Annotated in this window: 84 protein-coding genes and 1 pseudogene (1 of these 85 running past the window's edge); 33 read left to right on the forward strand and 52 right to left on the reverse strand. The window is 72.5% G+C overall.

What is annotated here, in order from left to right; genetic code table 11:
• Window positions 1-126: 126 nt before the first annotated feature.
• Window positions 127-1,071 carry a non-homologous end-joining DNA ligase gene (ligD, locus tag ABZX11_RS23305; RefSeq protein WP_354916175.1) on the reverse strand — a complete coding sequence of 315 codons (945 nt, stop codon included), beginning with the start codon at window positions 1,069-1,071 and terminating at the stop codon, window positions 127-129.
• 29 nt (window positions 1,072-1,100) lie between these two features.
• Between ligD and ABZX11_RS23310 the strand changes: the two genes are divergently transcribed.
• Window positions 1,101-1,937, forward strand: coding sequence for a PHP domain-containing protein (locus tag ABZX11_RS23310; protein WP_354916178.1), 837 nt, complete (start codon window positions 1,101-1,103; stop codon window positions 1,935-1,937).
• A 16-nt stretch (window positions 1,938-1,953) separates the two neighbouring features.
• Here ABZX11_RS23310 and ABZX11_RS23315 read toward each other — a convergent pair whose 3' ends face one another.
• Genes ABZX11_RS23315 through ABZX11_RS23345 form a run of 7 tightly spaced genes read right to left on the reverse strand, consistent with a single transcriptional unit; the run spans window position 1,954 to window position 17,897 of the window.
• Window positions 1,954-3,984 (reverse strand): MDR family MFS transporter, encoded by a 2,031-nt coding sequence (locus ABZX11_RS23315; RefSeq protein WP_354916181.1) that lies wholly within the window; start codon window positions 3,982-3,984, stop codon window positions 1,954-1,956.
• A 9-nt stretch (window positions 3,985-3,993) separates the two neighbouring features.
• Window positions 3,994-4,473 carry a GNAT family N-acetyltransferase gene (locus ABZX11_RS23320; RefSeq protein ID WP_176169718.1) on the reverse strand — a complete coding sequence of 160 codons (480 nt, stop codon included), beginning with the start codon at window positions 4,471-4,473 and terminating at the stop codon, window positions 3,994-3,996.
• A 36-nt stretch (window positions 4,474-4,509) separates the two neighbouring features.
• The gene (locus ABZX11_RS23325) at window positions 4,510-5,688 is read right to left on the reverse strand and encodes a nucleotide disphospho-sugar-binding domain-containing protein (protein ID WP_354916184.1); all 1,179 of its coding nucleotides are present in this window, start codon (window positions 5,686-5,688) and stop codon (window positions 4,510-4,512) included.
• Window positions 5,688-6,494, reverse strand: coding sequence for an alpha/beta hydrolase (locus tag ABZX11_RS23330; RefSeq protein WP_176169719.1), 807 nt, complete (start codon window positions 6,492-6,494; stop codon window positions 5,688-5,690). The genes ABZX11_RS23325 and ABZX11_RS23330 overlap by 1 nt, the downstream gene beginning before the upstream one ends.
• On the reverse strand, window positions 6,491-6,796 hold the full coding sequence (locus tag ABZX11_RS23335; RefSeq protein WP_354916187.1) for a phosphopantetheine-binding protein: 306 nt from the start codon (window positions 6,794-6,796) through the stop codon (window positions 6,491-6,493). Before ABZX11_RS23335 ends, ABZX11_RS23330 begins: the two co-directional genes overlap by 4 nt.
• Window positions 6,793-11,082 (reverse strand): beta-ketoacyl synthase N-terminal-like domain-containing protein, encoded by a 4,290-nt coding sequence (locus ABZX11_RS23340; protein ID WP_354916190.1) that lies wholly within the window; start codon window positions 11,080-11,082, stop codon window positions 6,793-6,795. The genes ABZX11_RS23335 and ABZX11_RS23340 overlap by 4 nt, the downstream gene beginning before the upstream one ends.
• 5 nt (window positions 11,083-11,087) lie before the next feature.
• Window positions 11,088-17,897 (reverse strand): SDR family NAD(P)-dependent oxidoreductase, encoded by a 6,810-nt coding sequence (locus tag ABZX11_RS23345; RefSeq protein WP_354916193.1) that lies wholly within the window; start codon window positions 17,895-17,897, stop codon window positions 11,088-11,090.
• 766 nt (window positions 17,898-18,663) lie between these two features.
• Here ABZX11_RS23345 and ABZX11_RS23350 point away from each other — a divergent pair.
• Both ABZX11_RS23350 and ABZX11_RS23355 read left to right on the forward strand, forming a co-directional pair.
• Complete coding sequence (locus tag ABZX11_RS23350; protein WP_354916196.1) at window positions 18,664-19,773, forward strand: pyridoxal-phosphate dependent enzyme; 1,110 nt, start codon at window positions 18,664-18,666, stop codon at window positions 19,771-19,773.
• Window positions 19,770-20,393 (forward strand): PAS domain-containing protein, encoded by a 624-nt coding sequence (locus tag ABZX11_RS23355; protein WP_354916199.1) that lies wholly within the window; start codon window positions 19,770-19,772, stop codon window positions 20,391-20,393. Before ABZX11_RS23350 ends, ABZX11_RS23355 begins: the two co-directional genes overlap by 4 nt.
• A 1-nt stretch (window position 20,394) precedes the next feature.
• Here the strand turns inward: ABZX11_RS23355 and ABZX11_RS23360 are convergent, their stop codons facing one another.
• Window positions 20,395-21,300 carry a glutaminase gene (locus tag ABZX11_RS23360; RefSeq protein ID WP_176169723.1) on the reverse strand — a complete coding sequence of 302 codons (906 nt, stop codon included), beginning with the start codon at window positions 21,298-21,300 and terminating at the stop codon, window positions 20,395-20,397.
• Window positions 21,301-21,461: 161 nt separating this feature from the next.
• Between ABZX11_RS23360 and ABZX11_RS23365 the strand changes: the two genes are divergently transcribed.
• From ABZX11_RS23365 to ABZX11_RS23375, 3 genes are all read left to right on the forward strand, one after another.
• The gene (locus ABZX11_RS23365; protein ID WP_176169724.1) at window positions 21,462-22,853 is read left to right on the forward strand and encodes an amino acid permease; all 1,392 of its coding nucleotides are present in this window, start codon (window positions 21,462-21,464) and stop codon (window positions 22,851-22,853) included.
• Between the two features lie 198 nt (window positions 22,854-23,051).
• Complete coding sequence (locus ABZX11_RS23370; protein WP_354916203.1) at window positions 23,052-24,053, forward strand: LacI family DNA-binding transcriptional regulator; 1,002 nt, start codon at window positions 23,052-23,054, stop codon at window positions 24,051-24,053.
• A gap of 99 nt (window positions 24,054-24,152) precedes the next feature.
• Window positions 24,153-26,987, forward strand: coding sequence for a glycoside hydrolase family 2 TIM barrel-domain containing protein (locus ABZX11_RS23375; protein ID WP_354916206.1), 2,835 nt, complete (start codon window positions 24,153-24,155; stop codon window positions 26,985-26,987).
• A 34-nt stretch (window positions 26,988-27,021) separates the two neighbouring features.
• Here the strand turns inward: ABZX11_RS23375 and ABZX11_RS23380 are convergent, their stop codons facing one another.
• The gene (locus ABZX11_RS23380) at window positions 27,022-27,819 is read right to left on the reverse strand and encodes a TetR family transcriptional regulator (protein WP_354916209.1); all 798 of its coding nucleotides are present in this window, start codon (window positions 27,817-27,819) and stop codon (window positions 27,022-27,024) included.
• Between the two features lie 92 nt (window positions 27,820-27,911).
• Between ABZX11_RS23380 and ABZX11_RS23385 the strand changes: the two genes are divergently transcribed.
• On the forward strand, window positions 27,912-29,057 hold the full coding sequence (locus ABZX11_RS23385) for an FAD-dependent monooxygenase (RefSeq protein WP_354916212.1): 1,146 nt from the start codon (window positions 27,912-27,914) through the stop codon (window positions 29,055-29,057).
• Between the two features lie 66 nt (window positions 29,058-29,123).
• Here ABZX11_RS23385 and ABZX11_RS23390 read toward each other — a convergent pair whose 3' ends face one another.
• The gene (locus ABZX11_RS23390) at window positions 29,124-29,801 is read right to left on the reverse strand and encodes an NUDIX domain-containing protein (protein WP_176169728.1); all 678 of its coding nucleotides are present in this window, start codon (window positions 29,799-29,801) and stop codon (window positions 29,124-29,126) included.
• A 77-nt stretch (window positions 29,802-29,878) separates the two neighbouring features.
• Here ABZX11_RS23390 and ABZX11_RS23395 point away from each other — a divergent pair, with 77 nt between their 5' ends.
• Window positions 29,879-30,880, forward strand: a complete 1,002-nt coding sequence (locus ABZX11_RS23395) for an SPFH domain-containing protein (RefSeq protein ID WP_176169729.1) — start codon at window positions 29,879-29,881, stop codon at window positions 30,878-30,880.
• Window positions 30,877-31,746 carry a hypothetical protein gene (locus ABZX11_RS23400; protein ID WP_354916215.1) on the forward strand — a complete coding sequence of 290 codons (870 nt, stop codon included), beginning with the start codon at window positions 30,877-30,879 and terminating at the stop codon, window positions 31,744-31,746. The genes ABZX11_RS23395 and ABZX11_RS23400 overlap by 4 nt, the downstream gene beginning before the upstream one ends.
• 87 nt (window positions 31,747-31,833) lie before the next feature.
• Here the strand turns inward: ABZX11_RS23400 and ABZX11_RS23405 are convergent, their stop codons facing one another.
• The 13 genes from ABZX11_RS23405 to ABZX11_RS23465 form a co-directional block, all read right to left on the reverse strand.
• On the reverse strand, window positions 31,834-34,056 hold the full coding sequence (locus tag ABZX11_RS23405) for a glycoside hydrolase family 15 protein (protein ID WP_354916218.1): 2,223 nt from the start codon (window positions 34,054-34,056) through the stop codon (window positions 31,834-31,836).
• Between the two features lie 135 nt (window positions 34,057-34,191).
• Window positions 34,192-34,887, reverse strand: coding sequence for a TetR/AcrR family transcriptional regulator (locus ABZX11_RS23410; protein ID WP_176169732.1), 696 nt, complete (start codon window positions 34,885-34,887; stop codon window positions 34,192-34,194).
• A 70-nt stretch (window positions 34,888-34,957) separates the two neighbouring features.
• Window positions 34,958-36,058: a glycerate kinase gene (locus ABZX11_RS23415; RefSeq protein WP_354916221.1), complete on the reverse strand. Its 1,101-nt coding sequence runs from the start codon at window positions 36,056-36,058 to the stop codon at window positions 34,958-34,960.
• Window positions 36,055-36,432, reverse strand: coding sequence for a gamma-glutamylcyclotransferase (locus tag ABZX11_RS23420; RefSeq protein ID WP_354916224.1), 378 nt, complete (start codon window positions 36,430-36,432; stop codon window positions 36,055-36,057). Before ABZX11_RS23420 ends, ABZX11_RS23415 begins: the two co-directional genes overlap by 4 nt.
• Before the next feature lie 9 nt (window positions 36,433-36,441).
• A complete protein-coding gene (locus tag ABZX11_RS23425) occupies window positions 36,442-37,887 on the reverse strand; it encodes an NCS2 family permease (protein ID WP_354916227.1) in 1,446 nt (481 codons plus the stop codon).
• A 108-nt stretch (window positions 37,888-37,995) separates the two neighbouring features.
• Window positions 37,996-38,478 carry a nucleoside deaminase gene (locus tag ABZX11_RS23430; protein WP_176177638.1) on the reverse strand — a complete coding sequence of 161 codons (483 nt, stop codon included), beginning with the start codon at window positions 38,476-38,478 and terminating at the stop codon, window positions 37,996-37,998.
• A 1-nt stretch (window position 38,479) separates the two neighbouring features.
• The gene (gene pucD / locus ABZX11_RS23435) at window positions 38,480-40,771 is read right to left on the reverse strand and encodes a xanthine dehydrogenase subunit D (protein WP_354916230.1); all 2,292 of its coding nucleotides are present in this window, start codon (window positions 40,769-40,771) and stop codon (window positions 38,480-38,482) included.
• Complete coding sequence (locus tag ABZX11_RS23440) at window positions 40,768-41,238, reverse strand: (2Fe-2S)-binding protein (protein WP_176169735.1); 471 nt, start codon at window positions 41,236-41,238, stop codon at window positions 40,768-40,770. Before ABZX11_RS23440 ends, pucD begins: the two co-directional genes overlap by 4 nt.
• Window positions 41,229-42,098, reverse strand: a complete 870-nt coding sequence (locus tag ABZX11_RS23445; protein ID WP_176169736.1) for an FAD binding domain-containing protein — start codon at window positions 42,096-42,098, stop codon at window positions 41,229-41,231. Before ABZX11_RS23445 ends, ABZX11_RS23440 begins: the two co-directional genes overlap by 10 nt.
• 193 nt (window positions 42,099-42,291) lie before the next feature.
• Window positions 42,292-43,980 carry a glyoxylate carboligase gene (gcl, locus tag ABZX11_RS23450; RefSeq protein ID WP_176169737.1) on the reverse strand — a complete coding sequence of 563 codons (1,689 nt, stop codon included), beginning with the start codon at window positions 43,978-43,980 and terminating at the stop codon, window positions 42,292-42,294.
• Window position 43,981: 1 nt separating this feature from the next.
• The gene (locus ABZX11_RS23455) at window positions 43,982-44,869 is read right to left on the reverse strand and encodes an NAD(P)-dependent oxidoreductase (protein WP_176169738.1); all 888 of its coding nucleotides are present in this window, start codon (window positions 44,867-44,869) and stop codon (window positions 43,982-43,984) included.
• Window positions 44,866-45,675 (reverse strand): TIM barrel protein, encoded by an 810-nt coding sequence (locus tag ABZX11_RS23460; RefSeq protein WP_354916235.1) that lies wholly within the window; start codon window positions 45,673-45,675, stop codon window positions 44,866-44,868. The genes ABZX11_RS23455 and ABZX11_RS23460 overlap by 4 nt, the downstream gene beginning before the upstream one ends.
• A gap of 812 nt (window positions 45,676-46,487) precedes the next feature.
• Window positions 46,488-46,898 carry an Lsr2 family protein gene (locus tag ABZX11_RS23465; protein WP_176169740.1) on the reverse strand — a complete coding sequence of 137 codons (411 nt, stop codon included), beginning with the start codon at window positions 46,896-46,898 and terminating at the stop codon, window positions 46,488-46,490.
• A 217-nt stretch (window positions 46,899-47,115) separates the two neighbouring features.
• On the opposite strand from ABZX11_RS23465, the gene ABZX11_RS23470 reads away from it, so the two are divergent.
• Window positions 47,116-47,988: an SAM-dependent methyltransferase gene (locus ABZX11_RS23470; RefSeq protein ID WP_354916238.1), complete on the forward strand. Its 873-nt coding sequence runs from the start codon at window positions 47,116-47,118 to the stop codon at window positions 47,986-47,988.
• A 13-nt stretch (window positions 47,989-48,001) separates the two neighbouring features.
• On the opposite strand, the gene dinB is transcribed toward ABZX11_RS23470, so the two are convergent.
• On the reverse strand, window positions 48,002-49,192 hold the full coding sequence (gene dinB, locus ABZX11_RS23475) for a DNA polymerase IV (protein ID WP_354916241.1): 1,191 nt from the start codon (window positions 49,190-49,192) through the stop codon (window positions 48,002-48,004).
• A 155-nt stretch (window positions 49,193-49,347) separates the two neighbouring features.
• On the opposite strand from dinB, the gene ABZX11_RS23480 reads away from it, so the two are divergent.
• On the forward strand, window positions 49,348-49,767 hold the full coding sequence (locus tag ABZX11_RS23480; RefSeq protein ID WP_354916244.1) for a hypothetical protein: 420 nt from the start codon (window positions 49,348-49,350) through the stop codon (window positions 49,765-49,767).
• A 33-nt stretch (window positions 49,768-49,800) separates the two neighbouring features.
• Window positions 49,801-50,313 (forward strand): 2'-5' RNA ligase family protein, encoded by a 513-nt coding sequence (locus tag ABZX11_RS23485; protein WP_354916247.1) that lies wholly within the window; start codon window positions 49,801-49,803, stop codon window positions 50,311-50,313.
• Window positions 50,314-50,348: 35 nt separating this feature from the next.
• Here the strand turns inward: ABZX11_RS23485 and ABZX11_RS23490 are convergent, their stop codons facing one another.
• From ABZX11_RS23490 to ABZX11_RS23500, 3 genes are read right to left on the reverse strand one after another with little or no spacing between them, the layout of a single operon-like run.
• Complete coding sequence (locus ABZX11_RS23490) at window positions 50,349-51,425, reverse strand: hypothetical protein (RefSeq protein WP_354916250.1); 1,077 nt, start codon at window positions 51,423-51,425, stop codon at window positions 50,349-50,351.
• Window positions 51,426-51,434: 9 nt separating this feature from the next.
• Window positions 51,435-52,013, reverse strand: coding sequence for a hypothetical protein (locus ABZX11_RS23495; RefSeq protein WP_254896631.1), 579 nt, complete (start codon window positions 52,011-52,013; stop codon window positions 51,435-51,437).
• 32 nt (window positions 52,014-52,045) lie between these two features.
• On the reverse strand, window positions 52,046-52,480 hold the full coding sequence (locus tag ABZX11_RS23500) for an XRE family transcriptional regulator (RefSeq protein ID WP_176169747.1): 435 nt from the start codon (window positions 52,478-52,480) through the stop codon (window positions 52,046-52,048).
• A gap of 717 nt (window positions 52,481-53,197) precedes the next feature.
• Here ABZX11_RS23500 and ABZX11_RS23505 point away from each other — a divergent pair.
• Both ABZX11_RS23505 and ABZX11_RS23510 read left to right on the forward strand, forming a co-directional pair.
• Window positions 53,198-53,395, forward strand: a pseudogene (locus ABZX11_RS23505) (cold shock domain-containing protein); the annotation flags it as partial.
• 30 nt (window positions 53,396-53,425) lie between these two features.
• Entirely contained in the window at window positions 53,426-54,145 is a 720-nt protein-coding gene (locus ABZX11_RS23510; protein WP_354916471.1) for a cold shock domain-containing protein, read from the forward strand.
• Window positions 54,146-54,192: 47 nt separating this feature from the next.
• On the opposite strand, the gene ABZX11_RS23515 is transcribed toward ABZX11_RS23510, so the two are convergent.
• The gene (locus tag ABZX11_RS23515) at window positions 54,193-55,905 is read right to left on the reverse strand and encodes a discoidin domain-containing protein (protein WP_354916254.1); all 1,713 of its coding nucleotides are present in this window, start codon (window positions 55,903-55,905) and stop codon (window positions 54,193-54,195) included.
• Between the two features lie 215 nt (window positions 55,906-56,120).
• On the opposite strand from ABZX11_RS23515, the gene ABZX11_RS23520 reads away from it, so the two are divergent.
• Both ABZX11_RS23520 and ABZX11_RS23525 read left to right on the forward strand, forming a co-directional pair.
• A complete protein-coding gene (locus ABZX11_RS23520) occupies window positions 56,121-57,053 on the forward strand; it encodes a DUF1996 domain-containing protein (RefSeq protein ID WP_176169750.1) in 933 nt (310 codons plus the stop codon).
• A 41-nt stretch (window positions 57,054-57,094) separates the two neighbouring features.
• Complete coding sequence (locus tag ABZX11_RS23525; RefSeq protein WP_354916474.1) at window positions 57,095-57,589, forward strand: DUF305 domain-containing protein; 495 nt, start codon at window positions 57,095-57,097, stop codon at window positions 57,587-57,589.
• 62 nt (window positions 57,590-57,651) lie between these two features.
• Here the strand turns inward: ABZX11_RS23525 and ABZX11_RS23530 are convergent, their stop codons facing one another.
• Together ABZX11_RS23530 and ABZX11_RS23535 are read right to left on the reverse strand one after the other, a co-directional pair.
• Window positions 57,652-60,876: a TIM-barrel domain-containing protein gene (locus tag ABZX11_RS23530; RefSeq protein ID WP_354916258.1), complete on the reverse strand. Its 3,225-nt coding sequence runs from the start codon at window positions 60,874-60,876 to the stop codon at window positions 57,652-57,654.
• Between the two features lie 440 nt (window positions 60,877-61,316).
• Window positions 61,317-62,348, reverse strand: coding sequence for a LacI family DNA-binding transcriptional regulator (locus ABZX11_RS23535; protein ID WP_354916261.1), 1,032 nt, complete (start codon window positions 62,346-62,348; stop codon window positions 61,317-61,319).
• Between the two features lie 104 nt (window positions 62,349-62,452).
• On the opposite strand from ABZX11_RS23535, the gene ABZX11_RS23540 reads away from it, so the two are divergent.
• Both ABZX11_RS23540 and ABZX11_RS23545 read left to right on the forward strand, forming a co-directional pair.
• On the forward strand, window positions 62,453-62,788 hold the full coding sequence (locus ABZX11_RS23540) for a hypothetical protein (protein ID WP_354916264.1): 336 nt from the start codon (window positions 62,453-62,455) through the stop codon (window positions 62,786-62,788).
• Between the two features lie 12 nt (window positions 62,789-62,800).
• A complete protein-coding gene (locus ABZX11_RS23545) occupies window positions 62,801-68,083 on the forward strand; it encodes a hypothetical protein (RefSeq protein WP_354916267.1) in 5,283 nt (1,760 codons plus the stop codon).
• On the opposite strand, the gene ABZX11_RS23550 is transcribed toward ABZX11_RS23545, so the two are convergent.
• From ABZX11_RS23550 to ABZX11_RS23590, 9 genes are read right to left on the reverse strand one after another with little or no spacing between them, the layout of a single operon-like run.
• On the reverse strand, window positions 68,026-69,423 hold the full coding sequence (locus ABZX11_RS23550; RefSeq protein WP_354916477.1) for a rhamnulokinase family protein: 1,398 nt from the start codon (window positions 69,421-69,423) through the stop codon (window positions 68,026-68,028). The two genes, ABZX11_RS23545 and ABZX11_RS23550, sit on opposite strands and share 58 nt — an antisense overlap.
• A 5-nt stretch (window positions 69,424-69,428) precedes the next feature.
• Window positions 69,429-70,850 carry an L-fucose/L-arabinose isomerase family protein gene (locus ABZX11_RS23555; RefSeq protein ID WP_354916270.1) on the reverse strand — a complete coding sequence of 474 codons (1,422 nt, stop codon included), beginning with the start codon at window positions 70,848-70,850 and terminating at the stop codon, window positions 69,429-69,431.
• A gap of 8 nt (window positions 70,851-70,858) precedes the next feature.
• Entirely contained in the window at window positions 70,859-72,877 is a 2,019-nt protein-coding gene (locus tag ABZX11_RS23560) for a bifunctional aldolase/short-chain dehydrogenase (protein WP_354916273.1), read from the reverse strand.
• Window positions 72,874-74,040 carry an L-rhamnose isomerase gene (gene rhaI / locus ABZX11_RS23565; RefSeq protein ID WP_354916276.1) on the reverse strand — a complete coding sequence of 389 codons (1,167 nt, stop codon included), beginning with the start codon at window positions 74,038-74,040 and terminating at the stop codon, window positions 72,874-72,876. The genes ABZX11_RS23560 and rhaI overlap by 4 nt, the downstream gene beginning before the upstream one ends.
• 5 nt (window positions 74,041-74,045) lie before the next feature.
• The gene (locus ABZX11_RS23570; RefSeq protein WP_176169757.1) at window positions 74,046-74,381 is read right to left on the reverse strand and encodes an L-rhamnose mutarotase; all 336 of its coding nucleotides are present in this window, start codon (window positions 74,379-74,381) and stop codon (window positions 74,046-74,048) included.
• Window positions 74,381-75,442, reverse strand: coding sequence for a rhamnose ABC transporter substrate-binding protein (gene rhaS, locus ABZX11_RS23575; protein WP_176169758.1), 1,062 nt, complete (start codon window positions 75,440-75,442; stop codon window positions 74,381-74,383). Before rhaS ends, ABZX11_RS23570 begins: the two co-directional genes overlap by 1 nt.
• A gap of 5 nt (window positions 75,443-75,447) precedes the next feature.
• Window positions 75,448-76,446: an ABC transporter permease gene (locus tag ABZX11_RS23580; protein ID WP_354916281.1), complete on the reverse strand. Its 999-nt coding sequence runs from the start codon at window positions 76,444-76,446 to the stop codon at window positions 75,448-75,450.
• Window positions 76,439-77,479 (reverse strand): ABC transporter permease, encoded by a 1,041-nt coding sequence (locus tag ABZX11_RS23585; protein ID WP_176169759.1) that lies wholly within the window; start codon window positions 77,477-77,479, stop codon window positions 76,439-76,441. Before ABZX11_RS23585 ends, ABZX11_RS23580 begins: the two co-directional genes overlap by 8 nt.
• Complete coding sequence (locus ABZX11_RS23590; protein ID WP_354916284.1) at window positions 77,476-78,993, reverse strand: sugar ABC transporter ATP-binding protein; 1,518 nt, start codon at window positions 78,991-78,993, stop codon at window positions 77,476-77,478. The genes ABZX11_RS23585 and ABZX11_RS23590 overlap by 4 nt, the downstream gene beginning before the upstream one ends.
• A gap of 150 nt (window positions 78,994-79,143) precedes the next feature.
• Here ABZX11_RS23590 and ABZX11_RS23595 point away from each other — a divergent pair, with 150 nt between their 5' ends.
• On the forward strand, window positions 79,144-80,169 hold the full coding sequence (locus ABZX11_RS23595; RefSeq protein ID WP_176177640.1) for a LacI family DNA-binding transcriptional regulator: 1,026 nt from the start codon (window positions 79,144-79,146) through the stop codon (window positions 80,167-80,169).
• A 76-nt stretch (window positions 80,170-80,245) separates the two neighbouring features.
• Window positions 80,246-82,576: a glycoside hydrolase family 2 TIM barrel-domain containing protein gene (locus ABZX11_RS23600; RefSeq protein WP_354916287.1), complete on the forward strand. Its 2,331-nt coding sequence runs from the start codon at window positions 80,246-80,248 to the stop codon at window positions 82,574-82,576.
• A gap of 292 nt (window positions 82,577-82,868) precedes the next feature.
• On the opposite strand, the gene ABZX11_RS23605 is transcribed toward ABZX11_RS23600, so the two are convergent.
• Window positions 82,869-83,231 (reverse strand): DUF488 family protein, encoded by a 363-nt coding sequence (locus ABZX11_RS23605; protein WP_176169761.1) that lies wholly within the window; start codon window positions 83,229-83,231, stop codon window positions 82,869-82,871.
• Window positions 83,232-83,523: 292 nt separating this feature from the next.
• Here ABZX11_RS23605 and ABZX11_RS23610 point away from each other — a divergent pair, with 292 nt between their 5' ends.
• Window positions 83,524-86,502, forward strand: a complete 2,979-nt coding sequence (locus tag ABZX11_RS23610; protein WP_354916290.1) for a BTAD domain-containing putative transcriptional regulator — start codon at window positions 83,524-83,526, stop codon at window positions 86,500-86,502.
• Window positions 86,503-86,504: 2 nt separating this feature from the next.
• On the opposite strand, the gene ABZX11_RS23615 is transcribed toward ABZX11_RS23610, so the two are convergent.
• The gene (locus ABZX11_RS23615) at window positions 86,505-87,710 is read right to left on the reverse strand and encodes a phospholipase D-like domain-containing protein (protein ID WP_354916293.1); all 1,206 of its coding nucleotides are present in this window, start codon (window positions 87,708-87,710) and stop codon (window positions 86,505-86,507) included.
• Between the two features lie 207 nt (window positions 87,711-87,917).
• Here ABZX11_RS23615 and ABZX11_RS23620 point away from each other — a divergent pair, with 207 nt between their 5' ends.
• Together ABZX11_RS23620 and ABZX11_RS23625 are read left to right on the forward strand one after the other, a co-directional pair.
• A complete protein-coding gene (locus tag ABZX11_RS23620; RefSeq protein ID WP_354916480.1) occupies window positions 87,918-89,990 on the forward strand; it encodes a putative Ig domain-containing protein in 2,073 nt (690 codons plus the stop codon).
• A 42-nt stretch (window positions 89,991-90,032) separates the two neighbouring features.
• A complete protein-coding gene (locus tag ABZX11_RS23625; RefSeq protein ID WP_354916296.1) occupies window positions 90,033-90,896 on the forward strand; it encodes a GNAT family N-acetyltransferase in 864 nt (287 codons plus the stop codon).
• Here the strand turns inward: ABZX11_RS23625 and ABZX11_RS23630 are convergent.
• The gene (locus ABZX11_RS23630; protein WP_176169765.1) at window positions 90,821-91,177 is read right to left on the reverse strand and encodes an MmcQ/YjbR family DNA-binding protein; all 357 of its coding nucleotides are present in this window, start codon (window positions 91,175-91,177) and stop codon (window positions 90,821-90,823) included. The genes ABZX11_RS23625 and ABZX11_RS23630 overlap by 76 nt on opposite strands.
• A gap of 53 nt (window positions 91,178-91,230) precedes the next feature.
• Between ABZX11_RS23630 and ABZX11_RS23635 the strand changes: the two genes are divergently transcribed.
• Window positions 91,231-91,983, forward strand: coding sequence for a fructosamine kinase family protein (locus ABZX11_RS23635; RefSeq protein WP_354916299.1), 753 nt, complete (start codon window positions 91,231-91,233; stop codon window positions 91,981-91,983).
• Here the strand turns inward: ABZX11_RS23635 and ABZX11_RS23640 are convergent.
• From ABZX11_RS23640 to ABZX11_RS23650, 3 genes are all read right to left on the reverse strand, one after another.
• The gene (locus ABZX11_RS23640) at window positions 91,980-92,642 is read right to left on the reverse strand and encodes an HNH endonuclease family protein (protein WP_176169767.1); all 663 of its coding nucleotides are present in this window, start codon (window positions 92,640-92,642) and stop codon (window positions 91,980-91,982) included. The two genes, ABZX11_RS23635 and ABZX11_RS23640, sit on opposite strands and share 4 nt — an antisense overlap.
• 89 nt (window positions 92,643-92,731) lie before the next feature.
• Window positions 92,732-94,057: a hypothetical protein gene (locus tag ABZX11_RS23645; protein WP_354916302.1), complete on the reverse strand. Its 1,326-nt coding sequence runs from the start codon at window positions 94,055-94,057 to the stop codon at window positions 92,732-92,734.
• Between the two features lie 135 nt (window positions 94,058-94,192).
• Complete coding sequence (locus ABZX11_RS23650) at window positions 94,193-95,926, reverse strand: pyruvate dehydrogenase (RefSeq protein WP_354916305.1); 1,734 nt, start codon at window positions 95,924-95,926, stop codon at window positions 94,193-94,195.
• A gap of 70 nt (window positions 95,927-95,996) precedes the next feature.
• Between ABZX11_RS23650 and ABZX11_RS23655 the strand changes: the two genes are divergently transcribed.
• Window positions 95,997-96,911, forward strand: a complete 915-nt coding sequence (locus tag ABZX11_RS23655) for a LysR family transcriptional regulator (RefSeq protein WP_354916308.1) — start codon at window positions 95,997-95,999, stop codon at window positions 96,909-96,911.
• A 51-nt stretch (window positions 96,912-96,962) separates the two neighbouring features.
• Window positions 96,963-98,060 carry an ionic transporter y4hA gene (locus ABZX11_RS23660; protein WP_176169770.1) on the forward strand — a complete coding sequence of 366 codons (1,098 nt, stop codon included), beginning with the start codon at window positions 96,963-96,965 and terminating at the stop codon, window positions 98,058-98,060.
• 231 nt (window positions 98,061-98,291) lie between these two features.
• On the opposite strand, the gene ABZX11_RS23665 is transcribed toward ABZX11_RS23660, so the two are convergent.
• The 5 genes from ABZX11_RS23665 to ABZX11_RS23685 all read right to left on the reverse strand — a co-directional run bounded on the left by ABZX11_RS23665 (window position 98,292) and on the right by ABZX11_RS23685 (window position 108,851).
• Window positions 98,292-100,676 (reverse strand): SpoIIE family protein phosphatase, encoded by a 2,385-nt coding sequence (locus tag ABZX11_RS23665; RefSeq protein ID WP_354916316.1) that lies wholly within the window; start codon window positions 100,674-100,676, stop codon window positions 98,292-98,294.
• A complete protein-coding gene (locus ABZX11_RS23670) occupies window positions 100,673-105,232 on the reverse strand; it encodes a HAMP domain-containing protein (RefSeq protein WP_354916483.1) in 4,560 nt (1,519 codons plus the stop codon). Before ABZX11_RS23670 ends, ABZX11_RS23665 begins: the two co-directional genes overlap by 4 nt.
• A 335-nt stretch (window positions 105,233-105,567) precedes the next feature.
• Window positions 105,568-106,539 (reverse strand): magnesium transporter CorA family protein, encoded by a 972-nt coding sequence (locus ABZX11_RS23675; protein WP_354916319.1) that lies wholly within the window; start codon window positions 106,537-106,539, stop codon window positions 105,568-105,570.
• 29 nt (window positions 106,540-106,568) lie between these two features.
• Window positions 106,569-108,416, reverse strand: a complete 1,848-nt coding sequence (locus tag ABZX11_RS23680; protein WP_354916322.1) for a prolyl oligopeptidase family serine peptidase — start codon at window positions 108,414-108,416, stop codon at window positions 106,569-106,571.
• Between the two features lie 15 nt (window positions 108,417-108,431).
• On the reverse strand, window positions 108,432-108,851 hold the full coding sequence (locus tag ABZX11_RS23685) for a DUF6292 family protein (RefSeq protein ID WP_354916325.1): 420 nt from the start codon (window positions 108,849-108,851) through the stop codon (window positions 108,432-108,434).
• A 195-nt stretch (window positions 108,852-109,046) separates the two neighbouring features.
• Here ABZX11_RS23685 and ABZX11_RS23690 point away from each other — a divergent pair, with 195 nt between their 5' ends.
• The 7 genes from ABZX11_RS23690 (at window position 109,047) to ABZX11_RS23720 (ending at window position 114,889) form a co-directional block, all read left to right on the forward strand.
• Window positions 109,047-109,487 carry a DUF6292 family protein gene (locus tag ABZX11_RS23690; RefSeq protein ID WP_354916328.1) on the forward strand — a complete coding sequence of 147 codons (441 nt, stop codon included), beginning with the start codon at window positions 109,047-109,049 and terminating at the stop codon, window positions 109,485-109,487.
• Window positions 109,484-110,029, forward strand: a complete 546-nt coding sequence (locus tag ABZX11_RS23695) for a hypothetical protein (RefSeq protein WP_354916331.1) — start codon at window positions 109,484-109,486, stop codon at window positions 110,027-110,029. The genes ABZX11_RS23690 and ABZX11_RS23695 overlap by 4 nt, the downstream gene beginning before the upstream one ends.
• Window positions 110,030-110,108: 79 nt before the next feature.
• Window positions 110,109-111,491 (forward strand): FAD-binding oxidoreductase, encoded by a 1,383-nt coding sequence (locus ABZX11_RS23700; protein ID WP_176169777.1) that lies wholly within the window; start codon window positions 110,109-110,111, stop codon window positions 111,489-111,491.
• 11 nt (window positions 111,492-111,502) lie between these two features.
• Window positions 111,503-112,768 carry a class I SAM-dependent methyltransferase gene (locus ABZX11_RS23705; RefSeq protein ID WP_254896633.1) on the forward strand — a complete coding sequence of 422 codons (1,266 nt, stop codon included), beginning with the start codon at window positions 111,503-111,505 and terminating at the stop codon, window positions 112,766-112,768.
• A 100-nt stretch (window positions 112,769-112,868) separates the two neighbouring features.
• Window positions 112,869-113,072: a cold-shock protein gene (locus tag ABZX11_RS23710; RefSeq protein WP_004558414.1), complete on the forward strand. Its 204-nt coding sequence runs from the start codon at window positions 112,869-112,871 to the stop codon at window positions 113,070-113,072.
• 278 nt (window positions 113,073-113,350) lie between these two features.
• Window positions 113,351-114,286, forward strand: a complete 936-nt coding sequence (locus ABZX11_RS23715; protein WP_354916335.1) for an acyl-CoA desaturase — start codon at window positions 113,351-113,353, stop codon at window positions 114,284-114,286.
• 57 nt (window positions 114,287-114,343) lie between these two features.
• Entirely contained in the window at window positions 114,344-114,889 is a 546-nt protein-coding gene (locus tag ABZX11_RS23720; protein WP_354916338.1) for a polysaccharide deacetylase family protein, read from the forward strand.
• Here ABZX11_RS23720 and ABZX11_RS23725 read toward each other — a convergent pair.
• Window positions 114,879-115,343: the end of an endo-1,4-beta-xylanase gene (locus ABZX11_RS23725; RefSeq protein ID WP_354916486.1), read on the reverse strand. The gene runs 513 nt beyond the window's last position; 465 of the gene's 978 nt are visible here — the last part of the coding sequence; its start codon lies off the right edge, out of view; its stop codon occupies window positions 114,879-114,881. The genes ABZX11_RS23720 and ABZX11_RS23725 overlap by 11 nt on opposite strands.

Consider the following 115,343-nt stretch of genomic DNA (forward strand, 5'->3'; position numbering starts at 1 on the left):
TCGCGCGGGGGAACCGTCACGCTTTCCCGCCTTGACAACCTGCCGCCGGCCGTAGTCACAATCGGGCTTCGGGGGTGCGAAACCCCGGAAGCAGCAGAAGCCGAGGCCGAAGAGAACCGGAGAACATCAATCGGCATCGGGAGGTTCTTCGACACCGTCCCGATCAGCCCACTCGAGCAACGGCTCCAGCGAGAAAACAGCCTTGTCGATCCCCGCGTGAAGATCCCCCACCTCGGCAAACCGCGTCGGAACGGTGGCAATGGTGAAGTCCCCCGGCTCGGCATCATCGATCTCTTCCCACCGAATCGGCGTGGAGACAGTCCCTTCAGGATTCCCCCGGACCGAGTAAGCACTGGCAATGGTGTGATCCCGGGCATTCTGGTTGTAGTCGACGAAGAGCAGCCGAGGATCCCGGTCCTTCCGCCACCAGGTGGTGGTCACGTCATCAGGAGCCCGCCGTTCGACTTCGTGCGCGAAGGCCAGCGCCGCCCGACGAACGTCGGAGAACCCCCACTCAGGCGAAATCCGCACGTAGATGTGCAACCCTCGCCCACCCGAAGTCTTCGGCCACCCCACCGCACCGAGCTCGTCGAGAATCTCGTGCGCAACGTGCGCAACCCGCCGAACCCGGTCGTACCCGCAGTCGGGCATCGGATCGAGATCGATCCGCCACTCGTCAGGCTTTTCGGTATCGGCCCGCCGCGAGTTCCACGGATGGAACTCCACTGTGGACATCTGCACCGCCCAGGCCACGTGCGCAAGCTCGGTGACACAAAGCTCATCAGCGTGCCGGTTGTACCGCGGAAAGGTGACCCGGACGGTCTCCAGCCACGGCGGAGCCCCGTTCGGCACCCGCTTCTGGTGCACCTTCTCCCCGGCCACCCCGGACGGGAACCGGTGCAGCATGCAGGGCCGCTCCCGGAGGGCGTTGACGATGCCGTCCCCCACCGAGAGGTAGTAGTTGACCAGGTCGAGCTTCGTCTCGCCCCGGGCCGGGAAGTAGACCCGGTCCGGGTTCGAGATCCGCACGGTGTGCGGGCCGACTTCGAGCTCCACAGCCTTGACCGCCATGCGACAGACGCTAGTGCACAATCGGGGTGGTGAGCCTGCCGACGGACGGTCACGTCCACACGGAGTGGTCCTGGGACACGGTCACCGGATCGATGATCGGCTCGTGCCGGCGGGCGATCGACCTCGGCCTCCCCTCGCTGGCGTTCACCGAGCACGCGGACCTGACGCCCTGGCTGATCCCCGCCGCGATCCGGCCGCAGCTCCCGGACCACTTCCGCGGGTACCTGCGCCCGGACGGCGTGCTGGAGCCACCGGAGCTGGACGTGCCGGGCTACCTGGCGTGCATCGAGGAGTGCCGCTCGCGGTTCCCCGGCCTGCGGATCCTCTCGGGCGTGGAACTGAGCGAGCCGCACTGGCACCGCCCCCGCGCCGACGCGCTGCTGGCGGCCCACGACTTCGACCGCGTGCTCGGCTCGGTGCACTCCCTCTCCGAAGGCGGCCACCACCACGAGCTGACGGTGATCACCGACCGCCCGCCGGGCGACCTGCTGCGCGCCTACCTCGGCGAGGTCCTGGGCCTGGTGGAGTCGACGGCGGACTTCGCGGTCCTCGCCCACATCGACTACGCACTGCGCTCGTGGCCGGCCGAAGGGCCCCCGTTCGTGGTGGCCGACTTCGAGGAGGAGTTCCGCACGGTCCTGCGGGCGCTCGGGGAGAGTGGGCGCGCACTGGAGGTGAACACGCAGGTGCCGTTGCCCGGCGAGGTGGTCCGCTGGTGGTTCGAGGCGGGCGGCGAAACGGTGGCCTTCGGCAGCGACGCCCACGACCCGGCCCTGGTCGGCCGCGGCTTCGAGGACGCCGCGGCCCTGGTGGAGTCCTGCGGCTTCCGGCCCGGCCGCACCCCCCACGACTTCTGGCGCCGCTGAGATCCCGCGGCGCGGGTCAAGCCAGAGCGTGCCGTCCGTAACTGCGCACCTCGGCGCTCTGGTCCATCAGCCGGGCCGCGACGCGCCCGATCGCCGCGTCCAGTGCGGCCCGGTCGGCCGCTCCCCAGTCGCCGAGGCGGTCGGCCAGCCAGTCGTGCCAGGCCCGGACCACCTTCCCGAACTCCGCCCGGCCCGCGTCGGTCAGCTCCCAGCCGTTCCGCGTGTACCTCAGGTGGCCCGTCAGCTCCAGGCGGTTGAACGCCGGCTCCAGCACCGGCGCGGGCACGCCGAAGTACTCCCCGATCGCCCGCAGCGTGGCCGGCGAACCACGGCGTTCCCGCAGGTGGACCTGCAGCAGGCACCAGATCCCGCCTTCGTCGAGGTCGCCGCCGGCCCGCTCGACGATCGCCGGTGCCACCTGACGGCGCTCGCGGAAGAACAGCGTCGCCACCGCGCGCTCGAGTTCGCGGTCACCGGTGCGGGCTTCCGGCATCGCGAAGCCGTCGCCGAGGTCCGGGGCCGCCGCGCGGGCCGTGTCGCGCAGCGGGACCTCCTTCAGGAAGAAGGCCAGCACCAGCGCCACCAGGCCGACCGGCGCCGCCGCGAGGAACACGACGTGCAGCGAGTCGCTGTACGCGCGGATCACCGGGGCCGACACCGACTCCGGCAGCGCGTGCAGCGCCGTGGGCACCTGCAGCGCCCGCGGATCCACGCCCGGCGGCACCGGGATCGCGGCCAGCTTCGGCGTCAGCTGGTTGGCGTACACCGTGCCGAAGATCGCCGCGCCGAACGAGCTGCCGATCGAGCGCAGGAACGTCACCCCCGAGGTCGCGACGCCCAGGTCGGCGTAGTCGACCGTGTTCTGCACCGCGATCGTCAGCACCTGCATCCCGAGGCCGATGCCCAGGCCCAGCACGGCCATGTACGCCGACGCCTCCCAGAACCCGGTGCCGGTGTCCAGCCGCGAAAGCAGGTACAGCCCGATCGTCATGCCCGTCGCGCCGGCCAGCGGGAAGATCTTGTACCGCCCGGTGCGGCTCACCGCGTTGCCCGCGGCGATCGACGCGACGAGCAGGGCCAGCACCATCGGCAGCAGCCGGACCCCGGACGTCGTCGCCGACGTGCCCTGGACGTACTGCATGTACGTCGGCAGGTAGGACAGCGCGCCGAGCATCGCGAAGCCGACGACGAAGCTCATGATCCCGCCGACGGTGAACACCGGGTTGCGGAACAGCCGCATCGGCAGCATCGGCTCCTTGGCCCGCAGCTCCACGAAGACGAACGCGGCCAGCAGCACCACCGAGCCGACCGCCATCCCGACGATGGTCGGCGAGCCCCACGCGTACTGCGTGCCGCCCCAGCTCGTCACCAGGGTCAGGCCGGTCGCGGCGAGGCCGATCAGCAGGATGCCGGCGTAGTCGATGACCGGCTTGACCGCGGCGCGGGCGTTCGGCATCGCCGAGGACGCCACCACGAGCACCACCACGACCAGCGGGATGTTGACGTAGAAGGCCCACCGCCAGGAGAGGTGGTCGACGAAGAAGCCGCCCAGCATCGGGCCCGCGACGGTCACCACGCCGAACACCGAACCGAGCACACCCTGGTACTTGCCGCGCTCGCGCAGCGGGACGACGTCGGCGATCAGCGCGGTCGAGGTGACCATCAGCCCGCCGCCGCCCAGGCCCTGCACCGCGCGCCAGACGATCAGCCAGACCATGCTGTCGGCGAACCCGGCGCAGAACGAGCCGATGCCGAACACGATGACCGACAGCTGGAACATCAGCTTGCGGCCGAACAGGTCGCCGAGCTTGCCGACGACCACCGTCATGATGGTCTCGGCCAGCAGGTAGGACGTCACCACCCAGGACAGGTGCCCGGCGCCGCCGAGGTCGCCGACAATGGTGGGCAGCGCGGTGCCGACGATGGTCTGGTCCAGCGCCGCCAGCAGCATCCCCAGCAGCACGGCGCCGAACACGGCGTTGACCCGGCCGCGGCTCAGCGCGGGCGGCGCCGCGGTGCCGGGCGTGACTTCCGCGGTGGCCGTCATCTCTCCAAGCTAGTAGCCGGCGTCCACTGTGGATAGCCACCCGTTCCGGTGACGCAGGGTCAGTTCGAACGGCTCGAACCCCTGCGCGCGGTAGAAGGCGATGGCGGGTTCGTTGGCGGCATAGGCCCGGACGGTGACCTCGTCCGCGCCCTTTTCCGCCGACCACGCGAGAAACGCAGTGACCAGCTCGCCGCCGATCCCCGAGCGGCGGTGCTCCGGGCCCACGCGCATGCTCTCCAGCACCGCGGTCACCGTGCCGGGCCGTAACGGGTCCGGCGGCCGTATCCGGCCGACCAAGTGCCCGCCGCCGCCCAGCAGGCACAGGCAGTCCGGATCGTCGACGAGCTTCGCGTAGTAGGCCGTGCCTTCGCGCGCCGGCCAGCCGAGGTCCATGCGGGGGTCGTGGCGCCCGGCGTCTTCGGCGAACAGCCCGGCGGCCGACCGCACGAGTTCGGGAACGTCTTCGGAAGTGCAGCGGGAAACAGTCATGCCATCGACGGTATCCGCGTGATTTTTCGAAGTAAATCAGGGCTTTCCGAGCCCCAGGTGCGCCAGGCTCTCCAAGGCGAGCTGCTCCAGAACCCCCGCAGCGGCCCCGCTGCCGCCGGCTGCGTGGAATGACTCCGCCACCCTCTCCGCCGCGCGCCGGTATGCCGGTTCCGTCAGCACCCCCTCGACCGCCGCCGCGATCCTGGGTGCGTCCGCGCGGCCGAACCGCAAGCGGATCCCCGCGCCCGCCGCCACCACCTGGGCCGCCACGATCGGCTGGTCGTCGCGGATCGGGGCGACCACCAGCGGGAGCCCGTGCCACAGCGTTTCGCAGACCGTGTTGTGGCCCGCGTGGCACACCACCGCGTCCACCCGCGACAGCAGCGGCAGCTGCGGGACCCGCGGCCGCACCAGGACGTTCGGCGGGACGTCGCCGAGTACGCCGGCCGGGTCGGCGATCACCGCACGGGCCGTCAGCCCGGCGAACGCCTCCGCCGTCGCGCTCAGGAACCCGGCGCCGGCGGTCGCGTTCGCGGTGCCGAGGGACACCAATACCGTCGGCACCAGTGGGTCGAGCCACTCCCACGGGAAGTCCACCGTGGACGGCCGGGCGCCGAGGGCGGGCCCGACGAGCCGGACCGACGGCGGCAGCACGGTCTCGCCGAGCAGTTCGCGGGTCGTGAAGACCAGGACGCCGTGCGGCGAGAACCGCGGGTCCGCTGTCCCGCGGCCGTCGGCGATCCGCGCGCGCAGCCCGTCGAGCAGCCCGTCGACCCAGTCCCCCACCTTCGGCATCCCGGCCAGGGGGTCCACGAGCTCGGCCGACGTCGTCGCCGAGGTGACCCACGGCAGGCCGCGGGCCTCGGCGAGCACGCCGCCGGCCAGTGCCTGCTGGTCGGCCACCACGACGTGCGGTTCGAACGCGTCGAGTGCCGCGGTCACGCCGGGGGCCATCGCGTCGGCCAGCGGGACGAGGAAGTCCTGCCAGAGGAACCGCAGCGCCGCCGGGCCTTTCAGCTCGGGCAGGCGCTCGGGCCGGTCGCGCGGCACGGCGCAGGCGAAGACGAGCGCATCCGGGCCGGCCAGCTGCCACAGCAGTTCGTCGTGGCCGGCCCAGGCGACTTCGTGGCCGCGCGCGGTGAGCTCGGCCGCCACGCCGACGGCCGGGTTGACGTGCCCGACCAGGGGCGGGACGACGAAGAGGAACCGGGCCACTACCGCACCCTGGCCTGCGTGCGCGCGGTGTCGCGGACCCAGCCGGAGATCAGCTCGATGACCTCGGCGGTCCGCTCGACCAGCACCGAATGCCCCTGGTCGGGCAGCACGACACAGCGGCAGCCCGGCAGGTGCGTCTCGAAGTGCGGCACCTGGGCCGCCAGGCCGGAGTCGCCGCCGAAGACGGCGAACACCGGGCAGCGGATCGCCGAGAGGTCGGCCGCGATGGTCGCGCTGCGCGGGATGTCCTCGGCGATCGTCGTGGTCTGCAGGATCCGGTTCGCGGCCTTGGACAGCCGTGCGGTGTGCGCGCCGTGGTTCTCGGCGATCCAGCCGATCACCTCGTCGCTCGCCAGCCGGGTCTTGGCGTCGGCGAGCCCGTCGGCCATGTGCCGAGTCCACTCCTCGGTCGGCGGTTCGCCCTCCAGCACGACGACGCTGGCCACCCGGTCGGGCCGGGCGGCGGCCAGCCCGAGCGCGACCGAGGCACCGAAGGAGTTGCCGACGACGTGCACCGGCCGGGTGACGTCACAGGCGTCGAGGACCGCGACGAGGTCGTCGACGAACCGCTCCAGGTGGTACCCGGAGGCCGGGCGAGTCGTGCGGCCGTGCCCGCGCAGGTCGTACATCAGCACGTCGAGCCCGCGCTCGGCGAAGGCCGGGCCGAGGGTGAAGTAGTAGCTGGCCAGACTGTCGGTGAGCAGGCCGTGGACGCACACCACGATCGGCGCGTCCCCGTCCGGCGGCTCCGCCGGCGTCAGCCGCTGGACGTGCACGTCCAGCTCGCCCGCGCGAACGCGGCTCACGCCGTCTCCCGCAGGGAGGCGACGATGTAGCGGACGAGCTCGCCGACGGTCAGCGCGATGATCTCGTCGAGGTCGCGTTCGGCGATGAAGATCGCGAAGTTGACGCGGTCGCCGTACTGCTCGCGCAGCCGCCCGGACAGCGCCACCAGGTCCACGCTCTCCAGTTCGAGGTCGTCGTGGAACGTCGTCTCCATGGTGATCTCGGCGTCGTCCAGCCCGTACTCTTCGAGCAGCTCCCGCAGCATGCCGCTCAGCTGGGCGAGCACGGTCACCTCGTTCGCGGCCGTGGTCTCGATGCTCATCCGGCAGTCTCCTTCGTCTCTTCGGTCCAGGCGACGACGTAGCGGCGCGGCGGCGCGCCGGGCGGGTTCTCGACGTCGGCGCAGCACACGCGGTACTCGCGGCCCGCGACGCGGACGGTCAGCTCTTCCGGGGTCGCCGCGACGACCTCGAAGTCCCGCGGTTCGCCGCGCAGCCCGGTGCCGCGCAGCTTCGCCACGGCTTCCTTCGCCGTCCAGAACCGGGCGAACCACCGCTCCGGGTCGCCGGACAGGCCCGCGAACAACGCCAGCTCGCCCGGCCCGAGCGCGGCCTCCACAGTGGACTCCGAACGCGGCACGACCTCCTCGACGTCGATGCCGCACCGCCCGTGCCGGGCGATCGCCACCCCGGCTTCGGCGCGGTGCGCCACGGAAACCGTCACGGGCGGCAGCTCCCGGCCGTAAGCACCGGTCGCGAAGGGCCGCCCGGCTTCGTCGTTGCCGATGCGCAGTTCGGCGGGGAACATCTCGCCTTCGCCGCGGGCCCAGAGGAACTGGCGGACCGCGTCCTTGGCCGCGATCCGGCCGAGCAGCCACTGGCGCCGCCCGCGCGGCGGACGGCGGTCGTAGGCTTCGCGCTCGGGGCCGGCGAGGTAGTTGCGCATGATCAGCTCGCGGGTGGCCAGGTCGGGCCACTGCTCGTGGACGCACGCCCAGCCGCCCGGCTGGGCGTGCGACAGCGTCGAGCGCTCGGGCGTGCGGTCGGCCTGCCGGATGTGCGGGGTGCTGTCGAACCGGCGGTCGCGCCAGCCGGTGAACTCGGCCCACACCCGTCCGTTGTGGACCAGCTGCATGTCGGCGTCGAGGAACTCCTCGGTCAGCCCGGTGATCCGGACCAGGCACTCCAGGCGCTCGCCGGGCGCCGGGTGCGGGCCGTGGAACCGGATTTCGCGCATGGCGACCGGGAACACGGTGGTCCGCTCGGGCAGCCGGGACATGATCCAGTAGCCCAGCACCTGGCCGACGTTGTCGAGCAGCGCGCCGGGTGCGTCCGGCGTGGTCAGCACAGCGCGCACGTGCCGCTCGCCGACGGCCGTGAGCTCGGTGACGCCCTGGAACAGCGGGCCGTGGAACATCCAGCGCTCGCTGTACAGCTGCGCCGCGGTGGTCTCGGGCACCTGTTCGGCCGACGCCGGGAACCGCCACGGCGCCGGCCCGGCGGCCGGGTACTCCGGGGCGAGTTCCACGACGGCCTGCGAATACCCGGCCAGCGTCGCGACCACCCGGTCGGTGCCCTGTGGCCGGACGCGCACCGGGACGGTGACCGCCGGGACCGCGGTGATCCACTGGCTGAGCCGGACGTCGTGCACGGCGACCGCGTGCCGGCCGGGCGCGGCCTGCTCGGCGAACCGCATCAGGTGGTCGATCACCGTGGTGGCCGGCACGACCGGCCACCGGTCGCCCGGGTCGGCCTGCGGCGGCTGCTTGAAGAAGCAGTGGTCGAGCAGGTACGGCATCGCGTCCAGTGACACGGTGAGCGCGGTGTCGAGCGGCCGCGGTGCCGCCGGCCGGCGCGCCGGGCCGGCGAGCACGGTGGACGCCAGCTCGGCCGTGTCGGCCAGCAGGGCGGCGAACTCGGCGGCGAGCGGACCCTTGGCGGCCAGGCCGTCCACTGCGGACTTGCGGACGGCGGGCAGCGCGATCCGCGCGCGGACCTGGTCGTCGAGGGAGATCAGGCGGCCGCCGAGGTCGAGCTTGACCGCCTTCGGCCCGGCCGGGCGTTCGCCGGGCAGGCGCGTGAAGTCGATGTCCAGGCCGTCGGCCCACAGCGCGGTCGCGACCCGGCGCAGCTGCGCCAACCCCGGACGCTGCCCCGAATGCGCGGCCACGACGAGGTGTTCTTCGCCGTGCAGGGTGTCCCCGACCAGGGAGCCGAGCTGCCCGGCACCGACCTGGACGAACGCGCGGACGCCGTCGTCGTGCAGGGCCCGCACCAGCGGGCGGAACCGGACCGGCTCCAGCAGGTGCCGGACGAACAGCTCGCGGACCTCGGCCGCGGCCGCGGGGTACTCCGAAACCGTGGTCGCGGACCAGAGCGGCAGGGCCGGCGGGTGCAGGGTGAACCGCTCGGCGGCCCCGCGGATCGGGTCCAGGTACGGCCGCAGCATCGGCGTGTGGAAGCCGGACCGGAACGGCAGCACCTGCGCCACGATCCCGGCGTCGCGGAAGCGCTGCACGAGTGCGCCGACGGCCGCCTCCGGACCGCAGATCATGGCCTGGTTCGGCGAGTTGTCGTGCGACAACACGACGTCCGCCCGCCCGGCCAGCTCCTCGAGCACCCGCGGCGCGGGCGCGCCGATCGCGGCGAAGGCCAGCCCGGGGACGACGAGGGCGTCCGGGTCGAACCCGGCGAGGAAGGCGTCGACCTCGGCCTCGGCGTAGACGCCGGCGACGGCCATCGCCGTCCATTCGCCCAGGCTGTGCCCGGCGACGGCGTCCGGCGTGACGCCGAGCCTGCCGAGCGCGGCGTGCAGCAGTCGACCGAGCTCGAACACCGCGGCACCCTGGCGCCCGACGTCACCGACCTCGACGTCCGCGTGCTGCCACGGCAGGCCGAAGTGCCGGGCGACGTCGCCGCAGTTCAGCGTGAGCTCCGATTCGAGGCCGGGGAAGAGGAAGGCGACCTTGCCGCCGCCGGGCCCCAGCAGCGGGCGGTCGGTGAACCAGACGTCGTTGCGGCCGCGCCAGGCCCGGCCCCGGGCGAGCGCCTTGCGGGCCAGTGCCAGCCGCTTCTCCGTCGGGTCGACGATGCCGAGCCGGACCGGACCGTCGACGGCCGGCTGGTGCTCGCCCCGGTCGAACGCTTCGCGCAGGGCCTCGACGCTCGGCGCGGCGAGCCGCAGCACGCGTTCGGGCTCGCGCACCACCACCGGCTTCGCCCGCCCCGGCGCCTGTTCCAGGACGACGTGGGCGTTGATCCCGCCGAACCCGAACGCGTTGACCCCGGCGCGGCGCACCGGCGCGTCCCACGGGGCGGCGGTGTCCAAAGTGGAGAAACGGGTGCTCGCGAGCGCCGGGTGCGGGTCGTCGCAGTGCAGCGTGGGCAGCAGGACGCCGTGGTGCACGGCCAGTGCCGCCTTGACGAGCCCGGCGATCCCGGCCGCGGGCATCGTGTGCCCGATCATCGACTTGACCGAGCCGAGCACCGCACTCCCCCGGGGTCCGAAGACCTCCGCGAGGGTGGCGAGCTCGGCGGCGTCGCCGGCCGGGGTGGCGGTGCCGTGCGCCTCCAGCAGGCCGATCGAGTCCGGCGCCGCCGGGTCCAGGCCGGCCGCGGCCCACGCCTGGCGGACGGCCCGGACCTGGCCGCCGGAGTCGGGGCTGGCCAGGCTCGCGGTCCGCCCGTCGGAAGCCACGCCGGTGCCGGTGATCACGGCGTACACGCGGTCGCCGTCGCGCTGGGCGTCGGCGAGCCGCTTGAGGACGACGACCCCGGTGCCTTCGCCGATCAGGACGCCGTCGGCGTCGCGGTGGAACGGCCGGATCCGCTCCGACGGCGACAGCGCGCCGAGCTGGGTGAACACGCTCCAGAAGGTGATGTCGTGGCAGTGGTGCACCCCACCGGCCAGGACGGCGTCGCAACGGCCGCTTTCGAGCTCCCGCACGGCGTGGTCGACGGCGATCAGCGAGGACGCGCACGCGGCGTCGACCGTGTACGCCGGGCCGCGCAGGTCGAGCCGGTTCGCCAGCCGGGACGCGGCCAGGTTGGGCACCAGCCCGATCGCGGACTCCGGCGCCTCCGGGCCGAGCTGGTCGGTGAAGGCCTGGCGGACCGCGTCGAGCCGGTCGGCGTCCAGGTCCGGCAGCAGCTCGCCGAGGGTGCGGACGAGCTGGCTGGCCGTGCGGACGCGCTGGTCGAGCCGGACCAGCCCCGGCGTCAGGTAGCCGCCGCGGCCGAGCACGACGCCGATCTTCGCGCGGTCGGCGGGCAACCGGTCCGGGCCGCCGGCGTCCGCGACGGCCTGCGCCGCGACGCGCAGGGCGATCAGCTGGTCGGGTTCGGTGGCGGGCACCGAGTTCGGCATGATGCCGAAGCCGGCGACGTCCACTTCGGCCAGTTCGTCGACGAACCCGCCGCGGCGGCAGTAGACCCGGTCGGCCCGGCGCCCCTCGTCCGGGGCGTAGTGCGCGAGGTCCCACTTGCCGGGCGGCACGTCGGTGATCGCGTCGACCCCGCCGGTGAGGTTGCGCCAGTAGCTCGCCAGGTCGGGCGCGCCGGGCAGCAGGACCGACATCCCGACAATGGCAACACCGCCGGCCACCCGCATGTCCGTCACCACCCGGACGCCGTGTGGACGACGGCGGCGGCGTCCGGGCGCCCCCAGGCCAGCTCGCGCAGCAGGCCGAGGGTGCCTTCCTCCGGGTCGATCAGCGCGATGCCGCGGCGGGCGTAGTCGCGCATCAGCTCGGGCGTGACCATGCCGTCGTGCTCGCCGGTCGGGGCCCACGGTCCCCAGTGGACGGTCACCGCGCGCCCGGCGGGCCACTGGCGGCCCAGCGTTTCGAGGGCGTCGTTGGCGGCGGCGTAGTCGGACTGGCCGCGGTTGCCGAGCGTCGCGGCGATGCTGCCGAACAGGACCACGAACGCCGGCTCTCCGGGCAGGTCGGCGGTCGCCTCCAGGAGGGTGCGGGCGCCTTCGACCTTGGTGCTGTAGACGCGCTCGAACGACTCCGGTGTCTTCTCGGCGACGAGCTTGTCCTCGATCACGCCGGCTGCGTAGACGATGCCGTCGAGCCGGCCGTGCTCGGCGTGGATCTCCTTGACCGCGCGGTGCACGGCTTCGGCGTCGAGCATGTCGACCGACTGGTAGCGCGCCGGGCTGCCGAGGGCTTCGAGCTGGGCGAGTGTCTGCCGGACCTCGCGTTCGCCCTGGATCCGGCGGACCGTGCGTTCGATCTCGGCGGGGCTCCTGAGGCCGGCGGCGATGAGGGCGGCGCGGAGGTCCTGGGCCGTGCGGGCCTGCGGGTGTTCGTCCTCGGCGGCCGGGACGGGGGTCCGGCCGAGGAGTTCGATCCGGCAGCGGGCGGCCGCGGCCAGGGTGGCGGCGAACCGGGCGGTGATGCCCTTGGCGCCCCCGACGAGCAGGACGACCGAGTCCCGGCCGAGGCCGAGCGCGGTGGCTTCGGCGGCGCCGTCGCCCGCCGGTCCGGCACCGCTGCTGCCGAGCGGGCCGAGGTCCCGTTCGGTCATCCGGAAACCGGTCCGGGTCTCGCCGCGCCGCACGACGACCGGCTCGCGATCCACTGTGGACAGCTCGGCGACGAAGGCCGCGGCCTGCCGTTCCGGTGCGTCGTCCGGGGACAGTTCGACCACGCGGGTGACGGTGTCCGGGTATTCGCGGGCGAGGCTGCGGTGGAAGCCGCGCAGGCCCTCGCCGGGGCCGGCGGTGAGCAGCCAGGACGGGTTCGTGGCCAGGGCGGCCTGGTAGCGGGGGAAGGCGGCCGGGAGCACGGGACGGTCGTCCGGCAGGAACAGGATGCCGTCGAACCCGGGGCGGACGTCGTCGGCGACCTCGGCGGTCGCGCCCAGCTCGGTGAGGTGGGCTCGGACGGCTTCGGCGAGCGAACCGCGGCCGAAGAGGAGGAACTTCCGCCCGGCGACTTCGGGATCGGCGGCGGCCGGCAGGGCGGTTTCGGCCATGACCAGGCGTTTCGGCGCGACGACGAGCGGTGCGGGCTCGGCCGGAGTTCGCGGCACGGGCAGGGAAGGCTCGGCCGGAGTGCGTGGCCCGAGCTGGGCCGATTCGGCGGTGCTCTGCGACCCGGCCGAGCCGTCGATCAGCTCGGCGATCGCCGCGGCCGTGCGGGCCTTGGCCAGCTCCTCGACGTCGCCACCGGTGTCGAGGTTCAGGCGGCTCGCCAGTTCTCCGGCGATCTCCGCCCGCTTGATCGAATCCACACTCAGATCGGCTTCCAGATCGAGATCCGGCTCGATCATCTCCACCGGATACCCCGTCCGCTCCCCGATCACCGCCACCACGGTCTCCAGCACCGAAACCGCCGGCGCCACCTCGGCAGGCTCGTCACCGATCAGCCCGGCGATCGCCGCCGCCGTGCGCGCCTTCGCGAACTCCTCCACGTCCCCGCCGGCCAGCCCCAGCCGGGACGCCAGCTCGCCCGCGATCTCCGCCCGCTTGATCGAATCCACACTCAAGTCGGCTTCCAGATCGAGATCCGGCTCGATCATCTCCACCGGATACCCCGTCCGCTCCCCGATCACCGCCACCACGGTCTCCAGCACCGAAGCCGCCTTCGGGGCCGCGACCGGCACCACCGCGGGCTGCTCGATGACCGGCACCGTGATCGGCGCCGTGATCGGCGCCCGGACCTCCGCGGGTGCCTCGGCGCCGAGGAAGCCCAGGAGCACGTCGCGCTGGGCGGCGATCATCTCGCGGCCGGTGCGCAGGAAGTCCGCGACCATCGCCTCCGACGTGGCCGCCCCCGGGGCCACCGTTTCCAGCGTGATCCGTTCCGCCGGGCGGAGGGCGCCCGCCGGGATCGTGCCGTCCGCCGCGCGCAGCAGGTGGCCGTCGACCGTCCAGCCCGGACGCTTCGGGCGCGGCGCGGCCGAGGCGTCGACCGCGTCCCGGCCGCGGAACAGCCAGCCCGTCTCGACCGGGACCCCGGACACCGCCAGCTGCGCCAGCGCGCCGAGGAAGCCCGGCAGGCCACGGTGGCCGCGCTGCTCGAACCCGACCGTCCGGTGCGGCCGGTCGCCGAGGATGGCGGCCACCTGCCTGGCCAGCACGGACCCGGGGCCGGCCTCGACGAACACCCGCGCCCCGGCCGCGTACATCGCCTCGACCTGCTCGACGAACCGGACCGGCGACCCCAGCTGGGCGGCCAGCTCACCGCGGACCGCGTCCGGGTCCGCCGGGTAGGGCGCGGCCGTCCGGTTGGCGTACACCGGCACCTTCGGCCGCACGACGCCGATCGCCTCGAGGGCCCGGCCGAACGCCGCCCCGGCCGGCGCGACCAGGGAACTGTGGAACGCGCACGCCACCTGGATCCGCTTCGCGCCGAGCCCGGCGGCGCGCAGCTCCCCGACCGCCGCCTCGACGTCGGCCGTGGGTCCCGAAATCACCGTCTGCCGGGGCGAGTTGTGGTTGGCCAGGACGACCGGCGACGCGCCGAGGACCGCGAGCACCTCGGCGGCGGACGCCGACACCGCGGCCATCGCCCCCGGATCACCGTCCGGGACCGCGTCGAGGATCGCCGCCGCCCGGACGTGGCTCGCGTGCAGCAGTCCCTCCGGCGTGAGGGCGCCCGCGGCGGCCAGCGCCGTCAGCTCGCCGTAGCTGTGCCCGCCGAGCATCGACGGCCGCACGCCGGCGCGGGTCAGCAGCCGGAACGCGGCCAGCCCGGCCAGCCCGAGCGCGGGCTGGGCGACGCGGGTGTCGGTGACCCGGTCCGCGGCGGCCTGCCGCGCCGGCTCCCCGAACACCGCCGGGCCGAACACGGCCCCGGCCGTCGCCGGGTCCAGGCGCAGGTACCGCTGCAGTTCGGGGAAGGCGACGAACAGCTCGGCGAACATGCCCGGCCGCTGGCTGCCCTGGCCGGGGAACAGCACCGCGACCTCGCCCGCCACCGCGTCGTCCGCGCGGAACACCCCGGGTGCGTCCTGCCCGTCGAGCGCCTGCCGCAGCAGCCCGGTCAGCTCGTCCACAGTGGACGCGACGACGGCGAGCCGCGCCGGTCGCCCGTGCGACCGTTCGGCGGCCGCCCGGGCCAGGTCGCGCAGCCGCCACGGCGACGGCGTTTCCGAGGCCATGGCCAGCAGCTCGCGCGCCGCGGCATCGGTGGCGAAGGTGAACAGCTCCGCGGGCCACTCGTCGGCGGCCTGCGCGGGCGGGACGCCGTCGTGCGCGGCGAGCACCACGTGGAAGTTGGTGCCGCCGAAGCCGAACGCGCTGACACCGGCGAACCGCTCGGACGGCGGGGTGGTCCACGGCTGCGCCGCCGCCTGGAACACGAACGGGCTGGTTTCGGAGTCCCACGCCGGGTTCGGCTGCGTGAGGTGCAGGGTGGGCGGCTTGACGCCGGTGTGCACGGAGAGCGCGGCCTTGATCAGCCCGGCCAGGCCCGCGGCGCACTTGGTGTGCCCGATCTGCGACTTCACCGAGCCGATCGTGCACGCACCCGGTGCGGCGCCGGCTTCGGTGAACACCTTCGTCAGCGTGCCGAGCTCGGTCCGGTCGCCGACGACGGTGCCGGTGCCGTGCGCCTCGACCAGCCCGACGCGCGCCGGCGAGACACCGGCGTTGCGGTAGGCCCGGGTCAGCGCCGTGTGCTGGCCTTCGGGCCGGGGCGCGGTCAAGCCGAGCGCGCGGCCGTCCGACGCCGCACCGACGCCCTTGATCACCGCGTACACCCGGTCGCCGTCGCGTTCGGCGTCGCCGAGTCGCTTGAGCGCCAGGCACGCGACGCCTTCGCCGAGGGCGATGCCGTCGGCCGCGCTGTCGAACGTCGCCGACCGGCCGGTCGGCGAGAGGGCGTGCGCCGAGGCGAACAGGAGGTAGTCGTTGATGCCGTTGTGCAGGTCGGCGCCGCCGCAGAGGACCAGGTCGCTGGTGCCGGCGGTCAATTCCTTGCAGGCGACGTCGACCGCGGTCAGCGAGGACGCACAGGCGGCGTCGACGGTGTAGTTCGCCCCGCCGAGGTCGAGCCGGTTGGCGATCCGGCCGGCGATCACGTTGGCGAGCACGCCGGGGAAGGAGTCCTCGGTGATCCGCGGCAGCCGTTCGTCCAGTTCGGACGGCAGTTCGCCCACATAGGACGGCAGCACGCTCCGCAACGTCATCGCGTTCGACAGGTCACTGCCCGCCTCGGCGCCGAAGACCACCGACGTCCGGGCCCGGTCGAACGCGCGGTCCGCGTAGCCGGCGTCGGCCAGCGCGCGGTGCGCGGCCTCCAGTGCCAGCAGCTGCACGGGTTCGATGCTGGCCAGCGACGACGGCGGGATGCCGTACTTCAGCGGGTCGAAGCCGATTTCCGGGAGGAACCCGCCCCAGCGCGACGGCGTCTTCGCCCCCTGCCCGTCCGGGTCGTAGTACAGCGACGTGTCCCAGCGCTGCGGCGGCACCTCGGTGACCGCGTCGGCACCGGCCAGCACGTTCGCCCAGAACGCGGCCAGGTCCGGCGCCTGCGGGAACATGCAGGCCATCCCGACGATCGCGATGTCCAGCGGCGCCGGCGCGGGTGGTTCGGCCTCGGCGGCACCGAATCCGGCGGCCCGGGCCCGCAGGAACGCGTTCGCGCCCTCGCCCACCGCGTGGTGCAGGGCGGCGATCGTGGTGACGGCCGAGCGCAGCACGGCGACCTCGCCCGCCATGAACATGCCTTCGGCGAGCTGGCGGTCCTCGCCGACGTCCCGCAGTTCCGAGCCGACCCGCTCGATCCCCTTGCTCGCCAGGCGCAGCCGTCCGACGTTGAGCGTTTCCAGCTGCTCCCAGGCGTCCCGGCTGGGCACGCCGCGCTGCGCGAGGTCCGCCTTGATCGCGGCGTACTCCTCGGTGAACGGGCTGCGCACGCACCGGGTGGCGTGGCCCGGCGCGGTCTCCAGGAGGTCGGTGTGCTCGGCTTCCAGGAGCCGGCGCTGGAACAGCGGCCGCACGGCACCGGCGTCGACGGCCTCGCGGGTGAAGAGGTAGGCGGTGCCCATCAGCACGCCGATCGCCGCGCCGCGCCCGGCCACCGGCGCGGCGAGGGCGGCCACCATCGCGGCCGAACGCTCGTCGTGGACGCCGCCGGCGAACAGCAGCTGCAGGTCCGCGGCGGCGTCGGGGGTGGCCGCGAGGAAGTCGGCGAGCACCCCGAGCTGGGCCTCCCACAACGGGAAGCTGGTCCGCGGGCCGACGTGCCCGCCGCATTCGGAGCCTTCGAAGACGAACTTGCGCGCGCCCGCCTCGAGGAACTGCTTCAGCAGGCCCGGCGACGGCACGTGGAGGAAGGTCGCGATGCCGGCGGCTTCCAGGGCACTCGCCTGGGCCGGGCGGCCGCCGGCGATGATCGCGTGCGTGGGCCGCAGTTCGCGGATGACCGCCAGCTGCGCGGCCTTGACGTCGTCGGCGGCGAACCCGAGCACGCCGACGCCCCAGGGCGCGTCGCCGACCGCCGCCCGCGTCTTCTCCAGCACATCGCGGGTCTGCTCGGGGCCGGACAGGGCCAGCGCGACGAACGGCAGCGCACCGCCCGCGGCGACTTCGGCCGCGAAGGCGGGCTGGTCGCTGACCCTGGTCATCGGGCCCTGCGCTACCGGCAGCGCCGTGCCGAACGCGCGGCTGCCCGCGCTGCCGGGGCCCAGCACCGCGTCCGGCAGGCGAAGGGCTTCGCCGACGGCGTCGGCCAGGCCGCGCACCGCGGCGGTCACCGTGCCCCAGCGGTCGCGGAACCGGGAGGCGAGGAAGACGTCCTGACCGGCTTCCACTGGTTCGACGCCCCGCCGGGCGAGCACGCGGACACCGTCCACGACGGTCGTTTCCGACCCGTCGAGCCCGGTGACGGCCATGGTCAGGCCTGAGGGCAGTTCGGCTTCCGGCAGCAGGGCGAGCTGGGTGTCGACGACGACACCGGCCGCGCCGCCCGCGACGGCGGCCGCGGCGGTGTGCGGCCCGATGCCGCCCGCCGCCCACACCGGGACGTGCCCGTCGGCCAGCAGGGCCTGCAGCAGCACGAAGGTGCTCAGCTCGCCCACCCGGCCACCGCATTCGTGCCCGCGGGCGATCAGGCCGTGCGCGCCGGCGGCGACCGCACGGTCCGCCGCGGCGCGGGAGGTGACCTCGGCCAGGACCCGCCGGCCCGGGAAGTCCCGCGGCGAGCACTGCGCGTCTTCGGTGAGCAGCACGGTGGTCACCGCGTCGGGCAGGTCCACCGGGTGCGCAAGGCGGACCCCGAACGCCGGAACACCCCACTCCCCCAGCAACGCGAGCTCTTCCGCACCCGCGGCGCCGCCGTCGGTCAGGTCGAGCACGCCGAGGCCGCCGCCCCGGGCGGCGGCGGCCACCCCGCGCGCCGACGGCCATCGCAGCGGCGACACGGCGACGACCAGCCCGGCCGGCACGGAGTCGTCTTTCGAGAGAAGCATGGGAACTCCCGCTACGCACGAAAGGGTGAAGAGGTAACGGGGTGTACTTAAGCGGGTTCCTTCCGTGCCGTCAACAACCCACCGCGATTTCATCGCCGAGCTTCAGAAAATTCGCGATCGACCAGCCCGGCCGCGCAAGAATTTAACGTCGCCGTCACGTTCCCGCCCGGCGCACGCGCGACCATTGCGCGATCCGACCACGGCAGACCGATCGGTACCGTGGTCCACCCGGCCCGCACCACCGGACGGCGCAAGCCATCCCGCCTGGTGGACGCGGGGGCGTTGGCCGGTACGGTCCACGCCGTCCGTCGGGTCCGTCGTTTCCGGACCGCCCGTCCGCGCTTATCCCGCCGGTAAAGCAGCCGTGCGGATGCGTTCGCGTCGCCGAACTCCACGGATCACATCACAGCCGCCGAAGCCGCCATTCTTCGGCAATTTTTCGTGGATCAATGAGAATCATCCCGAGAATGCAGGAAACCGGCCGTGACGGCCCGTCGGGTCCACTGTGGATTGGTTGCGCCGCGGGATTCTCGGTGCTCACAAGACCACGAACGGGGGCGCCGCCCACCACGAACGGGTCACCGGGCGCGACGGACGGCATTCAGGCAACCACCGGCGGTGCGCCGGCCGGCGCCGGTGATCGAATTTCAGTGCCGCCGCGTTACAAGCTTTTCCTGAGAAGAAGCTGAAGGTATTTCGCGTACTGCGGAGTAGCACTGGACACTACGTCTAAGCTTGGACTGTTCGTCCAGACCTGGAGGTGACGATGACGTACTGGTACACCGACGAGCGCTCGGGCACGCGGTACCCCGGCGACCCGCTGCGCTGGCGCGGCGACGACGGCACCCCGCTGACCGTCGCCCCGCTGCCGGGCCTGCGTCCCGAGGACGTCGACTCGGGTGTCCGCTCGCTCTGGCGGTACCGGGCCGCGCTGCCCGGCGACCTGCACCCGGTGTCGCTCGGCGAGGGCTGCACGCCGCTGGTCCCCCAGGTCTGGGACGGCGCCGACGTCCGGTTCAAGCTGGAGTGGTTCAGCCCGACCGGCAGCTTCAAGGACCGCGGCTCGAGCGTCATGGTCTCCGCGCTGGCCGGCGCCGGGGTCCGGGAGCTGCTGGAGGACAGCTCCGGCAACGGCGGCTCGTCGGTGGCCGCCTACAGCGCCGCGGCCGGGATCGCGGCGACCGTGCTGGCGCCGGAGGGGACATCGCCCGCGAAGGTGCTGCAGGCCCGCGCGTACGGCGCCACCGTCGAGCTGGTGCCGGGCACCCGCGACGACACCGCCGCCGAGGCCATCCGCCGCTCGGACCGCACCACCTACGCCAGCCACAACTGGCACCCGTTCTTCCTGCAGGGCACCAAGACCCTCGCCTACGAGCTGTGGGAGGACCTCGGCTTCCGCGCCCCCGACGCCGTGGTCACGGTGGCCGGCGCGGGCAGCATCGTGCTGGGCTGCGACCTCGGCTTCGGGGAGCTGCTGGCCGCCGGGTCGATCACCCGGCGGCCCCGGCTGCTCGTCGCGCAGCCGCGCAACTGCTCCCCGATCGACGCGGCCTTCCACGACCGGCCGGTGCCCGGGTTCGCCCCGACGGTCGCCGAGGGGACGGCGATCCGCCGTCCGGTCCGGCTGCCCGAGGTCGTCGCGGCGATCCGGCGCTCGGGCGGGGACACCGCGGCCATCGACGAGGAGGCCATCGGCGCGGCGGCCCGCCGCCTGGCCGCCCTCGGCCTCTACGCCGAGCCGACCAGCGCGACGGCCGCCGCGGCGATCGACGTCTTCCGCGCCCGCGGGGCCATCCGGCCGGGTGAGACCACGGTCGTCGTGCTCACCGGCTCCGGCCTGAAGGCGGCGGACCGGCTGCGGGAGCTGATCGGATGACCGCGGCGGAGGACGAGCTGCTGCTGCGGGAGGCGGAGAAGATCGCCCACGCCGTCGGCCGGATGTTCCCCGGCCTGTGCGAGGTGGTCCTGCACGACCTGCGCGACCCGGCCCACGCCGTGCGCGCGATCGAGGGGAGCCTGTCCGGGCGCGCGCCCGGCGACCCGGCGACCGAGCTGGGCCTGGCCCGGATCGCCGACCCGGACTTCCCGGACGTGCTGCAGAACTACCCGAACCGGTTCCCGGACGGCCGGCCCGCGAAGAGCACCTCGATCGGCATCCGCAACACGGCGGGCGAGTACGTCGCGGCGCTGTGCCTCAACCTCGACGTCTCCCTGCTCGGCTCGGCGGCCCACGCCCTGACCCGGCTGGCCGCCACCGACGGGCCGGCGCCGCTGTCCGAGACGTTGCGTGCCCGGACCGGCGACGAGCTGCGGGCCCTGGTCGAGGAGTACGCGGCCGAGCGCGGCCACACCCCGCGCAGCCTCCCGGCCGCCGCGAAGAAGGACCTGGTGCGCTCGCTGAAGGACCGGGGCTTCCTGGAGCTGAAGAACGCGGTAGCGGCGCTGACCGACCTGCTCAGCATCTCCCGGGCCAGCGTCTACAACTACCTGCGCTGACTCAGAAGATCGACCACCCGGTCAGCGTGGTGAACCGGTCGAGCGCGGCGACCCCGGCGACGGAGTTGCCGCGGGCGTCCAGTCCCGGGCTCCAGACGCAGACCGCGCACCGGCCGGGGACGATCGCCACGATGCCGCCGCCCACGCCGCTCTTGCCCGGCAGGCCCACCCGGTAGGCGAACTCCCCCGCCGCGTCGTACGTGCCGCAGGTCAGCATCACCGCGTTGATCCGCTTCGCCGCGCTCGGCCCGAGCAGCCGCGAGCCGTCGTTGCGGAGGCCGTGGCGGGCGAGGAACACCGCCGAGCGGGCGACGTCGGCGCAGCTCATCGCGATCGAGCACTGGCGGACGTACTGGTCGAGCACCGCGGGCACCGGGTGGCGCATGTTGCCGTAGGAGGCCATGAAGTAGGCCAGCGCCCGGTTGCGGTCGGCGTGGCCCGCCTCCGACGCCGCCACCTCCGGGTCCACCGCGATGCCCGGCCGCCCGCTCTCCTCCCGGACGAACGCGAGCAGCGCCTCCGCCGCGTCGCCGTGGCGGGCGAGCTCGTCGGTCACCACCAGCGCGCCGGCGTTGATGAACGGGTTGCGCGGAATGCCGTCCTCGTGTTCGAGCTGCACCAGCGAATTGAACGGATCGCCCGAAGGTTCGCGGCCGACCCGCGCCCACACGCCGTCGCCGCGGGACAGGGTCAGGGCCAGTGTGAACACTTTGGACATGCTCTGCACGGAAAACGGGTGCTCCCAGTCGCCGACGCCGTGTACCGCACCGTCCACTTCGGCCACCGCCATGCCGAACCGCCCCGGCGCCACCCTGGCCAGCGCGGGAATGTAGTCCGCGACGGCGCCGCGGCCGATTTCCGGCGCGACGTCGTCGACGATCCGGTCCAGCAGCGCCGCGAGGTCCACGGGCCCGAGCGTAGAAGGCGCTCCGGCGCGGGCCGCAGGGGCCCCGTGTCAAATCGGGACCGGCGGATCGCGGGCACCCCCACCCGTGATTTCCGGCACACCTTAAGTCTTCCTTAGCCCGCTTGGTGACCTCCCGCACACGGCTCTAGCGTCCGGTAACCATGGATTCCTCGCTGCTCACCGAAAAAGGTGAAAGCTACTCGAAAGCGCTGGGCAACCGCCAAGTGCAGATGATCGCCATCGGCGGCGCGATCGGCGTCGGGCTCTTCCTCGGCGCCGGCGGCAAGCTCCACCAGGTCGGCCCGTCGCTGGTCTTTTCCTACGCGATCTGCGGGATCGCCGCCTACTTCGTGATGCGGGCGCTCGGCGAACTCGTCCTGCACGAGCCCAGTTCGGGCAGCTTCGTCACCTACGCGCGGAAGTTCATCGGGCCGTGGGCCGGGTTCGCCTCGGGCTGGATGTACTGGGTGAACTGGGCGATGACCGGCATCGCCGAGATCACCGCGGTCGCGATCTACGTGCACAAGTGGCTGCCGGACGTGCCGCAGTGGCTCACCGCGCTGGTCGCGCTCGGTGTGCTGCTGCTGGTGAACCTGCTGTCGGTCAAGGTGTTCGGCGAGCTGGAGTTCTGGTTCTCGGTGGTCAAGGTGCTGGCCATCGTCGTCTTCCTGGTCGTCGGCGCGGGCCTGGTGCTCACGAGCGCGGACATCGGCGGCGCGCCGGCCGGTGCACACAACCTGACCGGCCACAGTGGACTGTTCCCGGCGGGCGTCGGCGTCGCGCTGATGACGTTGCAGGCGGTCATCTTCGCCTACTCGGCGATCGAGGTGGTCGGCATCGCGGCCGGCGAAACGAAGGACGCCCGCAAGGTGCTGCCGAAGGCGATCAACGGCGTGGTCTGGCGGATCGGCGTGTTCTACGTCGGCTCGGTGCTGCTGCTGGCGATGCTGCTGCCGTGGCCGTTCTACAGCGGCGACGAGAGCCCGTTCGTGACGGTGTTCAGCCGCCTCGGGATCCCGGGCATCGGTGACGTGATGAACGCGGTGGTGCTGACCGCGGCGCTGTCGAGCGTCAACTCGGGCCTCTACTCGACGGGCCGGATCCTGCGGTCGCTGGCCGAAAAGGGCGAAGCGCCGTCGTTCGTCAGCCGGATGAGCCGACGGCACGTCCCCTACGGCGGCATCATGTTCACGTCGGTCGCGTACGTGCTGGGCGTGGTGCTGAACTACCTGGTGCCGAAGGAGGCCTTCGACATCGCGATCGCGATCGCGTCCCTGGGTGTGATCAGCACCTGGGCGACGCTGATCTTCTGCCAGCTGCGCCTGCGCCAGGCCGCCCTGCGCGGCGAGCTGGAGCGCCCGTCGTACCGGATGCCGTGGGCGCCCTACAGCGGCTGGGCGACCTTGGGGTTCCTGGCCCTGGTGGTGGTGCTGATGGGCTTCTCGGACGGCGCGGAGAAGATCGCGTTCTGCTCGATCCCGGTGCTCGCGGTGGTCCTGGCGGTGGGCTGGCGCGTCGTGGTCAAGCGCCGCAACCGCACCCCGGCCGCCTGACGCAAGGCTCGAACCCGTATCCCGCGTGTCCGGCGCCGGAACTCGGGTGACCGGGGCCGGAACTCGCGTGAGCAGCGGCGCAACTCGCGAGTTCCGGCTCCGATCACGCCGGTTCCGGCCGCGATCACGCGAGATACGGCGGGGATCACGGGCCGACCACTCCATCGTGGCCGGGCCACGGGCGGGCATACTCGACGCGTGTCTTCGAGCAGCACCGAACCGCGGCGGGTGACGATCCACGACGTCGCCCGCTCGGCCGGGGTGTCCCGGCAAACCGTCTCGCGGGCGCTCAACGACAAGGCCGAGATCGACGGCTCGACCAAGCAGCGCGTCCTCGACGCCGCGCGGGAGCTCGGGTACCGGCCCAGCCGGTTCGCGCGCGGGCTGGTGCGGCCGGACACCACCACCATCGGGCTCGTCGTGCCCGATCTGCTCAACCCGTTCTTCACCGAGGTCGCCTCCGGGGCGCTGGAGGCGGCCCGGTCGCGCGGCTGGCACGTCGTCGTGCACGACACCGCCGACGATCCCGAGCAGGAACTCGCCACGCTGCGGGTGATCGGCACCCAGGTCGACGCGGTCACCGGCTACTTCGGCCGGTCGGACGAGGACCTCGACCGCCTCACCGCCGGCATCCCGGTCGTCCTGATCGACCGGGAGCCGCGCACCCCGCGGTTCAGCGGTGTCGTGGTCGACGGCGAGGACGGCGTCCGCGAGGCCGTCGCCCACCTCGTCTCGCGCGGGCACCGGCGGATCGGCATGCTCGACGGGAACCCCGCCCCGAGCGTCCGGCGGCGGTGGTTCCTGCGGGCGGCCGCCGGGTGCGGGGTCCCGGTCGCGCCCGGCTGGATCGCGTCCGGCCCCCAGACCGTCGACGGTGGTGGTGCCGCGCTGGCCGCCCTGCTCGCCGCGCACCCCGACGTCACCGCGCTGTTCGCGTTCAACGACGTGATGGCCATCGGTGCCCTGCGCGAGGCCCGCCGGTTCGGCCTGCGCGTGCCCGCCGAGCTCGCCGTGATCGGGTTCGACGGGCTCGCCCTCGGCACCCTGGTCGAGCCGGAACTCTCCAGCGTCGCGATCGACACCCGCGCGGTCGGTGCGCTGGCCGTCGAGCAGGCGGCCCGGATGGTCACCGGCGCGGCGCCTCTCGACCCCGCCGAGCTGGTCGTCCGCGCCCGCCTCCACCTGCGCGAATCCGCCTGATCCCTTGACACCCGGTCCCGCCGCGCAGCACACTTCGGGGCGGTCCGTGAACGTTCACGGGAACGTTCTCGGATGCGTGCCGAGCGCGGAAAGGACCCCATGTCGTACCTCGAAGACCCCGGCCCCGGCCGCGGTTCCCTTCCGCCGCGCGCGGCTTTCACCTCCGACGCGCCATCGTTGTCACTGAACGGCGCCTGGCAGTTCCGGCTGTCACCGAGCCTCGCGGCCGCGCCGGTGGGCATCGAGGCCGAGACCTTCGACGACTCGGCGTGGGACGAGCTGCCGGTGCCGTCGCTGTGGCAGCTGCACGGCCACGGCCGCCCGGCCTACACGAACGTGCAGTACCCCTTCCCGGTCGACCCGCCGCACGTGCCATCGGACAACCCCACCGGCGACCACCGGCTGCGGTTCGACCTGCCCGCCGGGTGGCCGGCCGGGCCGGCCGTGCTGCGCTTCGACGGCATCGACTCCTGCGGCCGGATCTGGCTGAACGGCACCGAGCTCGGCGTCACGCAGGGCAGCAGGCTGCCGTCGGAGTTCGAGGTCGGGCCGCTGCTGAAGCCGTCCGGGAACGTCCTCGTCGTGCGGGTGCACCAGTGGTCGGCCGGCAGCTACCTCGAAGACCAGGACATGTGGTGGCTGTCCGGTATCTTCCGCGCCGTCACGCTGCTCGCCCGCCCGGCCGGCGGCATCGGCGACCACTGGGTCCACGCCGACTACGACCACCGCACCGGCCTGGGCACGCTCCGGGTCGAGACCGGCCCCGACGTCGTGCTGGACGTCCCCGAACTCGGCGTCACCGGGCACCCGGCCGGAGAGGCGCTGGAGCTGCCGGTCGAGCCGTGGAGCGCCGAGACCCCGCGGCTGTACGAGGGCACGCTGGCCACCGCGGCCGAGCGGGTGCCGGTCCGGATCGGGTTCCGGACCGTGACGATCTCCGGCGGCCGGCTGCTGGTGAACGGCCGTCCGTTGATGCTGCGCGGGGTCAACCGCCACGAGCACGACCCGCGCACCGGGCGCGTGGTGTCCCCGGAGACCGCGCTCGCCGACGTGCTGCTGATGAAGCGGCACAACGTCAACGCCGTCCGGACCAGCCACTACCCGCCCGACCCGGCGTTCCTCGAGCTGTGCGACGCCTACGGCCTGTGGGTGATCGACGAGTGCGACCTGGAGACCCACGGCTTCGAGCCGCTGGGCTGGGCCGGCAACCCCAGCGCCGACCCGCGGTGGGCCGAGGCCTACCTCGACCGGGTGCGCCGCACGCTCGAGCGGGACAAGAACCACCCCAGCGTGATCCTCTGGTCGCTGGGCAACGAGAGCCACACCGGCGAAAACCTCGCGCGGATGGCCGAGTGGGTGCGCCGGCGCGACCCGAGCCGGCCGATCCACTACGAAGGCGACCACGAGTGCGCCTACGTGGACGTGCACAGCCGGATGTACGCCACGCACGAGGAGGTCGAGCGGATCGGCCGCCGGGAGGACGACAACGAGCGCCGCCGGGAGCTGCCGTTCCTGCAGTGCGAGTACGGGCACGCGATGGGCAACGGCCCGGGCGGGCTGCTGGAATACCGCGAGCTGTTCGAGCGGTACCCGAACTGCCACGGCGGGTTCCTGTGGGAGTGGATCGACCACGGCCTGGCGGCCGACGGGCACTTCGCCTACGGCGGGGACTTCGGCGAAGCCATCCACGACGGCAACTTCGTCATCGACGGCCTGCTCTTCCCCGACCGGACGCCGTCGCCGGGGCTGCTCGAGTTCGCGAAGGTGATCGAGCCGGTGCGGATCTCGGCCGGCGCGGACGGGATCGTGGTCGAGAACCACCACGACTTCGTGGACACCGGGCACCTGACGTTCACCTGGGTGCTGGAGGACGAAGGGGTCGCTGTCGCCCAAGGCGTTCTCGATGTGCCATCCGTCCAACCCGGACAGAAAGCTTCTGTCCCGCGGCCTGAGTTGCCCGCGGCGGGCGGCGAGTCGTGGCTGACCGTGTCCGCGGCGCTGACGTCGGCGACGTCGTGGGCGCCGGCCGGGCACGTCGTCGGGTGGGGGCAGCTGGCGGTGTCGCCGGCCCCGGTCGCGGCGCCGCTGCCGCCGCGCGGGCCGGTGTTCCGCACCGGCGGGCGGCTGCTGCTCGGGGCCGGCGAGTTCGACCCGGTGACGGGCGTGCTGTCGGCGCTCGGCGGGCACGCGGTGCGCGGGCCGCGTCTCGACGTCTGGCGGGCGACGACGGACAACGACCGCGGCACGTTCGCCGGGCGGCCCGACGCCGAACAGTGGCGCGAGGCCGGGCTGCACCGCATGCAGCACCGGGTGATCACGGTCGACGCGGACGGCGAGGAGCTGGTGCTGCGCACCCGGGTCGCGCCGCCGGCGCAGCCGTTCGGGCTGTTCGCGGACTACACGTGGACGGCGTTCGAGGACCGCCTCCGGCTGCGCGTCGAGGTGACCCCGGACGGCGAGTTCCCCGGCACGCTCCCCCGGCTCGGCCTGGCGATGGCGATCCCGGGCGAGCTGGGTTCGGCCGAGTGGTTCGGCGGCGGCCCGGGCGAGGCCTACCCGGACAGCCGCCAGGCGGCGCGGATCGGCCGGTTCTCGAGCAGCGTCGACGGTCTCCAGACGCCGTACGTCTACCCGCAGGAGAACGGCAACCGCACGGCGGTCCGCTGGGCCCGGCTGACGTCCCCGGACGGAGCGGGCATCCGCGTGGACGGTGAGCCGACGTTCGAGTTCACCGCCCGCCGCTGGACGGCGGCGGCATTGGAGGCGGCGCGGCACACCGACGACCTGGTACCGGACGAGGTGGTGCACCTGACGCTGGACGTGGCCCAGCACGGCCTGGGGACGGCGTCGTGCGGACCGGGGGTGCTGCCGGGGTACCGGCTGGTGCCGCAGAAGACGGAGTTCACGCTGTGGTTCCGCCCGATTTCCGGGTGACCACCCGTCTCGAAAAGTCTCATAAACTGTCTCATTAATCGGCCGGGAGGTGCCGGTAGACCGTCGCCCGCGAGACACCGAACGCGGCGGCGATCTCCGACGGCGCCTCCCCGGCGGCGTAGCGGCGCCGGACGGAGTCGATGGTTTCGGCACTCAACGCCGATGGCCGCCCGCGACGGCCCTTGGCCCTGACAGCGACGACCTCGCTTCGCGCCGGCGAACCGGGGTCGCCGGCGCCGGTCTCGGTCTCTTTGCCGGAGCGCCCGCCTTCCGCGACCGCGGTCTGCGCGCCGTTCCCGTCCACGGCCGGAGTCGCGAACAGCCGGGCCACTCCGTCGAGGATCGCCGCGCGCAGCTCGTCTTCCGGGGCTTCGGCGAAGAGGACCACCGGGTCGCTCAGCATCGCGATCGCCTGCGCCGCGCGGACCCGGCCCGGTAGATCCGCGTGCTGGCCCGCGACCAGCGCGTTCGCCCGGAGCATGCCGTTGCGGAAGCGCTCGAACACCGCCTCCGACGCCGTCAGGCCGAGGTCGCGCAGGTTCATCCGGAGCAGGTAGCGGTGTGTCAGCCAGACTTCCAGGAGCCCTTCGAGCGTCGCCCGGCGGGCGTCGGGCGCCTCGGCCGCCTCGGCCAGCGCCGCTTCGAAGTCCGCGAGCATCGGCTCGGCGAGCGCCCGCACGATGTCCGCCTTGCCCGGGAAGTGGTACAGGACCGCGGTTTTCGTCACGCCGACGCGTTCGGCCAGCTCGCGCACCGACGTCTCGTGGTAGCCCCGCGCCGAGAACTCCTCCAGCGCCGCACGCAGGATCCGCGCCCGGGTGTCGTCCGTCATCGCCCCAGCCTAGCCACTTGCCTGACCGATGGACAGGAGCGTACCGTCTGCACTGACCGATGGTCAGTGACAACCGATGGGGGCCGAGCACCATGACCGAAACAACCGTGCTGATCTCCGGCGCCGGCGTCGCCGGGCCGACCCTGGCCTACTGGCTGGTCCGCGCCGGCTTCCGGCCCACCGTGGTGGAACGCGCCGCCGGGCTGCGTTCGAGCGGGAGCCCGGTCGACGTCCGCGGGCCGGCCTCGCGCGTCGCCGAGCGGATGGGCATCACCGCGAAGCTGCGCGAAGCGAGCACGAGCGCGACGGCGCTGAACTTCGTCGACGACGCGGGCCGCCGGACCGGCCGGATCCCGGCGCAGCTGCTCGGCGCGGAGGGTGACGTCGAGCTCCCCCGCACCGATCTCGCGGCCATCCTCCACGACGCGGCGCGCGAGCACGCCGAGTTCGTCTTCCACGACTCGATCACCGAGCTCCGCGAAGACGCCGGCGGCGTCGACGTCACGTTCGAGCGCGGCCGCCCGCGGCGCTTCGACCTGGTGCTCGGCGCGGACGGCCTGCACTCCGCGGTGCGACGGCTGGCGTTCGGCCCGGAGCAGGCGTTCGTCGAGCACGTGGGCGTCTACATCGCGACGCTGCCGCTGGCCGGGCCACCGTCCGACGCGACCGCGATCGAGATGTACAACTCGCCCGGACGGGCGGTGGCGGTGCACCCGTCCCGCGGCCACGGCATCGCGGCGTTCATGTTCCGCGGCGACGCGGTGCCGGGGTTCGACCACCGGGACACCGCGCTGCACCGGCGCCTGCTCGCCGAGGCCTACGCGGGCGCCGGCTGGCGGGTCCCGGAACTGCTGGACCAGGTGCGCACGGCCGAGGACCTGTACTTCGACTCGGTGAGCCGGGTCCGGATGGATCGCTGGAGCACCGGCCGCATCGCTTTGGTGGGTGACGCAGCTTCGTGCGTGTCCCTGTTCGGCGACGGCTCGACCCTGGCGATGGCGGGCGCGCACACGCTGGCGGAAGAGCTGGGCCGGACGCCGGAGGACCCGGCGGCGGCCTTCCGGCACTACGAAGCGGCGCACCGGAAGCTGGTGGAGCCGAAACAGCGAGCGGTCTCGAAGGCGGCGGCCCTGCTGATCCCGGCCACCCGCGGCGGACTGGCGGCCCGCAACATCACGACGCGCCTGCTCCCGCTCGTCTCGGCGGCTCGCCGCTGGGTGACACCCCGCGCGGCTTAGGCAGCCGCAGGCGGCGGGCCGGGAAGGGACCGCCGCTTCCGGTTCGCGGCAACCGGGCCGCGCCCGTCAGCCCCGCAGCATCGGGGGGTACAGCACCTCCGCCTTCCCCCGCCGGTACAGCCGGGCCGGGCGGCCGCCGTCGCGGGCGGTCGTCCGGCCCGTCGGCTCCAGCAACCCCTCCGCCCCCGTCACCTTGCGGTGGAAGTTCCGCGGGTCCAGCCGGGTGTCCCACACCAGCTCGTACACCCGCCGCAGCTCGGCGACCGTGAACTCCGGTGCGCAGAACGCCGTCGCCAGCGGGGAGTACTCCAGCTTCGCGCGGGCCCGCTCCACGCCGTCCGCCAGGATCCGGTCGTGGTCGAACGCCAGCCGCTCGGTCCGCAACGCGCGCACCGGTGCCCAGCGCGCCTCCGCCGCGTCCGTGCCCGCGCGGGGCACCGGCAGGTCCGGCGCCAGCGCCAGGTACGCCACCGTCACCACCCGCATCCGCGGGTCCCGGTCCGGGGCGCCGTAGCCCGCCAGCTGTTCGATGTGGACGGTCCCCGGCGCCAGCCCGGTCTCCTCCGCCAGCTCGCGGCGCGCCGCGTCCGCCAGGTCCTCGTCCTCCCGGACGAACCCGCCGGGCAGCGCCCACTCCCCGAGGTAGGGCTCCACGCCCCGGCGGACGAGCAGCGCGCACAGCTCCTCCCCGGTCAAGGTGAGCACGACCAGGTCCACGGTGACGGCGAACGGCGGGTGACCCATGCCACCCACCCTAATCGTCATCTTGACGATTAGCGAGCCGACCCCATATCGTCACCCCGACGATAAGAGGAGGCTCCATGGCTGACATCGACCGCCGGTTCGGGTTCCGGCACCTGCGCGGTGCCCCCACCGTGCACATCCGCCACTACCGCCGCGGGCAGCTCGCGCACGACGGCGTCGGGCTGTCCTTCTGGTACCGGCCGCTGACCGCGGTCGTGTCGGAGGTGCCCGTCGACGACCGTGAGCTGCCGCTGCTGTTCCACGCCCGCACGGCCGACTTCCAGGACGTCACCGTCCAGCTCGCGCTCACGTTCCGGATCGAGGACCCGGCGCTCGCCGCGCAGCGCATCGACTTCTCCATCGACCCCGACACCGGCCGTTGGCGAAGCGACCCGCTGGCGCAGATCAGCGGGCTGCTCACCGAGAACGTCCAGCAGTACGCGGTCGAGGTGCTCACCCGCACGCCGCTGGCCACCGCGCTCGTCGACGGCGTCCGCGCCGTCCGCGACCGGATCCGCGCCGGCCTGGCCGAGGAGGACACGCGGCTCGCGCAGACCGGCTCGGCCGTGATCGACGTCCGCGTCGTCGCGATCCGGGCCGAGCCGGAGGTCGAGAAGGCGCTCCAGACGACCGCGCGGGAGAAGGTGCAGCAGGAAGCCGACCGCGCGACCTTCGAACGGCGCGCGCTCGCCGTCGAACGCGAACGCGCGATCAGCGAAAACGAGCTGCAGAACCAGATCGAGCTGGCCCGGCGTGAGGAGCAGCTGCTCGCCCAGCGCGGCGCCAACGCCCGGCGCCAGGCCGAGGAAGCCGCGGCGGCGAACCGGATCGAGACGGAAGCGCAGGCGTCCCGCGAAGAGCGGCTGACGCAGGTGAAGGCCGACGGACGGCGAGCGCTCGGCGAGGCCGAAGCCGCCGGGGAAGCGGCCCGGCTGGCGGCCTACCGCGACCTGCCCGAAGGCGTGCTGACCGGGCTGGCGCTCAAGGAACTGGCCGGCAACCTGCCGCAGATCGAGAGCCTGGTGCTCACGCCGGACCTGCTGGCGCCGTTGCTGACGAAGCTGGGCATCCGCTCGTGAGCCTCGCCCCGCGGGTCGTGCTCGTGCACCGCCGCACCGAGCTCGACGAGCTGGTCGCCCGGCACGGCACCCGCGGCCAGGCCGAGTTCTTCCTCCGCACCCGCGGCCGCGACCTCGCGGAGGTCGCCGCGGCGGACGCGGCCCTGCGCGCCGCTCTCGCCGCGGCCAGTGCGGCCATCCCGCTGGACTGGCGCCGCGGCGAGGTCGAACGCGCGGACCTCGACCGGTTCCTCTTCACCCCGGAGGACGTCGTCGTGGTGGTCGGGCAGGACGGCCTGATCGCCAACGTGGCCAAGTACCTCGACGGCCAGCCGGTGATCGGCGTCGCGCCCGGCGCGCCCGGGGTCCTGGTCAAGCACCCGGTCGAGGCCGTCGCCGATCTCGTCCGCTCGACGACGGACGTCGAGCACCGGACCATGGCCGAGCTCGTCGCCGACGACGGCCAGCGGCTGCTCGCGCTGAACGAGATCTACCTCGGGCACGCCGGGCACCAGACCGCCCGCTACCGGCTGGGGGTCGGTGGCGGGCGGCCGGAACGCCAGGCGTCCTCGGGCATCCTGGTCGGGACGGGCACCGGGGCCACCGGCTGGTGCGGGTCGGTGTGGCGGGAGCGCCACAGCGGCCTGGCCCTGCCGGCCCCCGGTGAGGCCCGGCTCGTCTGGTTCGTGCGGGAGGCGTGGCCGTCGCCGACGACCGGGACCACCTGCACCGAAGGGGAACTGACGCGGGCGCCGCTGACGGTCGAGGTCGAATCCGACCGCCTGGTCGCGTTCGGCGACGGCCTCGAAGCCGACACCGTCGCCCTCACCCGCGGCCAGACGGCGACCTTCGCCCCCGCGGCGAAGACCGTCCGCCTGGTCCGGTGACGGAACGGACGACACGCGTGCCCGGGCGGACGACACGCGTGCCTGGAGGGACGACACGACGAGGGGGCGTGTCGTCCCTCCGGCCGGTCAGGTGCCGTAGCGGGCCTTGACGATCGACGGCGTGTCGAGGTTCTGGCCGGCGTCGATGTTCTGGGCCAGCCGCAGGTACTGGCCTTCGGCCCACATCAGCGGGCCCGCGCTGCCCGTCGGGCGGCCGAGCCCGAAGCAGCCGACGTCCGCCCGGTCCCAGACCTGCTCGGGGACGAAGTAGCCGTCGTTGACCGAGTCCGCCATGGACTTGAGGTACACCGCGGCCGAGCGGCCGTTGGCGAGCTCGTACTGCCCGCGCTCCCCCGACAGCACCGGCCACAGCCTGCCGAAGCGCTGGCTGCCGTTCGCGGGCCAGCCGCTGCAGTTCGCCGTGCTCTCGCCGTAGTTGTCGTGCGGGTAGCGGTGGAAGTAGACGTCGCCGTTCGGGAGGGTCACCTGCACCGCCGAGTTGCCGTCGGACGCGGCCGCCGTCGGGGCCACCGAGTTCGCGATCGTCGCGTCGCCGGCCGGGCGGATGCCGAGGCGGACCAGGTCGAGGAAGCCGAAGTCGGTGACGTCGTGCTCGTAGAAGCAGCCTTCGTCGAAGCAGATCGTGGCCGTGTCGTTGGGGTTGCCGGAGCGGTCGAGCCGCTCGTAGTACGTGTGGCCGCCCCAGTAGCCGGACGTCGTCACGGTCCAGCCGGCCAGGGAGTTGCGCCAGGAGTCCGCTGTGGACTCCCAGGCCGCGGCGCTCGCCGTGTCCCCGTTGGCTCGGGCGATGGCGCCGGCCGCGATCAGCCCGGCGATCTCCGCCGCCACCGAGGACGGTGACTTGCCGTACTGCTCTTCCCAGCGTTCGGTGGTGTCCGGGCCGGTGGCGGCGATGTGGTTCGCCGTCGTCTTGACCTTCGCGTAGGTCGAGGCGTCGGTGAGGCCGGTCAGCCAGGCCAGGAGGACGGCGTTCGCGTCCTGGTCCAGCTGTTCGCAGCACCCGAGCTGCTGAGCGCTCGCCCCGGCCACCCCGGAAACCGGGCTGTAGCGGGGGAACGAGCCGGCCGGGTAGGTCGTGCCGTCACCGGCCGTGGGGCTGCCGATCCACTGGGAGTTCCAGAGGAACTGCGCCATCCGCTTGGCCTGGGCGCTGTCCCCGGCGGCCAGCAGGCCGGTGGCCTGCTGGTAGAGGTCGCGGCCCCAGACCCGGTGGTAGCCGTCGTTGAGGTGGTCGCCGTTGGTGAAGTCGCCCCAGGGGGTGGCCAGGCCCGCCACGCTCGCTCCCGGGTGCTGCTTGTCTTCCGCCGTCTTCAGGGCCATGGCCGCGACGTAGTAGGTGCGGCGTCGCTGAGTGTCGCCGGAGACGCTCGCCGGTGCCGGCTTCAGGCTGCCGACGTAGGAGTTCCAGCCGCTTCGGTAGGAGGCGGACACCGCGCTGAAGCCACTGCTCAGGGAGGCACTCGCCGCCGAGCTCGCGGCGGCGGCCGTGGCACCGTAGCCGAGGGCGACCGTGAACGTCGTGTCCGTCCCGACCGGGATCTGGCCGCACTGGACCACGTTGCCCGTTCCGGAGATGTTGTCGAACTGGTTGTTCAGGGTCTTGTCCGCGCGGAGGTCCACCAGGCAGTCGCTGGCCGCGCCGGCGTAGCCGTTGTCGTGGGCGGTGAAGCCGGTCGAGGCCCGCAGGGCCGAGACGACCGTGGTCGCGGTTCCGCCGAAGAGGGTTTCCGTACCGCTCGCCACGAGTCCGGTGCCGTCCCACCAGGCGTTGTCGTTGGCTCCGCCGCCCGCCATCGAGGGGTTGGCCAGGAGGTAGAGGCGGTAGGTCCCGCCGTCCAGGGACTGGAACCGGGTGTTCGTGACCAGGGTCGCCCGGGCCGGGTCGGTCACGTAGTTCGTGGTGATGCGGTACTTGCCGCTCTTGGCCGTGTTCGTGATCGTGTACTGGAGGGCCTTCTCGTCGGGCATGGTCACGACGTGGTTCGTGGCGTCCCGCTCCAGGTCCACGAACGTCGAGCCGTCCGTGACGACGTACTGCATGTCCTGCACATTGGGGACGTCGGCCCGGGGGTAGAAGACTTCCGAGGTGACGCCGTTGGCGACGGTGAACCAGACCGGGCTCGCCGTGGTCGTCGATGTTCCCAGCGCGGATTTGTTGCCGGTGGCCCAGGAGGCTCCTCCTCCGCAGCAGTCCGTGGCCGTTCCGCTGGCCTCGGCCGTTCCCTGGAGGGTTGCGGCCAGCAGGATGCCTGCTCCGGTACCGGCCAGGACGGCTTTCCACCTGATCATCGGGGTCCTCCGACGTCGTTGTCGTCTCAATATGTTGTTGGTCGCAACATATTGAGGGTTCGCCGGGTGACAAGCAATGTCCGATTGGGCTGGATCGATTCAGATCCCGGCTGTGCCGACACGCTGGAGACCTGTCTAGGCGTTGGCGATGCGGTCCAGCCACTCGGCCAGGAGGGTTCGCTCGGCCGCGGTCAGCGCCGTTGCGCCGTCCAGGCCGGCCCGCAGGGCGATAGCCCGCTGCGGGAGGTTCGACCCCTTCTCCTCCTCGACACCGGTGAGGATGCGGGTCAGCACCGTCTCCCTCGCCGTGGCCGAGAGTTCGGGGTCGCGGTCGGCTTCGGGCGTCGCGATCTGGGTCAGGACCACACCCATTCCGGCCGCGTGGTACAGCCGGGCCGCTCGCTCGACGCCCACTCGGAGCCGGCCCGCGGCCGCCACCCGCTCGACCTTGGCCCGCAGCATCGCCTCCGCCTCCTGCGCCGCCGGCGACGTGCGGCCGGGGCGGGCGTCGCCGTACATCAGCACGTAGAACTCCGGGCGGGCCAAGCCGAACTCGATGTGCAGGTCCCAGCCGCTGCGGAGGTCCTCGACCGGGTCGTTCGTGTCAGCGATGGCGCGCTTGCTCTTGAGGTACTCGTCGAAGCCGTACGCCGCGACCGCGTCCAGGAGGCCGTCCTTGTCCCCGAACAGCCGGTACAGCGCCGGCGGCTGGACACCCGCCGCCGCGCTCACCGCACGGGTCGACAGGCCGTCGCGGCCCTCGGCCGCCAGCAGGGCCGCCGCCGCCTCGAGGATGCGGGTGCGGTTGTCCTCCGCCGTCTTCGTCGCCATGGTTTCGATGATAACAAGTCGTTGGTAGCGACTGTTCGATATCGACCGCCCGGGTCGAGACCCAGCCGGCTCACCTCGACGGCGAGAAGTAGTCCTCCGCGACGCGATGAGCCAGCCGGCGGAGCAAGGGCGCCGCCTCGGTCATGCAGCGTGCCGGGTCCGGTTCCAGGTCCGTCAACGCGTACGCCGCCGAGATGCCCGCGTCCGCGAGCCGGCTCGCCGAGAGGCGGCAGCGTCCGGACACCGCCACGCACGGGATGCCCCGGGCCGCCGCGGCGCGGGCCACGCCGGCCGGGGCCTTGCCGGACAACGTCTGCTCGTCGAGCGATCCTTCGCCGGTGATCACCAGTGCGGCTCCGGCCAGTGCCTCCTCGAAGCCGAGGAGGTCGAGCAGGAGCTCGATGCCGGGCCGCACGCGGGCGCCCAGGACCGCCATCGCCGCGAAGCCCACTCCCCCGGCCGCTCCCGCGCCCGGGCGGTCGGCGAACGCCGGACCGGCGATCGAAGCCCAGTGGCGCAACGCCGCTTCCAGCGTCTCGACGTCGGCCGGGGACGCGCCCTTCTGCGGGGCGTAGACGGCCGCCGCGCCGCGGAGACCGGTCAGCGGGTTGTCCACGTCGCTCGCCAGCTCGATGTCCATTTCGGACAGTCCGGACAGGTCCAGCGCCGCGAGGTTCCGGAGCGCCGCACCGCCCGGGGGGAGGTCGCGGCCGTCGCCGTCGAGGAGGCGGGCGCCCAGGGCGGTCAGCATCCCGGCGCCGCCGTCCGTGCCGGCGCTGCCGCCGACGCCGAGGACGATCCGGCGGCAGCCCGCTCGCAGGGCCGCGGCGATGACGTCGCCGGTTCCCGCACTGGTCGCGTCGAGCGGGGCAGGCTTCCCGGGCAGGCGGTGCAGCCCGGATGCCTCGGCCAGCTCGACGATCGCGGTGTCCCCGCGGACCGCGTAGGACGCCGTCACCGGCGCCCCCGTCGGTCCGCGGGCCGGGACCCGCATCCGCGAGTACCCGGCGGCGACGGCGGCGTCGACCGTTCCCTCGCCGCCGTCGGCCACCGGGAGGGTGGTCACCGCCGCCGCGGGGTGGGCGGCGGCCAGGCCGGCCGCGAGCGCCGACGCCACCTCCGCCGCGGTCAGCGAGCCCTTGAACTTGTCCGGGGCGACCAGGACCTTCACGCGCTCGCCTTGAACGCCCGCCAGTCGCCGACCTCGGTGATGTCCCGCAGGGCCACGTGCGAGGTGTACGGCCGCCGCAGCAGCATCGCGAACGCCGAACTCCCGTCGGCCAGCTCGACCACGCCCAGCTCCAGCTCGTGCGGCTCGGCCGGGAGCACCTTGTCGCGCAGGTCGTCCAGGGATACGTCGTAGACCTCGCCGGTCACCGCGGCGCCGCCGTGGGACACCGGGTACAGCGCCGGGCACTGGTCGCCGACCGCGTAGAAGCGGTACTTCGGGGCGGTTTCGGCCACCGCCACGAACGGCGAGCCGTCGAGCAGGTGGTGCAGCGGCTCGCCGCGCATGGCGCCGCCGTTGAAGAACATCAGGGCCACGGGAACTCCTTAGCGGAAGAGGGCTTCGACACCGTCGATGGCGAAGTACACCGCGAACACCAGCGCCAGCAGGGAAAGCAGCCAGCCGGCTTCGCGCCACTTGCCGCGGCCGATCTTGATCAGCACGAACGCGATCAGGCCGGCGCCGACACCGTTGGTGATCGAGTAGGTGAACGGGATCAGCGCCGCGGTCAGGAACACCGGGATCGTGTAGTCGGGGTCGTGCCACGGGATGGTCCGGCACTGCGCGACCATCATCCCGCCGATGACGACCAGCGCGGGCGCGGCGGCCTGGGCCGGGACGACCCCGGCCAGCGGGGTGAACAGCAGCGTCCCGGCGAACAGCAGGCCGGTGACGACGCTGGCCAGCCCGGTCCGCGCACCCTCGCCGACGCCGGCCGCCGATTCCAGGAACACGGTGTTCGGCGAGGAGCCGGTGACGCCGCCGGTGATCGCCCCCGCGCCGTCGACCAGCAGGATCCGGCCCATCCGCGGCACCTTGCCGTTCTTCGACAGGCCGGCTTCGTCGGCGACGCTGGTGATCGTGCCCATGGCGTCGAAGAAGCCGGACAGCACCAGGGTGAACAGGAACACCGTGGCGGCGAGCGCGCCCGCCGAGGCAAAGCCGCCGAACAGGTCGATGTGGCCGAAGAGCCCGAAGTCCGGTGCCGCGACCACGTGGTCCGGCAGCGCCGGGGTGGTGAGGCCCCAGCCGCCGACGCCGAACCCCTCGTGCAGCACGACCGCGAACAGCGTGGCCACCCCGATGCTGATCAGCACCGCGCCCGGCACCTTGCGGGCCATCAGCACGATCATCAGCAGCAGCCCGAAGCAGAACACGACGATCGGCCAGCCGTGCAGGTGCCCGCTCGCCCCGAGCCGCACCGGGACGGTGGTCTGCGCCGAGTCCGGCATCCGGGTCACGAACCCGGCACTGACCAGCCCGACCAGGGCGATGTACAGGCCGATCCCGACGGTGATCGCCATCTTCAGCGGCCGCGGGATGGCGTTCATGATCCGCTCGCGGACCCCGCTCACGGCCATCAGGACGATGCACACGCCTTCGAGCACGACCAGCCCGAACGCCTGCGGCCAGGTCATCGACGGCGCCATCTGGAAGGCGACGATCCCGTTGATGCCGAGCCCGGCGGCCAGTGCGAGGGGCGCGTTGCCGACCAGTCCCATGAGGACGGTCATCACGGCGGCGGCCAGCGCGGTCGCGGTGGTCACCTGCGCGGCGGAGAGCCGGGCGCCGGTGATGTCGGCGGAGGCGCCGAGGATGAGCGGGTTGAGCAGCACGATGTAGGCCATCGCGACGAACGTGGTGACGCCGCCGCGGACTTCACGGCCGATCGTGGTCTGCCGGGCTCGCAGCTCGAACAGCTTGTCGATCAGAGAACGGCGTTGTTCGGGTACTTCGTCGACTACTGGAGTGGGGACTTCCGTCTGGGTCATGCGTCCTGCCCTTGCCGGTGGGTGTGCTCGGCCAGGCCAAGGCACAGCGCCGTGCCTGGGCGAGCGGGACGTTCGATTCGATTTGCTCCGGTCAGCTGGCCTTGTGGGTCAGTAGTCGGTGCGGTCGCTCTTGTCGAGCCAAGCCGCGAAGGGGGCGAAACCGTCCGTTGCGGACAGTCGCGTCACGGGTACCGTCCACGTTTCGCGCGGACGGTCGAAGAGTTCGTAGAAGGCGCGGTCGTCGAAGCCGGCCTTGGCCGCGTCGTCGCGGTCGGCGGCGAAGACGACCTTGTCCACGCGCGCCCACAGCGCCGAGGACAAGCACATCGGGCACGGCTCGCAGCTGGAGACCAGCACGCAGCCGTCCAGCTTGAACGTGCCCAGCTCCTGGCAGGCCGCGCGGATCGCGACCACCTCGGCGTGCGCGGTCGGGTCGAGGTTCGCCGTGACGCGGTTGACGCCGGTGGCGACGACCTCGCCGTCGCGGACGATCAGCGCGCCGAACGGGCCGCCGCCGTTCTCGACGTTGTGCGTGGCGATGCGGACGGCTTCGTCCAGCCAGCGCTGCTCGACGGAAAGGGACGTGGTCATCTCAAACTCCGGTGATGTGCTCGGGGCGGATCGGGACGCGCGGCAGCTCGAGGCCGGTGGCCGCGCGGATGGCGTTGGCGATCGCGGGCGTCGCCGAGATCGTCGGCGGCTCGCCGACACCGCGGACGCCGTAGGGCGCGTGCGGGTCGGGCCGTTCGAGGACGTCGACGCGCATCGGCGGCATGTCGAGGATGGTCGGGATGAGGTAGTCGGTGAACGACGGGTTCCGCACCTTCCCGTCCTTGACCAGGATCTCCTCCATCACGGCGAGGCCGAGGCCCTGCGCCGAGCCGCCCTGGATCTGGGCGACGACGGCGTCGGGGTTCATCGCCTTGCCGACGTCCTGGGCGCAGTCGAGCTGCACGACTTTGACCAGGCCGAGGTCCAGGTCGACGTCGACCACCGCACGGTGGGCCGAGAAGCCGTACTGCACGTGGGCGTCGCCCTGGCCGGTCTCCGGGTCGAGGGGGAAGGTGGGGCGGTGGTGGAACTCGCGGGTCTCCTCGATCGCGGTGTCGCCGAGCAGCTCGGCCAGGTCCGCGACGACTTCGCCGTCGGCCGCGACCACCTTCCCACCGGTCAAGGACATGCCTTCGGCGGTGATGCCGAGCCGGGCGTAGACGGCTTCGGCGACCGCACGGCACGCGTTGCGGACCGCGCCGCCGGTGACGTACGTCTGACGCGACGCCGAGCTCGACCCGGCGTCGCCGACGCTCGTGTCGGCCGGGTGCACGCTCACCCGCGTCACGCCCAGCTCGGTGCGGGCGATCTGCTGCTGCAGGGTCACCAGCCCCTGGCCGACCTCGGCCGCGGCGGTGTGCACCATCGCCACCGGCTCGCCGCCGAGCACCTCCAGGCGGACGCGGGCGGTCGAGTAGTCGTCGAGGCCTTCGGCGTAGGAGATGTTCTTGATCGTCACGCCGTAACCGACCCCGCGCACGACACCTTCGCCGTGGGTGGTGTTGGACGCACCTCCCGGCAGCTCCCGGATGTCGCGGTCGCCTGCGGGCACGGGCGGCAGCGGCAGGTCCCGGACCCGCTGCACCAACTCGGCGACCGGCGCCGGGAAGTCGACCACCTGCCCGGTGACCACAGTGGACCCTTCGCTCAGGGCGTTGCGGATCCGCAGTTCCGCCGGGTCCATGTCCAAAGCGGACGCCAGCTTGTCCATCTGGGACTCGTAGGCGTACGTCGGCTGGACCGCGCCCAGGCCGCGCATCGCGCCGCAGGTGGGGTTGTTGGTGTAGACGCCCCAGCCCTCGATGTGGGCGTTCGGGACGTCGTAGGGGCCGACGCTCAGCGTGGTGCCGTTGCCGACCACGACCGGCGTCTTGGACGCGTACGCGCCACCGTCGAAGTAGAGCTTCGCGCGGACGTAGACGAGCTTGCCGTCGCGGGTGGCGCCGTGCTCGTAGTACATCTTCGCCGGGTGGCGGTGGACGTGCCCGAAAAACGACTCTTCGCGGTTGTAGCTCATCTTCACCGGACGTCCGGTCCGCAGCGCGAGCAGGCACGAGTGGATCTGCATCGACAGGTCCTCGCGGCCGCCGAAGGCACCACCGACGCCGGACAGCGTCAGCCGGACCTTCTCCAGCGGCAGGCCGAGGGCCTTCGCCGTCTGCCGCTGGTCGACGTGCAGCCACTGGGTGGCCAGGTAGAGGTCGACACCGCCGTCCTCGGCCGGCACCGCGAGCCCGGACTCCGGGCCGAGGAACGCCTGGTCCTGCATGCCGATCTCGTACACGCCGGAGACGACGACGTCCGCGGTGGCGTTCGGGTCGCCCTTGACGATCCGCTGGTGGCGGACCAGGTTCCCGCCCGGGTGCAGCTTCGGCAGGGTGTCGTCGTGCGCGGCCAGCTCGGGGTCGGTGATCGGCTCGAGGACGTCGTACTCGACGACGATCTCCTTCAGCGCCTGCCGCGCGATCTCGGGGTGGTCGGCGGCCAGGATGGCGATCGGCTCGCCCTGGTAGCGGACCAGGCCGTCGGCGAGCGCGGGGGTGTCCTGGTACTTGAGGCCGTAGACGTTCTCGCCGGGGACGTCCTCGTGCGTCAGCACGGCGTGCACGCCCGGCTGGGCGAGCGCGCGGGAGACGTCGAGGCGGACGATCCGGGCGTGCGGGTGCGGGCTGCGCAGGGTGGCGCCCCACAGCATGTCCTCGTGCCACAGGTCCGAGGAGTAGGCGAATTCGCCGCGGACCTTGAGCGTGCCGTCCGGGCGCAACGGGCTCTCGCCGATGCCGCCGGCGATCGTGTCGTGCAGCTCCTGCGGGGAGCGGGCCGGGGCGCTCATCGGACGGCCTTCTTCGCGGCCGCGTCGCGGACGGCGTCGAGGATCTTCTCGTAGCCGGTGCAGCGGCACAGGTTGCCGGCGAGGGCCTCGCGGATCTCGACGTCGCTGGGGTCCGGGACGCGCTCGATCAGGTCGTGCGCCGCGACCAGCAGGCCGGGCGTGCAGAACCCGCACTGGACCGCGCCCTTTTCGACGAACGATTCCTGCACCGGGTCGAGGTCGTCGCCGGACGCCAGGCCCTCGACCGTGACGACCTCGCGGCCTTCGGCCTGCCCGGCCGCGACCAGGCACGCGCACGCCGGGACGCCGTCGAGGTAGACCGTGCAGGAGCCGCATTCGCCCTGTTCGCAGGCGTTCTTCGAGCCCGGCAGGCCGAGCCGCTCGCGCAGCACGTAGAGCAGGCTCTCGCCTTCCCAGACGTTGTCCGCCCGGCGGTGCTCGCCGTTGACGGTGACGTTCACGCGCACTTCGCGCTCCCCTCGCAGTATTCGGTCCAAGCCCAGGTCAGCGTCCTGCGCGCCATGACCCCCAGCGCGTGACGGCGGTAGGCCGCACTCCCCCGGACGTCGTCGATCGGCGACGCGGCTCCGGCGACCAGGTCACCGAAGCGCCGCTTCACCGAGTCGGTCAACGCCCGCGGCGACTCCCAGTCCAGCTCCCCGGCCAGGAACTCTTCGGCCTCGAAAGCCCGGCGTGGGGTGGGCGCGGCCGAGCCGACGCCGGTGCCGACCCGCTTTTCGGCGGGGTGCAGCGCCAGCCCGAAGGCCGCGACCGCGATGACCATCGCGTTGCGGGTGCCGATCTTGCTGAACTGCTGCGGTCCCGTGGCCGGTTCGACGAGCACGGCCGTGATCAGCTCGTCCGGCTCCAGGACATTCCGCTTCACGCCGGTGTAGAAGTCCTTCGCCGCGACGATCCGCGTCCCCCGCACCGAGGCGATTTCGACCTCGGCGTCGGCGGCCAGCAGCGCCGGGTGCGAGTCGCCGGCGGGTGAAGCCGCGCCCAGATTGCCCCCGACGGAACCGCGGTTGCGGATCTGCGGGGACCCGACGGTCCGCGCGGCCATCGCCAGCCCGGGCAGCCGGGCACCCAGCTCCGCGATGATCCGGGTGTAGGGCACGGCCGCGCCGATCCGGATCCGGCCGCCGTCGCTGCCGTGCTCGTGCAGTTCGGGGACGCGCCCGAGGTCGAGCAGGGCTTCCGGACGGCGGTGGTCGAAGTTGAGCTCGACCATCACGTCCGTGCCGCCGGCGATCGGGACCGCACCGGGGTTCGCGGCGCGCGCGGCGAGCGCGTCGGCCAGCGAGGCGGGTCGGAGGAATTCCACTGTGGACGTCCTTTCGGGGCTGCTTCGTGAAGAAGTACACACGCTGGGGTGTGGCCGCGACCACGGCAAAACCCCTGAAAGACGGGTGAATTTACGGCCCCGGTTTGTACTTTCCGACAACCGCGCGATCGCGGACGCGCAACGGCCGCCGCACGAGGTCAGGTCTCGGGCGGCGGCCGTGGTCACGCGGGTGTCAGGCGGGTTCGAACTCCTTGACGGCGTCGAGCGCGGCCCCCATGGCGGCGTTGCCTTCGCGTTCGATCATGATCTCGACCAGGACCGGGCGGCTGGTGCGCTCGGCCTCCTTGCGCGCCCACTCCAGGGACGTCCGGATCTCCCCCGGCTCGTGCACCCGGGTGCCGGAGCAGCCGTAGGCCTCCATGATCTTGACGTTGTCGGTGCCGTTCGCGTCGTAGTGGATGTCGACTTCGAAGTTCATGTCGTAGCCGGTCTCGGCCTGGCGGATCAGGCCGAGGTACTCGTTGTTCAGCATGATCAGCACGAACCCGACGTCGTACTGGGCGGCCACCGCCAGCTCCTCGACGAGGAACTGGAACGAGTAGTCGCCGACCACGCCGACGACCTCGGCTCCGGGCCGGGCCTTCTTGACGCCGATCGCGGCGGGGATCTCCCAGCCGAGCGGGCCGGCCTGGCCGCACACCTGGTAGTGCCGCGGCTTGTGCGCCTTCTGGAACTGGCCCGACCAGATCTGGTAGAGCCCGATCGCGGTGACGAAGTAGGTGTCCTCGCCGAAGGTTTCGTTGATCTCCTTGAAGACCCGCGGCGCCTTGATCGGCAGGCTGTCGAAGTCGTCGCGCCGCGGCAGCGCCTCCTTGAGCTCGCCGATCCGCCCGACCCACGCGCGCCGGGGCGGCACCGAGCGCTTCTCCAGCGCCGCCAGCAGCGCGTCGAGGAACTCCCGCGTGTCCGAGACGATCCCGAGGTCGGGGCCGAACACCTTGCCCAGCTGGGTGGGCTCGATGTCGACGTGGATGAACTTCCGGTCCCCGCGGTAGACCGACAGCTCGCCGGTGTGCCGGTCGCCGAACCGCGCGCCCAGCGCCAGCACCAGGTCGGCCTCCAGGAAGGCCGCGTTCGCCCAGCGCTGCGACGTCTGGATGCCGGCCATCCCGGCGAACAGCTCGTGGTCCTCGGGGAAGCTCCCCTTGCCCATCAGCGTCACCTGCACCGGGACGTCGAGGCGCTCGGCCGCGGCCCGCAGCCGCTCGCTCGCCTCGCCGAGGACCACCCCGCCGCCGGCCAGGATCAGCGGCCGTTCGGCGGCCAGCAGCAGGTCGAGGGCCCGCTCGACCCGCGCGGGTGCCGGGGTCACCCGGGTCACCGGCAGCGGCGAGTCGATCGAGGAGTCCCACTCGATGTCCTGCTTCTGCACGTCGATCGGCAGGTCGATGAGGACAGGGCCGGGACGGCCCGAGCGGGCGACCCGGAACGCCTCGCGGAAGATCCACGGCAGCTGCGCCGCCTCCTTGACCTGCACCGCCCACTTCGTCACCGGCTTGGCGATCTCGACGATGTCGACCGCTTGGAAGGCTTCCTGGTGCAGCTTGGTCGTGGCCGCCTGGCCGGTGATGCAGATCATCGGGATCGAGTCCGCGTGTGCGGTGTAGAGCCCGGTGATCATGTTCGTGCCGGCCGGACCGGACGTGCCGATGGCGACGCCGACGTTGCCGTTCGTCCTGGCCCAGCCGTCGGCCATGTGCGTCGCACCTTCTTCGTGGCGCACGATCAGGTGCTCGATCGCCCGGCCTTGCAGGGCGTTATACAGCGGGAGGATGGCAGCGCCGGGGCAGCCGAAGACGGTGTCGACGCCTTCGCTCTCCAGGACGTCGACGACCGCCTGCATCGCGGGGATTCTGGGCATGTCACACCTCCGCCGGGACGCGGCCCGACAACTGTTCGGCGACCTTCAGCAAGGCCGAGTGGTCTTCGGCGCCGTACCCCATGGCACGGCCGGCGGCGACGAGCTGGGCGACCAGCCCGGTGAGCGGGAGCGCGACGCCGGCCTGCCGGGCGGCGGCCAGCGCGATCCCCATGTCCTTGTGGTGCAGGTCGATCCGGAAGCCGGGCGCGAACTGCCGGTCCACCATGGACTTGCGCTTGAGCTCGAGGATCCGGCTGCCCGCGAGGCCGCCGGCGAGCACGTCGAGCCCGGTGGCGGCGTCCACACCGGACGCTTCCAGCAGCACGATCGCCTCGGCGACGAGCCCGTAGATCCCGCCGACGACGAGCTGGTTGGCGGCCTTCACGACCTGGCCGGCGCCGTGCGGGCCGACGTGCACGATCGTCTTGCCGAGCGCGTCGAGCACCGGCTTCGCAGCCGCGAAGTCTTCTTGCGCGCCCCCGACCATGATGGACAGCGACGCCTGCTCGGCCCCGGCCTGCCCACCCGACACCGGCGCGTCGAGGACCCGGATCTTCTTGTCCCGAGCCGCTTCGGCGACGGCGATCGACGTCTCCGGGCGGATGGTGCTCATGTCGATCAGCAGCGTGCCGGGCTCGGCGGTGTCCAGGACGCCGCCGTCGGCCAGCACGACCGCCTCGACCTGCGGGTGGTCCGGCAGCATCGTGATCACGACGTCGGCTCCGGCCACCGCGTCGGCGACGCCGGTCGCGGCCCGCCCGCCGTCGGCCTGCAGCTTCTCCCCCGCGGCCGGGTGGACGTCGTAGCCGCTGACGTCGTGGCCGGCCGCGACCAGGTGCGCGGCCATCGGGGCGCCCATCACGCCCAGTCCGATGAATCCCAGTTTCATGCTCGTCCCCTTCGGGTTTTCGGCAGCCAGGCGAGCGACGTGAGGGTGTCGGGGTCGGGGACGTACTCGATCCCGACGAACCCGGCGTAGCCCGCGTTCTGCAGCTTCGCCAAGTGCCCCTCGATGTCCAGCTCGCCGGTGCCGGGCTGGTGGCGGCCGGGAGCGTCGGCGATTTGCACGTGCCCGATCCGGGCGATGTGCCGCGTCGCCAGTGCGTCGAGGTCGTCGCCGTTGACGGCCAGGTGGTAGAGGTCGGCCAGCAGCCGCACGTTGTCGCGCCCGAGGTCGTCGAGCACGGCCACGGCGTCCGCGGCGGTCTTGAGCGGATAGCGGTCCGCGCCGGAGAGCGGTTCGAGCACCAGCTGCGCCCCGATCCGCGCGGCGGCGTCGGCGGCCTTGTCCAGGTGCACGCGGGCCAGATCGTCCTGCTTGGCCGGGTCTTCGCCGTCGAGCCGGTTGCCGTAGAGCGCGTTGAAGCTGCGGCAGCCGGTGCGCTCGGCGATCCCGATGGCGATGACGAGGCTGTCGGCGAACTCGGTCTCGCGGCCGAGCCACGACACCAGGCCCCGCTCCCCCGCGGCCATGTCGCCGGCGTAGAAGTTCAGCCCCCGCAGGCGGACCCCGTCGAGGCTGCGCACGAAGGCGTCCACGTCCTCGCGCGCGGGCACCGCGGAGTCGAACGGCCACCAGTACTCGACGTCGGTGAACCCGGCCTCCCGCGCGGCGGCGGCCCGCTCGAGCAGCGGGACCTCCTTGAAGAGGATCGACAGGTTGGCGACGTACGGCAGGGAGTGACCTTCAGGCATCGCGACCTCAAATTTCGCTATCCGGAATTTTTCTTTCGCATATCGAGAATAGCTGCTGACCTGCGCCAGGGTCAACGCCCGGACGACGAAGACGCCGCGACTCGAGCGAGTCACGGCGCCTTCGCGCGGGCGGGTGGATGGTCGAGCACTCGGACACCCGGACCGGCTCACCGTCCACAGTGAACTTGACCGATCGGTGTCCACAATGGTCACTGGAGGAGTTGATCGCCGAGCTGTCCGGGAACAAGGGTGCCGGCGGAGCAGAGGGACCTCGTCGGCCGGCGGACCGCAGGACCGGGGAGGATCACCCGGAGCAGCCGCCCGTGGCGGAGGGTCGCGTCAACAGCTCGTAGTTCGAGGGGCGTCCGCCTCGTCCGCCTCGTCGACGAGGCGCGGTCCGCGGCCACGATGCCACTACCGCACAGGGGCCGCCGGGCGGGCGACGGAGGAACAGTCAGAAAGACCCGGCTCGGCCGGGCGCGAGGCGGCGCCGCCGGGCGTCACGCCGGGGAAAGGAGGCGGCCCGGTGGCCATCGAGGGAGGAGGCGGCCACCGGACCGGTGCTCCCGCGCGGTACCGGCCGCGCGGAGCACTGACAGTCTGGCCATCGGAGCCACTCCCGACAACCCTTCACCGCCCGCAAGGCGGGTCGACAGCCGTTCGGCGGCACCGGAACCGGCATTGCCGTCCACTTCGCACCGGACCCCGTGACGGTCAGGCACCGGGGGAACACCGAACGCCACCTGATGTCGCCTGGGCGACCACCGGCCGGCCGGGTGGCGCCGGCGGGCGTCTCCCGGCCGGCGCGGGCTTCAAGCCTTCTTGCGGGTCGCTCGCTTGCGCGCCGGCTTGGCGTCGGCCGGCTCGGCCGCCGCGGCCTGGTCGGCCTCGAAGCCCGCGATGATCTCGCTGGACAGCCGGCCGCGCTCGGCCACCTCGTAGCCGTTCGCCTGGGCCCACTCGCGGATCTGGCGGTTGCGCTCGCGGTCGGTGCTCGCACCGGACGAGCCGCCAAGGGACTGGCCGGTCGCGAGGCGGACCTTGCGGCCGCCGATGCGCCGCGCGGCGGCGACGTAGCGAGCCAGCTCGTCCCGCAGCGCGGAGGCGTTCTCCTCGGACAGGTCGATCTCGTACGTCACCCCGTCGAGGCTGAAGGGGACGGTCTGCGAAGCCTCGCTGCCGTCGAGGTCGTCCACCATCTGGACCTGCACCCGTTGCGCCATGATTCGTCGTTCCTCATCTTCTCCAGAACACGGTCGGACAGACCCTAACCTGTCGAATCATGCCCGGCACGCGCGACACCCTGAAGCGTCCACAATGGCCGCTCGGGCGAGCGGCTCGCCCGCGTCCAGGGTGACCGCAACCGAGCCGAAATGCTCGCACTGTTGAAGAAGATTCAATTTTGTGATATGCTCGAAATCCAATCGGTACCGTGGCGACATGACCCGAGCCGAGTTTCCCGGTAATGCACCTCACACCAGTCAGACCGCCTTCCTGGCGGCCGCCGCGCGCGCGGCACATTTGCTCGTCGACGCCGAGCCGTTCGTCTTCTCCGATACCCTCGCCGCGCGCCTCCTCGGCGACCGCGCCGACGAACTCCTGGCTTACCACCGGCTCCACGGTACCCATCCGATCCTGGCCGGAGCACGTGCCGAAGCGGTGTGCCGGAGCCGGTTCACCGAGACGCGCCTGATGCGCCGCAATTCCGGTATAGACCAGTATCTGATTCTCGGCGCCGGCCTCGATTCGTTCGCGTATCGGACCACCTCGCGACGATTTCGCGTGTTCGAGGTCGACCACCCGGCGACCCAGGCCGCCAAACGGGAACTGCTGGCCCGCGCCGGCGTCGCCGAACCGGCGTCGGTCACCTTCGTCCCGGTCGACTTCGAAGCCGAACCGCTGCGGGAACGGCTCGTCCAGAGTGGACTGGACCCGGTTCGCCCCGTGTTCGTCAGCTGGCTCGGTGTCACCATGTACCTGACCCCGGCGGCGATTGCCGCGGTTTTGCGTGAGCTCGGCGGATTCGCACCCGGTTCGGAAATCGTGGCCGACCACCTGCTGCCCCCGGAACTGCGCGACGCGGCCGGGAACGGCTACGTCGAAGCGGTCGGACCGGTGACGGCCGGGCGCGGAGAGCCGTGGCGCACGTTCCTGTCCCCCACCGCTGTGGCCACCCTCCTGCACGACGCCGGTTTCGAAGTCGTCGAACAGGCCGGACAGCGGCAGAGCATCCCCGCGCGGCTGTGGCAGCGCACTGACGCACTGCGGCCCGCCGCGCTTTCCGCACTGGCGCACGCGCGCCTGCCGCAGTGACCGGGTTACCCGCTCAGTCAGGCAACATCGGCATCTCGAGATCATCCGGACGACCGAGCAACACCGCCCGAGTGACCGCAGCCTTCCCGAACCGATCCCGCACCGCATCCAACGCCGTGTCCAACTCACTCGCACGCTGCCGCTCGAACGGCAGCGTGGGCTGGAACGGGTTGTCGTCGGCCAGGTTGGACAGGGACGCGCCCAGCAGGGTGATGCCGCGGTCGGCGATCAGCGGCAGGGCGGCGACGAGCAGTTCCCGCGCCGCGGCGAGCAGCACGCCGGTGCCCGCCGTCGGGTCCGTCAGCGTGTGCGAGCGGGTGGCGCGGGAGAAGTCGGCGAAGCGCAGCCGGATCGTCACGGTCCGGCACACGCGGCGGGCGGCGCGCAGCCGGCGGGCGATCCGGTCGATCAGGGCCACCAGCACGACGTCGAGCTCGGCCGGCGTCCGCCTGCCGCGGCCGAGGGCCCGCTGGGCGCCGATCGAACGCCGCCGCGTGCCGATCTCCACGCGGCGCGGGTCTTCGTTGTGCGCCAGGTCGTGCAGGTGCGCCCCGGCGCCCCGGCCGAGCAGGCCGACGAGGTCGACGTGCTCGGCGGCGGCCAGCTGCCCGACGGTCGTGATCCCGCGCGCCCGCAGCTTCTCGGCGGTGACCTTGCCGACGCCCCAGAGCGCCGAGACCGGCAGCGGGTGCAGGAACGCGAGCTCGCCGTCGTGCGGGACGACGAGCAGGCCGTCGGGCTTGGCGACGCGGCTGGCGACCTTGGCGAGGAACTTGGTGCGCGCCACCCCGACGGTGATCGGCAGCCCGGCCCGCTCCGCGACGGCCGCCCGCAGCCGTTCGGCGATGCGGCTCGGCCGCCCGCCGATCCTGGTCAACCCTCCGACGTCCAGGAACGCTTCGTCGATCGAGATGCCTTCCACCCACGGCGTCGTGTCGTGGAAGACCTCGAACACCGCCCGGCTGGCGGCCAGGTAGGCCGACATCCGCGGGCGCACGACGACCGCGTGCGGGCACAGCCGCCGGGCCTGCGCGCCGCCCATCGCGGTGCGCACGCCGTAGGCCTTGGCCTCGTAACTCGCGGCGAGCACGACCCCGCCGCCGACGATCACCGGCCGCCCCTTGAGCGACGGGTCGTCCCGCTGTTCGACCGAGGCGTAGAACGAATCGAGGTCGGCGTGCAGGATGGGCCCCTCGTCGGTCATAGAACATATGTTCGCATACCTGCGCGCCGAAGTCCGCTCATCCGCCTGCCGCGGGTGACGTGCCGCCGGTCGAAACTGCGCGTTTTCACGGTTGTCGACGTTCTGTTGCCGCGCTCACACTCGACGCAACGAACGACCCGACCACTGGGGGCGACATGACCGAGAAGTGCCGATGCGGCGACCACCACGCGTGGGCCACCCCGAGCCTGGAGGACAGGCCGGCCGCGCCGCGGGAACCGCTGCTGGCGGCCACGCTGGCGCAGGAAGACCACGTCGAGGACGCCGGCGGCCTCGATCCGACGGACCGCGTGACGTGCCGGACGCACCGCCGCTGGCTGCACGACTGCGTGGCGTCACCGGTGCACACGAACCCGGCGATCGGGTACCGGTGGTGCCGCCGTTGCGACCACCAGGCCCTGGTCGCCGTGGACGAGCTGATCGGTGCGGTGACCATCCGGTGCGAGCTGTGCGGGTCGGTCCCGCACAGCCGCGCCAACCAGGAGCTGGTCGAACTGTGCCGTCGCAGCCTGGCGCTGGCCCGCTCGGGGCGGTTCCCGGAGGCCGCCGTCGCCTGACCGCCGTGATCGCGTGACTGCCATGATGCGGGGGTGCCTTCGCCAGGAACCACCGCGCTCGTGATCCTCCTGCCCGCTGCCGAGCCGGTGCTGGCTGCGGCGCGGCGGGTCGATGCTTCCCTGGTCCGTCCCGGCTTGCCCGCCCACGTGACGGCGTTGTACCCGTTCCTGCCGGACGAGTCGCTGACCGGCCAGGTCCTGGCGGAGGTGCGCTCGCTGGCGGCCGGGGTCGCGCCGGTGGACGTGCGGTTGGCGGAGCTGGTGGTGGCGCCGGGTTTCGTGGCCTTGGCGGCGCCGGAGCTGCAGGCGGTGGCCGATGCGGTCTGCGCCCGGTGGCCGGAGGTGCTGCCGTACGGCGGCCGGTTCGGGCCGCGACCGGCTGCGCACCTGACCGTCGCGATGGGCGGTTCGGCGGAAACGCTCGAGCGGGCCGCCGTCGAAGTGCGGCCGTTGCTGCCGATCGAAGCCCGCGCCGAAGCCCTGCAGCTGGTGGCGCTGACGGAGCGCGGCTGGGAACCGCGGCTGGAGGCACCGTTCGGCGGGTGACGCACGCGCTTCGCGGCCAAGCCTTCGCGCCCGGGTCACCGCTCGGTGTCGGCCGGCGTGGCTCCTTCCAGGTTGCGGTACTCGCGGGCGATCGCACGCAGCCGGGCCACGTCCGCGGCGAACGGTTCCGCGGCCGCGGTGGGCGGCTCGACCTCGGATGGCTCGTCCGGGAGGTCGCGCACCAGCCTCGCCGCCGTCGCCGGCGGCACTTCCGGGGTCACCCCGGCCAGGATCAGGCCGTCGTTGGTTTCGCTCATCGCCGTCAGCAGGCGCTCGCGGCGGGACGACCCCGCCGGGTCGATGCGGGTGATCTCCGGGAACCGCCGCGTCAGGTGGGCACGCAGCGGGCGGAGCAGGCGCAGTGTCCGGGCGTCGCGGCGGGCCGCCGCCAGTCCCGGGATCGACGGGATCGTCAGGCCCAGCACGATCAGCAGCACCGACACCGCCGGGAACCCGACGTCGAGCGCGCACGGCAGCGTCGAGAACGGCCCGCGGCACAACGCCTTCACCGGGTGCTCGGCCTGCAGGGCGTGGATCGTCGCGACCACCTTCCCGGCCAGGTACGCGATCGCGAACGCCGACGCGAGCAGCAGCAGCGCGAGCCCCGCCCGCAGCGCTCCCCCGCTCGCCCGGATCGTCACCGCCGCCACGAAACCGATGTCGAGCACCGCCAGGCCCAGGTAGACGGTGTAGGTGAAGACGTAGACGACCAGCGTCGGGTGCGTGCGGTACAGCTCGTCGAACAGGCCGATGCCGCGCGGGAGGTCCGAGGTGCTGAAGAAGGTCACCACCAGGATGGTCAGCGCGACGCCGAGCGCGACCAGCCGGGTGCGGCGGCCGCGGTCGCGGGTGCCGCTGATCTCGGCGACCGTCAGGCCGATGCCGTAGGCCGCCACCATCGTCGCCAGGTTCGACAACAGCCGGCCCAGGCTCGGGTAGAGCTCGCTCTCGAACTGCTGCGCCCGGTTGGACAGGAAGCAGAACGCCGCGCCCAGCGCGATGAGCGAGACGGCAAGGCCCGCGCCCGCCCCGGTGCGGCGGGCGCGGTTCGCCCGCCAGATTCCGGCGAACAGCGCGAAGAGCCCGACCCCGACGAAAAGTATGTCGATCACGGGAGGCGACTATCCCAGGAGTGCCGCCAGCCGCCTAGCCTGGTCCGCCGCTCGGCCGGACGCACCCGGCTGAACGGCGGGTGGCTCGCTCGTCGCGGCGCTCATCAGCAACACGGCGATCAGCTCGGCCTCGTACTCGTCGGTCCCGGTCGTGACGCGGGTGAGCAGGTGCGACAACGCCCGCGGCGCGAGGTCCGGCGCGAGCTCGGCGGCCTCGGCCTCCGACATCAGGCACGTCCCGGTGTGCGCGCACAGCATGTGGGCCAGCTCGTGGGCGATGATGTGGTCCTGGTGCAGCGCCGACGTGTGCTCGGTGTAGGCGATCAGGTCGTAGTCCGGCCGGGCCTGCCACGCGCCGGACGGCTGACCGGGCCGGTACGCGATCGGGACGAGGTCGATCTCACGGCCGCGCCACGCTTCGAGGCCGTCGACCCAGGCGTTCATCGACCACGGCCGCGGCAACGGGACGGCGGCGAGCACCGTCCGCACGCGCTCGCGCGCCCGGTCTCGGAGGGCGGGCAGGCCGGGCTCGTCGATGGGTCCTCCCAGGTCACCGGGCGCCAGCCGGGTGCACCGGGGCGCGAACACGGACGAGGTCATCGTAGCGGAGCCGCCCGCCGTCACTCGGGCTTCCGCCGCCGTCCGGTGCGCTGCCGGGTTTCGTCGTAGCTGCTGAGCTGGTCCAGCAGGGCCGTGACGGTTTCGCGATCACGCGGCGAGAGCCGCATGGCTCGCTGCGCCAGGTTCCGCGCCTCGCTGTCCCGCCAGGCGAGGACGTCCTCGACCTGCTGATCGACCTGGCCGGCGACCTCGTCGTCGAAGAAGTACGTCACCGGCACGCCGAAGAACTGGGCGAGCGCCTGGATGTGCGAGCGCTTCGGGTCCTTGCGCGCGCCGACGGCGAGCTGCTGGACGTGCGTGGCCGACATCGTGACGCCGGTCTGCTCGGCGACGCCGTGCGCGATCTCCCGGTAGGAGTACGGCTTGCGGTCCGGCGGGTGCACGGTCGCGATCAGGTGCGCCAGCCGTTCGGCGAAACTGCGCTCTTCGCTCACCACACACCACCTGCAGACATGAAACGTGACACCGGACAGCGTAGCTGTTCCGAAAACTTGACACACCCTGTGCCGGAAAGACTACGATACTCCCAACCGGTGTTTCGGAAACTTGACACCGGCCCGGGGTGGCGCAGCGACCCGCGGGTTGTCTCACGTGGCCGCTGGGGGTGGCCACGCGCCCGACCCGCCCGCCGCGCCGCCCCTTCTTCGTCCGCCGTTCGAGCTGCTCGTGGCCCGGGTCGGCACGCCCGGCTCGACCGACACTGCGGCACCCGGCGAAACGATCCGCCCGCCGCCGGAGGGTTCCGGTGCGCGAGGTTCCGCCCGGGAGGCGGGGCCGGGCGACGAAGAGCAGTTCGCGCATCCGGCGGGCGGAGCGGCGACCAGCCGGTGCGGTCGTCCGCCTGGCGAGCCCGCCCACCTCGACCTCCGGGGCGGCGGCCTCGCCGCCGCCGAAGAGCGCGTGGCCCCACCGGCACGCCGGGACCACTCCGGTAGTCGCTCGCGGCTGCGACCCCGGCACGCCACGCCGCTCATGGCCCCGCGTTCGTGCCCGGTCTCGAACCAAGACCTGGTCTCGAAACTCGGCGTGTCGCCAGGTGAACCCCCGGCCCGCCCTGGCTCCGCACCGCCGCCGGTGGGCCCGGCCGACGGACCGCGAGGTCGGTCAGAGAGACTGGGGCCCGTGCCCGCCCTCTCGACCTGGAGCTTTTGATGCCGCAAGGAACCGTCCGCTGGTTCGACGCCGAACGGGGTTTCGGCTTCCTCGCGCCCGAGGACGGCTCGCCGGACGTGTTCGTGCACGCCTCCGAGATCGTCGGGGACGGCGGCGGGAAAGTGCTCCGCGAGGGACAGGCCGTCGTGTTCGAGGTCGGCGAGAACGACCGCGGGCCCCAGGCGCTGCGCGTTCGCGTGACCGCCGATGCGGCCACCGGCAGCGCCGTGGGCCTGCTCGGCACCATCAACTGGTACGAGCCGGGCAAGGGGTACGGCTTCGCGTCGCCGGACGGCGGCGGCGCCGACATCTTCGTGCACAGCTCCGCCATCGTGACCGGCGGCGTGGTCACCGAGGGGCAGCGGGTGGCCTTCCTGATCGTCGAAGGCGAGCGCGGCCCGCAGGCCGGGCACGTGATCCCGCTGGGACCAGGGGCCGGCTCACCCGCTGCGGCCGGTGTCGCGGACGGCGCCGACGGCACGGTGGCCTGGTACGACGAGGACAAGGGCTTCGGCTTCATCAACCCCGACTCCGGCGCCGGGGACGTCTTCGTGCACGCCCGGGCCCTGGCCGAAGGGCTGACGTGGCTCGCGGAGGGCGACCGCGTCGCCTACGAGGTGGCCAGTGGGGACAAGGGCCCGCAGGCCCGCGACGTGCACCTGGTCCGGGGCGCCGAGCCCCCGACGGCGCCGCACCGGTCGGCACCTGCCGCGGCCGCGGGGCCGGCGGCGCGGCACGTGCCCGTACGAGGCGGCGAGGGCGTCGTCGCGCGCTACGACGCCGACCGCGGCTTCGGCTTCATCACCCCGGACGCAGGCGGCGACGATCTCTTCGCCCACGCGTCCGTGATCATGGGGTCGGAGCCGCTGCAGAAGGGTGACCGGGTCCGGTACGCGGTGCGGCAGAGCGACCGGGGCCCGCAGGCCGACCGCGTCGAACGCCTCTGACGAGGCGGCCCCACCGGTCTTCGACCCGCCGCTGCTCCGGCTCGGGGTCAGAGCACCCGCAGTGAACGCGTCTCGATGCCGACGTTGCCGTGGCCGTCCCGGGCGTACAGGTACAGCTTCCAGACGCCCGGCTGCTGCGGCGCGGTGACGGTGAACGTGCCGTTCCCGGTGAACTGGGCCGGGATCAGCCCCGAGGCGTTGTTGAGGTACTTGCTGTTGTAGCCCATGGTGTAGGTGACCGGGTCACCGTCCGGATCGGACACCCCGGCGGTCACCGTGAAGGTGCCGCCCGCCGGGACGCCGGTGGCCCGGCTGAGGTCCATCGAGGCGATCACCGGCGGGGTGTTGCCGCCCGTCTGTCCACTGTAGAGCCGTCGGACGGCGTACCAGGACAGCCGCTTCTCGTTGCCCGTGGTGATGTTGAACCAGACGCCGCCGAAGTCGCCCTCGGTGCCGTAGTGGAACAGCGTGGCGCCGAGGGCCACGCCGGGGTGGGCCAGCACGCAGTTCCAGGCGTTGGCGTAGCCGTCGCGTTTCTGCTGGTCGGTCGGTTCCGCGGGGACACCGTTGCCGTCGTTGGGCACCTCCCACTCACCGGCCGGGCCGGTTTCGGTGATGACGTACGGCTTCGTGTAGCCACCCGCGAGCCAGTCCTGCTTCACCTGGCAGACGTGGGCGTAGGAGTTCACCGCGTAGAGGTCGAGGTTCGGCGCGTACGCCCGGTAGTACGGCCACGCGCCGGTCCAGGCGTCGGTCGAGGTGACCGGGTGGTTCGGGTCGATGGCGTGGATCGCCTGCGCCGCCTGGTCGACGAACCGGGCGTAGGCGATCCGCTCCTGCTCCAGCTGGGTGCCGGAGTAGCAGTTCTGCATCCCGAGGATGGACTCGTTGCCGACGTTCCACAGCAGCACCCCGCGGTGCGCCCGGTACGCGGTGACCCACTTCCGGATCTCGGCGAGCATCGAATCCTGGTAGTTCGTGTCCGTGGTGTAGTCGACGCAGCCACCGCTGCCCGGGCCGCCGCCGGGCTGCAGCCAGAACCCGCTGATGACCTTGATCCCGTTGGCCGCGGCCGCGTCGAGCAGGGGCAGCGTCGTGCCGTCGGTGCCCCAGGTGCGCACGGTGTTGACGCCGATCGCGTGCAGTTCCGGCATCCGCGCGGCCGCTTCGCCGGTCGGCGGCCCCCAGGTGAGGCCCTTGACGGTCCACGGCGTCCCGTCGACCGTGAGCTGCCAGTTCCCCTGCGTGCCGGTCACCCGCGTGGTGCCCGGGCCGTCCTGCGTCCAGGCCCCGCCGACCTGGAACTCCCACAGCGAATACCCGTAACCGCCGACGCGGTGGGTGCCGTGGAGGCGGACGTACCGGCCGTGCCCGGTGACCGTGAGGTTCTGCGTCCCGCCGGTCGCGGTCGTGGTGCTGTAGGCGGTCCGCCACGTGGTCGCGTCGTCGGAAACCCGGATTTCGTACGCGGTCGCGTAGGCGGCCTCCCAGTTCAGCGTGACCTGGCTGATTTCGGCCGGCGCGCCGAGGTCGACCTGCAGCCACTGGGGGTCGCTCCAGGCGCTCGCCCAGCGGGTGCCGGGGTCGCCGTCCACAGCCGCCGACGCCGGTGTCCCGGCCCCCTCGCTGCTCGACGCGGTCGCGGGCTTGCCCTGCGAAAGCAGGGTCGCGGCGTGCGCCGGCGACGGGACGGCGAGCAGGCCCAGCACCAGCAGGGCCACCAGCGCCCGGACGGCACGGACGAACGACGGTCGGTCCACGATGACTCCCGTACGGCAGGGGAACGGCGCTTGGAGAGCGCTCTCCGGCGCGACCGATGGTTCGCCGCGCACCCCGCCGCTGTCAAGGCTCCGCCGCCAACCCGACAACGACTGTCCGGTGGCGGAAGCGGGTCCTTCTTGACAGGTTCACGCCCAGCTGCGCATGCTGTGGGAGAGCGCTCTCCCATTCCAGGCACCCTCACCGTGGAGGACCCTTGGCAACGAAAGCCGCGCTCCTCGCCTGCACCGCCGCCACCGTGCTGGCAGGCGCCTTCCTGACCGCGGCCACTTGGTCGCCCGCCGGGGCCGACGACCTGGTGACCCACCACGAGTTCCAGGTCAACTGCTCCCCGAGCCACCACCAGCCGGACGACCCGATCGTCTACCCCGGGCTGCCCGGCGCGTCCCACGACCACACGTTCCTCGGCAACAAGACCACCAACGCGGCCACCACCCTGCAGTCGCTGCAGAACGCCGGCGTCGGCAACACGACCTGCCTGGCCCCGGACGACCTGTCCGCGTACTGGTTCCCGACGGTGTACAACGGGAACCAGGTGGTGCTGCCGAACTTCGCGCAGGTCGTCTACTACAAGTCCGGCATCCTCGACTACACGAAGGTGGTGCCGTTCCCGCCCGGCCTGCGGTACGTCGCCGGGAGCGTCACGGCGACGCAGGACGAGTTCCAGCACGCCCCCGGCGCCATCGAGGGCTGGGAGTGCGGTGACAGCTTCCACAACTGGGACATCCCGGTGCGGTGCGTCGACGGCAGCCAGCTCAACATCCGCTACCAGGCGCCGAGCTGCTGGGACGGCGTCCACCTCGATTCGGCCGACCACAAGAGCCACCTGGCCTACCCGGACCGGGCGACGCTGGTCTGCCCGGCCGACCACCCGGTGGCCGTGCCGATGCTGGAGTTCAAGATGGCGTTCCCGGTCAGCGGCGACATGTCCGGCGTGCACCTGGCCAGCGGACGCGGGTACTCGTGGCACTACGACTTCTTCAACGCGTGGGACCCCGAGACGCTGGCGGCGCTGGTGAAGCACTGCATCAACGGCGGCCTGCAGTGCGACCCGCGCGGGTTCGACCTGTACAAGCCCGACCGCGGCACCGTGCTCGGGCCGAACTACCGGCTGCCCGGACGGCCGTGAGGCTGCGTGTCCTGGGGTCGGCGGTGGTGGTGGCAGTGACCATGGGCGGATGCGCCACCACCACCGCCGGCCCCGCCGTCCCCGGGCCCGCCGCCCCCGCGGCCGTCAACCCGACCGACGTGGCCTGGCTGCAGCTGGTGGTGCCGATGACGGAGAACGCACTGGCCGCCGCCCGGCTGGCCCCGGAGCACGCCGAGAGCCCGCAGGTCCGCTCGGCGGCCGAAGCCTGCACGGGGCCGCTGGAGCAGCTGCTGGGCCGCCTGCGAGCCGTCCGCGACCGGGCCGGGCTGCCGGCCGCCGATGTCCACAGTGGACACCGGATGCCGGGCATGGTCACCGCGGCCGACCTGGTGGCCCTGCGGAGCGAACGGGGTGCCGGGTTCGACCGGCGGCTGGTCGCGTTGCTGCGGGCGCACGCCGCCCAGCTCGTCGTGCTCGCCGGCGGCGAGCAGGCGAACGGTGCGGACGCGGAGACCCGCGAGCTGGCCCGGCTGGCCGGCGCCGAGGGCGCACGGGAAACCGAGCTGCTCGGGTGAAAGCCGCCGGGGCCACGGCGATCCGTGGCCCCGGCGGCATTTCCGGCTCCGCCCACCGGGGGTCAATACGTGACGGTCACCGGAGCTCGTCCCGGCCGGGCCGGTGCGGTCACCGTCAGCGTCTTCGTCGCCGCATCCCACTTCCACGCCGACGACGGCGCCCAGCCGTTGCCCACCTTCACCCGGCTCGGCGCCGCCGCGACGCCGAGGAACTTCACGGTCCACTCGCGCGGTGCCACCCGGTAGGAGCCCTGCGCGGGCGCGACCGTGACCGTGTGGGCCCCGGCGCGTTCGCTGTAGGTGATCTTCGTCGACGCCGACCGCGACGACGAAACGCCGTCGTCCTCGTACAGCGAGAACGTCCCCGCCCCGCCCGGCGCCACCGTGACCGTCGCCCGGTTCAGCGGGTTCTGCACGTCGTTGGTGACATCGGCCGTGCGGGTGACGGCGATGCCGCCCGCGCGCAGGAACGCCGGCATGGTCCCCAGGTCGGACGTCACCTGCTGGGTCGTCCCGCCCGCGTACGTCTTGCCGGTGAAGTAGTCCGTCCACTGCCCCGGCGGGAACCACACCGACGTCGTCGCCGACGTGCCCGGGGACGTCACCGGCGCCACCAGCATGTCCGGCCCGTAGAAGTACTCGCTCTGGGCGGCCGCGTACGCGGCAGGCTCGTCCGGGTACTCCAGGTACGTCGGCCGGACCACCGGCACGCCGGTCGTTGCGGCTTCCTGGGCCAGGGTGTAGGTGTAGGGCACCAGGTTCTCGCGCAGGTTCAGGAACTTCGTCGCCGACGCCTTCGCCGCGTCGCCGTACTGCCAGGGCAGCCGGTCGCTGTGGTTGCTGTGCAGGCGGTCGATCGGCTGGAACGTGCCGAGCTGGACCCAGCGCGCGTACAGGTCGTCCGGCAGCTTGACCGTCTGGCGCTGCTGGCCGCCCGAGGTGTAGGTCTCGCTGCCGCGCAGGCCCGTGGTGTCGTTGTGGCCGCCGATGTCGTGGCTGATCGCCGACATGCCGGTCGCGGCCGACTCCGCCGGGGTGATGCCGACCTCCAGCCGCAGCGTTCCCCACGTGGAGGACGTGTCGCCGGTGAAGTGCAGCGTGCTGCGCTTGTCGGCCCACGGCCCCGTCGCCAGCCCGGTCGGGCCGCCGTAGCCGCCCGCCTGCAGCGAGCCGTACGCCCGCGAGATGACGAACCCGCGGCCGGTCGCGGGGGCCGCGAGGTCGGCGTACTGCTGGTTGATCCACGCGTCGGGCGTCACGCCGGGCAGGCTCGACCGCGAGGCGTCACAGCACCAGTCGAGCCACCAGAAGTCGTTGCCCTGCTGCATCATCCCGGCGTGCAGGTCGAGGTAGGCCTTCAGCTGGTCCGGGTCGCCCCAGTCGAAGACGTAGCAGTCGCTGCCGCAGCCGGACTTGGCCAGCTTGCCCTTCGCCGTCGCCTGCGCGCGGGCGAACTGCGGGTCCGAACCCATGATGCTGGGGTGGATGTTGAGGTTGTTGTGCAGGCCCTGGGCCTTCGACCAGGCGAAGAAGCCGGCCGGGTCGGGGAACTTGGCCGTGTCGAACTGCCAGCCGTTCCAGGTGTCCGGTGCCTTGAAGTCGGTGTCGGTCACCAGGACGTCCAGCGGGACGCCCTCGCTGCGGAACCGGGGCAGGATGGTGTCGCGGTAGTCGGCCGCGGTGCGGTCGATGTACTCGGAGTACCAGACGCCGTAGGCCCAGCGCGGCAGCAGCTGCGGCGGCCCGGTCAGCGTCGCGAGGTCGCGCAGCCCGGCCTTGTAGTCGTGGCCGAACGCGAACAGGTAGCCGTCCTGGTAGGGGCTGCCGCCGTGGGACGGCCGCTGCGTCACCGCGCGGGTGCGCGTGTCGTACAGCGCGGAAGGTGTGTCGTCGAGCAGGTACCAGCCGTCGGAGTGGAGCAGCCCTTCGGTGGTCGACGGCGCGCCGTTGTCGCCGTTGACGCCGTCGAGGCCGCGCCGGTAGCCGCCGAGCGCGAGGTGCGGTGGCGGCGCCGTGGCGCCGGCCGGGGTGACGGCGACGGTGTCGAGGTTGACGTGGCAGCTGGTGTCCTCGGGGCAGCCGAGGACGACGTCGTTCGCGCCCGCCTTCAGGTCCACCGGCACGGACGCGCTCGCCCACGCGTCCCAGCCGTCGGTGACCGGCAGGCTCAGCGTGCGGGTGACGCCGTTCGCGGTGACGGCGGCGGTGCGCGTTTCGTGGCGGCCGTCGCCGCCGGTCCCGTTGGCGTAGCGGACGTGCAGCAGGTAGGAGCCGTCGGCCGGGACGTCCGAGACGCGGTGGGTCAGCGTCGAGCCGCGGTTGAGCTCGGCGACGAACCCGCGTCCGGCGTACCCGGTGTGGTCGGTCGCCACGACCGCGGAGCCCGACCGCAGCCCGGCCTCGGCTTCGCAGCTCACGCCGGCCGGGCAGCCGGTGATCGCCCGCGCCGAGGCCGGCGGGAAGGCGGCACCGGCGGTCAGGACGGCCAGGCCGTCGAGGTTGATGTTCCCGGAATCGGCGGCGGTCCGTTCGAGGCGGACGCTGTGATGGCCCGCGCCGAGGGTGAGCGCGACGGAGGCCGGGCCCCAGGTGTTCCAGTCGGCCGTCACGGGCAGGGTGAGCTTCTGCGCCGCGCCGCCGTCGACGCTCACGCTGAGGGTGCGGGTGACGTGCTGGCCGTCGCCGCCCTGGCCGTTGGCGTAGCGGGCGGTCAGCGAGTAGGTGCCCGCGGTGGGTGTGGAGACGTCCGCGGTCACCGAGGTGCCGGTGCTCTCGAACCCGGCGAGGAAGCCTTCGCCGGTGTAGCCCGAGTGGTCGGTGGCGACGCCGACGCCGTCGGCGGTGAGGTCTTCGGCCTCGCAGCGGGCGCCTGCCGTGCAGGTCAGGTGGTGCCAGGGGGCCGCGAGCACCGGGGTCGCGCCCGCGGTGGTGCGGATCTCGAGGTTGCCGCCGTCGAACGGGCCGGAGTTCAGCCGGTAGGTCAGCGTCGTCGCGCTGGTCTTGATCGTGAGGACGCCACCGGAGACCGTGCTGGTGTACGACGTCGGAGTGAAGGAGCCGCGGCCGACGGCGTTGTAGGTGGCGGCGTCGGTGAAGCGGCCGTCGCCGGCGTATTCGGTGCGGATCAGGGTCGGCGACAGCACCTGGAAGCGCGCGTTGCCTGCGGTGACGGTCTGCCGCGCCGGCCCGGCGACGGCGGGCGTCGCGACGCTCACCGCGGCGACGGCACTCCCGGCGACGGCGAGCGCGCAGGCCCGCCGGATGGTTCTCGCTGTTCTGGTCCGCACGGCGGAAACTCCGTTCCGGTGAAGGGGACGCGGGGTGTTACAACGGGGACGCGTCGGCGTTACAACGTTGGAAAGCTGAGCACAGCGCCTCGGCCGATGTCCAGACCACTGAGTGGAACTTGTCCCGGACAGATCAGCGGCCGGTCACCCCGTCGAGCTGCTCCCGCAGGATGTCGGCGTGCCCCGCGTGCCGGGCGGTCCGGACCCCCGGCGACCCGGATCGCCGCGTCAAAGCCGACCGGGACTTCGGCCGCGGTGCGGCCCGCGGGGACCGCCATCCCGACATCGCCGGGTCCGGTCCGCCCGCGATGTGGTGGTCGAACCGACCTGCTCGGCCGGCGTCAGGTGATGGACCAGCCCGGGCAGCGTGGTGCCCGAGCCGATCAGCACCCGGCGCAGCTGCTCGTCGGCGAGCCCGTCGGTCTTCCTCGGGCGTCCTCTCAGGCCGAGTCGCGGACCACGAGCTCCGGCTCGAAGATCACCGACTCCGCGCGCAGGCCCGGGTCGGCCATCCGGTCCAGGACCATCCGGGCCATCGCCGCGCCCATCTCCTCGACCGGCTGGCGGATCGTGGTGAGCCGCGGGCGGCAGCTGAGCGCGATGCGGCTGTCGTCGAAGCCGACGACCGCCACGTCGTCCGGGACGCGCTTGCCCGCTTCGCGCAACACCGTCAGCGCGCCGTACGCCATCAGGTCGTTGGCCACGAAGAGCCCGTCCAGGGCGGGCTCCTCGGCGAGCAGGAGCTCCATCGCGCGCTCGCCGCCGTGCTCGGTGAAGTCGCCCTCGGCGACGGCGACGTAGGCGTGGCCGCGGCGGGCCATCGCGTCGCGGAAGCCGGCCAGCCGGTCCTGCCCCGCCGGGGTGCCCGCGGGTCCGGCGATCGTGGCGACGCGCTGGCAGCCCCGCGCGACGAGCCGCTCCGCCGCGAGCCGGGCGCCGTCCTGGTGGGCGACGTCGACGTAGCAGACCGGCGCCGGACGGCCCGGCCGCGCGAACAACGCCGTGGGGATGCCCGCGCCGGTCAGCGCGTGCGGGAGCGGGTCCTCGGCCGGGTGCAGCGAGATCAGCAGCACCCCGCTGACCTGCTCCTGCCGCAGCTTCGACACCAGCTTGGCCCGCTCTTCGTCGCTGTCGACGAGCATCAGCAGCGGGTGCAGCCCGTGCGGGCGCAGGTGCGCGACCACGCCTTCGACGACCCGGCCGAAGAACGGGTCGCCGAACACGCCACCGGTGAACGCCTCGACGTGCCGCTCCGGTTCGGACACGACCAGCGCGACCCCGCCGGTCCGCCGGGTGACCAGCGACCGCGCCGCCCGGTTCGGCACGTACCCGGTGTCGGCGATGGCCCGTTCGACGGTCTCCCGCAGCTTCGGATCGACGTTGCGCACGCTGTTCACCACACGGGACACGGTGGCGCGCGAAACACCGGCGACCCGCGCGACGTCCTCCAGTGTGGGCGGCTGCGTCGTCACCTGTCCTTTCTACCAGCTGTGAGAGCGCTCTCCCACCGCTGCGGGAAATGTCGTGCCCGGCTGGCCGTAGCTGCGGCACGACGTGCGCGGCTAGCTTGGCACGTATGCCCGAACCGATCCTGATCTCCATCGCGGCCGCACTGGCCGCGAAGGGTGCGACCGGTCTGTACGACCTGGTCAAACGCAAGTTCGCAAAGGACCTCGCGGCGGTTGCGCTCCTGGAGGCGGCCACGGAGGCACCGGAGGAGTCCCGCCCGATCACGGCGCTCGCCGAGCGGTTGGCGGAAGCCGAGGTGGAGGATGGCGAGTTCGCCGAAGCGCTGCGGACGGAGTGGCAGAAGGTGTCGTACAGCCACGGGAGCGTGCACAACCAGGTGACAGGCACTGTCACGGGCAAAGTCGTGCAGGGGCGCGACATCCACGGCAACATCAACCTCTGAACCGGAGGAGCCGTGGAGCAGGATCGGCAGCCGGCGACGCGCAACCGGATCGACGGCCCCGTCACCACCGCGCTGCAGATCGGCACGGTACACGGTGGGGTCTACGTCAATGCGGGCACTCCGGCGCCGGAACCCGTGGCCGATCCGCCGCAGGGGTGGGACGACCTGCCGGAGCTGCCGCCGGCGATCGAGGCGCTCCTGCGAGCCCAGGTGCGGACCGCCGAGGATCTGCCATACCGGCTACACGGCGCTCGGCAGCCGTCGCTCGAGGCGGTCTACGTGCGCCAGGAGGTGAGCAGCGGCACGGAAACACAGCCGCCCGAACCGACGCGCCCGCTCCCGATGCTGGACAGCCAGGGCAGGCAGATCGACGTGCCTGCCCGTCCGTTGACGCGGGTGGTGGTGCGCCCGCCGTCCCGCACGGTGCAAGCAGCCCTCGACGAAGACGATCACCTCCTGGTGACCGGCGGGCCCGGCCAGGGGAAGTCGACGCTTTCGCTGCGGCTGGCCGCAGACATCGCCGCTCGCTGGTCCGGCGGTGACAGCGCCCCTCCCCTCGCCGAACCGGTGGTGCCGTTGCGGCTGCCCGCACGGGAACTCGCCACACGGCTCGACATGGCGTTCGTCCAGGGCCTGGCGCAATGCGTCCTGGCCGAGTACGGCGCACTGCTCATGTTCCCGTTCGACGCCGGGACGCTGGCCGGCCGGATGGCGGGCTGCCGGTGGCTGCTGCTCGTGGACGGGCTGGACGAAGTCGCCGACCTCGATCTGCGTGATCGACTGGTCAAAGTACTGGCCGCTCGGGCTTCCGACGAGGCTTCGGCGCACTTCCGGATCGTCTTGACCACCCGGCCGATCGCCGGCGCCGCGCTGGTGCCGTTCCACAGAGCCGGTGCGGCGCGCTACGAACTCCTGCCCTTCGACGAGGAGGCCCTGTGCCGCTTCGCCGCCAACTGGTTCGTCGAAGACGACGCCGCCGGACGGTTTGTCCGCCAGGTGCACGACGCGAACCTCGACGAACTGGTCCGTGTTCCCCTGCTGGCCACGATCGCCGCGATCATGTTCGAGCAGGACGACGACCGGCCGCTTCCGGACAACCGGTTCGAGCTTTACGAGGCCTACCTGGCGTACCTCCACTCCGCCCGGTCGATCGGACCCGCACCGTGGGACGATCACCGCGAAAGCCTCTTCGAACACCTGGGCCGGGTGCGTCTCGAAGAAGACACCTCCCTCCTGGCGGCCGCCTGCGACTGGGCAGCGGGCCATGTGGCACACGCCTGCGGCAGCACGAACTGGCGCGACGAGCTGACGACGTACCTCACCACCGTCGGGCCGTTCGTTTCCCGGGGTGGGGACGTGGGGTTCCTCCACCACAGTTTCGCCGAGCACCTCGCGGCGACCGCGCACGCACGCCTGCTGCCCTACCGGTTCGACCCGGAGGCCGGACAGTTCGTCCGGCTCTTGCACAGCGCACGCCCGGGCGAACGCGGCCGTCATGCCCGGTTCGTCCTGCTGCACTACACGCGCCTGCACCTCGGCGAGACCGACCGCTTGATCGGGTACCTGCACGCGGGCACCGCGACCATGCAGGTTCTCGGCGCGCAGCTCCTCGCCTGGCACGCGCCGGCGAGCACCGACGTCACCGACGCCTTCCTGACTACGGCCAGGGCCTGGGCGATGAGCACCCAATACCCGGCCCAGGCGATTCTCGCCCAGGTGAGCCGGGCCGCGCACCATCCGGGCCTGGCGGAGTGGCTGTGTCACCTCATGCGAGACGAAACGGCACCGTGGGAATCACGGATCGAGGCAGGCCGGGCCCTGGCCGTACGGTTGTACGGCCCGGATCGCCAGGACGGGGTGACCATGCTGCGGTCGCTCGTGGCCGACGAGGCGATCTCGGTCGAGTTCCGGTTCGAAGCAGCAAAAGCGCTGGCCGACTGCGGAGCGAGCGAACGCGCTGCGGCCGTGGCCGGGCTGCTCTCGGTGTTGACGGACCCCACCGCAACCGCGTTCCAGTGCCGCAACGCCGCGATCGTCCTCGCCGGTCTGGGCTCGAAACCCCGGTCCAAGGCGGTCGACACCCTACTCGGGCTTCTCGACAACCCGATGTCGACGCAGGACGACCAAGTCCAGGCCGCCATGGGCCTCCTCGAAGTCAGCGCGGGACACGAACACCGCTGCACCGAACTCTTCCGCGCCGTTCTGAGCAGGCGGAACGGCTCTGTCGCCGCCATGCGCAACGCGGCTTTGGGCTTGGCGTCACTGGGGGCCCAAAACCTTGCGGAGGCGGCCGCAGCGCTCAAATCCCGGCTGGCCGACCGACGAAAGAGCCACCTTCACGTGACTGTGGCCCGTGTGCTCGCCGAACTGGGCCCCGAGCACCGGCTCGAGGCGGGTGAGCTGCTCTTCGCGGCGGCTTCCAACCGACGAACGGGCGCACCCTCCCGAATGATCATCGCCATCTCACTCGCCGAGTTCGGGCCGGAGCTCCGTGAGCGAACACTCGCACTGCTCCACACCATCTCCGCGGACCGGCTCGCCAACACCAACGCCCGGCTCTGGATGGCCCACGCCCTGGTCGACTTGGGCCCGGAACACCACTCGGATGCGGTACGGGAGCTGAACCGGCTGGTGAGAGATCCTCGTGCCTCGGGCTACGACCGGATGACGGCCTGGAGCAAGCTCGCCGACCTCGGCGAGCCGCACCGGACGGCGGCCGTGCGCGCCTTGCTCCGGAATCTGGCGAATCGGGACGCCGACCCGGAGGTGCGGGTCCACACCGGCCGGGAGCTGATCCGCCTCGGCCCGGAGTTCCACGCCGAGGCAGCCCGGCACGTGCTCGAGATCGCCTCCGGCCGTACCGCCGATCCCGAGCTTCGCGTGTCGGCTTGGCAGGCTCTGAAATTGCTCGGCCCGGAGTTCCACGATCAGGCATCGCGGGCACTTCTCGATCTCGCCGGCCCCAGGGAAGCGAGGGCCTGGGAAGCGCACGCGTCGGAAGGGCGCTTCTTCGATGACACTGATCCCCACGCCACAGCGGCCGCCCTCACGGCGGTCCTGCAGGATTCGGCTCGTGGCGTGCGTCACCGGCTGGCCGCCGCCCGCGGCCTGGTCAACCTTGGCCGGCACCACCACGCCGACGGGGTCGCCGGGTTGCTCGAGCTCCTGGAACGACGCGAAATACCTGCAGCGAAAATCGCTTCGTCGGTCGCCGCCTTCTCCAGCGTGAACGCAGCCCGACGGGCCGAACTGGCCGAGGTGCTCATCTCGGCCGCGCTGACCCGGCAGGCTCCCGCCGAGCTTGTCTGTGCGGTGGCCGAAGCCTTGGCCGAGCTCGACGTGTCCGACCCCCGGCTCGACGAGGCCATGCATGCCTTGTTGTCCGACGAGTCGATCACCGGTCCCCAGCGAGCCGAGGCGGCCATGATTCTCGCCCGGACACAACGATTGGAACTGCCTACTGCCGTCGCCATCGTGCTGCCTCTCTGGCCTGTCCTCGCGCCCGATACCTGGTTCGGATACCGCGAAGAACTCGCCACCCTCGGCGCGGACGTGCCGGAAGACGCGTGGCCGGACCTTTCGGCCGTGGAAGCCAAAATCTGGGTGCAAGAAAAGTGGGACGGCCTGCTGTTCGCAGCTCGTCCTGAACGGGCTGAGGAAGCACTGGCGAAGCTTCGCTCGCAAGCGACGGACGAACATCTCCAGTTCACGTGGCGAACCGACGCAGTCATACGGCTGGCGGAGCTCGACCCGGCCACGGCGGACGAGGCAATCGCCTTTCACCGCAAGGTGCTCGACGACGAGGCCGAACCCGTTTCCCACCGCTGCGAAGCAGCAGATCGGCTGGTGCGGCTCGACGTGACCCAGCACAGCGCCGCAATGGCCGTGCTTCGGCGTTTGGCCGGCCGTTCCGATCTCCGCGACACCGAACGCGAACGGGCGCTGAACGGGCTCAGGTGGGCCGACCTGACATCGGCCGAACTGGTGCCACTGGCGCGGGCCATCGTCTATGCCCCGGCGACGTCGAACACCGTGCGACAGAGAGCGGCCCGGTACCTGCCGGCGGCCGAGTTCCGAGCTGTCTCCCGGGCGACGCTCGCCGACTACACGGCTTCGATCACTAATTGGACGGAGGTGACGGCCGGCTATTGGGACAACTGGGCCGTGGCGAGCGAAGCCGAGGCCGCGCTTCGCGACACGCTGACCGGGCCCGAGACGGACCGGGCCGACCGGGTTGCCGCCGCGGCCGCACTCGGGAAGCTCTCCCCGTGCCTCGTCCCCCAAGCCGTCGCCGTGTTGGCCGAGCTCGGCGGAAGCGGGCGCGTCCGTGTGCAACGGCTCCTGGCCCTCGCAGAGCTCGATCGGACATGGCGGGCGCGCGTGCTCGCGGACGCCCGCGCCGCTCTCGACGGCGAAGACCGGACCTGGCGGCACCGGATCGAGGCCGCCGCCCTCCTCATCCGGCTGGCTCCCGAACCCCTGACGGAGGCCGACCGGGTGAGGCTGGCCCAACTGCTGTCCGACAGCCGCCTCGCTGACCAGGTCCGGATCGAACTGCTCGCCGCGCTCGGGCGGTTCGAAGACATTCGGGCGCTCCGTGACGACGCTCGGGCCCGCGCAGCGACGCGATGGGAGGCGGCTAACCGGATGTGCCACTACCGGCGCGAAGATCGCGAGCGAGGCGCCCGCGTTCTCGCGGCCATCGCGGAAGATCCAGCGTCCCGGCCCGCCCTGCGCTGGCGGGCCGCCGAGGACCTCGCGACCTTCGGAGCGCAAGGTCGGGCGCTCGCCACGGAACGATTGCAAACAATGACGACCGACGGGACATTACCCGTCCTGGTGCGGATCGACGCCGCACGAACGCTCGGGCGTATCCGCCCCGATCTGCGCGACGAACTGGTGAACCTTCTCCACGAACTCCACACGATCGCGAACGTCACGGCCCGGATCCGGATTCTCGAAGCCATCGGACGGCAGGAGCCGTACGAGGCCGCCCTCGCACTGCGCGCCATGGCCGAAGATCCGGCCCTCAGCCCGGTGACCAGGCTGCGCTGCGCCGAATCAATGTCCGCACTTCACCGCGGCTACCGCGAGGCAGCTGCGCTCGTGTGCCGCGAACTGGCACACGACGAGGGCATCCCGTGCTATATCCGGATCCGTGCGGCCCGGGAACTGGCCCTGCTCAGCGCACTCTGCCGTCAGGAAGCTCGCGGACTGCTGACCGAACTCCGGGGCCGTCAACCGCGCAGCCGGGCCTCGGCGGCCGCCCAGTCGCCGGTACCCGATGGGTCGTAACGGAGGATCTGCTGCGTCTCGCGCACCAGCGCCCGCATCGCCGTCAGGTCCGGCAGGTCCTCCCCCAGTGCCCGGGCCTGGACCAGCACGTTGCCCAGCGCCGCCGCCTCCACCGGCCCCGCCAGGACGGGGACTCCGCAGGCGTCCGCCGTCGATTGGCACAGCAGTTCGTTGCGGGCTCCGCCGCCCACCAGGTGGATGACGTCGACCTGGCGGCCGGTGATCCGGGCCGCCTCGTGGATCGTGCGGCGGTGCGCCAAGGCCAGGCTGTCGACGATGCAGCGGACCACCGCCGGCCGGTCGGCCGGCGGACGCTGGCCCGTCGCCCGGCAGGCTGCCTCGATCCGGGACGGCATGTCGCCGGGGGGCAGGAATTCCGGCGCGTCGATGTCGACCACCGCCGCCAGCGGGGGTGCCGCGGCCGCCGCGGCCAGCAGGCCGGGCAGGTCCGGTGCCGACCACGTGCGCAGTGTCTCCGACAGCACCCACAGGCCCATCACGTTGCGCAGGAAGCGGATCGTGCCGTCGACGCCGCCCTCGTTCGTGAAGTTCGCCGCCAGTGCCTCGTCGCTCAGCTCCGGGGCCGCCAGCTCCAGGCCGGCGAGGGACCAGGTGCCCGACGAGATGTAGGCGAAGTTCGTCTCGGGCGACGCGGGCACCGCGACCACCGCCGACGCCGTGTCGTGCGAGCCCACCGCCACCACCGGCAGGCCGGCCAGCTCGTCCGCCGTGCCCACCACCGTGCCCGGGTCGCGCAGCGGCGGCAGCAGCCGGGGCGGGATGCCGACCTGCGAGGCCAGCGAAGTGGCCCAGGTCCGCGCGCGGACGTCGTACAGCTGGGTCGTCGACGCGTTCGTCCGCTCGGCGCCGATCGAGCCGGTGAGCCAGTGGTTCAGCAGGTCGGGGATGAGGAGCACGGTCGACGCCGCCTCGAGCCGGTCGCCTTCGGACACCAGCTGGTAGAGCGTGTTGAACGGCAGCTGCTGCAGTCCCGTGACGTCGTAGAGCGAGCGGGCGGACACGAGACCGGCGACCTTGGCCGGCACGCCGTCGGTCCGGGAATCGCGGTAGTGGACCGGGTTGCCGAGCAGCGCGCCGCGGTCGTCGAGGAGCCCGTAGTCGACCGCCCAGGAGTCGATGCCGACGCCGTCCAGGCGCCCGGCCTCCCGGATCCCGGCCACGCTCTCGCGGTAGAGGCCCAGGATGTCCCAGTACAGCGCCGGCCCCGCGCGGACGCCGCCGTTCGGGAAGCGCCGCACTTCCTCCACCGCCAGCCGCGACGGCCCGACCGTCCCGGCCATCACGCGCCCGCTGGACGCGCCGAGGTCGACGGCCGCCACCCGCTTCACGGACGCACCACCGTCAGCTCCAGGCCGAGCAGGTCCGCGACCGCGGTCAGTTCGGCGACGCGGTGGCCGGTGCCGAGCGCCCAGTGGTGCGCGATGCCGCTGGCGGACCAGGCGTCGGTCCACTCCCCCGGGTCGCAGCCGAAGTCGACGCGGGACGTGGTGTTGCCGATCCGCAGCAGCGGCCCGGGCACCACCGTGCCTTCCGCCGCGACGAGCGCGAACGTGCCGTCGCGGCGCTGGCCGAGCCCGCACAGCGTCACCGGCCCGTGCTTGACGTCGAACTCCACCGACACGCCCCAGCCGCGCTTGCCGTGGTAGACGCCGAGGCCGCGCAGCAGCGGCTTGCGGGCGCTGATGCCCAGGTGGGCCGGCCCGTCGTGGCCCATCTCGACCACCCGGTCGCGGAAGTTCAGCGCCTGCAGCTCGGTGAACGAGCCGCCCGCGCCGAGGCGATCCATGACCAGCATGGCCAGTGACGTCCGCAGCTCGTACTCGCCGACGGCCGGGATGCCACGGGCGGTGAGCAGGGACGCGCCGAGGATGAACCCGGCGCCGACGCGCTCGTGCGTCTCGCCGTCGAGACCGCGGTGGTAGTAGGCCAGGGAGTCGAGCGAGAAGTCGTCGACGAGCCGGTCGAGGGCGACGGACACCCGCGCGCCCCACGCGAAGTCTTCGTCCAGTACGGACTCGTCCACAGTGAACACTTCACGGGCCAGCTCGACGCGGTCCTTCGTTTCGGCCTCGGTGACCTGCTCCACGCGCACCCGCAGGTCGTCGACCTCCAGGATCTCGACGTGCCCGCCGAGCTGGGCCGACACCAGCGTCGGGTCGGTGGCGACGTCCATCATGCCCGGGTAGAGGTGCCCGAGCAGCCCGTGGCGGCCGTGGCGCAGTATCGCACGAACACCCGCGGCCTTGATCCAGCGCTCGATCCGCGTCCACGCCCGGCTGTCCTCGAGGTACCCGGACACCGAGCGGAACTCGACGCCGAGGCGCCGGAACGCATTGGCCATCTCCGGCAACGGGCAGGCGCCGCAGTAGGCCAGCCACGCGCCGGTGTCGAAGGACTCGTGGTCCATCGCCTCGGTGGGCTGCAGGTTCAGCAGCAGCACCGGCGCGCCCGAGCGCTGCGCGACCGGGGCCAGCATGTTCGAGGTCAGGTACGTCGTGAGGAAGCCGACGATCAGGTCGCACCCGGCCACCCGCAGCTTCTCCGCCGCGGCCGCGCCCTCCTGCGCGTCCGAGACGAACCCGGCGTCGACCACCTCGCAGTCCAGAGTGGACAGCCGCTCGGTGACGCGCCGCGCCGAAGCCTGCAGCCGGGGCAGCAGCGCCGGGAACTGCGGCCAGTACGCACCGAGCCCGCCCGAGACGAGGCCGACCCGGGTGCGGCGCGGGGTGATCCGGTCGAGCGTCATCGGTTCTCCTAACGCAGGAACGCGGCGGCCACCCCGGCGTCCACCGGCACGTGCAGGCCGGTGGTGTGGGTGAGGTCGCCGCCGGTGAGGGCGAACACCGCGGCGGCGACGTGCTCGGGCAGGACTTCGCGCTTGAGGATGGTCCGCTGGGCGTAGAACTCGCCGAGCTTGGCCTCTTCGACGCCGTAGACCGCGGCGCGCTGGGCACCCCAGCCGCCGGCGAAGATGCCCGAACCCCGGACGACCCCGTCGGGGTTGACGCCGTTGACCCGGATCCCGTGCCCGCCCAGCTCGGCGGCCAGGAGCCGGACCTGGTGGGCCTGGTCGGCCTTCGCCGCGCCGTAGGCGACGTTGTTCGGGCCGGCGAACACCGAGTTCTTCGAAGAGATGTAGACGACGTCGCCGCCGATGCCCTGATCGATCATCGCCTTCGCCGCCGCCTTCGCGACCAGGAACGAGCCCTTGGCCATCACGTCGTGCTGCCGGTCCCAGTCGCGTTCGGTGGTCTCCAGCAGCGGCTTCGAGATGGACAGGCCCGCGTTGTTGACCACCAGGTCGATCCCGCCGTACGCCAGCACGGTCGCGTCGATCGCCGCCTGCACCGCGGCGGCGTCGGTGACGTCGGCGACGACCGCCGTGCCGCCGACCTCCGCAGCGACCTCCGCCGCCGCGTCCCCGTTCAGGTCCGCGATCGTCACGCACGCACCTTCGGCGGCGAGCCGCTGGGCGATGGCCTTGCCGATCCCGGATCCCGCGCCGGTGACCAGGGCGATCCGCCCGGCGAGGGGTTTGGGTTTCGGCATCCGTTGCAGCTTGGCCTCTTCGAGGGACCAGTATTCGATCCGGAACTTCTCGCTCTCCGGGATCGGTGCGTAGGTCGAGACGGCTTCGGCGCCGCGCATGACGTTGATGGCGTTGACGTAGAACTCCCCCGCCACCCGGGCGGTCTGCTTGTCCTTGCCGAAGGAGAACATCCCCACGCCCGGGACCAGCACGATCGCCGGGTCCGCGCCGCGCATCGCGGGCGAATCGGCCTCCGCGTGCCGCTCGTAGTAGGCCCGGTAGGAGTCGCGGTACTCGGCGTGCAGTTCCTTCAGCCGCGCGACGACGTCCTCGAGGGGCGCGGTCGCCGGGAGGTCCACGACCAGGGGCCGGACCTTGGTGCGCAGGAAGTGGTCCGGGCACGACGTCCCCAGCGCGGCGAGCGGCTGCAGCTTCTCCCGGGAGAGGAACTCGAGCACGACCTCGCTGTCGGTGTAGTGCCCGACCTGGCGCTGGTCGGTCGAGGCCAGACCGCGGACCACCGGCGCCAAGGCCGCGGCGCGCGCGTGCCGTTCCTCCGTGGGGAGAGCTTCGAAGCCCGGGACGACCGGCCCGAACGGCTCCGGCGCACCCCGCTCGGACAGGAAAGCTTCGGCGGTCCGGATGATCTCCAGGGAGTTCCGCTCGCATTCCTCGGAGGTCGTGCCCCAGGCGGTGATGCCGTGCCCGCCGAGGATCACGCCGATCGCCTGGGGGTTCGCGGCCTTGACCGCGGCGATGTCGAGGCCGAGCTGGAAGCCGGGGCGCCGCCAGCCGACCCAGGCGACCCGGTCACCGAAGCACTCCTTGGTCAGCGCCGGACCGTCCGCCGCGGTCGCGAGGGCGATCCCGGAGTCCGGGTGCAGGTGATCCACGTGCGCGGCTTCCACGAGACCGTGCATCGCGGTGTCGATCGAGGGCGCGGCGCCGCCGCGGCCGTGCAGGCAGTAGTCGAACGCGGCGACCATCTCGTCCTCGCGCTCGACACCCGGGTAGACGTCGACCAGGGACCGCAGCCGGTCCAGCCGCAGCACGGCCAGCCCCGCCTCGGTCAGCGTGCCGAGATCACCGCCGGAACCCTTGACCCACAGCACCTCCGTCGGCGCGCCGGTCACCGGGTCGGTGACGGCCCCCTTGGCGGAGGTGTTGCCGCCGGCGTAGTTCGTGTTGCGCGGGTCGGCCCCCAGCGCGTTGCTGCGCGCGATCAGCTGCGCCGGCACGCTCATGCTCCCCACCCCGCCTGCTGCCCACCGGCCCGCTCGGCCACGATCTTCTCCTGGTACCCGCTGCGGTGGTACGCCGCGACCGGATCCGGATCGAGCCCGGCCTCCTCCCGCAGCTCGGCCAGCAGCGGCCGGACATCGGTGTTGTAGGCGTCCATCAGCACCGCGTTCGCGCCCAGCACGTCACCCGACAGCTGCGCCACCCGCAACGCCGGGCGATCCACCAGCAGCGCCTTCGCCGTGGCTTCCTGGACGTTCATCACCGACCGGATGATCGCCGGGATCTTCGCCTCGATGTTGTGGCACTGGTCCAGCATGAACGCGATCCCGTACGCCGGATCCAACGCATCCGCCCGGACGATCTCGTACATGATCCGGAAGAGCTGGAACGGATCCGCCGCCCCCACCATCAGGTCGTCGTCGGCGTAGAAGCGGGAGTTGAAGTCGAACGCACCCAGCTTCCCCGCCCGCAACAGGAACGCCACGATGAACTCGATGTTCGTCCCCGGAGCGTGGTGACCGGTGTCGATGCAGACGGTCGCCTTCTCGCCCAGCTCGATGCAGTGGGCGTAGGAGGTGCCCCAGTCCGGCACGTCGGTGGCGTAGAACGCCGGCTCGAACAGCTTGTACTCCAGCAACATCCGCTGGTCCGGACCCAGCCGGTCGTAGGTCTCGCGCAACGCCGCCGCGAGGCGGTCCTGGCGGTCGCGGATGTCGTCCTGACCCGGGTAGTTGATCCCGTCGGAGAACCACAGCTTCAGATCGCGCGACCCGGTCGCGTCCATGATGTCGATGGCTTCCAGCAGGTGATCGGTCGCCTTGCGGCGGATCCCCGCGTCCGGGTTGGTCACCGAGCCGAGCTTGTAGTCCTCGTCCTGGAAGACGTTCGTGTTGATCGCGCCGATTTCGATGCCGAGGTCCCGCGCGTACACGGTCAGCGCGGCGTAGTCGTCCACCCGGTCCCAGGGGATGTGCAGCGCCACGCTCGGCGCCACCCCGGTGAGCCGGTGCACGACCGCCGCGTCGGCGACCTTCTCCTCCGGAGTGCGCGGCACCCCGGGTTGCGGGAACACCTTGAACCGGGTGCCCGAGTTCGCGTACGCCCACGACGGCGTTTCGATGCGCTGGGCCCGCAACGCCGCTTTGACCGCGGTCAAGTCACCCATGGCGATCACTGTCCTTCCCGGACGTCGAGGTGGAAGACCTCGTCGAGCAGCTGGAACCCCGCATCCGGCGGACGGCCGTCGAGGCCGGTGAAGAACTCCGCCATCTCCGCCTGCCAGCGGGTGTTGACGTCGGTCTCCGCCATCGCGGCCCGTGCGGCTTCGAGGTCGTCCGCCTCGACGTACCCGATCAGCAGGCCGTCGTCGCGGAGGAACAGCGAATAGTTGCGCCAGCCGGTGTCGTGCAGGGCCTGCCGCATCTCGGGCCACACCGCCCGGTGCCGCTCGGCGTACGCGGCTTTCCGGTCCGGCTTGACCTGGAGGCAGAAGCAGTACCGTGGCATCAGAAGTCGAACTTGTCGATGTTGTTCGCGTCGAACGTCGTCGGCGGGCCGAGCACGATCTCGCCGTTCTCGCCGATGGTGTACTCGCCGAGCTTGCCCGCCTTGAACTTCTCGCCGGTCTTGCCGGTGATCTGGCCGGACTTGAGCGCGACACCGGCGTAGGCGGCGAGGTAGCCGATGTCCGCCGGGTTCCACAGCGCGAACTGCTTGACCGTGCCGTCCTTGACGAAGGCCCGCATCTGGTTCGGCGTGCCGAGCCCGGTCACCGCGACCTTGCCCTTGTAGCTGGACGAGCTGACGTACCGCGCGGCGGCGGCGATGCCGACCGTGGTCGGCGCGACGATCACCTTGAGGTTGGGGAACGACTGCAGCAGGCCCTGGGCCTCCTGGAACGACTTCTGGTCGTCGTCGTTGCCGTAGGCGACCTTGTCCAGCTTCAGGCTCGCGTACTCCGGCTTGGCCAGTTCCTTCTTGAACACGTCGATCCAGGCGTTCTGGTTGGTGGCGTTCGGCGTCGCCGACAGGACCGCGACCTCGCCGGAGCCGCCGGAAAGGTCCTTCGCCTGCTTCGCCAGCGCCTCGCCGATGCCCTGGGTGGTGGCCTGGTTGATGAAGACGTCGCGGCAGTCCTTGGCGGCGTCGGAGTCGAACGCGACGACCTTGATGCCGGCGCTGCGGGCCTGGTTGAGCGACGGGCACACCGCGTTCGGGTCGTTCGCGGCGATGCCGATGACGTCCTGCTGCTGCTGGATCAGCGTGTTGATGTAGCTGACCTGCGAGGACGCGCTGGCGTCGTTCGGCCCGACCAGCTTGTACTCGCCCTTCAGCTCGCCGAGGGCCTCCTTGCCGCCGCTGACCTCGATGTCGCTGTAGGGGTTGTTCAGCTGCTTGGGCAGGAACGCCATCTTGACGCCCTCCTTCGCCGCGGCGTTCGGGTTCGCCGCCGCGGTGGACTCACCCGCGCCGGAGGCGGCGTTGTCGTTCTTGGTCGTACCGCTGCACGCGGCCAGGACCAGCACCAGCCCGGCCGACACTGCACCGGTGAGGAACCGTCGGGACATCTTCGTCACCTTTCCGGAGTTACCGCTTGCCGACGGCGACGCACTGCCGTGCGGGCCGCAATCACGATGTTGGGCAGCAGGACCGACACGATCAGGAGCACGCCGGTCACGATGTTGAGGGCTTCGTTCGACACGTCCTGCAGGCGCAGCGCGTTCTGCAGGGACGCCAGCAGGACCACCCCGGCCAGCACGCCGGGCAGCGTGCCCTTGCCGCCGAAGATGGACACGCCACCCAGCAGCACGGCGGCCACGACCGCGAGTTCGAGGCCGAAGCCGTTGTCGGCGCGGGCGCTGGAGTACCGCAGCGTCCACAGCACCCCGGCGAGCCCCGCGACCGCGCCGCTCACGACGTACAGCCAGAACTTGAGCCGTCCGGTGCGGATGCCGGCGAACCGGGCCGCCTGTTCGCCGGCCCCGGCCGCGAAGACGCCGCGGCCGATCGGGGTCGCGTGCAGCACCACGCCGAAGACCAGCGCGACGACCACCAGCGGGATCAGGACGTTCGGGATCGGGCCGTCGCCGATCGTCCCGGTGACCCAGCTCGTGTAGGCCCGCGGGAAGTCGGCGACCGCGCCGTCACCGAGCACGACGAACGCCAGGCCGCGGTAGAGGGCGAGCGTGCCGATGGTGACGGCCAGGGACGGCAGCTTCAGCACGGTGACGAAGAAGCCGTTCAGCGCGCCGAGGACCGCGCCGAGCACGATGCAGAGCGGGATGATCGTCTCGATCGCCCACCCCGCGTTCCACAGCGAGCCCATCACCGCCGACGTCAGGCCGAGCGTGCTCGCCACCGAGAGGTCGATTTCGCCGGTGACGATGATGAACGTCATCGGCAGCGCGACCAGCGCGATCGGGAGCAGGTCGAGCAGCAGGAAGGTGAAGTTGCGGCTGGTGCCGAAGTTCTCGACCGCGCCGGAGGCGACGAGCAGGACGAGCACCGTGACGAGCACGACGGCGGCGTCCCAGCTGAGCAGCCTGCCGAACCGGTTCCCGGTGTCAGACATGGGAATCCCTCTTCTTCAGTGCCTTGGCGACGCGCACGGCGACGAGCCGGTCGGCGCCGATCGCGAGCAGGATCAGCGCGCCGACGATGGCCTGCTGCCAGAACTGGTTGATGTCGAGCACGGCCAGGGCGCTGCCGATGACCGTCAGCAGCAGCGCGCCGAGGCCCGCGCCCCAGACCGAGCCGCTGCCGCCGAACACCGCCACCCCGCCGACCACGGCCGCGGCGACGACGTTGAGCTCGTAGCCGGTGCCGGCGGCCGCGTCCACGGTGCCGAACCGGGCGGCGAACAGGACGCCGGCCAGTCCCGCCAGCGCACCGCTGACCAGGAAGGCGGCGCTGGTGTTGCGGCCGACCTTGATGCCCGCGAGCTTCGCGGCCTGCGGGCTCGAGCCCATCGCGTACAGCTCGCGCCCGGCGCGGTAGCTCCGGAGCACGATCCCGGCGGCGACCAGGACCAGCAGGGCGATCAGGACCAGCCAGGGCACGCCGAGGATCGACGCGGTGCCGAAGTCCAGGAAGGACGCCGGGAGCTTGTCGGCGTTGATCTGCCGTCCGCCGGCCCAGAAGTAGCTGACGCCGCGGTAGGCGTAGAGCGTGCCGAGCGTGACGACCAGCGCGGGCACCTGGCCGAAGCGCACCAGGACGCCGTTGACCAGCCCGCACACCGCGCCGACGGCCAGCCCGGCCAGGATCGCGACGACGACCGGCAGGCCCGGGTTGTCCTTCATCAGCGTGCCCACGGCGAACGCCGACAGCCCGAGCACCGAACCGACCGAGAGGTCGATGTTGCGGGTGATCATCACGATCGCCTGCCCGACGGCGAGCACCGCCAGGATCGCGGTCCCCAGGAGGATGTCGCGGATGCTCTGCCCGGACAGGAACCGGGAGTTCTGCGTCGCGGTGAACGCGACCAGGACGATCAGGGCGAGCACGATGCCGGATTCGCGGGCCTTCAGCACGTTCGCCGGCCACGACCGTCGCGAGTGGACGGCCGGGTCCTTCGTCACGCGGGCCTCCTCGGTGACGGTCATGCGGCGGCCCCCTGCCCCATCGCGGCGAACATCACCGAGTCCTCGGTCGCCTCGGCGCGCGGGAGCTCGGCCACGATCCGGCCTTCCCGCATCACCAGCACGCGGTCGGCCATGCCCAGCACCTCCGGCAGTTCCGAGGACACCATCACGATCGCGACGCCCTCGGCGGCCAGTGCCGACATCAGCCGGTGGACCTCGGCCTTGGTGCCGACGTCGATGCCGCGCGTCGGCTCGTCCACGATCAGCACCCGCGGCGCCATGGCCAGCCACTTGGCCAGCACGACCTTCTGCTGGTTCCCGCCCGACAGCGTGCCGACGGGGTCGCCGAGCCTGCGGTACTTGGTGCGCAGCCGCTCGGTCCAGCGGCGTGCCTCCCGACGTTCGCTCGCGCCGGTCAGGAAGCCGAGCTGCGCCAGCGCCCGCGAGCGCGGCAGCGTCACGTTCCGCTCGATCGAGAGGTCCATGATCAGGCCCTGCTGCCGCCGGTCCTCCGGGACCAGGGCCATCCCGGCGGCCATCGCGGCCCGCGACGAGTGCGGCTTGAGCTTCTTGCCGCTCACCTTGACCACCCCGGCGTCCCGCTCGTCGACGCCGAAGACGGCTTGGACGACCTCCGAGCGGCCGGAACCGACCAGGCCGGCGAAGGCGACGATTTCGCCCGCGCGCACGGAGAAGGAGATGTCGCGGAACACGCCCTCCCGGGCCAGGCCCTCGACCTCCAGCACGACCGCGCCGGGCTCGACGTCCTGCTTGGGGAACAACGCGTCGAGGTCGCGGCCGACCATGCGCTTGACCATCTCGTCGACGGTGACGTCCTCGAGGGCGTCGGTGGAGACGTGCCTGCCGTCGCGCATGATCGTCACGCGCTGGCAGAGCTCGGTGATCTCCTCGAAGCGGTGGGAGATGAACATGATCGCGGCGCCTTCCCCGCGCAGCGTCCGGGCGACGGAGAACAGCCGCTCGACCTCGATCCGGGTCAGTGCGGCGGTGGGTTCGTCCATGACGAGGACCCGGGCGTCGGCGCTGAGCGCCTTGGCGATCTCGACGATCTGCTGGTCGGCGATGGACAGGCCGCGGGCCGGGCGAGCGGGGTCGATCCGGACGCCGAGGCGCGCGAACAGGCGTTCGGCCTCGGCGCGGACCGCCGCCCGGTCGATCCGGCCGAGGCTCTTGCGCGGGTGGCGGCCCATCACGATGTTCTCCGCGACGCTCAGGTCGGGGAACAGCGTGGGTTCCTGGTAGATGACCGCGATGCCGGCCGCCTTCGCGTCGGCGGGCGAACCGAACCCGACCGGCTCGCCGTCCAGCAGCAGCGTGCCGTCGTCGGGCTTGTGCACCCCGGCCAGCATCTTGACGATCGTGGACTTGCCGGCGCCGTTCTCCCCCACCAGCGCGTGGGCCTCGCCGGCGTGCAGCCCGAAGCTCACGCCGGAGACCGCCGCGACCGCGCCGAACGACTTCGTCACGCCGCGCACCTCCAGCAGAGGGGCCCGGCCCGGGTCCTGCCGCGTCATTGCGACCTCCGGATTGAAAGGTTTCACAAATCTGGTGCGGTGAAGCTACTATGCAGCGGAAGAAGAAGTCAATGCATCGGCGCGGCCGTGGCCAAACGGCGTCTCCACCAGGTCGGTCGCCGTGATGTTACGTTTCAACGAGGGGGTCCGATGGTCGTCAGGGAGCCGCGAGCCGCGGGCATGAAGGAGGTCGCGGCGGCCGCCGGCGTCTCCCTCGGCACGGTGTCCAACGTGCTCAACCGCCCCGACCGGGTCAGCCCGGCGACCCGGGCGAGGGTCGAGGCCGCGATGGCCGACCTCCGGTTCGTGCGCAACGAATCCGCGCGGCAGCTGCGCGCCGGCCGCAGCCGCGTCCTGGCGTACGTGATGCTCGACGGCAGCAACCCGTTCTTCACCGACGTCGCGGGCGGGATGGAGGACGCCGCGGACGCGGGCGACCTGTCCCTGTTCCTCTGCAACAGCGCGCACCAGCCGTCGCGCGAAGAGGCCTACCTCGGGCGCCTCGAACAGCAGCGCGTGCAGGGCATTCTCATCACGCCGGTCGACCCGGACGCCCCGCTGCTGGGCGAGATCGCCCGCCGCGGCACGCCACTGGTGGTCGTCGACCGCACCCCCGAAGGCGCCACGCACTGCTCGGTCGCGGTCGACGACGTCCACGGCGGCGAGATCGCCGTGCGGCACCTGATCGAGCAGGGCCACGAGCGGATCGCGTTCATCGGCAACCACACGAGTGTCGGCCAGGTCCGCGACCGCCGCCTTGGCGCGTTGCGCGCCCTGGAAGCGGCGGGCCTCGGCCCGGACCACCTGGTCGACCTCACGACAACGGCCCTGACCGTGGCCGACGGCCGCGGAGCGGGCGAGCGCCTGGCGGGTCTCCCGTCCCCCCGCCGCCCGACGGCGGCGTTCTGCGCCAACGACCTGGTCGCCCTCGGCCTGCTGCAGACGTGCGCGAACCTCCGCATGAGCGTCCCGCAGGACTTGGCCATAGTGGGCTACGACGACATCGAGTTCGCCGCGGCGGCCGCAGTGCCGTTGACCTCGGTCCGCCAGCCACGGCGCCGGCTGGGCCGCACGGCGGTGGAGCTGCTGCTGGCGGAGGCGTCCGAAAGCGACCACGAACACCGGAAGGTCGTGTTCACACCGGAACTGGTGGTGCGCGCTTCCACCCTTCGGTGAGCAACCGCCTGATCGTTTGTGACGTCTTACCCGGGACGAGCGATAACACAGCGGAGCCCGAGCCCGGAGGTCGCCGATGGCCGAGTTGCGGGGGCGGTTGTCCCGGCGGGGGTTCCTCGCCGCCGGTGGGGCCGCCCTGCTCGGGGTCGTCGCCGGGTCGGCCGGGCATGCCTCGCCCGGGGCGGATGCCCTGCGGCTGGGGGATTTCTGGTTGTTCGGGCGGTACGACGACGGGTGCACCGAGCTCGGCTTCGACGAGGTCGACCTCTCCCCCGTTCAGCTGCCGCACTGCGTGACGCCGCTTTCGTGGACCGGGTGGGATCCCGCGTCCTGGCAGGACCGGTGGATCTACCGCAAGCACTTCACCGCGTCCACGGCCGAACGCCACACCGCCCGCTTCGACGGCGTCATGACCAACGCCGAAGTGCACCTCAACGGCCGGCTCCTCGGCACCCACGAAGGCGGCTACCTGCCCTTCGAAGTCGAACTGCCCGACGTCGTGGCGGGCGACAACGTGCTCGCCGTGGTCGTGGACGGGCGGTGGACGCTGGACGTGCCGCCCAACCTGCCGCGCGGGGGCGGGCCGTCGGTGATCGACTTCTACCAGCCGGCCGGGATCTACCGCCCGGCCACCGTCGGCGCGGTGCCTCGGGTCCGGCTCACCGACGTCTTCGCCCGGCCGGTCGACGTGCTCTCCCCCGGCCGGTCGCTGCACCTGGCCTGCACGCTCGACTCGCCCGTCGCGGGCCAGGTGACCGCGTCCGTGCGGCAAGGCGGCCGTGAGCTGGCGCGCGGGGCCGCGCCGGTGCGGGGCAGGACGGCCGAATTCGACGTCGGCGGGCTCGGCGGGGTGCGGCTGTGGGACGTCGAGGACCCCGCCCTGTGCGACGTCGTCGTGACCGTCGAGTCCGGGAAACACGCGGTCGACCAGCGGGTGGTCCGGACCGGGTTCCGCGACGCGCGGTTCACCACCGAGGGGTTCTTCCTCAACGGGCGGCGGCTGCAGCTGTTCGGCCTCAACCGCCACCAGTGGTACCCCTTCGCCGGCGGTGCGCTGCCGGATCGCGTGCAACGGCGGGACGCCGAGATCCTGCGCCGCGAGCTGAACTGCACCATGGTCCGCTGCTCCCACTACCCGCAGTCCAGCGCGTTCCTCGACGCCTGCGACGAGCTGGGCCTGCTGGTGTGGGAGGAGATCCCCGGCTGGGGTCACGTCGGCGACGACGCCTGGCAGCGGCGGAACCTGGCGGACATCGAGGGCATGGTCGTGCGCGACCGCAACCACCCGAGCATCGTCGTCTGGGGCACGCGGGTGAACGAGGCCAACGGGCCGACGGCGATGTACCAGCGCACCGGGCGGCTCGCGCGGCAGCTGGACCCGTCCCGCCCGACGAGCGGCGCGCTGGCCAGCAGCACGCTCGGCCGGTTCGCCGGCAGCGACGTCGAAATCCTGGCCTACAACGACTACACCGCCCGGCGCGGGGCGCCCTTCCGGCTGCGCCCGCCGCGGCCGGGGGTGCCGTACCTGGTGACGGAGACGATCGGCACGCTCGCCGGCGCCCGCGCGTACCGCCGCACCGATGCCCCCGGCGTCCGGCAGCAGCAGGCGGAACTGCACGCGAAGGCCCACGACCTGGCCGCCGCCGACGACCGTTACTGCGGGTTGCTCGCGTGGTGCGCGTTCGACTACCCGTCGGGCTGGCAGCGGTCGGTCGGCGGGTCGAAGTTCGCCGGCGTGTCGGACATCTTCCGCATCCCCAAGCCGGCCGCGGCCTTCTACGCCTCGCAGGCCGATCCTCAGGTGCGGGCGGTCGTCGAGCCCGGTTTCGCGTGGGACTTCACCGCCCAGCCGGCCGGGCCGGGCGCCGGCGCGACGATCTGGTCCAACTGCGACCGCCTGCTGCTGTTCCTCGACGACCGCCCCGCGGGCGAGGCCCGCAGCAGGCGCGCGGACTTCCCGCACCTGCGGTACCCGCCCTTCGCAGCCGACCTGGTGGTGCCGAAGGGGCGGCGGCCGCAGCTGCGCATCGACGGCTACCTGGCCGGACGGCTGGTCCTCAGCCGCCGGTTCAGCGGCGACCGCGGTGCGGACGTGCTCAGCTGCGTGCCCGACGACCCGGAGTTGCGCGCGGACGGGAGCGACGCCACCCGTGTGGTGGTGGCGGCAACGGACCGCTTCGGGACGCTGCGGGCGGGAACGGCCGGACGAGTCCGGCTGACGCTGACCGGCCCGGGCGAGCTGGTCGGCGACCCGGTGCTGGACTTCGGCGCCACGGGTGGCGCGGCCGCGGTGTGGCTGCGGCCGTTCGCGGGGCCGCCGGGGACGCTCACGCTGACGGCCCGCCACGACACACTCGGCTCGGCCACGGCCACGGTCCTGGTGACGGCCGACGCGGCCCGCTCCTGAAGCGCCGAGCCGGGGCGCGCGAGATGGGCGCGGTTGCCCGCCGGTAGGGGTCGGGTTGCGTACCCACAGGGTCGGGTTGGGTACCCACAGGGTCGGGTTGCGTACCCACAGGGTCGGGTTGCGTACCCACAGGGTCGGGTTGCGTACGTCGAAGGTCGGGGCGGGCCCCGCGAGGTCGACTTGCGTACCCAAGCAGTCGGGCTGTGTCCGCAGAGGGTCGGGTTGCGTGCCCAGGCAGTCGGCCTGCGTACCCGGAGGGTCGGGTGGCGTACTCAGAGGGTCGGATGCCGGGTCACTCGCCGGTGAGGACCGCTGCCAGTACCGCTGCCTGGCTGATTGCCGGGGTGGCGCTGGCCGTCAGCAGGGTCACCGGGCCGTCGCCCGCCAGCTCGCGCAGGCGGTCCAGGGCCGCCACTCGGTCCGGCTCGCGCAGCTCGGCACGGTAGCGCTCGGCGAACTCCGCGAACCTCTCCGGGTCGTGGCCGTACCAGGTGCGCAGCCGGTCCGATGGCGCCAGGCCGCGGTACCAGCCGTCGAGGACCACCGCCGTCCGGGCGGTTCCGCGGGGCCACAGCCGCTCCACGAGCACGCGGACGCCGTCGGCGGGCCCGGCCGGGTCGGCCAGCCGCGCCACCCGGACGACCGTCGGCTGCATGCGCGCATTCTGCGTCGAGCAGGCCCGGACCGCCACCGGAGTCCGGCAGCTGCTGCCCCGGGCAGCGAAAAGGGCCACCACGGCGACCGTGGAGGGGTCGCCGTGGTGGTCCTACCCCCAGCTCGTGCCGCCCGTGGAACAACGACAGCCGAATCCGCCGGTCCCCCGGCGACCGAGCCGGCCGTGGACATCGTCGGGAGCATGTCCTGCAGCCCCGCCAGGATGGCGGACCGGGGCTGAGCCACGCTTGCAGTACGCTTGCACACCCGATCAGGTGAGGGGAGGTGACCGGGTGGAGTTCCGCGTCCTCGGCGCCGTCGAGGCGACGGCGGACGGCGCCCCGGTCGACCTCGGTTCCCGCAAGCAGCGCCTGGTCCTCGCCGTCCTGCTGCTCGAGACGCCCCGCCCGGTCACCGTCGAACACCTCGTGGACCTGCTGTGGCCCGACGATCCCCCGGCCAGCGCGCGCAACACCGTCCAGGCGCTGGTTTCGCGGCTGCGGGCGGTGTTCCGCACGCACGGCGGCCCAGAGCTGGCTTCCGGAAGCCATGGTTACGTGCTGCGCGCCGACCCGGACACCATCGACGCCCACCGCTTCACCGCCCTCACCCGCCGGGCCCGCGCGGCCGGTGACGAGGCCGCCGTCGAGCTGTTCGACGAGGCACTCGGGCTCTGGCGGGGCGAGCCGCTCGCCGGGGCCGCGTCCGCCGACGTCGCCGGTGTCCTGCTCGCCGGGTTGCACGAAGCCCGGTGGAGCGCGCTGGAGGACCGGATCGACGCGCAGCTGCGGCTCGGCCGGGGCCGTAACCTGCTGGCCGAGCTGACGAAGCTGGTCGCCGCGCACCCGCTGCGGCAGCGGTTCGTCGGCCAGCTCATGCTCGCCCTGTACCGCGAAGGCCGCACTGACGCCGCTCTCGCCGCCTTCCGCGCCCTGCGCGCCCGGCTCGTCACCGAGCTCGGGCTCGACCCTTCGCCGGAGCTGAGCCGGCTGGAGGCGGCGATCCTCGCGGCCGACCCGGCGCTCGACCCCGCGCCGGAGCCGCCACCCGAGCCGGTCCGCCCGGCGCAACTGCCGCACGACGTCCGCGGCTTCACCGGCCGCGCCGCCGAGCTGGCCCGGCTCGACGCACCGGCGGAACCCGGTGCCGGTGCCGACATCCGGGTGGTCACCGGGACCGCGGGCGTCGGCAAGACCGCGCTCGCCGTCCGCTGGGCCCACCGGGTCCGCGACCGGTTCCCCGACGGCCAGCTCTACCTCGACCTGCGCGGGTTCGACCCGGACCACGAGCCGCTCACCCCGGCCGTCGCCGCCGCGCAGCTGCTGCGGGCGCTGGGGACCGACCCGCGCGCGATCCCGCCGGAGCCGGACGCCCGCACGGCGCTGTGGCGCTCGCTGCTGGCCGACCGGCGGGTGCTCGTCCTGCTCGACAACGCCCGCGACAGCGCCCAGGTGACGCCGCTGCTGCCGCCGTCGGGCACCGTGCTGGTCACCAGCCGCCAGCGGCTCGGCGACCTCATCGCCCGCACCGGCGCGCTCGCGGTGCCGCTGTCCGTGCTGCCGGCCGAGGACTCCCGGCAGCTGCTGGAAACCGTGCTCGGGCCGCCCGCGGTCGCCGCCGAGCCGGCCGCGGCGGCGGAGCTGGCCCGGTTGTGCGGGCACCTGCCGCTGGCCCTGCGGCTGGCGGCGGCGAACCTCGGCGCCGGCGAGGTGTCAGGGATCGCCGAGCTGGCGCGCGAGCTCGCCGGCGGCGACCCGCTGGCCGGGCTGAGCGTCGACGGCGCCGAAGAAAGCGCCGTCACCACGGCGTTCTCCGTTTCGTACCGGGCACTGCCCGCCGAGCACCGCCTGCTGTTCCGGCGGCTCGCGCTGGTGCCGGGCCAGACGTTCACCGCGCCGGTGGCCGCGCGGCTCGCCGCGGTCGCCGACGGACGCGGCGGCCAGCAGCTCAAGGCCCTCGCCGCGGCCAACCTCGTCGAACGGCACCTGCCGGGCCGCTACCGCTTCCACGACCTGCTGCGCAGCTACGCGGGCGGGCGGGTCGCGGCCGACGACACCCCCGCCGACGCGGACGCGGCGCGGCGGCGGCTGTTCGACCACTACCTGGCCACCGCCGACGCGGCAGGCCGGTTGCTGATCCCGCACTTCCTCCGGCTCCCCCGGCGCGAGCCGGAGCCGGCGTTCGAGGGCACCGAAGACGCGCTGGCCTGGCTGGACACGGAGTGGCCGAACCTCGCCGCCGCCGTCGAGCACGCCGCGGCGCACGGCCCGCGCGAACACGCCTGGCACCTGGCCGACGCGCTCCGGGCGTTCTTCCACCACCGCGGCCACCACACCGAGTGGATCGACACGGCCACGACCGCGCTGACGGCCGCCCAGGCCGAAGGCGACCGGCAGGCGCAGGCGGCGATGCGGCTGTCCATCGCGCTGGCCGGCGTCAACAGCGGCCGCTACGCCGAAGCACGGGCCCACTTGACGACGGTCCTCACCGACGGGCTGGCGGCGGAGTGGCCGGCCGGGCGCGCCGCGGCGCTCAACAACCTCAGTGCCGTGCTCCAGCGCCTCGGCGACGCGCGCGAAGCGATCGAGTGCGGTCTGGAAGCGTTGCGGCTGTGCGAAGAAACGGCCATGCCGGGGATCACGATGGCCCTGGCCAACCTCGGGTTCGCGTGCGGCCAGGTCGGCGACTTCGAAGCCGCGCTCGGGCACTTCGGCCGGGCGCTGGAGATCGCCGAACGCGACGGCGCGCGGTTCAGCGTGGCCGTGCTGCTGGTCGACCTCGGGCACGTCCACCGCGATCTCGGGAACGCCGTCGCGGCCGGGCTCTACGAGCGGGCGCTGACCGCGAACCGGGAACTCGGCTACCAGTACGGCGAAGCGGCGGCGCTGTCCGGCCGCGCGGTCATGGAGGCCAGGGCGGGCGACGCCACCCGGGCCCTCGCCGACGCGGCCGAAGCGGTGGAACTGACCCGCCGCATCGGCGACCGCGGCACCGAAGCGTCCGCGCTGGCCTCGCTGGGCGAAACCTGCCTCCGGCTGGACCGCCCGGCGGACGCGGTCGAGCACCTGACGGCGGCGCTGGAGATCGCCCGGGAAACGAGCTTCACGTGGTGCGAAGCCGCGGCGCTGACCGGTCTCGCCGAGGCGGCGCTCGCCGTGGGTGACGCCGAAGCGGCGCGCACCCACGGCGAAGCCGCGGTCAAACTGGCCGCCCAGGCCGGCTACCGGCCGCTGGAAACCCGGGCGGCAGCCGTGCTGGCGGAAGCGGCCTAGCGTCAGCAGGCAGCCGGGGCCGTGCACTTGGCGCGGGCCAGGATGGTGCTGAAGTTGTCCTCGTAGGCCGCGCTGATCCCGGCGTTCTCCACCTTGACGAGGATCTCGTCGTTGTCGCGCAGGGCCGCGCCGGAGATGTTGTGCGAGCCGGTGAAGACGAGCTGACGGCCGGCCTTCTCGCTGTAGTTGCCCGTGTAGAGCATGTACTTCGAGTGCACGGAGATCTCGCGGTCGCCGACGGTCGTGTTGAACCGCTTGAGCGTCACGTTCGCCTTGCCCTTGAGGGCGGCCAGCGCCGCGGTGCCCATGTCGTCGTAGACGATCCGGACCTTGCAGCCCAGCTTGCCGATCCGGACCAGCTCGTCGACGACCGGGGTGCGCGAGTCGGCGATGTTGGCCTGCACGACGTCGAGCGAGCAGCCGGCTTCGTACTTGGTGACGTACTTCAGCAGCTGTGCCCAGGTGTCGGTGGCGAACTCCTCGGAGTCGCCGCCCTTCGAGTCGGCGCGCGGCGAAAGGTAGCCGGTGACCATGGTGGTCAGCGTCTTGTGGTAGCCGGCGGTGTCGAAGTAGTCGTTGTTCTTCTTCTGCGCCAGCATCTTCTGCATGTGGCCGAGGTAGAAGCCGTACAGGTCCGCGTCGCCGTAGGTCAGCAGGGCGTTGTTGAACAGGTTGCCCTGCAACGTGGTCAGGTTGTACGAGCCGATGACGACGACGTCCTTCTTGCCCTCGGTCTCGGAGAACATCCACAGCTTGTCGTGGTTGATCGAGTGCGGGCTGCCGTCGTGGGCGATGCACCCGGTGTTGTTGCCGCCGGTACCGCAGAACACCAGCTGGGTGAGCCCGGCGGACTTGAGGATCGGCATCGCGGTGTTGGCCGGGTCGTCGTCCGCGGCACCGTCGAGGGCGATCCGCACCTTGACGCCGCGGGCCTGCGCCGCCTTGAGCGCCTCGGCGAGCGCCGGCCGCGTCCAGCTGAAGAGCGAGATGTGGATTTCCGCGCCGGCCGGGGTGCCGTTGGCCAGCTGCACCAGCCGCGTTTCGATCGAGTGGTCGCGGTCGCCGTTCTCGGGCGGGTTGTTGAAGATCGCTTCCATGCCGGTGGCGTCGGCGGTCACCGCGGCCGGCGCGGCGTGCGCGACGCCGCTGCCGGCCAGCGCGAGCAGCGCGCCGACCGCCGCGGTGAGCGCCTTGAACTTCGGGGCCATGACTTCCTCCCTGTCGGATGAGCCCAAGCTCGCAAGCCGCCGTACAAGATCCGTACACCCGGACGTTCCCGCGCATACACGACGAAAGGGGCATCCAGGCCTGCGGAACCCGACTCTTGGCGGGTTCCGCCCATCCGGGGCGCAGAGGACGCTTCTCCTGGCTCCCACGGGTGGAGCCGGGAAAGGACGACCTCCATGAGATCGAGGGTGCTTCCTGCCGTGCTCGGCGTGGCCATCGGCCTGCTGGGCACCGTCGCCGTCGCCACGCCGGCCCAGGCCGCCGCGGTCTGCGGTGACCAGCTCGTCGCCAACGGCGGGTTCGAGAGCGGCACGACGCCGTGGACCCAGACCAGCGGCGTCATCTCCGCGGCCACCACGGCCGAACCCGCGCACGGCGGGACGATGGACGCGTGGCTGGACGGCTACGGCAGCACCCACACCGACACCCTGTCGCAGTCGCTGACGCTGCCCGCCGGCTGCGCGTCGGCGACGCTCTCGTGGTGGACGCACATCGACACCAAGGAGACCTCGACCGGCACCGCCTACGACAAGCTGGTGGTGCAGGCCGGTTCCGACACCTTGGCCGGCTACTCGAACCTCGACAAGAACACCGGGTACGCCCAGCGCACGGTGGACGTCTCGCGCTACCTCGGCCAGACGGTCACGCTGAAGATCACCGGCACCGAGGACTCCAGCCTGGCCACCAACTTCCTCCTCGACGACTTCGCGCTGACCACCACCGGGACGAGCAACCCGCAGTCGCCGGTCGTCACCTCGCCGGGCGCCCAGACCGGTGCCGTCGGCCAGGCCGCTTCGCTGCAGATCCAGGCGAGCGACCCGCAGGGTGACGCGCTCACCTACAGTGCCACCGGACTGCCCGCGGGCCTGGCGATCGGCGCGGGCACCGGCAAGATCACCGGCACGCCGACCACCGCGGGCACGTCCTCGGTGACCGTGACGGCGAAGGACCCGGCCGGCAACAGCGGCAGCGCCACCTTCACCTGGACGATCACCGCGGCGCCGGCGGACTCCACGCGGACGCCGATCAACCCGGCCTACACGGTGAACCTGACGTCGAACACCGCCGGCGACACCTGGACCGGGCACCAGAGCGTCAGCTTCACCAACGGCTCGGCGACCGCGCTGCCCGAGGTGTACCTGCGGCTGTGGGACAACTACCACGGCAGCTGCCCGAGCACGCCGATCACCGTCACGAACGTCACCGGCGGCACGCCGTCCGCGCTGAGCGTGAACTGCACCGCGCTGAAGATCACGCTGCCCGCGCCGCTGGCCCAGGGCCAGTCGGCGAGCATCGGGTTCGACCTGAGCATCGTCGTGCCGAGCGGCGCCGACCGGTTCGGCCACGACGGCGCGTTCAACATGATCGGCAACGCGCTGCCGGTGCTCGCCGTCCGCGACGGCGCGGGCTGGCACCTGGACCCGTACACGAACAACGGCGAGTCGTTCTACACGGTGATCAGCGACTTCGACGTCACCCTGGTGCACCCGACGTCGCTGCTGACCCCGGCCACCGGGACGTCGACCGAGACGACCAGCGGCAGCACGACCACCACGCACGCGGTGGCTTCGAAGGTGCGCGACTTCGCCTGGGCCGCCGGGCCGTTCGCGAAGATCACCACGACCTCCGGCAAGGGCGTGCGGGTCAACGTCTACTCCGTCAGCGGGATCTCGACCAGCAGCGCCAACCAGATGCTCACGCTGGCCGCCGACGCGATCGACGTCCACTCGGGCCGCTTCGGCGACTACCCGTACGGCGAGGTCGACGTGGTGCTGGACAACAACTTCTGGTTCGGCGGCATGGAATACCCGGGCTTCGTGCTGGACCTCGTGTCCACCACGGCGCTCCCCCACGAGCTGGCGCACCAGTGGTTCTACGGGATCGTCGGTGACGACGAGTACAACTCGCCGTGGCTGGACGAGAGCTTCACCGACTACGCCACCGACCTCTACCGCGGGATCACCGGCAGCGGCTGCGGCATCACGTGGCAGTCGAGCGCGGAGAAGCTGACCAACTCGATGGCCTACTGGGACGCGCACTCGTCCCGGTACTCCACGGTGGTCTACAACTACGGCAAGTGCACCCTGCACGACCTGCGGCGGCTGATCGGCGACACGGCGATGGCGAACCTGCTGAAGTCGTACGCGCAGTCGCACTGGTACGGCGTGTCGACCACGGCGGAGTTCAAGGCCGCAGCGCAGGCGGCGGCCGGTTCGACCGACCTGACGTCGTTCTGGGCTTCGCACCGCGTGGAGGGCTGAAAACCGGTTTCGTTCCCCGTCCGCGTCCGGCATGGTGAGGGCGTGGACGGGGAACGGCTCTTTTGCGGGACAGCTCTGGCCGAGCGCATCGAACGCGCGGACGCGCAGTTCGTCGCGGCGTGCGCCGACGCCACGCGGCTGCGGCTCGGGGGCGGTCCCGGCTTCACGCGGTCGCTCGCCGGGGGTGTCGCCACCTTCGCCGAGCCGGACTCGCCGTTCACCAAGGTCGCCGGGCTGGGGTTCGCCGGGCTGCCGGGCTCCGCGGAGCTCGACGAGGTGGAAGCGGCGTTCGCCGAGCTGGGCGCGCCGGTGCAGGTGGAGCTTTCGCAGCTCGCCGAGGCCGGCACGGGCGCGTTCTTCACCGCGCGCGGCTACCGGCTGGAGTCCTACGAGAACGTGCTCGGCCGCCGGCTCGAGCGTGGTTCGTTCCCCGGCGACGTCCGCGCCTGCCGGGACGACGAGCTGGAGACCTGGCTGTCCGCGGTGGCCGAAGCGACCGCGGTGCCCGACGAGCAAGGGCTGCCGTCACACGAGGACTTCCCCCGCGAGCTGCTGGTGAACGCGTTGCGGGACATGGCAGGCGTCCGGCGGTACCTCGCGGAGCGGGACGGCGAGTTCGCCGGCGGGGCGAGCTTCCGCGTCACCGACGGGATCGCGCAGTTCAGCGGCGCGGCCACCCTGCCTGCACACCGGCGCCGCGGCGTCCAGACGGCGTTGCTGCGGGCCCGGCTCGCGGCGGCCGCCGAGGCCGGGTGCGATCTCGCGGTCGTCACCACGCAGCCGGGGTCGAAGTCGCAGCAGAACGTGCAGCGGCAGGGGTTCGACCTGCTCTACGCGCGGGCGATCCTGGTGAAGGGCACCTCGGCGACGAGCTCCTCGGGGGCGGACAGGCGCCAGGCCTCGTAGAGGAGCTCGGCGAGTTCGTCGGCGTCGATGCGGTCGAGGTGGACGACGACCCAGCCGAACCCGCCGGCGGTGAACTGCACCTCGAACACGTCCGGGCGTTCCGACACCAGCGCCAGCTGCTCGGAGATCTCCTGCTTGAGCCCGACGGTCCGGGTCCGCGGCCAGAAGTAGCCGAACCGCTTGCCGCGCACGCTGAACGACGAGTAGTCACGCGCTTCCGAACGCTGGACCTCCGCCAGCGTCTTCAGGACCCGCTCGAACTCCTGGACCCGCACCACCACAGCCGCTCCCCTGTCTCCGGCGACCACCGTAGCGCGCCGGTACCGTGCGGGACATGACCGAGTCCGGAGACGGCCGCGAGGTGTTCGTCAAGCAGGGGCACGCGCCCGGCGCGACCGCCGCCGAAGTGGCCGGCCTGCGCTGGCTGGCCGCGGCCGGCACCGTGCCGATTCCCGCCGTCCGCAGCCACGACCGGGACCGGCTGGTCATCGACCGCGTCCCGGACGGCCGCCCGTCGGCGCCGGCCGCGGAGCGCTTCGGCCGCGGGCTGGCCGGGTTGCACGCCGCGGGCGCCCCGGCGTTCGGCGCGCCGCCGCCGGACGGACCCGCGGAGGCGTTCATCGGCCGGGCCCCGATGGCGAACAACCCGGCGGACGACTGGGCGTCCTGGTACGCGTCGGACCGCGTGCTGCCCTACGTCCGGCTGGCGGTGGACGCGGGCACGTTCGGCCCGGCCGAGGCCGCGGTGTTCGAGCGCGCCTGCGCCCGGATCCCGGCCTCGCCCGAACCGCCCGCGCGGCTGCACGGCGACCTGTGGAACGGCAACGTGCTGTGGGACGGGCGCGAGGCGTGGCTGATCGACCCGGCCGCCCACGGCGGGCACCGCGAGACGGACCTGGCGATGCTGCACCTGTTCGGCTGCCCGCACCTCGACCGCGTCCTCGCCGCCTACGACGAGGCAGCGCCGCTGCCCGGAGGTTGGCGCGACCGGATCGGGCTGCACCAGCTGTTCCCGCTGCTGGTGCACACCGTCCTGTTCGGACAGTCCTACGCGGACCAGGCGCTGGCCGCGGCACGCTCGTTCTAGCAGCGGTCCAGCATGGTCTGCAGGGCCGTCTTCTCCGGGACGGTGATCGTCAGGCCGTAGTTGCGCTTCACGACGATCCAGTCGGTGGCGTAGGTGCACCAGTAGGAGACGAGCGGCGGCTTCCAGGCGTCCGGGGCCTTGTCGCTCTTCTGCTCGTTGAGGTTGTCGGTGACGGCCTTCAGCTGCGGGCGGACGAGGTCGTTCGCGAACTGCTCGCGCCGTTCCCGCGTCCAGCTCTTCGCGCCGCTGATCCAGGCCTGCCCGAGCGGCACCACGTGGTCGATGTCCAGGTCGGACGCCTTGTGCCAGGTCTCGCCGTCGTAGGGGCTGACCCAGGTGCCGGACTTCGCGGCGCACTGCGCGTCGGTCTTGACGTCCTTGCCGTCGCGCTTGAGGACCTGCTCGCGGACGTCGCAGTTGGCGTCGACCTTGTCCCAGTGCGGGAACTCGTCGCGGCTGTAGCCGTCCATGGTGCCGCGCACGGCGATCTTCAGCGCCGCGAGCTCGTTCTTCGCCTCGGCCGGCGCGATCGGCGGGGCGGCGGCCGTCTCGGGTGCCTGGGTGCCGGCCCCGGAAGCGAGCCCGTCGGGGATCTTGCAGCCGGTGAGGGAAGCGCCGGCGAGGACGGCGAGAAGGACAAGCGCTCGGGTGCGCGGCATCGTGAACCCCTTTCACATCGACCGGGAGGTGCCCAGCGGATGCGACAGGGAAACGGTGCAAATGGCCTAGTTGAAGCGAACTGAACGGGTCAAGATCCGTGGAAGACCTGGTTGACGAACACGGCGGCCACCACCCCGGCGGCGACGAGCAGGGTGAGCACGAACAGCAGCGCCCAGGGGATCTGCCGGATCGGCCGCTGCCGCGGGAAGACGACGGCCCGCGCGGACGGGGTCCACGGGACGGGCTCGTCTTCGGCGGGCGCCGGCGGGGGTTCCGGGGGCAGGGGAACGACGGCGGGCAGTTCGGGCAGCCGGTCGAGCACGGGAAGCCGCGCAGGAAACCCCTCGGCGATGAGAGCGGCACGGGGCGGGGCGAGGTGCGCGAGGGAGAGGGCGTAGCAGGCGTCGAGGACGTCGTCGGCGGACCAGACGGTCCGCCACCGGTTGTGCTGGGCGATGATCCGCCGCAGCCCACGCGAGTCGGCGAGGACGACGGCCACGCCGGGCACGGGGTGGGGGTCGGGCCACCGGACTGCGGGCGGGGCGGTTCGGGGCCGGACCGCCCCGGACGGGAGGTCGGATGCGGGGGCTCGGCCGGTGACGCCGGAATCGCCCGCCTCCGGAACCGCGATCGGCCCGGACGGCAACTCCGTCTCCTGGGCGCGCCCGGGAGGCTTCGGATCGCTCGCCTCCGGAGCCACCACCGGCCCGGACGGCAACTCCGCCCCGCGGGCGCGCCCGAGCTGCGGCGAATCGCCCGCCTCCGGAACCACCACCGGCCCGGACAGCAACTCCGCCCCGCGGGCGCGCCCGAGCTCCGGCGAATCGCCCGCCTCCGGAACCACCACCGGCCCGGACGGCAACGCAGCCTCCCGGGCGCGCCCGAGCTCCGGCGAATCGCCCGCCTCCGGAACCGCAACCGATCCCTCGGCCCGCCGGCCTCCGCCCTCAAACACCGTCGCCTCGCGAAGAGGCGAAGCCACCTGCGAGACCTCCGGCAAGCCGGCCGGCCGCTCTCCCCCGCGTACCTGTCCGCCCATCCCGGCATCGCCCACCCGCGGGACCACCGCGACCAGGCCCGTCACATGCCGGCCGCCTTCGTGCCCCGCCAGCGCGCCCCTCGCCGCCGCCACGGCCGCTCCGGTCCGGTCTCCCGGGCCCGGCCACTCCGCCGGGCCCGGCTCGTGGGCCGCGATCACCACCACGCCGTACCTCGTGAACACCAGCGCGTCCACGAACCGGGGCCCCAGGTTGCCCGCCAGTGCCAGGCCCGTCAGGTGCTGGGGGCCCGGGCCCCACGACCTCAGCACCGCCACCAAATGCTCCGCCGCCGGGGGGAGCGGCCGATCCCGGCCGGTGCGCTGGAGGGCCACGAGCACGCCGGTCACACCTCCCACGACGCCTACGGCGAGCACTCCCTCGACGGTAGGAGCCCACCCCGCTCCTGCCCCAGCAGCCGAACGAGTGGTCGATCACCACCGTGTGTAGCCGAAGACCGCAAAACGGCGGGTGCGGTCCACAATGGACCGCACCCGCCGCGGGGCCGCGGGCTACGGCCGAGGGGTGTTGCGCAGGTTGGCGCGCGCCAGGTCGACCATCTTGCCGACCCCGCCGTTGAGCACCGTCTTCGTCGCCCCCAGCGCGAATCCGCGCACCATTTCGCCGGTGATGCGCGGCGGGATCGACAGGGCGTTCGGGTCCGTCACCACCTCGACCACCGCCGGCCCCGGGTGGGCGAACGCCTTCTCCAGCGCGCCGCGCACGTCGGCCGGGTCCTCGACGCGCTCGGCGAAGATCCCGCACGCCGCCGCGATCGCCGCGAAGTTCACCGGGGCGTGGTCGGTGCCGAAGTCCGGCAGGCCGTCGACCAGCATCTCCAGCTTCACCATGCCCAGCGTGGCGTTGTTGAACACCACCACCTTCACCGGGACGTCGTACGCCGGCAGCGTCAGCAGGTCACCCATCAGCATCGCGAGCCCGCCGTCGCCCGAGAGCGACACCACCTGGCGGCCCGGCTGGGACAGCTGCGCGCCGATCGCGTGCGGCAGCGCGTTCGCCATGCTGCCGTGCCGGAACGACCCGAGCACGCGGCGGCGGCCGTTCGGTGTCAGGTAGCGGGCGGCCCAGACGTTGCCCATGCCGGTGTCGACGGTGAACACCGTGTCGTCCGCGGCGACCTCGTCGAGCACCGAAGCGACGTACTCCGGGTGGATCGGGCGGCGGTGCTCGATCTTCGTCGTGTACGCGCCGACGACCTTCTCCAGCTTCCGCACGTGCTCGCGCAGCATCCGGTCGAGGAACGCGCGGTCGGTCCGTGGCCGCAGCAGCGGGAGCAGCGCCCGCAGCGTCTCGCGCACGTCGCCGTGCACCGCCAGGTCCAGCGGGGTACGGCGGCCGAGGCGTGCAGCGTCGTGGTCGACCTGGATCGTGCGGGCCTGCGGGAGGAAGTTGTCGTACGGGAAGTCCGTGCCCAGCAGCACGACCCGGTCGGCTTCGTGCATCGCGTCGTAGCAGGCGCCGTAGCCCAGCAGCCCGCTCATGCCGACGTCGAACGGGTTGTCGTACTGGATCCACTCCTTGCCGCCGAGCGAGTGCCCGACCGGCGCGGCGAGCTTCTCCGCCAGCGCCATGACTTCCTCGTGCGCGCCGCGGACACCGGCGCCGGCGAACAGCATCACCTTCTCACCGGAGTTCAGCAGGTCCGCAAGCTCCTGCACGGTCTCCGGAGCCGGCACCGCGGGCGACGGCGTCACCAGCGGGAGCCGCTCGGTCAGCGAACCGGTCGCCTTCCGGTCGGCCAGGTCGCCCGGGATGGTCAGCACCGCGACGCCGCCCTTGCCGACGGCGGCCTGCGTCGCGATCCGGAGCAGCCGCGGCAGCTGGGCCGGGTCGGCCACGACCTCGCTGAAGTGGCTGCACTCGGCGAACAGCCGGTCCGGGTGGGTCTCCTGGAAGAACCCGGTGCCGATCTGGTTCGACGGGATGTGCGACGCGATCGCCAGCACCGGCGCGCCGGAGCGGTGGGCGTCGAAGAGGCCGTTGACCAGGTGCAGGTTGCCGGGGCCGCAGCTGCCCGCGCAGACGGCGAGCTTGCCGGTGACCTGCGCTTCGGCCGCGGCGGCGAAGGCCGCGGTCTCCTCGTGGCGGACGTGCACCCACTCGATGCCGTCGGTGCGGCGGACCGCGTCGACGATCGGGTTCAGGCTGTCCCCGACGATGCCGTAGATGCGCTCGACCCCGGCGTCGCGCAGGGTCCTGACCAGTTGTTCAGCCACGGTTGCCATACCTCCAGCCTGGACCCCGATGATCGATGCGTCCAATGCCTGATTGGCTGAAATTCCATACACTGGCGGCATGGACGTGCAGACGCTGCGGCTCTTCCGCGAGGTCGCGGCCGGCGCCACGGTCACCGAGACCGCCGCGCGGGCGCACCTCACCCAGCCGGCGCTGTCGCGGGCGCTGCGACGGCTGGAGCACGAGGCCGGCGCCGAGCTGTTCCGCCGGTCCGGGCGGGTGCTGCGGCTGACACCGGCCGGGCACGCCTTCCGGCGGCACGTCGACCTCGTGCTCGACCAGCTCGACCAAGGGCTGCGTGAAGTCGGCGAGATCGTCGCGCCGGACACCGGGGTCGTCCCGCTGGCGTTCCTGCACACGTTCGGCACCTGGCTGGTGCCCGCGGTGCTGAGCGGCTTCCTCGGCGAGCACCCGGGGGCCCGCTTCGAGCTGCGCCAACACGGCGAGGCCGGGCTGGAAGCCGAGCTCCTCGACGGCACCGCGGACCTCGTGCTCACCAGCGGCGACCCCGGGCACCCGCAGCTGCACTGGTCCCGCCTGCTCGTCGAGCCGCTGCGGCTCGCGGTTCCCCCGCGTCACCGGCTCGCGGGGCGGCGGCGGGTGCGCCTCGCCGACGTCGCGGACGAGACGTTCATCCTCCTGCGCCCGGGTTACGCGCTGCGCGAGACGACCGAGCGGCTGTGCGCCGAGGCCGGGTTCGTCCCCCGGATCGGGTTCGAAGGCGACGAGGTGGAGACGCTGCGCGGGCTCGTCACGGCCGGGCTCGGCGTGTCCGTCGTGCCGCTGCCGCACACGGCGGCGTTCCCGGCACCGCACCTCGAACTGACCGATGTGGACGCTGCGCGCGACATCGGCCTCGCCTGGGCGGCGGGCCGGAACCTCCCGCCGTTGAGCGAAACCTTCCGCCGCCACGTCGTCACCGCGGCCCCGCGGCTGGTCCCTTCCGACCTCGAAAGTCCACAAGGGACGATGTGAGAAGTGCCCGGCCGGTCCGCGGGATCGCCGGTGGTGTGCCAGGGTGGAGGCATGGTCGCCGCGCTGAGATCCTTCCTGCTGTCCTGGACCTCCGTCACCCCGGTGCTCGGCGTGCTCGTGCTGGCGCTGTCGTGGGGCCGCGACCTCGGCCCGGTGTTCGTGGCCGTCGTCGCCGTCGCGCTCGGGGCGACCGTGCTGGCCGCGGTGCACCACGCCGAAGTCGTCGCCCACCGCGTCGGCGAGCCGTTCGGTTCGCTCGTGCTGGCGGTGGCCGTCACCGTCATCGAGGTCGCCCTGATCGTCACGATGATGGTGTCCGGCGGCCCGGAGGCGGGGTCGCTCGCGCGGGACACCGTGTTCGCCGCCGTCATGATCACCACCAACGGCATCGTCGGCATCTCGCTGCTCGTCGGCGCCCGCCGCTACGGCTCGACGCTGTTCAACTCCGAAGGCAGCGGGGCGGCGCTGGCGACGGTCGCGACGCTGGCCACGCTGAGCCTGGTGCTGCCCGCGTTCACCTCCAGCACGCCCGGTCCGGCGTTCTCCCCCACCCAGCTGACGTTCGCGGCGCTGGCGTCCCTGGTGCTGTACGGGACGTTCGTGCTGACGCAGACGGTCCGCCACCGCGACTTCTTCCTCCCGGTCGCCGCCGACGGCGCGGTCAAGGAGGACGACCACGCCGAGCCGCCGTCGAACCGCGCGGCGCTGGGCAGCCTCGCGCTGCTGCTCGTGGCGCTGGTCGCGGTGGTCGGGCTGGCGAAGGTGGAGTCACCGGCGATCGAGGCCGGGGTCCGCGCGGCCGGGTTCCCGCAGTCGTTCGTGGGCGTGGTGATCGCCCTGCTGGTCCTGCTGCCCGAGACACTGGCGGCGGTCCGCGCGGCCCAGCGCGACCGCATGCAGATCAGCCTCAACCTGGCATACGGCTCGGCGATCGCCAGCATCGGCCTGACGATCCCGGCGATCGCACTCGCGTCGGTGTGGCTGCCGAGCCAGCTGCTGCTCGGCCTGGGCTCGACGCAGATCGTGCTGCTGGCGCTGACGGTCGTGGTGAGCGTCCTGACGGTGGTGCCCGGCCGGGCAACCCGCCTGCAGGGCGGCGTGCACCTGGTCCTGCTGGCGGGCTTCCTGGTGCTGGCCATCAACCCCTGACCCGTGTCGACCCCCTGATCACGAGTGATGCCTCTCCAATCACCCGTGATGCCCCTTCAATCACGCGAGATGCCTCGCAGCGCACGGACGACGCCCGGCTCGGTCCACCGGCCGGCCGCCCGCTCGTGCGGGACGGGGCATCGCTCGTGATCGGAGGGGCATCACGTGTGATCGGAGGGGCATCATTCGTGATCGGAGAGGCATCACGTGTGATTGGGGGGACGACACGCGTCAGGACGTCATCACCTCGATGCCGACGACGCAGGTGTCGTCGTCCGTGTCGGCCGTGCTGTAGGTCAGCAGGCGGTCCAGCTGGTGCTCCAGCCCGCCGTCGTGGCCGTCGACCAGGGTGAGGAGGCGGGACACCGAATCCTGGACCGGGCGGTCGCGGCGCTCGATCAGGCCGTCGGTGTAGATCAGCAGGAGGTCGCCCTCCGCCAGCTGGAGCTCGTCCTCCTCGTACGTCACGTCGCGGACCGCGCCCAGCAGGGAGCCGCGGATCAAGGGCAGCGTCGTGGCCGTGCCGTCGCTGTGGCGGACGATCGGGGGCAGGTGACCCGCCCGGGCCCAGCGCAGCTTGTGGTCCGCCGGGTTGTACACGGCCGTCACCGCGGTCGCCGTGACGTGGTCGGTCAAGTGGTAGGCCACCAGGTTCAGCCAGGTCAGCAGCTGGGCGGGCCCGGCGCCGGTCGCCGCGAGGCCCCGCAGGGCGTTGCGGAGGCTGACCATGCCGGTCGCCGCGTCGATGCCGTGGCCGGCGACGTCGCCCACGCACAGGAGGACCTCGCCGGTCGGCAACGCCACCGCGTCGTACCAGTCGCCGCCGACCAGGTGCTCCTTCTCCGCGGGCCGGTACCGGACCGCCGCGCGCAGGCCCGGCATGTCGATCGGCCCCTTGGCCGGCGGCATGATCGCGTGCTGCAGCTGCAGCGCGAGCCGGTTGCGCTCCATCGCCTGCTGCTCGGTCTCGGCCAGCCTGTCCCGCGTCGCGGCCAGCGCCACCTCGGTCCAGTGCTGCGACGAGACGTCCTGGTAGGCACCCCGGACCGCGACCAGCTCGCCGCGGGCGTCGACGACCGGCTCGGCGACCACCCGGATGTGCCGGGCGACGCCGTCGGAGCGCTGCAGCCGGAACGCCGTCGACGACGGGCGCTTGTGGTGCAGCACCGCCCGCAGGAACCGGCCGATCGCCGGCGCGTCGTCGGGGTGGGCGTTCGCGGCCAGGTCGTGCAGCGACAGCGGCGTGGCGGTGGACGGCAGGCCGTACAGCGAGAACAGCTCGATGTTCCAGGTGATCGCCCCGGTGACGACGTTCTCCTCGAACCCGCCGATGCGCCCGAGCCGCTGGGCGTGCTGCAGCAGCACCGCCAGCTTCGCCGCGTCGTCCTGGATGCGCAGGATCAGCAGCACGTTCCCGGCGAAGCGGGTGACGCTGACGTCGGTGAGCACGGTCAGCGGGACCTGGTCCACCAGCGTCGTGACCGCCATGCTCTCGGCCCGGAACGGCTCGCCGGTGGCGTAGACGCGCTGGATCTTGTCCAGCAGCCCGCTCTCCTCGGCGGCGAGCGGGTACGACTCCAGCAGCCGGGTGCCGACGATCCGGCTGCGCGGCCGTCCGCCCGGGTCGGCGAACCGGACGTTGGCGTGGTGGATGCGGAAGTCGCTGAGCCGGTTGCCACCGTCGACGCACGGCGAGAGCAGCACGGCCGGGTCGTGCAGGCCGTCGATGAAGTCGACCAGCTCGCCGAGGAAGTCGCCGTCCGCGGTCACCGGCGGGACGACGCCGTCCCACGTGTCGAGCGTGTGCGCGCACAGCTCGGCCAGCGCTTCCAGCTGACGGCGCTGCCGCCCCGGTTCCGCGGGCAGCGGCTCCGGCCAGCACATCTCGACGACGCCGATGATCCGCCCGCCGGTGCCGGTCGGCACGGTGACCCGGCCGCCGCCGGACAGCGTGTGCTGCCCGATCGACGGCAGCCCGGCCCCCGCCAGCGTGGGGAGCCAGACGGTGTCCCGCGCGAGCAGCGCGCTGCGGGCGGGCGTTGCCACGCCGGGCGGGACGTAGCACCAGCGCGCCGCCTCCTCCGCGGAGAACCCGGCCGAGCCGGCCAGCGTCAGCGACCCGTCCGGCCCGGCGAGCCACACCGCGACCGCGGTCGCGCCGAGCGGCCGCAGCGCGTGCTCCAGGATGGACTCCGCGACGCGCTGGGTGTCGCCCGCCGCGAGCACGCCGCTCTCGGCGGTCCGCAGCCGCACCGCGACCGACTCTTCGCCTTCGGCGCGGGCCAGGAACTCCTGCGTCACCTCGGTGATCCGGTCCTCGGCCGCCTCGCCGACGACGTCCGCGGCGAACTCCAGCGGCGTCATCCCGGAGCGCTCGGCCAGCGTCTCCAGCTGCTTCGCCGCGTCCGACGGCGTGCAGTGCAGGCGTTCCATCAGCACGCCCTTGGCCAGTTCGATCAGCCCACGGCCGTCGGCGACCGCGTGGGCGTGGTCGACTTCGCCGCGCAGGCGCGCGACGGTGTCGGCGAGCCGGGCGAGGTTGGCCGACACCTCGGCCGGCGGGGGCAGCACGGGGATGATCCGGTCTTCGGCAGGCAACCGCTCCTCGCCGATCACGCGGTCACGTGCCGCTTGATGCGGGTGATCAGGTCGTCCGCATCCACCGGTTTCGTGACGTAGTCGGTCGCGCCCGAGGCGAGGCTCTTCTCCCGGTCACCGGGCATCGCCTTCGCCGTCACCGCGACGATCGGGATGCTCGCGTGCTCCGGCATCGCGCGGATCTTCGAGGTCGCGGTGTAGCCGTCCATCTCCGGCATCATCACGTCCATCAGGATCAGGTCGATGCCCGGGTGGGACGCGACCGTCTCGACGCCCTTGCGGCCGTCCTCGGCGTGCAGCACGTGCATGCCGTGCAGCTCCAGGATGCCGGTCAGCGCGTAGACGTTGCGCGGGTCGTCGTCGACGATCAGCACCGTGCGCCCGGCCAGCGTGGTGTCGACGTCGGCCGCCCGCACGGGCGCGGCCGCCTCCTCCGGGCGGACCAGCGGCAGCACCGCGCCGGGCTCTTCGGCCGACAGGTGCAGCGCGATCCGCTCGCGCAGCTCGTCCAGCCCCGACAGCACTTCGAGGGACTGCATGTCCGCGCGGGACTGCACCAGCTGTTCGAGCTCGCCGTCGAGCCGCCGGCTGTTGTGCGCGAGCACCGGGACCAGCCGCAGCGCGCTGTCGCCTTCCATCGCGTCGAGGAAGGTGAACGCGGTCCGCTCCGGCAGGTCCAGGTCGAGCACCACGCAGTGGTAGGCGTCGGTGGCGAGCGCGGCGGCCGCCTCCTGCGTGCCGACCGCCGTCACGACTTCGACGTCGGCGGGCGAGAGGCCGATGTCCCGGCTGTCGGCCAGGTCCGCCGCCGCGCTCTCGGCGACGAGCGTCAGCAGGCCGTGCTGGCGTTCTTCGACGACCAGCAGCCGCCGGTGCGGCCGCGGGCCTGCCGCCGGGACGACCGCGCCGGACTCGGCGGGCACGACCGCGGTGCCGGGGTGCTCCCCCGACGGCAGCGGCGCGAAGTCCGGGCGCGCGACCGGCAGCGCGAAGGTGAAGGTGCTGCCTTCGCCCAGGGTGCTTTCGGCGGTGATGACCCCGCCGAGCAGCTGGGCGATCTCCCGGCTGATCGACAGCCCGAGCCCGGTGCCGCCGTACTTGCGGCTGGTGGTGCCGTCGGCCTGCTGGAACGCGCCGAAGATCGATTCGAGCTGGTGCTCGGCGATCCCGATGCCGGTGTCGGTGACCCGGAACGCGACGGCGGGCCCGTGCGCCCGCAGCGGCCGGGGCAGCCGCTCGGGGTCGACCGGCTCGATGTGCAGCTCGATCCCGCCGACCTCGGTGAACTTGACCGCGTTGGACAGCAGGTTGCGCAGCACCTGGCGCAGCCGCGAGTCGTCGGTCAGCAGCTCGGGGGGCGAGCCGGGCGCGACGGTGATCCGGAAGTCGAGGTTGCGCTGCGAGGTCATCGGCCGGAACGTCGCTTCGACGTAGTCGATGAGCTGGCGCAGCGACACCTGCTCCGGGGTGACGTCCATCTTCCCGGCCTCGACCTTCGACAGGTCGAGGATGTCGTTGATCAGCTGCAGCAGGTCCGAGCCCGCCGAGTGGATGATGCCCGCGTACTCGACCTGCTTGGCGGTGAGGTTGCGGGTCGGGTTCTGCGCGAGCAGCTGGGCCAGGATCAGCAGGCTGTTGAGCGGGGTCCGCAGCTCGTGGCTCATGTTGGCCAGGAACTCCGACTTGTACTTCGACGCCAGCGTCAGCTGCTGGGCGCGGGCCTCCAGCTCCTGGCGGGCCTGCTCGATCTCCAGGTTCTTCGTCTCGATGTCGCGGTTCTGCGTGGCCAGCAGCGCCGCCTTCTCCTCCAGCTCGGCGTTGGAGGACTGGAGCTCCTCCTGCCGCGCCTGCAGTTCCTCCGAGCGGGCCTGCAGCTCCGCGGTCAGCCGCTGCGACTCGCCGAGCAGCTCGTCGGTGCGGGCGTTCGCGACGATGCTGTTGACGTTGACGCCGATCTGCTCCATCAGCAGCTCGAGGAACGCCCGGTGCACCGGGGTGAACCCGTGCACCGACGCCAGCTCGATCACGCCGAGCACCTGGTCCTCCACCACGATCGGCAGCACGATCAGGTTGGCCGGCGCGGTGCTGCCCAGTCCGGAGGAGATCGTGGCGTACCCGGGCGGGACGTCGTCGACGGCGATCGCGCGGCGGCTGCGGGCGGCCTGCCCGACCAGCGACTGGCCGACCCGGAACCGGATCGCGGGGCCGTCCCCGACGGCGCCGGACTCGGGGTGGCCGTAGGCGCCGACCAGCCGCAGCTCCGGCACCTCGGCGGTGTCGTCGGCCAGGTAGAACGCGCCGTACTGGGCGTTGACCAGCGGGACCAGCTCGTCCATCACCGCGGCCGCGACCACGGCGAGGTCGCGGCGGCCCTGCATCAGGCCGGTGATGGTGGCCAGGTTGGACTTGAGCCAGTCCTGCTCCTGGTTCGCCCGCGTCGTCTCGCGCAGCGACTCCACCATCGAGTTGATGTTGTCCTTCAGCTCCGCGACCTCGCCGGAGGCGTCGACGGTGATCGAGCGGGTCAGGTCGCCCTCGGCGACCGCGCTGGTGACTTCGGCGATCGCGCGGACCTGCCGGGTCAGGTTCCCGGCCAGCTCGTTGACGTTCTCGGTCAGCCGCTTCCAGGTACCCGACACGCCTTCGACCTCGGCCTGGCCGCCGAGCCGGCCCTCGCTGCCGACCTCGCGCGCCACGCGGGTGACCTCCGCGGCGAACGCGGAGAGCTGGTCGACCATCGTGTTGATCGTGGTCTTGAGCTCGAGGATCTCGCCGCGGGCGTCGACGTCGATCTTGCGGGTCAGGTCGCCCTGGGCGACGGCGGTGGTCACCTGGGCGATGTTGCGGACCTGCCCGGTGAGGTTGTTCGCCATCGAGTTGACGTTGTCGGTGAGGTCCTTCCAGGTGCCGGCGACGTTCGGCACGCGGGCCTGGCCGCCGAGCATGCCTTCGGTGCCGACCTCGCGGGCGACGCGGGTGACCTCGTCCGCGAACGCCGACAGCGTGTCGACCATCGTGTTGATGACGTCGGCCAGTGCCGCGACCTCGCCCTTGGCCTCGACGGTGATCTTCCGGGACAGGTCACCGCGCGCGACCGCGGTGGCGACCTGGGCGATCGACCGGACCTGGCCGGTCAGGTTGGACGCCATGACGTTGACGTTGTCGGTCAGGTTCTTCCAGGTGCCGGACACGCCGCGGACCGTGGCCTGGCCGCCGAGGTTGCCCTCGGTGCCGACCTCGCGCGCCACCCGGGTGACCTCGTCCGCGAAGGCCGACAGCTGGTCGACCATCGTGTTGATGGTCTCCTTCAGCTCCAGGATCTCGCCGCGCGCGTCGACGCGGATCTTCTGGGACAGGTCGCCGCGGGCGACCGCGGTGGTGACCTGGGCGATCGAGCGGACCTGCGCGGTGAGGTTGTCGGCCATGACGTTGACCGACTCGGTGAGGTCCTTCCAGGTGCCGGAGACGCCCTTGACGTCCGCCTGCCCGCCCAGCCGGCCCTCGGTACCGACCTCCCGCGCCACCCGGGTGACCTCGTCCGCGAACGCGGACAGCTGGTCCACCATCGTGTTCAGCGTGTCCTTGAGCTCCAGGACCTCGCCGCGGGCGGTGACGTTGATCTTCTGGGACAGGTCGCCCTTCGCCACCGCGGTCGCGACCTGGGCGATGTTCCGGACCTGGTCGGTCAGGTTGCCCGCCATGAAGTTCACCGAGTCGGTGAGGTCGCGCCAGGTGCCGGAGACGCCCTTGACGTCCGCCTGGCCGCCCAGCCGGCCTTCGGTGCCGACTTCTCGCGCGACGCGCGTGACCTCGTCCGCGAAGGAGGACAGCTGGTCCACCATCGTGTTGATCGTGCTCTTGAGCTCGAGGATCTCGCCCCGGGCGTCGACCGTGATCTTCTGCGACAGGTCGCCCTTGGCGACCGCCGTCGTCACCTGGGCGACGTTGCGGACCTGGTCGGTCAGGTTGCCGGCCATGAAGTTCACCGAGTCGGTGAGGTCGCGCCACACGCCGCCGACCCCCGGCACCTGGGCCTGCCCGCCGAGGCGGCCTTCGCTGCCGACCTCGCGGGCGACGCGGGTGACCTCGTCCGCGAAGGAGGACAGCTGGTCCACCATCGTGTTGACGGTGTCCTTCAGCTCGAGGATCTCGCCGCGCGCGTCGACGTCGATCTTCTGCGACAGGTCGCCCTTCGCCACCGCGGTCGCCACCTGGGCGATGTCACGCACCTGGGTGGTGAGGTTTCCGGCCATGGCGTTCACCGAGTCGGTGAGGTCCTTCCAGGTGCCGGACACGCCGGGGACCTTCGCCTGCCCGCCCAGCTGCCCCTCGCTGCCGACCTCGCGCGCGACGCGGGTGACCTCCGAGGTGAACAGCGAGAGCTGGTCGGCCATGCCGTTGAACACCGTGGCGATCTCGCCGAGCAGGCCGTCGGCGCCACCCGGCAGCCGGATGCCGAAGTCGCCGTCGCGGACGGCGGTCAGGCCGGCCAGCAGCCGGCGCAGCTCCTGCTCCCCGGCCTCGCCCACGCCCGAAGCGTCCGCACCCGCACCCGAGCGCGTCCCTTCGACCATTGCCCCGCTCATCCGCCACCCGTTTCTCCGTTTGCCGGCACCGCGGCACCGTCCCGGTGCCTGCACACCGGGTGGCTCAGCATAGTGCAGCTGCACTATGCTGAGCGGCAACGGTTGAGCAACCAGCCGCGCCGGTGTCCACGTGCGCTTCCAGGCGGTGCTCGAAAGCCTTTCCTTCTGTCACAGGCCATCCGGCCACACTGACCCGTTCGGCTGAACGCCGTCCCGGGGCCCGGTGACGTGCACGTGGACGCCGTCACCGAATCTCGTCGTGCCCGGATTTCGGCGTCCACAATGGAGTATCCGGTGTGGACACTCCATTGTGGAACAATTGCTCAGAGCCAGTCCTTGCGCTTGAACAGCGCGTACAGGCCCACCGAAAGCACCAGCACGGCGACGGTCGAGGTCCAGAACCCGCTCGGCGCGCCGTTGCCCGGGTAGGGCACGTTCTGGCCGTAGTACCCGGTCACCGCGGTCGGTACCGCGATCACCGCGGCCCAGCCGGTGACCTTCTTCATGATCAGGTTCAGCCGGTTGCCCTGCAGGTTCAGCTGGGTCTCCCGGACCGTCGCGATCAGCTCGCGCAGCGCCTCGGTCTGCTCCGCCGCCTGCCGGGCGTGGTCGTGCACGTCCTCGAAGTACGGGCGCGTCTGCTCGTCGGCCAGGTGCAGGTCCGGCCGCATCAGGGCGCTGAGCACCTCGCGCATCGGCAGCACGACGCGGCGCAGGGCGGTGAGGCTCTTGCGCAGCCGGAACGAGCGGCGCTGCAGTTCCGAGGAGTCCGGCCGGTCGGCGAAGACCAGGTCCTCCAGGGCTTCGACCTCGTCGTCCAGGGCCTGCACGGCCTCGTACTGCCCGTCGACGACGTGGTCGAGCAGGCCGTGCAGCAGGAAGGGCACGCCGGTCTTCGCCAGTTCCGGCGCCTGGTCCCAGCGGCGCACGACCGGCTCGATGTCGAAGCCGTCGTCCTTGCGCACGGTCACCAGCGCCCGCGGCGCGACGAAGGCGCCGAACTCGGCGAGGGCGACGTCCCCGGTGTCCGCGTCGAAGCGCACGGCGTAGGCGGCCAGGAAGGCGTGCCCGTCGTAGCGGTCGAGCTTGGGGCGCTGGTGTTCGGACACCGCGTCCTCGACGGCGAGCCGGTGCAGGCCGAGTTCGTCCGCGAGCTCGGCGAGGTCCGATTCGGTGGGCTCGCACAGGTCCACCCACACCGTGGTCCCCGGCTCGGCCAGGAACTCCGACACGTCCACGACGGGGAAGTCTTCCTTCTGCAGCACGCCGTCGCGGTAAACGCGGGTCCTCGTCATCCTTCCCGGTTACCCCGCGGCGGCCGCGTTCAAGCCAGCCACGCGGAGAACCAGGCACGGGTGCGGTGCAGGAAGTCGAGCTGGTGGCCGCGTTCGCGCAGCGAGTGGCCCTCGCGCGGGTAGACCACGAACTCGTGCTCGCGGTCACCGAGGGCGTGGTGCAGGAGCTCCGCCTGGGAGAGCGGGACGTTCGTGTCGTCCTCGCCGTGCACGATGAGGACGGGGGTCGAGATCCGGTGCGCGTGGGTGATCGGGCTGTTCTCCCGGCCGCCCAGTGCGAGCTCGAACCGGCCGTGCTCCCCGGTCGCGGCGAGCAGCGGCCAGTCGACGACGCCCGCGTTGACGACGGCCGCCTTGAAGCGATCCGTGTGGGCCACGGCCCAGGCCGCCATGAACCCGCCGTGGCTGCCGCCGCCGATGCCCAGCCGGTTTTCGTCGGCGACGCCCGCCTCGACGAGCAGGTCGATCCCGGTGAGAAGGTCGGTGAACTCCGCGCCACCGACGTCGCCGGCGACGCTCGCCGCGAAGGCGTGCCCGTGACCGAGGCCGCCGCGGGGATTCGGGAGGAACACCGCGAACCCGGCGGCGGCCAGCCACTGGCCGTTGCGGAACCAGCCGAGCTGGCACCGGTCGGCGAAGCGGTCGTACGGGCCGCCGTGGACCAGTGTGACCAGCGGGAAGGGCCCGTCGGCGCGGGTCCGGCCGGGCGGGAGGACCAGCAGGCCGTCGAGCTCCAGGCCGTCTCCGGCGCGGTAGGACAAGCGTTCCTGCGTGCCCCAGGGGATGTCCGGATGCGGTCCGCCGAGCCGGCCGAGCGGACCGCCGGGTGGTCCACAGTGGACGGCGTCCGGCTCGGCGGCCGTGCTCCCGACGACGGCGATCCGCCCGCCGCCCGCGCTCAGGTCCTGCAGGCTGCCGGGTGCGCGGCCGAGCTCGGTGAACGTGCCGGAGGCGGGGTCGAGGCACCGGATGGTCGTGTCGAGGCCTTCGGCGAACAGGGCCAGCAGCGCGCCGTCGCCGGACCCGGCCAGTTCGATCGGGCAGACACCAAGCCCGGCGGTGAGGTTCCGGTGCCCGACGGCGTCGAAGACCGCGTTGCCGCCGATCAGGCCGGGCGGGGTGAGGCCGAGGTAGGCCAGGCGCCAGCCGGCTTCGTCCCGCCACCAGGTGAGCGACCCGGCCTCCAGTGCCGGGGTGCCGAGATCCTGCCGGCCACCGGTGGCGGGATCGATCAGGTGGAGTCCGGGGTCGAAGAGCCCGGGCTCCCGATCGGCGACGGACCAGGTCAGCACGGCGAGGGTGGCACCGTCCGGCCGCGCGGCGGCTTCGACGACGTGCCGGGGACCGAGGTCGCCGAGCGGGCGGACGGCGCGGGTCGCGGTGTCGAGGAGCCACAGCCGGCCGGGCCGCTCGACGGTGTCCCAGGTGGGTGTCCCGGCACCACCCGGCCGGACCACGCGCACCCGCGGGTCGGCCGGGCCCGCCTTCTCCTCCGGCGCGACGAGCACCACCGCACCGCTGTCCGGCAGCAGCACGTACTCCCGGATCCCCGGGTGCCGGTCCGTCAGCCGCTCCGGCTCGCCCGCCAGGCCGGCCCGGTACAGCTGCGCGGTCCCGCGGTCGGCCCGGTCCGAAAGGAAGTACACCCACGCGGAGTCGGCCGACCACCTCGGGTCGCGGTCTTCGGCCGCGGCGGCGGCGAACGCACGGGGCGGCTCGGCCCCGTCCGCCGGTGCGAGCCACAGGCCGCTCTCCGGGTGCTCCCCCGCCTGCCCCACCGGCGCACTCGCGGACACGACCCACCGGCCGTCCGGCGAGACCCGGGGCGTCTGCGGCACCATCCGGTCGACCACGGACTCCGCCGTCAGCTCCCCCATGGGCCCAGTCTGGCATCACCCCACGGCGGGGACCATCGCCAGCAGCCGCTCGTGGTCGCCCGCTTCGCGCAGGACCGGGGCCTCCAGGGTGCCCGCGTCCGGGTCGCCCGCGCGGACCGCCGCCAGGAACCGGACCACCGCGCGGGCCTCCGGGAGGACGTCGCCGCCCAGGTAGGTCAGGACCGCCGGGCCGCCGGCGTCTTCGATCGCGGCCGCCCAGCCGTGGACCTCGTCCCAGACGAGGGCCAGGTCGTGTTCCGGGAAGCGGGACAGGCGCCAGTCGAGCGCGATGTAGGCCGCCGCGGGGGTTCCGGTGTCGAGCGTGCAGGACTCCAGGCCCACGCCCACCGCACGGGCCACCACTCCCACGTAGTCGCGCAACCGCCGCTCGAACGAGAACTCCGTGTCGCGCCCGAAGTCGATCAGAATGCTCAACGCCGCCTCGCTTTCCCCGTCCGCCGCGGGATCTTCCGCGGTCGCCCGATCGGGTACCCCGGTGACGCTCCGTTCAATCCCGGCGAACCGGACAGTCGTTGTCGTCCATCCGGCGACATCTCACTTGTCATCGTTTGGATGACATGTTAGAACCGGGGTGTCCGGAGAGACAGGCGAGAAAGGCGACCGACCCCCGTGACCGCATCGATCGAACTCCCGACCGGTTACCAGCACCACCCCGCCGTCCCCGCGCTGCTCGGCTACCTCCGCGAGGTCACCGCCGAGCTCGGGATCGGCCTCGAGTCCTGCACCCTCGACCACGACCGCCCGGTGTCGGCCTACGTCGCCCTCGACAGCAGGCTGCCGCACTACCCCGACCGCGACCTGGCCCTGCTGTGGGACGAGGAGCGCGGCTGGGCGGCGGCGATCGAGACCCACTCGGGCGAGGACCTGATCGTCCTGCGCTACCTGGGCGGCCCCACGGTCGCGCCGTCGCCGCGCCGGGTCGCGCGGTTCGTCGCCGCCCTGCACGCGGACGACCACACCGTGGGACGGCCGGACCCGGTGCGCATCCGGACCGCGGGGGACGCCGGCGCGCTCGCCGCGCTGCTGAGCCGTCCGGCCGTGGCCCGATGACGGCGCCCCTGCCCCTGCCCCTGCCCGAGAGCTTCGCGCTGACGTTCCGCGGCTACGACCGCGAGCAGGTCGACGAGCGGATCGACGAGCTGCTCGCCGAGATCCGCCTGCTCACCACCGACCGCGACGCGGCCGTCGCCGAGGCCGAACACCTGGCGCGGCAGCTCGAGCACGCGCGCGCCGAAAACGCGGAGCTGACCGCCCGCGCCGACCGGCTGTGCCGGGCACCGGCCGACCCGGCCGCCGTCGGCGACCGCGTCCGGCACCTGCTCGAACTGGCCCACGCGGAGGCGGACGGGGTCGTCACCGCGGCCCGGGAGCGGGCCGCGGCGATCGTCCGCGAGGCGGAGGAGTCCGCCTCGCGGCGCACCGCGGACGCCCGTGCGCAGGCCGGGCGCATCGTCGAAGACGCCCGGCGCCGGGCCGAGCGGCTCGCGGCGGTCGAGCGGCGCACCGCCGACCGGCTCCGGCGGATCGACGCGTTCCTCGCCGACGCCGAAGCACTGCTCGACGAGCGAACCCCGCTCCGCGCCGTCGCCTGACCCCGCGCACCGATCCCGGCGCCGGGTGTTCGCGGCTCTCGGCGAGCCACCCGGGTCGGCGGTGAGGCAGGATCAAGGCGTGAGCATCGATCAGGCCGGGGCTCCGACCGCCCCGCCGTTCCCCGAGCACGAAGCCCGTGTCGACGCACTGAGACGGCAGCTGACCGCCATCGCCGGAGAGGCGACCGTCCGGCTGGCGAAGCGGACGTCGAACCTGTTCCGTTCCCGCGCCGTGGCCAAGCACCCCGGGCTGGACGTCTCCGGCTTCACCCACGTGCTGCGCGTCGACCCCGGGACCCGCACCGCCGACGTCGAAGGGATGGTCACCTACGAGCAGCTCGTCGACGCCACCCTGCCGCACGGCCTGATGCCGCTGGTCGTGCCGCAGCTGAAGACCATCACCCTCGGCGGTGCGGTGACCGGGCTCGGCATCGAGTCCTCGTCGTTCCGCAACGGCATGCCGCACGAATCGGTGCTGGAGCTGGAGGTGCTGACCGGGGACGGCCGGATCGTCGTGGCCACCCCGGACAACGAGCACGCCGAGCTGTTCCACGGCTTCCCCAACTCCTACGGGACCCTCGGCTACGCGCTGCGGCTGAAGATCCTGCTGGAGCCGGTCAAGCCGTTCGTCGAGCTCCGGCACGTCCGGTTCCACGACCGGGAGACCTACTTCGGCGCGCTGCGGGAAGCCTGCGACAGCGGCGACCACGACTTCGTCGACGGCACGGTCTTCGGCCCGGACGAGCTGTACCTCACGCTCGGCTCGTTCACCGACACCGCGCCCGCGACCAGCGACTACACCTGGCTCGACATCTACTACCGCTCGATCCGGCGCCGGGAGACCGACCACCTCACCGTCCGGGACTACCTCTGGCGCTGGGACACCGACTGGTTCTGGTGCTCGCGCGCGTTCGGCGTCCAGCACCGGCTGCCGCGGCTGCTGCTCGGCCGCCGGTTCCTGCGCTCCTCGGTGTACTGGAAGGCCGTGGCGCTCGACCGGCGCTTCCGGATCGCCGAGCGGCTGCTGAAGCTCCGGCGGCTGCCGCCGGAGGAGACGATCGTGCAGGACATCGAGGTCCCGCTCGCGCGGGCCGCGGAGTTCCTGGACTTCTTCGAACGCGAGATCCCGATCAGCCCGGTCTGGATCTGCCCGCTGCGCCAGCGGCCCGGCGGCGTCCGCTGGCCGCTGTACGAGCTGGACCCCGAGGAGCTGTACGTCAACTTCGGGTTCTGGTCGGCGGTGCCGCTGGACCCGGGCGAGCGTGACGGCGTGCACAACCGGATGATCGAAGCCGAGGTCACCCGCCTCGGCGGGCACAAGTCGCTCTACTCGGACAGCTTCTACACCGAGGACGAGTTCTGGCGGCTCTACAACGGCGACGCCTACCGGAAGCTCAAGCGCGCCTACGACCCGCGCGAGCGGCTGCTCGGCCTCTACGAGAAATGCGTCCGCCGCCGGTGAAAGGAAACAACGTGACCCAGGACAACATCACCGTCGGCGAGGTCTTCGCGCGGCTGCTCGGCCCGCGCGCCGAGGTCTCGATCACCGCCTACGACGGCAGCCGCAGCGGCCCGGCCGACGCGCCGGTGGCCATCGAGGTGCGCTCGCCGCTGGCGCTGGACTACCTGATGTCCTCCCCCGGCGACCTGGGCCTCGCCCGCGCGTACGTGGCAGGCGCCCTCGACGTCACCGGCGACCTCTACACGGCGCTGCACGCGCTGGCCGCCCAGGTCGACCAGCTCACCCCGGCCGACCGGCTGTGGCTGCTGCGCAAGCTCGGCCCGCGGCACCTGCGGCCGGTCAAGCCGCCCGCCGAGGAGCACCCGAGCCGGTTCCGGCGCGGGCTGACCGCGCTGCGGCACTCCAAGCAGCGCGACAGCGAGGCCATCTCCAGCCACTACGACGTGTCCAACCGGTTCTACGAGCTGGTCCTCGGCCCGTCGATGGCCTACACGTGCGCGGTCTTCCCGCACGAGGACGCCACCCTGGAGGAGGCGCAGGCGCACAAGTTCGACCTGATCTGCAAGAAGCTCGGCCTCAAGCCCGGGATGCGGCTGCTCGACGTCGGCTGCGGCTGGGGCGGGATGGTCGCGCACGCCGTCCGGCACTACGGCGTCGAAGCCATCGGCGTCACCCTTTCGCGTGAACAGGCCCAGTGGGCGCAGAAGAACATCGTCGCGCTGGGCATCGCCGACCGCGCCGAGATCCGCCACCAGGACTACCGGGACGTCACCGAGACCGGGTTCGACGCGATCTCCTCGATCGGCCTGACCGAGCACATCGGGGCGCGGAACGTCCCCGGCTACTTCCGCTTCCTGGCCGGCAAGCTGAAGGCGCACGGGCGGCTGCTCAACCACTGCATCACCAACCCGGACACCAGCGTCGCGCACCGCTCGCGCGGGTTCATCGACCGCTACGTCTTCCCGGACGGCGAGCTCGAGGCACCCGGCGAGCTGATGACGGCCATGCACGACGCCGGGCTGGAGGTGCGGCACGCGGAGAACTTCCGCGAGCACTACGCGAAGACGCTGGCCGGGTGGTGCGCCAACCTCGACGAGCACTGGGACGAGGCGGTCGCCGAGGCGGGCGCCGGGCGCAGCCGGGTCTGGGCGCTCTACCTCGCGGCCTGCCGGCTGGCCTTCGAACGCCGGGAAATCGAACTGCACCACATCCTCGGCGTCCGCACCGACAACGAGGGCGGAATGGGCATGCCGCTGCGACCCGATTGGGGAGTTTGACCACCGGGGGTGGCCACACCGGACGGGCAATGGAAGGATGGTGGCGAGACCGGGGGTCCGAACGGGACGCCCAGGCTCACTACAAAGAGTAGGTATTGGTATGGCTCAGGGCAGTGTCAAGTGGTTCAACGGCGAAAAGGGCTTCGGCTTCATCGCGCAGGACGGCGGGGGTCCGGACGTGTTCGTCCACTACTCCGAGATCCAGGGCAGCGGCTTCAAGTCGCTCGACGAGGGTCAGCGCGTGGAGTTCGAAATCGGCCAGGGCCAGAAGGGCCCGCAGGCCCAGCGCGTCAGCGTCATCTGAGCCACGAGGCAGCCTGAGGCCCTCGCCCCGACCAGGGGCGGGGGCCTTCCTCGTTTCCGGCCACACTGCGGATTCACAACGATCAGGTAACGTGAGTGGCGGTGAGAGCACCTCGTACGCCGGCCCCCGCCGGCCCCACTCCCACCACGCGGCCACCGAGGCAGATCACCGGCAGGAGCGGTGACGCGCCCGGTCACCCGCAGCCCCCGACCGCCGGGTGTTCCCGCCCCCGGCCTTCCGCGCCCCGAGCGTGGCGCCGAATCCGAAACGAGTAGTGCATGACCGCCTCCGTGAAGGCAGCCCGTCCGGCCCCGAAACCCGTGCTCGCGGGCAAGCAGACGATCCCAGAGCTGATCACCATCCGCACCTTCCTACTGGTTCCGTTCCTCGCGCTGGCCGTCGCGGTCCCGGTGTTCTGGGGCTGGGGCATCAGCTGGCTCGACCTGACGATCGCCGCCGCGTTCTTCGTGGTGTCGACGTTGGGGATCACCGTCGGCTACCACCGCTACTTCACGCACGGCGCGTTCCGGGCGAAGCGGGCGCTGCGGATCGCGCTGGCCATCGCCGGCGGCCTGGCGGCGCAGGGCCCGGTGCTCGTCTGGGTCGCCGACCACCGCCGCCACCACGCCTTCTCCGACCGCGAGGGCGACCCGCACTCCCCCTGGCTGTTCGGGACCTCCCCGGTGGCGCTGGTCCGCGGCTTCTGGCACGCGCACATGGGCTGGCTCTTCGGCCGCGACAAGACCAACGTCGACCGGTTCGCCCCGGACCTGGCCGCCGACCGCGACCTCCGCGTCGTCGACCGGCTGTTCCCGCTGTGGGTGGTGCTGAGCCTGCTGCTCCCGCCGCTGCTCGGCGGGCTGCTCACGCTGTCGTGGTGGGGCGCGCTGACCGCGTTCCTCTGGGCCGGCCTGGCCCGGATCTCCTTCCAGCACCACGTGACGTGGTCGGTGAACTCGGTCTGCCACATGATCGGCGAGCGCCCGTTCACCAGCCGCGACCGCTCGGCGAACTTCTGGCCGCTGGCGCTGCTGTCGATGGGCGAGTCCTGGCACAACACCCACCACGCCGACCCGACCTCGGCCCGCCACGGCGTGCTGCGCGGGCAGCTCGACGTCTCCGCCCGGGTGATCTGGGTGTTCGAAAAGCTGGGCTGGGCGTGGAACGTCCGCTGGCCGACGGCGAAGCGGCTGGCCTCCCTCGCCGCCCGCTGACCGAAACCCGGGCGAAAGTCCTTGCCCACCGCCGCGGGCCCGCGTGATCTTGGAGCGATGGACACGGTCGCGCTGACCTTCGACGACGGCCCGTACCCCGAGACGACGCCGGCGCTGCTGGCCGCGCTCGGCGGCACGCGGGCGACGTTCTTCCTGTGGGGCGAGCACGCCGCGGCCCACCCGGACCTGGTCCGGGCGATCGCCGCGGCCGGGCACGCGATCGGCAACCACACGTGGACCCACCCGCAGCTGACCACGCTGGCCGACGACGCTGCCCGCGACCAGGAGGTCCGGCGCACGCAGGACCTCCTGACCCGGCTGACCGGGCTCCGGCCGTCGCTGTTCCGGCCGCCCTACGGCGACACCGACGCCGCCGTGGCGTCGACGATCGCGCACCACGGGCTCACCGAAGTCCTGTGGAGCGTCGACACCCGCGACTGGGCCGGCTGCACCACCGACGAGATCGTCGCCGCGGCCGGGGACGTGCAGCCGGGCGGCGTCGTGCTGATGCACGAAGGCCGCCCGGCCACCGTGGACGCGGTCCCCCGCATCCTCGCCGCGCTCACCGAGCGCGGGCTGCGTCCCGGTCCGATCAGGGGTTGAGGGCGAAGTACGCCGGTTTCGGGCGCAGGTTCTCGTCGAACAGGCAGGCCGCGCCTTCGCCGGGGAAGACGTCCGGGACCCACGAGTGCCGGTCCGTGAAGCCCCACGTGGTGAACTCGACGCACTTGCGGACCGCGTGGCAGCCGTCCCAGAGCTGCCCGAAGTAGCTCGCCTGGGTGGCGAGCTCGGCCGGGTCGGCCGGGGTCGGGATCCGGACGTCGGCCTCGGTGACCGCGGTCTCCACGCCGATCTTGGCGAAGCGGGCCAGGTTTTCGCGGTACTGGCCGGGGAAGCCGTACTGGATCGACAGGTGGCCCTGGATGCCGACGCCGTCGATCGGCACACCCTGCCGCCGCAGCGTCTTCACCAGGTCGTACACCGCGTCGCTCTTGGGGTTGATCCCTTCGATGTTGTAGTCGTTGATGTAGAGCTTCGCGTGCGGGTCGGCCGCGTG

The organism is Amycolatopsis sp. NPDC004169, assembly GCF_040610315.1.
In the GTDB taxonomy this organism is placed as follows: Bacteria; Actinomycetota; Actinomycetes; order Mycobacteriales; family Pseudonocardiaceae; genus Amycolatopsis.

Bases quoted from the DNA above. Each gene is read 5' to 3' on its own strand.
- ligD (WP_354916175.1), bottom strand. From the start codon at position 1,071: ATGGCGGTCAAGGCTGTGGAGCTCGAAGTCGGCCCGCACACCGTGCGG.
- ABZX11_RS23315 (WP_354916181.1), bottom strand. From the start codon at position 3,984: ATGACGGCCACCGCGGAAGTCACGCCCGGCACCGCGGCGCCGCCCGCG.
- ABZX11_RS23320 (WP_176169718.1), bottom strand. From the start codon at position 4,473: ATGACTGTTTCCCGCTGCACTTCCGAAGACGTTCCCGAACTCGTGCGG.
- ABZX11_RS23335 (WP_354916187.1), bottom strand. From the start codon at position 6,796: ATGAGCATCGAGACCACGGCCGCGAACGAGGTGACCGTGCTCGCCCAG.
- ABZX11_RS23340 (WP_354916190.1), bottom strand. From the start codon at position 11,082: ATGCGGGTGGCCGGCGGTGTTGCCATTGTCGGGATGTCGGTCCTGCTG.
- ABZX11_RS23345 (WP_354916193.1), bottom strand. From the start codon at position 17,897: ATGCTTCTCTCGAAAGACGACTCCGTGCCGGCCGGGCTGGTCGTCGCC.
- ABZX11_RS23350 (WP_354916196.1), top strand. From the start codon at position 18,664: ATGACGTACTGGTACACCGACGAGCGCTCGGGCACGCGGTACCCCGGC.
- ABZX11_RS23355 (WP_354916199.1), top strand. From the start codon at position 19,770: ATGACCGCGGCGGAGGACGAGCTGCTGCTGCGGGAGGCGGAGAAGATC.
- ABZX11_RS23365 (WP_176169724.1), top strand. From the start codon at position 21,462: ATGGATTCCTCGCTGCTCACCGAAAAAGGTGAAAGCTACTCGAAAGCG.
- ABZX11_RS23375 (WP_354916206.1), top strand. From the start codon at position 24,153: ATGTCGTACCTCGAAGACCCCGGCCCCGGCCGCGGTTCCCTTCCGCCG.
- ABZX11_RS23380 (WP_354916209.1), bottom strand. From the start codon at position 27,819: ATGACGGACGACACCCGGGCGCGGATCCTGCGTGCGGCGCTGGAGGAG.
- ABZX11_RS23385 (WP_354916212.1), top strand. From the start codon at position 27,912: ATGACCGAAACAACCGTGCTGATCTCCGGCGCCGGCGTCGCCGGGCCG.
- ABZX11_RS23390 (WP_176169728.1), bottom strand. From the start codon at position 29,801: ATGGGTCACCCGCCGTTCGCCGTCACCGTGGACCTGGTCGTGCTCACC.
- ABZX11_RS23395 (WP_176169729.1), top strand. From the start codon at position 29,879: ATGGCTGACATCGACCGCCGGTTCGGGTTCCGGCACCTGCGCGGTGCC.
- ABZX11_RS23405 (WP_354916218.1), bottom strand. From the start codon at position 34,056: ATGATCAGGTGGAAAGCCGTCCTGGCCGGTACCGGAGCAGGCATCCTG.
- ABZX11_RS23410 (WP_176169732.1), bottom strand. From the start codon at position 34,887: ATGGCGACGAAGACGGCGGAGGACAACCGCACCCGCATCCTCGAGGCG.
- ABZX11_RS23425 (WP_354916227.1), bottom strand. From the start codon at position 37,887: ATGACCCAGACGGAAGTCCCCACTCCAGTAGTCGACGAAGTACCCGAA.
- ABZX11_RS23430 (WP_176177638.1), bottom strand. From the start codon at position 38,478: ATGACCACGTCCCTTTCCGTCGAGCAGCGCTGGCTGGACGAAGCCGTC.
- pucD (WP_354916230.1), bottom strand. From the start codon at position 40,771: ATGAGCGCCCCGGCCCGCTCCCCGCAGGAGCTGCACGACACGATCGCC.
- gcl (WP_176169737.1), bottom strand. From the start codon at position 43,980: ATGCCCAGAATCCCCGCGATGCAGGCGGTCGTCGACGTCCTGGAGAGC.
- ABZX11_RS23455 (WP_176169738.1), bottom strand. From the start codon at position 44,869: ATGAAACTGGGATTCATCGGACTGGGCGTGATGGGCGCCCCGATGGCC.
- ABZX11_RS23460 (WP_354916235.1), bottom strand. From the start codon at position 45,675: ATGCCTGAAGGTCACTCCCTGCCGTACGTCGCCAACCTGTCGATCCTC.
- ABZX11_RS23465 (WP_176169740.1), bottom strand. From the start codon at position 46,898: ATGGCGCAACGGGTGCAGGTCCAGATGGTGGACGACCTCGACGGCAGC.
- ABZX11_RS23470 (WP_354916238.1), top strand. From the start codon at position 47,116: ATGACCCGAGCCGAGTTTCCCGGTAATGCACCTCACACCAGTCAGACC.
- dinB (WP_354916241.1), bottom strand. From the start codon at position 49,192: ATGACCGACGAGGGGCCCATCCTGCACGCCGACCTCGATTCGTTCTAC.
- ABZX11_RS23480 (WP_354916244.1), top strand. From the start codon at position 49,348: ATGACCGAGAAGTGCCGATGCGGCGACCACCACGCGTGGGCCACCCCG.
- ABZX11_RS23525 (WP_354916474.1), top strand. From the start codon at position 57,095: ATGGGCGGATGCGCCACCACCACCGCCGGCCCCGCCGTCCCCGGGCCC.
- ABZX11_RS23540 (WP_354916264.1), top strand. From the start codon at position 62,453: ATGCCCGAACCGATCCTGATCTCCATCGCGGCCGCACTGGCCGCGAAG.
- ABZX11_RS23555 (WP_354916270.1), bottom strand. From the start codon at position 70,850: ATGACGCTCGACCGGATCACCCCGCGCCGCACCCGGGTCGGCCTCGTC.
- ABZX11_RS23560 (WP_354916273.1), bottom strand. From the start codon at position 72,877: ATGAGCGTGCCGGCGCAGCTGATCGCGCGCAGCAACGCGCTGGGGGCC.
- rhaI (WP_354916276.1), bottom strand. From the start codon at position 74,040: ATGGGTGACTTGACCGCGGTCAAAGCGGCGTTGCGGGCCCAGCGCATC.
- ABZX11_RS23570 (WP_176169757.1), bottom strand. From the start codon at position 74,381: ATGCCACGGTACTGCTTCTGCCTCCAGGTCAAGCCGGACCGGAAAGCC.
- rhaS (WP_176169758.1), bottom strand. From the start codon at position 75,442: ATGTCCCGACGGTTCCTCACCGGTGCAGTGTCGGCCGGGCTGGTGCTG.
- ABZX11_RS23580 (WP_354916281.1), bottom strand. From the start codon at position 76,446: ATGTCTGACACCGGGAACCGGTTCGGCAGGCTGCTCAGCTGGGACGCC.
- ABZX11_RS23585 (WP_176169759.1), bottom strand. From the start codon at position 77,479: ATGACCGTCACCGAGGAGGCCCGCGTGACGAAGGACCCGGCCGTCCAC.
- ABZX11_RS23590 (WP_354916284.1), bottom strand. From the start codon at position 78,993: ATGACGCGGCAGGACCCGGGCCGGGCCCCTCTGCTGGAGGTGCGCGGC.
- ABZX11_RS23595 (WP_176177640.1), top strand. From the start codon at position 79,144: ATGGTCGTCAGGGAGCCGCGAGCCGCGGGCATGAAGGAGGTCGCGGCG.
- ABZX11_RS23600 (WP_354916287.1), top strand. From the start codon at position 80,246: ATGGCCGAGTTGCGGGGGCGGTTGTCCCGGCGGGGGTTCCTCGCCGCC.
- ABZX11_RS23605 (WP_176169761.1), bottom strand. From the start codon at position 83,231: ATGCAGCCGACGGTCGTCCGGGTGGCGCGGCTGGCCGACCCGGCCGGG.
- ABZX11_RS23615 (WP_354916293.1), bottom strand. From the start codon at position 87,710: ATGGCCCCGAAGTTCAAGGCGCTCACCGCGGCGGTCGGCGCGCTGCTC.
- ABZX11_RS23635 (WP_354916299.1), top strand. From the start codon at position 91,231: ATGACCGAGTCCGGAGACGGCCGCGAGGTGTTCGTCAAGCAGGGGCAC.
- ABZX11_RS23640 (WP_176169767.1), bottom strand. From the start codon at position 92,642: ATGCCGCGCACCCGAGCGCTTGTCCTTCTCGCCGTCCTCGCCGGCGCT.
- ABZX11_RS23650 (WP_354916305.1), bottom strand. From the start codon at position 95,926: ATGGCAACCGTGGCTGAACAACTGGTCAGGACCCTGCGCGACGCCGGG.
- ABZX11_RS23655 (WP_354916308.1), top strand. From the start codon at position 95,997: ATGGACGTGCAGACGCTGCGGCTCTTCCGCGAGGTCGCGGCCGGCGCC.
- ABZX11_RS23660 (WP_176169770.1), top strand. From the start codon at position 96,963: ATGGTCGCCGCGCTGAGATCCTTCCTGCTGTCCTGGACCTCCGTCACC.
- ABZX11_RS23670 (WP_354916483.1), bottom strand. From the start codon at position 105,232: ATGGTCGAAGGGACGCGCTCGGGTGCGGGTGCGGACGCTTCGGGCGTG.
- ABZX11_RS23675 (WP_354916319.1), bottom strand. From the start codon at position 106,539: ATGACGAGGACCCGCGTTTACCGCGACGGCGTGCTGCAGAAGGAAGAC.
- ABZX11_RS23680 (WP_354916322.1), bottom strand. From the start codon at position 108,416: ATGGGGGAGCTGACGGCGGAGTCCGTGGTCGACCGGATGGTGCCGCAG.
- ABZX11_RS23695 (WP_354916331.1), top strand. From the start codon at position 109,484: ATGACGGCGCCCCTGCCCCTGCCCCTGCCCGAGAGCTTCGCGCTGACG.
- ABZX11_RS23710 (WP_004558414.1), top strand. From the start codon at position 112,869: ATGGCTCAGGGCAGTGTCAAGTGGTTCAACGGCGAAAAGGGCTTCGGC.
- ABZX11_RS23715 (WP_354916335.1), top strand. From the start codon at position 113,351: ATGACCGCCTCCGTGAAGGCAGCCCGTCCGGCCCCGAAACCCGTGCTC.
- ABZX11_RS23720 (WP_354916338.1), top strand. From the start codon at position 114,344: ATGGACACGGTCGCGCTGACCTTCGACGACGGCCCGTACCCCGAGACG.